The organism is Mesorhizobium sp. M1334 (genome assembly GCF_040317995.1).
Taxonomy (GTDB): Bacteria; Pseudomonadota; Alphaproteobacteria; order Rhizobiales; family Rhizobiaceae; genus Mesorhizobium.
In genome coordinates, this window is sequence record NZ_JAMYLM010000018.1 from 1 (window position 1) to 113,811 (window position 113,811).

Below are 113,811 nucleotides of genomic sequence, written 5' to 3' on the forward strand. Positions count from 1 at the left end.
TCGACTACACCTACAAATGGGGAACGCAGAACGGCGACACCGCGCTTGAAAGCTCCTCCGAATTGCAAGCCGTTTTCCGGGAGCACAACCTCGCTACCACCGGGGCCGAACCTTCCGACACCAGCGACGGCAGCGCTGCCGCGACACCCCCTTCCGATGCCGCCGCCAGCGATAGCAGTTCGACTGTGACTGCCCCATCCCATGACGCCACCGGCGACAACACTTCGACTGCGACTGCCCCTTCCCATGACGCCACCGGCGATATCAGTTCGACTGCTACGGCCCCTTCCGACGCCACCGCCAGCGATAGCAGTTCGACTGCGACTGCCCCTTCCCATGACGCCACCGGCGATATCAGTTCGACTGCCACGGCCCCTTCCCATGACGCCACCGGCGATAGCAGTTCGACTGCCGCGGCCTCTTCCGAAGCCGCGACGGGCGATAGCAGTTCCACTGCAACTGTGCCTTCCACTGCCACCGCTGCCGATAATAGCTCTACTGTGGCCGCCTCCGACTCCAAGACCAGCCATGGCACTTCTACTGCGACTGCTACCGCCATCGCCCCTTCCGACGCCAGCACTAGCGATAGTAATTCTGCTGGAGCTGCGACTTCCCACCGCACGGCCAGTCACGGAAAGGCCACCAGTGATGCCTCCCATGCAAGTGCAAGCACCGACGAAATGGCGGGCCATAGCGGCAACGACACCTCCCATGTCGACACTGGCGGCAACAAGATGGACGATTTGGGCAGCGGCGTTGACCGGGTGCTGGCTGTGTTGAGCCATGCTCTTTCTGCCGGCTCGGAGTTTCTCGCCACCAACAATCACTCCGACAGAACGGCAACCAACCTGACCGGCCATGGGTTCGCCCAGACCGTCCAGAGCGGTGAAAATGTCGGGGCCCAGGCAAAGAACGGCGCCGCCGCCGAGATCATGTCGGGTCACGGAGGCAACGATGCCTTCGACTTCAGCAAGCTTCAGGACAAGCTCCACCTCGATCAAGCCGCTCTTGCCGAGCTTAAGTCGGGCGGGCTTTCATTGCATGCGTCTCCTGCTGGTACGGCCACGGATGATGGTTCCCACCACATCATCGTTGACAGCTCAACCGGGTCGCTCTCTCTCGACAGCGACGCGGTCGGCGGCGCAGCTCAAGCGCAGCTCGCCACCCATCTCCCGTGGCAGCATCACTCTTTGATCTGAAAACCGGAGCGGCGGACCTTCAACTCGAGCGTGTCCGCCGCTCCGTCTTTGTCTATTGCGCCACTGAAGGCCGCGTTATCGCCAATGCGAATTTCGGATTCGCCACACCCTAAGCAGTCTCGGCAATTTTCAGCACGGCGTCGATCTCGGCCATCACCGCTGCCGGCAGCGGCCCTTTTTCCAGCGCACCGAGATTGTCCTCGACCTGCTCGGGCCGCGTGAAGCCGGGAACCGGCAGGGCGATTGCCGACTTGGCGAGGATCCAGCCGAGCGCGCCCTGCGCAAGCGTGCGTCCGCCCGAGGTGAGCAGGTCGCGGATTGCCGAGAGCCTTGACAGATAATGCGGGTTGGCGGCGCCATCCCTGAAAAATACCATCCATTCGGCATTGCCGCCGCGCACATCGTTGGTGGGCAGCCGCATGGCCGGCGTGTATTTGCCGGTGAGCAACCCCATTGCCAGCGGCAGCCGGCTGAACGAGACGAGGTTCTCGCGCGCCGCAACGGCCATCAGCCCGTTCGCCGGGGTAAACACATTGAAGTCGTTCTCTACGGCGACGAAGCCCTCGCGCGGCGCGTAGGCGGCAAGCCGTTCGCGGTGATCGGTGCTCCAGCCGAAGCCGCCGATCTTGCCCTCCTGGCGCAACAGGCCGAGCGTATCGAACACCTCGCCGGCGCGCTCGATCGGATACTCGTTGATATGTAGCAGCACGACGTCGATACAATCGCGCTGCAGGCGCTGCCGCGAATTGTCGATCGATGCCCGGATCGCCGCGGCAGAGGCATCCTCGGGAGCAATCTTGCGCGTTTCGGGATCGCCGAAATAGCCGACCTTGGTGACGATGACGGCTTCGTCCTTACCCTTCAACGCTCGCCCGAGGATCAGTTCGGCATTGCCGGCGCCATAAGCGGCCGCCGTGTCGAACACCCGCGCGCCGATCTCATAGGCCATCGCCAGCGCGGCTTGCGACCTGATGTCGTCGACCTCGCCATAGGTTGTCGCCGTGTCACGCCAACGCGCGGGGCCACCCGCCGCCCAGGTGCCGATGCCAATGCGCGGTACCGAGCGGCCATCCCAAAGCTCAATCATCTGCATGCCCGGTTCCTCAACGACGCAGGCTGGCGTGGCGGGCACGTTCGCGTATCTCTTCGCGAGAAATGCCGGCATCCGCCAGTGTGCTGTCCCGGGCCTGCCTCAAGCTCGCAAGCGTCTGGCGATAGACAATCCAGCGGGCGAAACGGTGTCGAAGTTCATCCAACATGATCGTCTCCTTTGGCGTGGAGAATGCCCGCGCGCCTGGGTTTGTCGAAAGCGCAAAGCATCGGCGCGAAGCGCATGCGCGATCGAAAAGATTGCGGTGGCTTCTTAGCCAGCCGAGGCGCTTGTCACTTTCCCGCCAAGCAAGATTGTCCAACGCGTCCAACGCCTGCATACTTGCGCATGATGCCCGCTTCGCGCTACAGCCACGGTCGCAAGGAGTTTTTCATTTCTGCAAAATGGATATCGGCTGGGACGATCTAAGGTTGTTTCTCGACGTTGCGCGGCTGGGTGGCTTGAGCGCAGCGACGGGAACCACGCGCCTCAGCGCAGCCACCCTTGGACGACGCGTCACCGCGCTGGAAAAGCAGATCGGCGAACCTCTGTTCGTGCGCCAGCAGACCGGCTACCGGCTGACCCCGGTCGGCGAAGAACTGCTGCGGCGCGCCGAAGACGTCGAGGCAGCAATGCAGTCGCTGACCCGCTGGCGCGAGGGAAACCTGCCCGACCGCATTGTCCGCGTCTCGGCCGGGCCATGGACGTCGGCCTTCGTTTCCGCCCATATTGGCGAGATCTGGACGGTCGATGACGGCATAAGGGTGGAGCTTGTCACCACGACCGAGCGGGTCGACATCGGCCGCCGTGCCGCCGACATCGGCATCCGCAGCGAGCGTCCGACCGAGCAGTGGCTGGCCGGCCGTCAGAGCGGCAAAGTCGCTCACGCCATTTATTCCGGACGTCACCTGATCAACGGCATCGCCGCTGGATTGTTCGTCGGCGTCACCGGCGAAGGCGCAAACGTTGCATCGGCGCGCTGGCTGCAAGCCCATCACGGCGACCGCATCGCCGTACGCGGCAACAACACCCATGCGGTGCGTGAACTGGTGGCCGCCGGCGCCGGCCTTTCGGTCTTTCCGTGCTTCGTCGGTGACAGCGATCCGCGGCTGGTTCGCGTCGCTCAACCTATCCCCGAGCTCGAAACCGACCAATGGATCGTCACCCATCACGAGGAACGTCACTCCCCGCCGGTACGAAAGGTCGCCGACCGGATTGCCGCCTTGGTGCGGGCGCACCAGCCGCTGTTTCGCGGCGAGACGCCGATCCGGTAAACCTCAGGCGTCGATCGGCCGCCAGTGGATCAAGAATCAGATATTTTGTGGGCCGGACGATGTGCCCGCCGTTGAGGACGCCGGAGTGAGGCGCGCTGCTCGTCGAGATCCTTGCCTTGGGCGAAGAGAGCGGTATAAACCGATCAGCACCGGGCCGCCTATCCGGTCACTCGTCCTCCTGCCGGCTCATAGCCGTATGCTTCGCCCTTACGCACCACGCGACCGATGCCCGGCCAGCCAAGGTGCGCGCCGGCGATCCACGTCCCCCGCCTTGGCCGCGTCACTGAAAACCTTCAGGCGGGTTGCGCGCGCCGTCGGCTGATCGTCGTCATGGCCCCAACTGAACGCGGGATTGCCGAACTGCAAGGCCGGCACATGAACGACGTCCCCGAAGAATAGGAAACGGTCCTCGTCCGTGTCGAACGCGTAGCCGGTATGACCGGGAGCATGACCCGGCAGGGCGACCGCCCTCAATCGCTCACCCACCAGATCGCCATTCTCGACAGGCTTCAGCAGGGGCCGGAACTGCGCAAGGTGGGCGTAAGCGAAAAAGCTCCCAACAGCCGCCTCGGGAATTACGATCGCCGTCAAGTTTGGAAAGAGCACTCGGCTGTCGGGGTCAAAAGTCCGTGCACATGATCCTCAGCAGTTCGCCTTCACGTGTTCTTCCTGAAGTTTGAATCGATGCAGTATATGATTTCGGAAGCAGCTCTGCATTTCCACAAACGACCCAAACCCGAGACGCGATGCAAGTCGGGACACGGTCGCGGGTGATACATGGCATCGGCGCGCGATTGCGGCGGCATTTTCGAAAGCCACGTAATCCGGCTCCGCAAATATCACCCGGGCGACAGCCTCCGACTTCTCCGGAAGTGTCAGTTCCCTTTTGGCAATCAGCGCTTTGAGCTCGTCAAGCGATGGCGCTCGTCGGTTGTCAACTGATACGCGCTGTCGACCGCATGTCCGTGAGGGATAAGATGAGCCCACAGACATAGTTCTCAACCTTTAACTATCTTCATGAAGATATCGAACTCGGCATCCACAATCGGAACCGTGTGCTCGTAACCGGGATATCTGCCTGAATCGACGTCTGCCTTGTAGTCCTTAAAGGCAGCGACGCGCTCGTCCTGAATCTTCTCCAGCTCAGGGCCAAGGTTTCGATAAACTTTTCCGTGTCGCGGCTTATGGTTCTTGCCGTAACCGCAAACGTCTTCTGTGAAGAGGTACTGCGCATCGGCATATTTGCCAGCGCCCATGCCTAGCATGACAAGCGAGGAGTTTTCGGTGAGGAATTTCGCGACGCGATCTGGGACGACTTCCAGCTCCGCGCCGAAGACTCCTATTTGCTCCAGCTTTTGGGTGTGTCGCCAAATGCGCACTGCTTCGTCCGCGGTCTTGCCGACTGCGCGCCAACCCGTCCAGGTGATATAAGACGGCACTAGGCCGATATGGCCAACGATAGGAATGTAGTTGTCGCATAACGTCTTCTGGATGTCGTATGACGCCGCACAATAAAAGGCGTCGCCGCCTGTGCCGGCAAAGTGGAACGCTGCACGCAGATAGTCCTCCGCTGTTGCGAGCGGGCGGCCCGCGAAACTCCCATAGCTGCCATATGGCAAACCGACTTGTACGAAACAATCGCCGGCTGCTTGGCGCATTTCCGGATCGAAATATCGACCTTCGATGGAGAGCATATGGATGCCGGCGGCGGCTGCGGCAGCCGCCTCATCCGGGGTGCTGACGAAGAGCATGGAGATTTTCTGTCCGCTCTTCTTCATCTTGCGGATGTCCTCGACATGAGGACGGTTGTGATACATGCCCATAATCAGCCTCCGCAGGGGATCAGGCAGTCAAACAGCGCCTTGGCGATGAATGGCCAATTCATTTCGGCGCGCCAAGTAATCGGGCGGTCGCGCCAGAGCATCTCGGCGCAGGCTGCAAGCTGGAACGGCTGGTCCATATGGCTCAGATCTCGATCATGACGCGGCCATTTTCGACCTTCGTCTTGTACGTCTTGAGATTCTCGCAAGCGGGCGGGGTCTCTACGTCCCCAGTCGTGAAGTCGAAAACGGATGCGTGTTTAGGACACTCCACTGTATTCCCCATTACGAGACCGTCAGCGAGGTGAATACTCTCGTGCGTGCAAAGCCCGTCGGTGCAGAAAAATTCGTCCGCATCATTTCGAAAGATCGCAAAGGTGCGACCGCCATGATCGAAGCGCTTGGCTTCCTCGGCTTCGATGTCGGCGGCGGCACAGGCGTCGATCCAAGGCATGGAAACCTTCCTTCAGATGGCTTGCGGTTTGTAGTCGGCGGGGGCGGACGGCATGACCCCCTGCAGTAGCGCCACGGACTTTTCGAGTCCCTCCAGAGAGTTCAGGAGCACGTCCTCATGCTCGATGGAAAGCCAGCCGTCATAGCCGGCCATCTTGAGGCGATAGCAGAATTGCCGCCACCACTCCTCGCCATGGCCGAAGCCAAGCGTGATGTAGCTCCATGACCGGGCTGGAAGATCCATCAGGCTGCCATTCTCGAGCAGAGATGTCGTCGCCTGCACTGGTGCGTTGAGCATCGTGTCCTTGGCATGAACGTGATATACCGCCTCGCCCAAAGATTGAGCCGCCGCCAGCGGGTCGGCACCCATCCAGAACAGATGCGAAGGGTCCAGATTCGCCCCCACGACGGGTCCGACCGCCTGTCGCAACTTCAGAAGCGAGGGCACGTTGAAGACACACTGGTTGCCGTGGAGTTCAAGCGCGATGCGCTCCACGCCGTTCTCTTCAGCCAACGCCACGATCTCGGTCCAGAAGGGAATCAGCTTCTCTTCCCACTGGTATTTCAAAATGGCCTGTGTTTCCGGCGGCCACGACGAGACGACCCAGTTGGGCATTGTATCTGCAGCGTTGCCGGCCGGGAGGCCGCTCATGGTGCAGACCGTCCGGATGCCCATTTCGCCCGCGACGCGAATAGTGGTTTTCAGCCCTTCGCCCTGGGCCGGGTCGGTCGGGTGCAGCGGATTGCCGTTTGCGTTGAGGCTGATGATTTCTAGCCCGCGCGCCTCGAACGCGCCAACGAAGCGCTTCTGGCCTTCCCTGTTGCCCAGCATGGACGAAAGCCGAAAATGCGGCGCGGTGGACCAGCCACAGGTGTTCACCTCGACGCCGGAGACACCCATGCGCTTCGCATGATCCAGCATCGTTTCGAAGGGCAGGTTGCCGAGGCTGTCTGAAACGAAACCCAGCTTCACGCGTAAAACTCCGGCTTTGCGATCATTTGGACGGGTACGCGGCGGCCCTCGTGCAACGCCTTCACGCCCGCCTCGGCAACGACGGCGGCGCAATAACCGTCCCAGCAATTCGCAGCGGTTGCCGGGAACTCACCAGTCATGGCGAAGCGTAGGAAGTCGCGGTTCTGCCGACGGTAGGCATCGGCATAGCGGGTCCGCCAGTCGGAGTCGTAGCTCGTGCTCTGTGTAAGCGCAGAATCGATGCGAGTGTAGGCGACGTTGTTCATCGCAACGGTGCCCCGCTCGCCGATCAGCTCGGCACGGACATCGTAACCATAGGCGGCATTGTTGTTGATCTCGATGTTGACGAGTTGGCCATCGACCGTCTCCAGCACCATGAAGACAGGCGCGACCCGGGCATCTGAGCGCTTCGGCTGGAAGGCCGAAATCGACGCATATTCCGTCGAGAGCACATAGCGCACGACATCGAACTCGTGTGGAGCCGAATTGGTGATAGCCATTGCGCCGGTGAAATCTGCAGCCGGCGTTTCGACATTCCGGTGAAAATTGTGCATCATCAGGGGCCGGCCAAGGCGGCCGTCTGCGAGCGCCCGCTTAATCTCTTCGTAGGAGCGATCGTAGCGCCGCATGAAACCAAGCTGGACGAATTTCGCGCCCGACTTCTGTTCGGCCTCCATCACCGCGATACAGTCAGCGGACGCTTGTGAGAGGGGCTTTTCGCACAACACACGCTTGCCGGCGGCAATACAGGCCTTCGACAGCGGCGCATGCGTGGTATCGGGACTCGCCACGATGATTGCGTCCACGTCCTTCCGCGCGGCAACATCTTCTGGATCGGTGGAGATGTCGGGCGCACCAAAGGTGTCGGCAACAGTGCGGGCACGCGCCTCATCCATGTCGCACACCAGCTGAAGGCTTGCTCCGGGAAGGTCTTCCGCCACTATCCTGGCGTGGTCGGCGCCCATCACACCGGCACCGATCACTGCGATCCGTATTGTCATATTTCTTCTGCTTTGTTCGACGTGAAGAGGCTGGTGGCGCCAAGGGTCATCAGGGCCGGTCGAAGGCAGAGGTTTCCCGAGGAAAACGATCGGGCCGCCCGCCCATCCAGCTCGAGAGGCGGCGCATTTTCATTGTGATCATGCATGCAATTCATGCTCGATTTCCGCCTCGAGGTCAGCCATGGTTTCACCGCCGGCCATCAGGTCGGTGATCTCCTCGCGGGTTTTCTCGCGCTTCCGGAAATCGGCGGCGATCGCACCGCGAATGAGGACGGCGAAATGGTCTCCCACCGCCATCGCGTGCATCACCTGGTGGGTGATGAAGATGACCGCGAGACCGCGCCGCTTGGCTTCATTGACGATGCGCAGCACGTGAGCTGCCTGCTTGACGCCGAGCGCTGCCGTCGGCTCATCGAGGATCAGAACGCGAGCGCCGAAATGCACGGCGCGGGCAATGGCCAAAGACTGGCGTTCCCCGCCTGACAGGCCACCAACAAGCCGGTCACCGTCGTCGATACGCGTGATGCCGAAATCCCGCACCGCTTTCACCGCGATCTCGTTGGCGCGCTTGCGGTCGTAGATCTTGAACGGACCCCAACCCTTTGTCGGCTCCAATCCAACGAAGAAGGAGCGGCCGATGCTCATTAAGGGGAACGTTCCGCCGAACTGGTGCACGGTGGCAATGCCCCGCTCCTGCGCAGCGCTCGGACGGTCGAAGCTGACCGCCTTTCCGTCCATCAGGATCTCGCCGCTGGTCGGCTTGTGGACGCCTGCCAACACCTTGATGAGAGTGGACTTTCCGGCGCCGTTGTCGCCGAGGAGACACAAGACCTCACCCCGGCGAATTTGCAGCGAGATGTTATGCAACACGTCGATCGGGCCGAAAGACTTGTTGACATTTTTCAGTTCGAGAATGGCAGGTTTTTCGCTCATAATTGTCGCATCTTTCGTCCTTCCAAGCAGTCGCTGATCGCAACTGCAGCCGCATCGCTCAGTGCTGTATGGGTGCCCTCGGCACGCTTTGTTTCGAACCTCGCCGGTAAGACAGAGCCAGTTCCCGGAATGCCTGATTCATCAGCACCGCCGTCAAAAGCATCACGCCGATGATCAGGTTCGACCAGTTCCGGTCGATCTGGGTGAAGTAGATGCCTTGGCTGACAATGGCGAACGTGATGGTGCCGACGAAGATGCCGATGACCGAGCCGAACCCTCCCGTGAGCAGCACGCCGCCGACCACCACGGACACGATTGCGTTGAAGATGAAGTTCATTCCGCCGGAAACCTGGGCCGAGTTGAACAGGATCGCCTGGCACATGCCAACGAATGTGGCGCTGACGGCGGACAGCACGAACAGTGCGATGGTCATGCGGTTTGTCGGAATGCCTGCATTGCGGGCGCTGACGCGATCGCCGCCCATTGCAAACAGCCAGTTGCCAAAGCGGGTCTTGTGCAGCACGAAGCCAATAATGACAGCGAACACTACCCACCAGACGATGATGACCTGGTGGCTTCCACCGATAAGCTGTCCGAACAGGAATTTGGCCCATTCGGGCGCGGTGACGGCAACGCTAGCGTTGCCAGTTAGCAACACGGACCCACTGAGCACCAAGCCCTGCATCGCAACCAGGGTGGCGAGCGTAATGATCAACGAAGGCACCGAGGTGCGGATCGTCAGCAAACCATTGACAAGGCCGACCGCCACACCGACCGCCAGGGCGCCGGCCATGCCCACCGCGATGGGCAGGTCATAGTAGCCGCTAAGGATGGCGGTGGTCATAGAGCCCGCGGGAATCAATGCGCCGATGGAGATGTCGAGTTCACCCGAGATCATCAGCAGACCGACCGGAATGGCGACAATGCCGAGATTGGCGGCGAAATTCACCCAGCTCGCCGCCCCAAGGAGTGTACCCAGGTCCACGCCACCGAAAAATACGAAGAACAGCACCACCCCGATCAGGCTGAGGATCGAGCCTGCTTCCGGGCGGCGCAACAAGGATTTGATTGCCTCAGTCATGGCGGTCCCTCAAACCTTCTTCGATGAGTAGCTGAGCGCCAGCTGCCGAAAGGTGTCGTTGGTGAGTACGGCGATCAGGAGAAGCGCGCCGATGATGACGCTTCCCATGTTGGGATCGATACTCGTGAAGTAGATGCCCTGGTTTACGATAGAGAAGGTGATCGTGCCGAACACGATACCTACGACCGAGCCAAATCCGCCGGTAAGCAGAACGCCCCCGATGACCACGCACATGATCGAATTGAAGATGAAGGACTGCCCAGCCAGAACCTGAGCGCTCTGGTAGACCATCACCTGGCTGACTCCGACGAACGCGGCGGAAAACCCCGAAAGCATGAATAGACCGATGGTAAGCCGCTTGGTGGGGATGCCCGCGTTGCGCGCGCTCTCCTTGTCGCCCCCGAGTGCATAGATCCAGTTGCCCACGGGCGAGATGTGGAGGAGCCACAGAAGGGCGGCGATGTAGACGAGCCACCAGAGAATCGTCACTTGGAACATGCCCCCGAGATATTGGCCGAGAAGCGTCTTCGTGAGTTCGTCGGGCACCAGCGAGACACCGGTGCTGCCGGCGATCATCACCGTAAGGCCCAGCGTCAGGCCCATTGTGCCGAACATCGTTCCTATTGTAATTATCAGGGACGGGATCGTGGTTCGTGTGACGAACACGCCGTTGATCAAGCCGATGGCAAGACCGAGCCCAAGGGCGGCCGTGATGCCGAGCCAATCAGGCAGGCCATAGTAGCCGGATATGATCGCGGCCGTTAGAGAGGCCGCGGGAATCACGGCGCCGACCGAGATGTCCAGCTCACCAGCGATCATCAGCAGCCCTATCGGCAGAGCGATGATGCCGATCTCGGAGGCGATGCTCAGCCAACTGGCCGTACCGGCTGCTGACAAAAAGCTACTGCCTCCGAATATGGCGAAGAACAGAAAGACTGCGACCATGCCCAGGAACGAGCCCGTCTCGGGCCGCCGCGCCAGACGACCCAGGGCCAGTCCAGAACGGCCGCGATTTGCCATCGGCGTTCGGGTGGATGTCACGGGATGTGCCGTCATGGGTAATCCGCGAGTTATCGAGCGCCAAAAATTGCGGTCGCTATGGAAGTAGAATGCACTGGCCGCCCGCCTCACAAGGCGGGCGGCCGTAAGGACACCTATCGCGCGCCGGCCTTCACGCCGGCAATGGTCAGCTCGACAGTGTTCTTGTCGATGATCCCAGGACCGGTGAGGATCTCGCGCGTCGGCACAGTCAGCCCGTAGTTTACCTTGCCATTCAAGATTGAGACGGCGAGGTAGCCTTGCCAGTAGCCCTGCTGGTCGATCGCGCAGGCCTGTTTTCCATCCTTGATGTTGTTCAGGATGGTCTCGTCAAAGTTGATGCCGCAGAGTTGAACCTGCCCGGCCTTGCCGGCCTGGGTAATACCGTTCATGGCCGAATTGGCGTCGACATTGCCGATGGTGAACACCGCGGTCACGGCTTGATGCTGCAGCAGATAGGCCTTCACCGCCTGCGCCACTGCTGTTGCCGAGCCGAAGGAGGTAGCTGGCAACGGCAACACATCGGCCTCGCCGCCGCCGTTCTTCATCCCTTCCCTAAAGCCACCACAGTAGGCCTCGATATTGGCCGCACCCGGCAGTGTGTTGATGCAGACGCCTTTCTTGTTGCCGGCCTTAGCGAGATACTCGCCGCCGGCGACGCCACCTTTGTAATCGTCCGAGCCGACATAGTTCATAGCGCCGAGGCGATCAGCCGCCTGCAAACCGCCGGCATTGTAGATAACAAGCGGAATGCCAGCGTCCACAACCGCCTTGAACGCCGGATCCATGGCTTCCGGCACCCAGTCCGGACCGACAATGGCGTCGGCCTTCTGGTCGATGGCTTGGCGGATCAGTTCGGCCGCGTCCACACCCAGATTGTCGTAGTTCTGCGGCCCGAGCCAGGTGACTTTACCACCTTGAGCTTCGACCACCTTACCGGCGTCTTCGGCACCACGCTTGACGATTGACCAGAATGGATCGTCCGGCTTGCCGCCGATAACGAAGATGTCGGCGGCGAGCGTGCTGCTGGTGCTGTACGCAGCCAGCACTGCTGTGGACACAAGTATCTTGAAAAGCTTCATAGTCTTCCTCCCGGTTTACCCGCCCCGCGGGGTTTCAACAAAAGCCTGGCTGCCCCGCACCCGCTCCTCTCGGGCTTAGTCGAGACAGCGTCTGATCGTCATTCCGCCGGCATTCCAGTGGCCGGGCCGCCGCGGGCTTCCTGCTGCGCGCGCAGCTTTTCTTTCTTTTTGCGGAAGCGCGCCTTCATAGCCTCGTCAGCTTCTTTGCTACCGTCGTGCCAAGTGCCAAAAAGCTTATCGAGAGGAACCAGACCGTCACCGCCGTAGTTCACCTCGAAATACTTGTGGTGCAGGTAGTGGACATAGGAATGGCTATCGAGCTTGATCTTGTCCGTGAGTTCGAAGGTCTCAAACCCAAGATGGCCATTCACCGCTCCGAAGCCGGCCCCATGCAGTGTGAAGTACGCGCAGACAGGGTTGGATGGGATCAGCAGGTGCAGCCAGGCTTCGGCATGGTAGAGGAACCCTTCCACCGGATGCATGGACAGCGACGACCACGGACTGGGGTTGATCGAGTTGTGGTGAACCGAGTGCACCCATTTGTAGAGCGGCGGCCAATGGATGGCGCGGTGCAGGAAGAAGAAATAGATCTCATGCACGGCCGGCGCGATGATGACGAGGAACGATAGGTAAAGCCAATTCGTCGTCCAGGGCAGCCAGACCGCCCAGCTATTAGCGTAGGCCCACAGCATCACGATTTCGACCACGGTCCACAGCGGTATAGTGATGAAAAACGACCGGCTGAAATTGTCGATATTCTGGCTCTGAAACCAGAAGACGTCGGACGGCGCGTCGGAGGGGAATTTTGGATTATACTTGAAGCGCGTCTCTTGCTTGCGCTGGATGTAATAGCGCAGCTCAAAGAACCCGTAGAAGAGAAAAATGCCCGCTGCGTTCAGGCCGTACAGCCAAAGGTAGTTGAGCAGCGAAAATGTTGCCAGGCTGTCCCAGCTCGGAATGAGCAAGTTGACCCAGATGATTGCCGTGGCCATGTGGAAGGTGTTCCAAGGCCACAGAAACTCGGGAAACCAAGCCAGTACCTTCTTGGCGTTGAACGGGCGATGCCAGATCGGCACCGGCTCGGCGCGGCGGTGCGGGACCCAGTTTCCGCGTTTGTCGCGCGTTCCATACTGAAGGTCATCCATCTTAATAGCCTCCTGACCGACCATCCAACCGGCCTTGGACCAGTTCGGGCTTCAATGCAGAGGCGATTCATATCGGAGGCTTGATATCGTCGGAACACAAAAATAGTATTTAGGTCGCATTCGTATCATTTAGTGTCAATCATGATGATACAGCAGCGGAGGATCAATGAGGCGGCCTACCATTCGCGACCTCGCTCAAGCCGCTGGCGTATCAGTGGCGACTGTGAACAGAATCCTCAGCGGGACGGTTTCCGTTCGCCCAAAGACCGTGCAACGAGTACAAAGCGCAGCCGAAGAAATCGGGTTCTATGGGATCGGGGCGATCGACGACCGGGCCAAGAAACTGTCGCCGCATCACCGATTTGGTTTCCTGCTGCAGCAATCGACCCGTGAACTCTACAAACTGTTCGGGAAGAAAATCATCGCAGCTTGTCGCGATCGTCGCGACGAAATTGTTGAGGCCGTCGTTGAGTTTGTGGATCTCCTGACACCGGAGACTATCTCTAGCCGACTCGTGGCGCTCGGCGACACCTGCGACGTAGTCGCGGTGATCGCACCAGATCACCCTATAATAGGACAGGCAATCCGTTCACTGAAGGAAATGGGGAAGCCCGTTGTTGCTTACATTACGGACCAATCCGCGCCGGAACGAGCGGCCTATGTGGGAACGGACAACTGGAAGCTGGGGCGTACGGCGGCATTCTTGATTGCGCAAACCACCCAAGGTCCGGGTCGCATTGCGGTTTTCATAGGAAATCACCGATATCAATGCCAAGACGTTTCAGATGCCAGCTTCCGTTCGTATTTGCGCGAACACGCTCCGCGGCTCACAGTGGAAGAAAGTCGCCCTACTCATGAGGAATCGAGCGAGGCTTACCGTATGGTGGCCGAACTCCTGAAGACGACTGAGGATCTCGTAGGAATTCTGATCGTGGGCGGCGGAATAACTGGAGTGCTCCGTGCGCTGCGAGAGATCCCTGCCGAAAGGCGGGCGGGCATCAAGCTGGTTTGCCGTGACATTGGCCCCGATACGCGAAAAGGCTTGTCCGAGGGAATGATCACTGCAGCTCTTTGTCATCCACTCGAGGCGACCTCGGCCCTCCTTGTGCAGACGATGATTGACGTGATTGGACCGCAAGCACCGGTCGCGACCCTTCAGCGGTCTATACCTTTTGAAATAGTCACGCCGGAAAACATCTGACGCATTTATCTCGGCGATGATTCAAGCGGTGCTTTGCGGATCGGGCTGGTCCGGCCAAGGCTGCCGATCGCTGGTTCCGAACCTCATCGAGACTGGATGAACAATTTAAAGGCACCATTCATCATTGGTAGGACGGTCACCGTCGCGCACTGTTTGAGGACGTCCTCGAACTATTGATTTTATTGGCTTTTTCGTGGGGCCTAAATCAGAGAGTTTCCCGTATTGTCTCGCATCGTTCCGCCCCCACCGGACGCTTTGAAATTGGCCACACCAAATGCCTGCTTCGCATCATCCACGAAGAGCTGCGCGCCATCTCCGGCGCCGAGCAATCCCGGCTGCAGCGCTTTGAACAACCAACGCTGTGGCCATCGATACAGCCCTTTGCGTGAGCCCTTCAGGAGTTGGCCAACCGCCAGCCGTCGGTGGTTCCTGGCCAACCTCAATGAATTGTACTCCTTTCGTATAAATCAGAAATCTTCCCGCATCGTTCCGTATGGTTCCGCGACCCCGGCGCCACTATTCCGCAGGTGCCGTCTGGCTTGGTTTCCCGAAAATACGCTTTTAGGAAAGTCCTGGAGCCGGATGACCGATCTTGCGACGCAGTTCCGAACCGATCCCTCGATGACGGGCTACCGGACATGGCCCGTCAAAGGTCTGTCGCTTACCAAGGAGCATCGGGACGGCAGCGACCGGTCTTGACCGGTCGGCGAGGATGACGAGCGTTCTTGTCGGCGAAAGATCCGCCCGCCTTTTCACGCCCTTAGCCACGTGATTGGATACGACGTATCTGTATATCAATTTCGTTGCTAAGGTCCTTCATGAACGAGCAAGATCGACGTTTTACGCGCGAGCGCATGACAATCCTCGGCGATGTCAAAGCGGCATCCTTTCTTCCATGGATCGAGCGTCATGCCGCCAAGCTCGGCCTCGCGCCGGCAATATTCGTTGCCGGTGCCGACCGGATCGAACTCGACGTTGTCGGTCCTGCGGAACTGGTCGATATGATGGAGATGGGGTGCTCTCTTGGACCAATCGATGTCTGGGTCGAGGCCATTCGTCGGACGCCGATAGAAAACGAAACAGGCTAGGTTGGGACAGGGTCTCTGCCTCTTTTTTGGGCATTGTTGCCAGTGCGAAAATATTGTGCAAACGTGATCGGACTGATCGTCATGTCTTGACCGCGAATCTGCATTTGGGAAGATGGGTCGATGTCGTTCGAAGGTTGATGCATGCTGCCCTATCCCTCCGGCTCATGGATGCCAGTTGCCCTCTCCGCGGACTTGCCAGCGGGAACCGTAATGCCGGCGCAAACCCCGGTCGGACCGATTGCCCTTTGGCGAAGCCGGTCCGGCCGCGCGGCGGCCTTCGCGGACAGATGCCCTCATCGCGGCATGCGCCTTTCCCGTGGTTTCGTGCGCGGTGAGGCCCTGTCCTGCATTTATCACGGTTGGAGCTATGCCCAGGCCGGAGACTGCTTGCGCATTCCGGCCCATCCGGGCCTGACGCCGCCGGAAACGATTGGTGTCGCAACACAGCCCGTCGAGGACAGCGGCGGAATCATATGGATTTCCGTAGGCGAACCCACCGCTCGGCCGCCGCGGTTCGACGGCCTAGCCCCTCTTCGCTCCATGATAGTAGAGGCGGGCATTGCCGCGCTGGAGGCGGCCGCCGGTACGAAGGCCGACGGAGGCCTGCTCGACTACGCGCAAAATGCCCAGACCCTACGGCTGCTGCTCACCCCCCAGGGGAAAGCGCGGACGCTGATGCATGTTCTGGTCGACGAAGGCACTGGTCCGGCCAAGCGTATCGCTGCGTCGAGGGCAGCCGAGACGCTACGGCGGACCGCCGAGGATATTCTGCGCAGTGGCGTCGCCCAATGACCCGCAACGCGATGATCGACGAATGGTATCCGGTCGGCCTTGCCGGCCGGCTTGACACGCATGAGCGCCAGACGGCGCTCATGGGCGAGCCGATCGGGGTGAGGCTCGGCGCAGACGGAAACGCGAAGGTCACGGGCAGCAACGGACGTGCCCTGCCGGTCTGCATCCGCTACGGCCATGTCTGGTCGTCGCTCGGCGACCCGCAAAAGGCGCTCTTTGCCATCCCCGAGGCTGATCAGCCCGGCCGCCGGCTCGTCGATGTCGGGGTTGTGCGCGTGCGCTGCTCGCCGCTGCGCGCGGTGGAGAACTTCCTGGACATTGCGCATTTCCCCTTCGTGCATACGGACATATTAGGGGCCGAGCCGCACACGGAAGTCCCAAACTACAAGGTCGAGATACGGGAGGACGAAGACGAGGTTTGGGCGACCCAGGTGAAGTTCTACCAGCCGCAGGCCGCCAAGTCGGCGGAAGGCGGCATAACCACCGAATACATGTATCGCGTGCCTGCGCCGACCTGCTCGATCCTCTACAAGACCTGCCCGCCGCGCCCGGATGAATGGGACGTCATCACGCTTTTCGTGCAGCCGCTTGCCGAAGACCTGTGCGACGTCTGGCCGTGGATGGCGTTGTTCGACGACGAAACATCGATGGCAGACCTGATCCATTTCCAGCAGACGATCTTCCTTCAGGACCGGTCGATTCTCGAAAACCAGATCCCGAGGCTGCTGCCGCTCGATCCGGGCATGGAGATCCCCACAAGGGCGGACCTGACATCGGTTGCCTACCGGCGCTGGCTGAAACGCCACGGCTACACCTACGGCGCGCAACTGGTGGCGCAATGAAGCTCTACGACTACGTGCTGTCCCCGAGTTGCTACAAGGCGCGCCTGATGGCGGCGCTGACCGGGGTGAAGCTTGACATCCGCCCCGTCGATTTCCATCCCGGCGCCGAGCATCGCGGTCCCGAACTCATGGCGCTCAATCCGGCGGGTTCGATCCCGATCCTGGAGGATGGCGACCTCGTCCTGACCGAATCCTCGGCCATGCTGGTCTATCTTGCCGCGAAGGCCGCACCGCAATGGCTGGGCAACGATACTGCTCTGCAGGCGGCACGCGTCCAGCAATGGCTTTCCTTCTCGCATCGGCTGACCGGCAGCCTGGGGGCGGCGCGCTTGCACGAGATGCTGCTGCGTCCGGGCGATATCGCCACCCTTCATGGGCAGGGGATAGCGGCCCTGCGGGAGCTGGAAGCCGGCCTCGTCGAACAGCATATCCGCGGCCAGCGCTTCCTCGCGTCGGACAGGCCGACGATCGCGGACGTCGCCTGCTTTCCTTATGTGGCGCTGGCGCCGGACGGCGGCGTTTCGCTCGACCCCTATCCCGCGATCCGGCTCTGGTCGCGGGCGATCCGCAGTCTCGAGGGCTTCATCGAGATGCCCGGTATCCACCGGCTGCACGAACTGAAGCCCGAGCCCGTCCTCGAAGCCGGCGAGGCGTGACTTGGCGGGCCACTTGCTGAAGAACTGCGCAGCGGTCATCGTGGACGAGGGCAACGGTCCGGACATCCGGCGCAATGTCGATCTCTTGACCGACGGCCCGGCGATACGGGCCATCGGCGAAGGCCTCGACAAGGGAGAGTTGCCCGTCGGGACCGTCACGCAGGACGCCGCCGGCTGGTTCGTCTATCCCGGCCTCGTCAACACCCATCATCACTTCTTTCAATGCTTCGTGCGCAACCGCGCCGATCTGGACTGGACGAAGTTGTCGGTCATCGAATGGCTCGACCGCATCTATCCCATTTTCTCGCGGCTGACCGAGGAATGCTTCTACCACGCTTCGGTCACGGCGATGGCCGAGCTGATAAAGCACGGTTGCACGACCGCATTCGACCATCAGTATTGCTTTCCGTGGAAGGCCGGCAAGCGGCTGGTCGACCGGCAGTTCGAAGCAGCCGAACTCCTCGGTATGCGCTTCCATGCCGGACGCGGCGGCAACACGCTACCGAAATCGAAAGGCTCGACCATCCCCGATGCCATGCTGGAGACGACGGACGAGTTCATCGCCGATTGCGCCCGGCTGATCGACGCCTATCATGATGCCGGTCCTTTCAGCATGCGCCAGGTGGCCGTCGCGCCCTGCCAGCCAGTCAACTGCTATCGCGAGACCTTCGTGGAATCGGTGGCGCTAGCGCGTGATCGCGGGGTGCGTATGCATACCCATGTCGGCGAGGGCGAAAGCCCGGTCATCGAGGACCGTCACGCCATGCGGACGGTGGATTACTGCGCGGAGATCGGCTTCTGCGGGCCGGATGCCTTCTATGCCCATTGCTGGGAGCTAACCCACGACGAGCTGCGCAAGATGGCCGCAAGCGGTACCGGCGTCTCGCATTGCCCTGAGCCGGTCTATCTCGTCGGCGCTGAAATCACCGATATCCCGGCGATGTCGGCCTTCGGCCTCAGCATAGGACTAGGTTGCGACGGTGCCGCCTCGAACGACAATTCCAACCTGATGCACTGCATCCATTCCGCCTACATGCTGCAATGTCTGTCGGCATCGACACGCGACCATCCCGTTCCGCCGCCGGCCGATTTTCTCGGTTATGCGACGACCGGGGGCGCGGCGCTGCTCGGGCGCGGCGACATCGGCAGGCTGACGCCTGGCATGGCTGCCGACCTTTTCGCCATCGACACGCGGCGCATGGACTATGTTGGCACGCGGCACGATCCGCTGAGCCTGCTAGCCAAGGTGGGCATCGGCATGCCGACCGACATGACCATGATCAACGGCCGCATCGTCTGGGCCAAGGGCGAGTTCCCGGGGCTCGACGAGGCACGGCTGTTCGCGGAAGCCGAGGCGGCGCTCGCGACCGTGGAATTCTAGAAACCGAAAACAAGGGGAACCGACATGCTGACAAATCTTACCCGCAGAACATTGATGAAGGGCGCGGCCGCCTCCGGCCTCGTCGCAGCGGTGGGTGGCCGCGCGCTTGCTGCCGACGAACCTCTGGGCATCGTGCTCGTGGTCCCGTCGCCGGTCGGCGATGTCGGCTGGGGCCGTGCGCTCGCCGACGGGCTCGAGCCGGTGAAGGCAGCCTACGGCGACAAGGTGAAGGTCACCATCATCGAGAATATACAGGAAGGACCCGATGCCGACCGCATCATGAACAAGGTGGTCGCCGACGGGAACAAGTTCCTGATCGCCGGCTCCTTCGGCTACCAGAACGGTGCCCTGCAGATCGCGCGCCGGAACCCCGACGTCACCGTGCTGCATGCTTCCGGTTTCCAGGTAGCGCCGAACTTCTCGCCCTTCGCGGCCCAATATTTCCAGGGTACCTCCCTGATGGGCATGGCGGCCGCCGCGCTGTCAAAGACCGGCAAACTCGGCTCGGTCTCCGCCTTCGCCATTCCCGAACTGATCACCTCCATCAACGCCTTCACGCTGGGCGCGCAAGCGGTGAAACCCGATGTCGAGGTTTCGGTCGTATGGGTGAACTCCTGGTTCGATCCGGCCAAGGAGCAGGAAGCCGCCAAGGCGCTGTTGGCGCAGAAATGCGACGTGATCTTCTCCAACGCGCAGGACACGCCCTCCGTCGTGTCGGCCTGCGAGGAGGCCGGCGTCCCTGCCTTCAACCTCAATTCGTCGATGAAGAAATACGCGCCTGAAACCTATCTCGGCTGCGTGGCGACCGATTGGTCACCCTTCTTCAAAACCTCGGTCGACGCCCACCTCGCCGGCAAGTTCAAGGGCGCCAACGCTTTCCTGGGTGTCGGCGACAAGGTTGTAGAGGTCGTCGACTGGAACCCGGGTATCCCGGCCGAGATGATGAACAGGATCAAAGAGGTTGGAGCCAAGATCGCCGGCGGCAGCTTCTCGCCCTTTGCCGGTCCGGTCGCCAAGGCCGACGGCAGCGAGGGAGTCCCCGCGGGAAAAACGATGACCGATGCCGAGATCGTCGCAATGGACTGGCACGTCAAGGGTGTCACCACGCCGCTGCCCAAGTGACCGTGACCACCCCGCTCCTGTCGCTGCGCGGCATCTCCAAGAGCTACGGCCAAATCCATGCCAATAGAGACATCGATCTGGATGTGGCTCCGTGCTCGATCCATGCGATCCTCGGGGAAAACGGAGCGGGCAAGTCGACGCTGATGAAGCTGATCTATGGCGTCGAGCAGCCGGACGCCGGAATGGCGACCTGGAAAGGGGAACCCCTGGCCCTTGCTTCCCCGGCGGATGCGAGGCGCAAGGGGATCGGCATGGTCTTCCAGCATTTCTCCTTGTTCGAGACGCTGACGGTGGTGGAGAACATCCGGCTGGTCGTGCCCAGGGGCAAATCGGATCTTGCGGATCGCATCCGCATGCTCGGCCGCGAGTTCGGACTCGAAGTCGATCCGCTCGCCCATGTGCACGCGCTCTCTGTCGGAGAGCGGCAGCGGGTGGAAATCATCCGCTGCCTGATGACCGAACCCCAACTCCTGATCCTCGATGAACCGACCTCCGTCCTGCCCCCGCAATCGGTGGACAAGCTATTCGAGACATTACGGCGGCTGCGCGACCGCGGCGTCTCCATCCTGTTCATCTCGCACAAGCTGGAGGAGATCCGCGCGGTCTGCGACCGCGCGACCATCCTGCGCGGCGGGCGCATCACCGGCCGCGTGGACCCGCGCGACCACGACGCGCACGACCTTGCCCGGATGATGATCGGCCGCGACATGCCGCAGCCCATGCCGGCGCTCGCGCATTCCGGCGGCGAAAAGCGCCTCGAAATCGTCGGCCTCGACCATCGGCCGGACGATCCCTTCGCGGTGGCGCTTTCCGACGTCAGCCTGACGGTCCGGGCCGGCGAGATCCTCGGGATCGCGGGCATATCGGGCAACGGGCAGAGTGAACTCGCAGCGTTGATTTCAGGCGAAACGGTGCTGCCGCGCGAACAGTCCGACCGTATCTATATGATGGGAAAGGATGTCGGCGCGCTCGACGCGGCCGCCCGCCGCCGACTGGGCTTCGCCTTCGTTCCCGAGGAACGGCTTGGCCGCGGCGCCGTGCCGGAAATGTCGCTTGTCCTCAACAGCCTTCTGACCGCCCATCCGTTCGGCCTGTTGAAACGCGGCCTCGTCGACACGAACCAGGTGAAGGCTTTCACCGAGGACTGCATCCGGCAATACGACGTGCGCACGCCCGGTTCGGAAGCGGAGGCCGGCTCGCTTTCGGGCGGCAATCTGCAAAAGTTCATCGTCGGCCGAGAGATCATGCTGTCCCCGCAATTGCTGTTCGTGGCGCAACCCACCTGGGGCGTCGACATCGGCGCCGCGTCCGCCATCCGCCGGCGCCTCGTTGCCCTGCGCAACGAAGGCATGGGTATCCTCGTCATCTCGGAGGAACTGGAGGAACTGTTCGAACTCTGCGATTCGATCCAGGTGCTCCATCAAGGCCGGCTGAGCCCGCCGCTGGTGACGCGCGACACGAGACCCGAGGAGATCGGCCGCTACATGATCGGCGCGCATTCGACGGCCAAAAAGGTCCCTGCATGAGCGCTCTGTCCGCGCCGCTCCTTCCTGTTCTCGTTCGCCGGGAGCATGCCTCGCTTCCCGTCAAACTGATCGCTCCGCCCGTCGCGCTCGCCTTGGCGACGCTTCTCAATCTCGGGCTCTACCTCCTTATGGGCCGCGATCCGGTAGCCGTTTTCCACGCGATGCTTCTGGAGCCCTTCCTGTCCTGGGCCTCTTTCTCGGAAGTCCTGCTTAAGACCGCGCCGCTACTGCTGATCGCGCAGGGGCTTGCGATCGGCTTTCGCGCAAAGGTCTTCAACATCGGCGCCGAGGGCCAGTTCATCCTCGGCGCGATCTTCGCATCGGCCATTCCCATCTGGTTCCCAGAGGCAACGGGCCAATGGATCTGGCCCTCCATGCTTGTCATCGGTGCGCTGGGCGGCGCTCTGTGGGCGTCCCTCACCGCCTTCTGGCGCGTGAAGCTCAATGCCAACGAGATTCTCGTATCGCTCATGCTGGCGCTCGTTGCCGCGCAACTGCTCAACTACCTGCTTCTCGGCCCCTGGAAGGACCCAAACGGCTTCAACTTCCCGCAATCGGTGATGTTCCAGTCCGACGCGATGGTGCCGATCCTGATCCCCGGCACCCGCGTCAACGTCTCGCTGCTTATCGCCTGCGCGCTCTCCCTTGCGGCCTGGATCTTCATGCAGAGGAGTTTCGCCGGCTTCAAGCTGCAGGTCGGCGGCCTCGCGCCGCGCGCGGCCGGATACGCCGGCTTCAACGAAGGACGGGCGATCTGGCTTTCCCTGCTCATCGGCGGTTTCGCGGCAGGCCTCGCCGGAGCGGCCGAGGTGGCCGGGCCGCTCGGCCAGCTGCAGCGCTCCATCTCGACCGGCTACGGCTATGCCGCCATCATCGTGGCCTATCTCGGTGGCCTTCACCCGGTCGGCATCACCTTTTCCGCGTTGCTCATGGCGGCCCTCTATATCGGCGGCGATAACGCCATGGTCTCGGCAAATCTGCCGGTCGCTGCGGTCAGGGTTTTCCAGGGCAGCCTGCTGCTCGCCTATCTCGTCGCCATCGCCTTCGTCCGCTACCGGCTCGAATGGCGCCATGCCGCCCACGGAAGCACGTCATGAACGCCGTCGAGTTCATCATCGCCGGGATGTTGGCGGCGGCTACGCCGTTTCTCCTTGCGGCGCTCGGCGAACTGGTGGCCGAGCGGGCTGGCGTCCTCAATCTCGGGGTGGAGGGACTGATGGCCCTCGGCGCCGTCATCGCCTTCATTATCGTCTATCAAGGCGGCGGGCATCTCCTCGGTTTCCTCGCCGCGGGCCTCGCCAGCGCGGCTCTTTCCCTGGTCTTTGCCGTCATCGCGCTGGGATTTCGCGCAAACCAGGTTGCGGTAGGCCTTGCCATAGGCATCCTCGGCCAAGGCCTCTCGGCGCTGTTCGGCAAGAGCTATGAGAGCCTCACGGTTAAGGGGCTTCCGAAGCTTTCATTGCCCGGGCTTTCGGATATCCCGGTGATCGGCGGCTTGTTCGCCCAAGACGTTGTCGTGTGGCTTTCGCTTGCCGCGACCGTCGCCATCTGGGCGATATTCGCCTACACCAAGACCGGCCTCGTCGTCCGCGCCATCGGCGAGAACCCCAAGGCGGCCCGTGCGCTCGGCTATCCGGTGATCGCCGTGCGCTTCGCCGCGGTCGCCTTCGGCGGCGCGTTGGCAGGTTTCGCCGGTGCCTACGCATCCGTGGTCTACACTCCGCTCTGGGCCGATGGCATGATCGCAGGGCGCGGCTGGATTGCGATTGCGCTCGTCGTCTTCGGCACTTGGCTTGCCAGCCGTATCTTCCTCGGTGCGTGCCTCTTCGGCGCCGTGTCCCTCGCAAGCCTCGCGGCCCAGGCGACAGGGCTGGACGTTTCCTCGCAACTTCTATCGAGCTTGCCTTATCTCGTGACCGTGATCGTGCTCGGCATCATCTCTTCGAACCGCCGTCTGCTCAAGCTCAACGGCGTGGCTTCGCTGGGAGAACCTTTCGAACGATAGTGTCGCTTGGTACGGCCCATCAAGGATCCCGTGAAGAATGGTGGATTGCGCCCCGCGCTCTGACGCCATCCAGCGCGCCGACTCGGCCCCGCTCGTCGCCTACGGGCGGCGGCAACCGGCGCACCTTCATAGAATGTCAGCCCCGACCCGAAGCATTCAGGCGTCAGCTAGAAGCGATAACGCACTCCAACAGCATTCGCGTTGGAACCCTCTCCCATGTTTCCAAACGTGCCACCGGCGCCGGATCTGTGATGGAGTTGATAGACAAGCTCGACGTTGGGAGCTTGCCTTAGTCTGAAAGAAAGCTCCGCGCCGATAAAACCCAGGAAGGATGCATCGCCATCGTAATGGATTTCGCGGGCGTGCTCGATCTCGGTGACGCCTGTAACGGCACTGACACCGGCCGTCAGCGCTGGCGCAATCGCCAGATCGCCGATGACAAGGCCCTGGTGGCGAAGCCGCATCCCGGCCCAAAGCTCTCCGGATGTATCGTCGTCCTCGCCAAACCTTATGGCAGCCCCAGTCACACCGCCAAGGACAAAACCCGCGCCAACATCGGCGAAATCACGGCCGTAAGCAGCTCCGATCATGTAATTGTTCGTACAGTCGGCCCCGAAGACGTTGATAGTATCCCCGAAGGACCCGGTCACAAAGACGCCCCCAAAAACATAGACGTCGTTCTTCGTCGGTTGACCGGCAGCAAAAGGATCTTCGGTTGCAAAATAGATGAAGGGAGAACTGTTGTCGGCGAGGGCGGAAGTGAAGGAACCGGTCAGAATCAGTGCAGCCAAAGCCGCTTGCACCCCGCGCATGCACAAGCTCCGAATCAATTCTCAGTTGATCATCATTCCTCCGGTGTTTCCCGTGAAGAAGCAAGTTCCCTGCTCCAGAAATTGGAGGGCTCTACCCCGTTGCTTGACCAAGGTTTTTCGGGACGCTGACCTTCGGCTATATGGAGCAGCCCAACATCCCCCGCGCGCTGGCGATCTGCCGCAAGAAGGCTGGAAGTTCGACATCACGAGATCCTTCTTCCTGTCGCGGCGCTCGCTCAAGACATCGCCCAATTCCGGCATGCCGGTCTGGCAGGACAAGCTGTTCACCGGGCTGGCGCGCACGGCGGCTGATGCGACTGAATATTGCAAGATTCCGACCGGACGTGTGGTCGAGATCGGAACCCAGGTGGCTGTCTAAGCTTCTGCATATACAGTAGGCGCTGGTCCGACTTGGCACCTGCCCATCCGTCAACCCACGTGAGCCCACAGGCGCATTGGCTCGCGTCGGCATCATATGGATTTATCCAACCCATGCGAGCATACTGCCTGAACGCGTTCCTTTAGCGAGGAACAAGCTGATGCGCGTCGGTACGAGGGGCGTTCCGATCGAATACTACACGCTAAGGATTGCCGAGCCGGCAGGCTCGCAATCTGGTGCTGGAGGCGCAATCAAAGCAGAACACCGCAACGAGGTACCCGACGAGACTGAAGCGCAGATCACGAACGGCCAGGGCCGGCAATGATGGCCAGTTGCGCAACACCAATGTACCGTAGGATGAGCGTGAGCGAGTCCGTGAGTGCCATCGGATATCAGGCCGACCCCCCGGATCGACTATCTGCGGGAAGGTTGGCGCGAACCTTTGGCGGCCTCCTGCATCGCGATGGCAACAATTGCGCCAGAGACAAACGTCAATGCGGCGATCGATGTTATCGCCCACGAGAGCCCGAAGCGATCGGCGATGAGACCTGCTGAGAGCGCGCCGATCGCGTAGCCGAGATCGCGCCAGAACCGATAGACGCTGAGCGAGCGGGCGCGCCAGCTGGGATGCGAGGCGTCGGAAACGGCAGCGATCAGACTTGGATAGACCATTGCCGTTCCAAGGCCGAGCAGAAGACTGCCGATGAGCCACCATTCGAACCGGCCCGTGGCGGCGGTAAGAAACAGACCGCCGGCCTGGGTCCACATCCCGGCGACGATCAGGCCCTTGCGGCCCCAGCGATCGCTCAAGGGGCCGGTGACGACCTGCAGGATTCCCCATGTTGCGGGATAGACCGCCTTCAGGATGCCGATGCGCTCGATGCCAAGTCCGAAGGACACGAAGAACAATGGGAAAATACCCCAGCTCATGCCGTCGTTGAGGTTGTTGACGAGGCCGGCTTGCGAAGCCGCGAACAGATTGCGATTCCGGAACGAGGTCAGCGCAAACACCTCCCGGAAACTGATCGGCACGGATTGCATTGCGTGAGCGGATGTTTCCAACCGGAGGTGGTCGCGCGTGTCACGGATTAGCAGCACCGACAATACGGTGCCGACGATGGCGTAGCCGATCCCGAGATAGATGGGCACCGGGCGCAGGCCGTATCGCGAAGCGAGATAGCCCGTGAGGAATGCCGTTACGCCGACGGCGAGATAGCCGGCAAACTCATTGAGGCCGACTGCAAGGCCGCGTGATTTCGGACCCACGAGATCGACCTTCATGACCACAGTCATCGACCAGGCCAGTCCTTGATTGATGCCGAGCAGTGCATTGGCCGCAATCACCCATCCCCAGCTCGGAGCCCAGATGATCATGAACGGAACCGGCAAGCCGACAAGCCAGCCGAGGACGAGAACGCGCTTGCGCCCCCAGCTATCGGCGAGTTGGCCGGAGACGAGATTGGCAAGCGCCTTGACCACGCCGAAGCTCACGATGAAGGAGACGACAAGTGTCGTTGACGTGATGCCGAACTCTTCCGATCCGATGAGCGGCACGACCGTTCGCTCGATCCCGACCATGCCGCCGACAAAAGCATTCACCAGCATCAGGAGAGCAAACTGCCGCCAGTTTTCCCTAAGCCCAAGTCTGACAGTCGAGCCTGCTGACCGCGAAACGCCCATCGGTCAGGCCGCGGCGACCAACCCGGCATTGGTGGCTCGGTTGCGCGCCGCATCCGGCGGCGGGGGTGGTATGTCGGCGACCATCGTGGCGACGAAGGTGCCCTCGTCCTCAATGCGGAATGCTTTGTTGAAGCGCTTCTCGAAGCCAATCGTCGATGTCGGCTTGCCGCTGAGCGAGCGCCCGCAGACCGAGCCGGAATATGCGCCGGGCAGCACCTCGACGTGATCCGGCAGTTGCTTGAGACGGCGCACGCTGGAAAACAGCGTCCGCGCGCCGGCCTCGGCGTCGGTTGCCAGTTCGGTTCGCCCGAGATCGCCAACCATCAGCGTGTGGCCTGTCAGCACGAACCACGGCTCGCTCGCGCGTGTCCGATCGGTGACCAAGAGCGAAATGTGCTCCGGCGTATGCCCGGGCGTGTGCATGACGGCCATCATCACATTGCCGAGTTCGAGCACGTCACCGTCCTTGGCGCGCAGAAACGGGAACCCGGCCTCCGCGCCTTCGAAGAGCAGGTATTCCGCGCCGGACGCTGCAGCGAGCGCCCGCCCGACGGAAATGTGGTCGGCATGGATGTGCGTGTCGACCACATAGAGGATGCGCATGCCCGTCGCCTCGGCGACCCTAAGGTAAGGCGCAATGTCACCGACCGGATCGACCACCGCAGCGGCCGATTTTCCACCACATCCGAACAGGTAGGATGCGGCGACGGGATCGGAATGGAGGAATTGACGGAGGATCATGGCTTGCGCTCCCTACCTCGCCTGCGGTAATATTCAATTATTCTGCTGAATGTTTCACCGAGGGACAGTCGTGTCAAGCGTTGGACCAAAACAGGCGATTTTCGCCAGCCTTGCCGAGGTGGCTCAGGCGCTCGGGCATGCGCACCGGCTGGAATTGCTGGAGCACCTCGCACAGGGTGAACGCAGCGTCGAAGGACTTGCGGCCCGGGCCGGCCTCAACTTTGCGAACGCCTCGCGCCACCTTCAAATCCTTCGACGCGCGCGACTTGTCGAGGCCGAGCGGCAGGGCAAGCATATGCTCTATCGCCTTGCAGGAGATGTTCTGGTGGTTGAATTAATGAAGGCTCTGGGGCGCGTGGGTGAGCGGAACGTCGCCGAGGTCAACCGCGTCATGACCGACTATTTCCAGGCTCGCGATGCCTTGGAGGCTGTGTCGCGTGAAGAGCTTGTCTCAAGGTTGCGTGATGGCCTTGTCACGGTTCTCGATGTCCGGTCGGAGGACGAGTTCGCGCTCGGACATCTACCGGGAGCGCTCAACATCCCGTTCGCTGAACTTGAAAACCGGCTGGCGGAACTTCCCGCGAACCGGGAGGTCATTGCCTATTGCCGCGGCCCTTATTGCGTTCTCTCGTTCGAGGCTGTCGCGGCATTGCGGGCGCGAGGGTATGTCGCTCACCGGCTCGAGGACGGGTATCCCGATTGGAAGGCCGCAGGCCTACCAATTGAGGCAGCGGCCTGAGTGGTCCCGCAGCCAAAAGTCTTCGGTCGAACAACATGACGCCACCAGTTCCGCGATCACCGCTGCTCGAGCTGAAGGACTATTCGGCCGAGTCCGTGTTTCAGGTTGAAAGCATGCTTCGCGAGGCGCGGCGGCAAAAAGACCTGTCGCCGGAACGCATGCCTTCTGTGTGTGTCCTTGATCCGGACGGCGACATAGTGCGCCGGTTGCGCAAAGAAGGCCGCGCCCGCCCATCGTCGGGCTGGGCCTGCTATCATACCGTCCTTCACGAGTTCGAACTGGATGGCCAGACGCTTGGCATCATTTGGCTGTGCGGTCGGCTCCTCCTTCGCCGTGCCGGTCGCCGAGCAGCTTTTCGCGTCGGGGTGCCGCCTGCTGATCAGCATCACCTCGGCCGGCCAGATCACGGTGCTTGGACCACCGCCCTATTTCGTGCTGATCGACCGGGCCCTTCGCGATGAAGGAACTAGCCATCATTCGTTCCGCACGCTGAATTCACCGAAGCCAATCCGGAGCTTATCGCGTAAGTCTTGATGTCGCAGCATCGGGGACTTGCAAAAGCTGCATTTTGCGGCCAGCCTAGGCGGATGATGGCCCGGCTGTCGCCAAAGCATCTCCTCGTCATGCTAATAGCGGTCTTCCTGACCGCCGGGTTCAGCCTGTCTGCCGCTCAGGCCAGCGTCATGTCGGCCAAGATGGCGGACGCTATGGCGATGTCCACCGGTGCCAGCACAGGCACTTTGGCCGGTGCTTCCATGAACGGCGACTGCAGGGCGTGCCTCAAAGACATCGGCGACAGTGGCAACCCGATGCATTGTCCGCCGACCTGCATCGCACCGGTGCTGACGGTGCTGCCGCAAGACCTCGCGGTGACGGCAGTTCTCCACGTGCAGCAGCCATCGACGCAAGCTGCCCCGTTCCTGCAGGGACGAAGTTCCCTACCCGACCCATACCCTCCCCGACTCAGCGCTTGACGCCGTTTCAGCCGTGACGCGGCTGATTCCCGGCGCCTGATCGCCTGTGTTGCGCATCGTTGCGCGCGCGGGCGCATACAGCATTCCAGTTCGATGCCGAGTGGCTCGCCATCGATCGAGATCGCAAAGGGCAAGCAGGGTGAAATACGATTTCAGTCATTCGATATCGCGCCGCGGGTTTTTTGCGGCCGCGGCGGGCGCTGCCGTGTCCTGCTCGCTGCGTCCTGCACGCGCCTCGACCGAGGACGAGCGCAGGATCAAGGCCGGCCCGGGCCAGGCGCTGCTCAATGGCGCCGACGGTCCGTCTACCGCAGTCTGGACCTATAGCGGCACCACCCCCGGCCCAACATTGCGCCTGCGGCAGGGCCAGCCGGTCCGCATCACTGTCGAGAACGGACTAGACGAAGACACGACCGTCCATTGGCATGGCATCCGTTTGCCGAACGCCATGGACGGCGTGCCGGGCCTGACCCAGAGGCCGATCGGACCGGGCGAGAACTTCGTCTATGAGTTCACGCCGCCAGATGCCGGCACCTTCTGGTACCATTCGCATGCCGACAGCCTGGTGCAGATCGGCCGTGGACTCGCCGGCCCGCTGATCGTTGAGGAACGTGAACCCGTCGCCGCCGACCGCGATCTCCTCTGGCTGCTGCAGGACTGGCGGCTCACCAGCGACGGCCAGATCGCCGGCGGCTTCGGCAGCATGATGGATGCGTCGATGTCGGGCCGCGTCGGCAATGCCGTCACCATCAATGGCGCGGCGCCGGCCGACCTGAGCGTGACGGCAGGTGAGCGCGTCAGACTGCGGCTCACCAATGCCTGCCTTGCCCGCATGGTGGCGCTGCGCTTCGAGGGTCACCGTCCGGTGATCGTCGCGGTCGACGGCCAGCCCTGCGACCCGCATGAACCGGAAGACGGCCGCCTGGTGCTGGCACCGGCCATGCGCATCGACATTATGCTCGACATGCAGGGTGGTCCCGGCAGCAGGCACGCGGTGGTCGACGACTTCTATGACGGCCTCGTCTACACGCTGACAACGCTTGCCTATGACAAGGCGCCGCCGCTGCGCCACCATCTTCTCGATGCTCCGCGTCGCCTGCCCGCCAATCCGCTGCCGGCCCCCCACCTGGCCAAGGCTGAACAGCATGAGATCGTCCTGCAAGGCGGCATGATGGGCGGCGGCAAGCTGGCCGGCGTCGGCGGCATGATGGGCATGGCGATGCCCGGCATGAACGGCGCCGCCGCCTGGGCAATCAACGGCATGTCGATGACTGGCGATGGCCATGCCGGCATGGCGCCGCAGTTTACGCTCAAACGCGGCGTGACTTGCCACCTCACTGTGCGCAACGAAACCGCCTGGTGGCACCCCATGCACGTTCACGGCTTCAGCCTGTCGGTGCTTTCGCGCAACGGCTTGCCGGTACCGCACCGGCAATGGCAGGACACGGTGCTGCTCGCCCCCAAGGACACAATCGAATGCGCCTTCGTTGCCGACAATCCCGGTGACTGGATGCTGCACTGCCATGTCGCCGATCACCAGATGGCCGGCCTGATGACAGTGTTCCGCGTGACCTGAAAGTTTTATCCAACCAAGGAGAACTGCAATGAAACTGACCTACCGCCTTGCCGCACTGTCCCTGCTGATCGCAACGCCGCTGCCCGCCTTCGCCGCAACGATCAACGCCGTCATGTACAAGAACCCGCAATGCAGCTGCTGTGAATCCTACGCCAACTATCTTGAGCACAATGGCTTCAAGGTCGATATCAAGCCGGTCAACAATCTCTCTCAAATCAGCAGCGATGCCGGCGTGCCGGCGGACCTTGAGGGCTGCCATACACTGATTGTCGACGGCTATGTCGTCGACGGCCTTGTGCCAGTCGAAATCGTCAAGAAGCTGTTGACCGAGCGGCCAGCCATTAGCGGCATCACGCTGGCCGGCATGCCGGCAGGCGCGCCCGGCATGGGCGGCGAGAAGTCCGAGACCTGGACGATCTACGCCTTCACCAAGGACGGCAAGGCGCCGACCGTCTATGCGACCGAGTGAGCGCACCGTGATCAAGTGCAAATGGGCTATCTTTCTTGTCTGCTCGCTGCTGGCGTTTCCGCCGCCCTCCGTGGCAGCGGGGGCATCTGAGAACTTCACACTGCTCGATACGCCCGCCGCCGTGCCGGAAATCAGCTTCGAGGACGGCACCGGCAAGCCGAAAACGCTCGCCGATTTCTCCGGTAAGGTGGTTCTGCTCAACATCTGGGCGACATGGTGCGCGCCCTGCCGCAAGGAAATGCCGACGCTTGATCGGCTGCAGGCCAAGCTCGGCGGACCGGATTTCGAGGTCGTCGCGCTGTCGATGGACCGGAAGGGTCCCGACGCCGTGAAGAAATTCTTCGCCGAGACCGGCGTTACACACCTTGCGCTGAACATCGATACCTCGGCCAAAGTCATGTTCACGCTCGGCGCGGTGGGCCTGCCGATGACCGTGCTTATCAACCGCGACGGCAAGGAGATCGGCCGGCTGATCGGGCCGGCTGAATGGGATTCTCCCGACATGGTCGATTTCATCCGCAGCCGTATTGCCGCTAGCCCGAAAGGAAAAGGCTGATGCTTGCCAGAAACCGGGACGAGCCGGCGGTTCGGGACGTTTCATCCGCCTGGAACGAATGGAGGCGTCTGTTGTGCGGCCTGATCGTCTTCACCGCGCTGATCGCCGGCTTCACGCATGGAGCGCCGGCGCATTCAATGGACGAAGTCGACGCCATGCTGCAGAACGACGAGAAATATTTCCAGCAGATCGACAGCCCAACGCCCGATTTCACGCTGCGCACCGCCGACGGTCGCATCGTGCGGCCGGCCGACCTCATCGGCAAGGTCGTCGTCCTCCATTTCATCTACACATCGTGCCCGGACGTCTGCCCGCTGCATGCCGAGAAGATCGCCGAGATCCAGAAGATGGTGAATAGCACGCCGATGAAGGATCAGGTCACCTTCGTGACGATCACCACCGATCCCACAAAGGACAAGCCCGATGTGCTCAATGCCTATGGACCGGCGCATGGGCTCGACCCTGTCAACTGGCTGTTCCTGACCACTGCCCCGGGCCAGCCGGAGGATATGACCCGCAATCTGGCGGAAGCCTTCGGTCACAAATTCAGCCTGGCCAATGATGGCTACCAGATGCACGGGATCGTCACGCATGTGATCGACAAGGAGGGCCGCTGGCGGGCGAATTTCCACGGCCTGAACTTCGCGCCCGTCAATCTCGTCACCTTCGTCAACGCGCTCACCAACAATGTCGAGCGCACGCACCACGAACGGGACGAAGGCTGGCTGGCAAAATTGAAGAGCCTCTTTTGACGGAGAGGCACCGACATTCTCGACGACAAGAAAGGGAGACGCGCATGTTCACCAAGCCAAGAGATGCAGCCAGGTATTGCAGCGGCATCGCCCGCGCCCTGCTCTTTGCCGGCCTGACAGGATGGTTCCTGCTCAATCCTGGCTTTCAAGCCATACAGGCGAATGCTGCAGGCGAAATGTCCCAGGATCAGTTCGACCAGCGGATACACGACTATATCCTGGCGCATCCGGAGGTTCTCGTGCAGGCGCTGAAAAGCCTGGACCAGCGCCAGCGTGAAGCAGATGCAGCCCAGGCCAGGCAGGTGCTCAAGGCGCGCGCGGACGACATCTTCCGTGACAAGCAAAGTCCAGTCGGCGGCAACGCCGAGGGCAACGTTACCCTGGTCGAGTTCTTCGACTATAATTGCCCCTATTGCAGGCAGATGGCGCCGGTCATGGAACAGGCTGCGGCCGACGATCCGCAACTCAGGATCGTCTACAAGGAATTCCCCATCCTCGGCCCAGATTCGGTGTTCGCGGCCAAGGCGGCGCTCGCCGCCGACAAGCAGGGCAAATACACAGCGTTTCACAAGGCGCTCTATGGGTCCAAGACAAGGGTGACCGAGGCGGCCGTCCTCAAGATCGCCGCCGAGGCCGGGCTGGACGTCGAGCGCATGAAGGGCGATATGCGGCAGCCGGACATCCAGGCGCTGATCGACCGCAACATGGAACTGGCCCAGGCGCTGAGAATAACGGGAACGCCGGGATTTATCGCCGGCGACCAGATTTTTCCCGGCGCCACCGATCTTGCGACGCTGAAGAAGCTCATCGAGCAGGCGAGGAGCGGCAAATGACAAGGACCCCAAACCGACGCACCGTCATTCTCGGCGTCTTCGGCGCCGCCGCGGCTGCAGGCTTTCTCGCACCGGATTTGGCAATCGCTGCCGACGATCCCGAATTGACCAAACGGTTCAAAGATCTTAGCGAGAGCGGCAACAGCACCTGCTCGGCCAAGTTTACCGAGTCGATCGCGACCATGCCCGCGATGGCGCGCATCAAGGGCTCGTGCTGCAGCCCGATGGAATTGAAACGCTATCGCGAGCAGGTAAATGGGCTTACCCAATATCGCGCCATCCCGATGATCCCCAGCGACCCGTACGACATACCGGCGGCGACCGCGCAGCAGATGCTGCCTTACTACGATCTGAAGCTCACCGGGGACGAGCAGAAGGCCTACGATTACGCGATGGCCAATTCCGAGGAGAAGGGCCCCTGCTGCTGCCCGTGCTGGCGCTGGAGAGTGTATGGCGGACTGGCGAAATACCTGATCCACGAACACGGCTTTGACGGCAGGCAAATTGTGAATGTATGGGACCTGTCCGACGGCTGCGGCGGGGGAATGTAGAATTGCCGGAGTATGCATCTTTCCCCGTTCTGTAACCGGAATCACCGTTGTCTTGGCGGAGGTTGCCGGCGACTTAACTTAGCTTGCACTCGCCAATCGTGGGCGGCGAACTCAGCCTTCGCGCTAGAGGATCATTTCCATGATGGATGGGTCAGAGGGCATGTGGTTGATGGGTGGGATTGGCCTCATCTGGATCCTGGTGTTGGTCGCCCTCGTGCTCGCGATCGCGGCGCTCGTCAAATATCTACAACGCTGACCGATTGAAGCGCCGAGACGTTGGCCGCCGCGGCGGGCTTCGGCCGAGATCAGCATCGACATGCGGATCAGGGGCTTGCCGTCACGACCCACGTCGACGACCCTGCCACGAGTCGGCAAGGCCGGCGCTCAGTTCGCACGACCCGCCAGACTGCTACGCCTTCGAGGCCCGGGCTCCATGTCGCGTGACTTTTCGGGGCGACGCTTAAGTCTGGCGGCTGTTGCATGCCTCGGTCACGCTGATCGGACCTTGTCCGTCGTCGCGCGAACATAGTTCAGGTTCTTGGTTCCGACGGCGCCGATGTCGCCGACCTTGAATCCGCTCTCGGTCAACAACGAGGCGATCCCATTCATGTCCACGTGACCATGTCGATGAAGTCTCGGCAATCTGGACTTGCGTACCGGCCTGCCGAAATCGATAAGCAACAGCCGGCCAGTGGGCTTCAAGACGCGTGCTGCCTCGCGGACGAAGGCCGATCGAACGGGCTTCGACAGATGATGCAGCATCAGTGTGCCGATCACAATGTCGAACCGTGCGTCCTTGAAGGGAAGCTTCTGCGCCGTCCCGTTGACGAAAGTCAGATCGAGGCCAGACCTTTTGGCCTTGGCGCGCGCCCTCTCGATCATTTCAGCCGATGCATCGACGCCTGTGACGCTTCCATCAGAACCCACTAGCCGCTTCGCGGCAATCGCAAGGGTTCCCGTTCCGCAGGCGACATCAAGCACCGCTTCGCCGGGCCGGAGCTTCGCCAAGCGAAGCATGTGCTCGCGAAACCGCCCCTCGCAGCCGAAGGTCAGAACGCGCGCAAGCCAGTCATAGCCCGCCGCCCGGTGCAGGACGATGCCGATCCCCCTGTCGCTCGTGCTGTGCGTGCCTTTTCCGCCGAGGCCTATGCGAGAAAGGAAGCCCCACAGCAATACGATCGCGATTGCTGCTAGGATAAGGCCGTGGAATGCCGCCACCCAGGCGCCGGCGCCGATGTAGCCCATGCCAAAATTGGCCACAAAGAGGAAGCCGGCGACGAGCGACAGTTTGGCAAGCAGGGCCATCGCGATCACGCCCTTGCGCGAATGCCGTCCGTTGCCGGCGCGGTGACCAGATAAGTGCATGTCGGCGACCTTCCGTTGCGGCCTGTCCAATATACGATTTGAGCTTCTGGACTTGGCGTATCATACTGGACACAATGTCCAGCATGAGATTCCGGACACCAGACCTTTGAATGTCCAGAAGCAGGCGCCGAACGTGGCGATGACCATAAAAATCGACCGGACGAGCGACTCAAATACCATCGATCGCCGCGTCGCGCGGACGCGCGCGCTGCTGCAGGATGCGCTTATTGCCCTGATCCCGGAGCACGCATATGCGGCCATCACGGTCGACGACATTTGCCAGAGAGCAAATGTCGGCAGGTCGACCTTCTATACCCACTACGCAGACAAGGATGCTCTACGCAGCGCGACCATCGAGGCGCATCTGGGGTCGCTAAGCCGTGGGCGCATGTCGGCAAGTCAGGAGATTGGTACTCGCCTGTTTGCATTTAGCCTTCCCATGTTCGAACACGCACTTGCGTTCCGGTCGCTTCACCACGCGCTGCTTGCGAGCAGCGGCGACACGATCCATGACGAATTGCGCGAGCGTATCCGCCGCGCTGTCCGAGCAGAACTTGTCGAAAAGCGGGTCGGTGGAGGTGGAGTGCCCGTCGAATTCGCCGTCCAGTTCATCGCCGGCGCATTTCTTGCGGTCCTCACCTGGTGGGTCGCCACCGACACGAGCCTTTCACCGGCGCAAGCGGATGATCTGTTCCAGGGAATGGCGGGAAACGGTGTCGGCGCCTGGGATATATCAGGCTCCGATTCGTAAAACGGGATTGGCCTTGGCGGCGGCAGACGTGGCGCCTGATAGCGGCCGCGAGGAGTACTTACTTATCGGGCTGGACTTGCCGAAGTGCCGATGGCGAGAAGCTCCACTCCAGCGGCTCGCGCCAGAGACGATCCGCGTGAAGGTCGGCGAGACCCTGAAAGTGCGTTTCATCGGCACCGACAACGGCTTCATCCACCCATGCACATCCATGGCGGACCCTTCGAGGTGGTCGCCCGCGACGGAGAGACGATTTCCCTTCGGCCCGCTTCCTTGCCGACGCCGTTAACGTCGGGCCGAGCCGTCGTCGGCGCTACCCTGCCATCCATGGCATCGCCACCGCGCCGCTCGCCACCGCGATACCGAGCACGAGCAACGCGATCCCCACCGTCGCCTCGAAGCGGTGGCCGCGCGGCAACAGCTTCTCGACGAAGACGACCAGCGTCAAAAGCAGCATCCAGGCGAGGCTCATGACACCGGCCGCGACCAGAACGGCACACAGCGCCCAGCAGCAGCCGAGGCAGTACAGGCCGTGCCGCAGCCCCATGCGAAGGGCGCCGATCCGCCCGTCGCGCCAGTGCTCGGCAATGAAGGCCAGTGGCGAGCGGCAGTGCCCGAGGCAGATGTGCTTGGCCGCCGTGAACTGGTAGAGCCCAGCCGCTGCGAGCGTCGCGCCGAGCGCGAGCGGCGCCCAACGCGAACGCTGAGGCGGATCGAAGCTCATCGCGATATCGCTGCCGAGCTGGACCAGCGCATACACTAGAAAGCCGGCTCCAGCCCAGACGAGGATATAGCCGGCGACGAAGATCCAGGTCGGAACTGCAAGGCGGCGTTCGCGCCTTGACTGTGCCGACGCGAACATGAAGATCATCGGCATAGCAGCAGGCAGCATCATCGCCGCCATCATCACGGTCCATACCGCGAGAAACACGGCGGCGTTGCCGATCGACCAAGGCTCGGCGGCGATGCCGCCCATCGCCATGCCGGCCATACCCTCCACGCCTCCAATCCGTCCGCGCACGGCAATGCCCATCGGCATGTTCATGCTGAGGGTTTGGTAGAGCGTCACCGCCCAGGCTGCCGCCGTCAGGAGGGCGAGGGAAGCAAGCAGGCCGAGTGGCACGCCGCCCTGCCTTCTGACAAGCGGCGGCAAGGAGAACCGGCCGATGGCGCGTGGGTCTGCCACCGCCTTAGCTCGGGCCGGTCCACTCGAACGGTATGTGCTTGCTCGAGCGGGCAGTGCCCGTCCAGTCGAGGCCGAAGCCCTTGGTGCTGACCTCGACGGAACGGCCCCAGGTGGCAACCTGGCCGGGACCGACCTCGGAGCCCGGTGGGTTGATCGTCTGCACGCGTTTGCCGGGTGGGGTAGTCGGCCCCGAAAGCGCTTCCGCACGCCCGACGACGCGGCCAGGGATCTCGACCCGCCAGGTGGCGAGGTCGCCCGCCACCTCGAAGGCGATCGGCACAAACTCCATGCCGCGCATTTCGCCAATGTTGGCGGCAAAGCCCGCCGGCCAGCCGCCGGCCTGCCCGCCGAAGATGGTCTGCAGCGCCTCGCGCTGCTTCTCGTTGGCCTTCTCATCAAGGTACATGCCCATGACGGCCTTTGCCTCGCCGGCCCAGAGATTGCCTTCGAACTCTCCGAGCGCCACCAGCGTCAGGCCGTCGAGCTTCACGTCGCCGTATTGGCCCTCACGCACGTGCCAGGCGAGCACGCCCTGGCAGTGATTGCCGGTCGGCCGCTGTGCAAATTCGCAAGGACAAGGGATGTCGCAGCTGCAGATGTCGAACCAGTCGCCTGCGAGCCGCCATCGAGGAACTGCGTTCATGGCTCTTACTCCCGAGAACTGATGGGGCAAGATTACTCCATCGGCGCTCGCGGCGCCACGTCTTACCTAGGCGGGGTAATGGGCCGCTAAGCGGGCGGCTCACTTTGCTACGGCGCTTGGGTGGCGCGCTCCGCTCGCGGGTTGCTTGGCGGTCCGTTACCCCATCTAGTCAGCGAAACAGGCGCAACGTCTGACAGCTTGTGACCTTAACCTTGCTCACCGCCCAACCCAGTGGAGTGCGGTGCACATAGAAACCGCCAGCAAACTCTGCCGGCGCATCGACGCGCGCGTTTTCGCACGGCGCACCTTTTGGGCGGCGGCCCGATGGCCACCGCCTCTGAAACCGCCCGCGGATCAAGCTTGCAGAACCTGCCCGGTAGTGGTGACCGGCGGCATCATTCCGTCTTCGACCAGGATGTCTTTCTTCCTGGCGAACTGCACGAGAACGCCGCGCGCCGTCTCCGCGTCGATCTCGCCGGCCAATGCGGCTTTACAGGCGCGGATCGCAGCCCTTTGTTCAGGGCTGTTCCCGCACCAGTCGGTGACGAACTGGTAGGCATCCACGACCGAATTCAGCTGCCTCGGGAATCCGAGTCCGACCCAGACGCGAACGGGCTTTTCGAAGGGCTGAGAAAGCATGATTTCCTCCCTCCGAAACGGTCAGGCGGCAACGCCGCCCGTCTCGCCCGACTTTGCGGCTGCCACCCAAGGCATCGCCGTTGCGACGTCCTCGAGGATCTTCACGGAGCGGGCAAAGCCGGCGAACGCATCCCGCGCGACTTTTAACGGTATGAGACCGTCGTAGGCGCGGTGACACGCGCGCTTTGCCGTTTCGTAGATCACGCCTCGCCGATGCTTCGGCCATTCGTCGAGAAAATCGAAAGCATCCTCAAGACAGGCGATCTCTTGAATGAGACCTTCCGCGGCTCTCACGAACACGGGACTCTCAAATGTTCTCTCGCTCATCGAAACCTCCAATCTTTGAACGATTTCAGGTGGTTGAGGATGGTCGCCCCAGCAATCGGCAGCAACCTGCGGAAAATATGTGAAGGCCGATTTTCGACGTCAAGACCGCATGAAGCCGGTGCACTATCAGACAAAAGTCGTCCGTTACGACGGACACGGTGAGTGCTACTCAGGCGACGGCCCGCTCGGTCCAGCCGGTGGGTTGAACGAACGTCACTCGCTTGGTCTATGGCACACGCTCACCCTCTGCGCAGAACGCGGACGAGATCGGCCTCTTCTCCTGTCCTATTTTCACGCCGCAGCCGCCCTTTTGCCGCACTGGGCAGTCCGACCCGTGGAGAAGTGGATCCGGATCAAGCCGTGCAAGACAGACAAAAGCAAGGTGTCCAGCCAGCCGGTTGTGGTCGAATTGCCGCCGCTGCCGGAGCTCGAGGCCGAGCTTTCCTGCGCACCGGCGGGCAATGGCAGCAGGAGCCAATGGTGGGCCCGGAGGATGTGCGAGAAATATTGATTTCATTGGCTTTTTCGTGGGCCAAAATAAAAAGTCTTCCCGTATTGTACCGTATCGTCCCGCGACCGCTTTAAGGTAGAAGGTTACCCTTACCTCCTTCACAGCCTGGTACAGGTCCATCTTCGCGGCAGGTAAAAAACCGTCATTTCCACTAGAGATCGCGCTTCCCAACACGATCTCCCAAAAGCCTGGATTAAGGATCCCGTCCTCTATTCCGCGGCCAGTGCCGTCACTTCTCGCCTGAACGGCAGCGCGTCGCCGATATCGAGTTCGTCCAGCTCACGAGCGAAACGATGGCCGGCGTAGGTCGCCCAGGCAATCGGGCCTGGCGCCCCGGCATCGCCTATGACCTTGATCGAGCGAATGCCGTCATCGGCCCACTCGTCCCGCCGCCCACCAGGATGCTGGGAAAAGTGGATTGAGCTTGAGGGGGCCGTGAGGGATCGGAGAATCGCGCAGCTCCATCCGGTTACGAACCCACGTCACGCATTAGTTCACGCATTGGTAGAGCCGCTTGCGCATCGGTTCGGATGCCTTACATGGGTCGGGGTGATGCCGGTGTGCTGGCTGAAATACCCGGCTGAAATGCCCGGCATTGCCGAAGCCGTAGCGATAGGCGATCTATTACATGTGGCCACGCGGGATGCGGGAATTGCGCTCGCGCTCAAACACCTTGCGGCCGTCATCCAGTGCTTCGATCCGTTGCGACACCACCCATTCGGTCGCCGTGCAGGAGAGATGCGTGGTGCAATGGCTCTGCGTTCGCCAGCCTTCCCGCTCGGCACGGCACGTCCAGCGGATCTCTGCGGTCAGCGATAGCGGGTTATCGGGCGCTATCGACCATACCTCCTGCCGGATGTCGCGCGTGCACAAGCCGTTGCCCGGATGGCGGCTAAGACCTGTATCCTCGTGCACCCGGTAGCGCGTCACGCCATTTTGCAGATCGCGTTCAACAGAGCGGCCCGACGATCCGTCCGTCAGGACCTCGTAACGGGGCAGAGGATCGGGATTGGATGGCTGCGGGATTTCGACCCTGCGATGCTCGCCAAGCAGCGGCAGTTCCAATCGCAGCGTGGCAAGATCGATCGTCAGCGTTGCGTCGCAGGGCGGCGGCAGGATCGTCGGCCAATAGGCGCTCGACAAGGACAGACGCAGACGGTGGCCGGGCGCAAAACGGTAGCCGCACGCATCGAGCACCAACTCGATTTCGACCGTCTCGCCCGGCTTCAGAGGCTGTGGTTCGGCATTGCCGTTGCGATGCAAGAGGTTGAGCACACCGTAGCTGACGCGCGTCGCCGCACCGTCGGGATGGACGTCGACGAGCCTGACGGCAAGGTTGGCGAAGTTGGCATCACTGGAAAGCGACAGTTTTGCGAGCGGCTGGCCAAACACGACGTATTCTTCGGCAAGGACGACGCTGTCGAAAATGAGTGATCCAGCATCGTCGATACGCTGGTCGCCGGCCATTTCCGAATCCGGCTTCAGCGTGAAGAACTCTCCCGCCGCGGTGCCTGTATCTTGAGGAGAGTGCAGGAGGGTATTTCCTTCAGCATGCGATGAATTGCACCGAGCGAGCCTGCCCGACGCGTCCAGGCTAAGGACGAGTGTGTCGGGAACGTCCCATCTGTCCATGGCAACCCAATAGCCCGGGTCGGTCTCGCGCCGGCGGCCGGGTCGCGGCCCGTCCAGGATATAAGCACGCAGCCTCGGCGTATGCTCCACCTTGTTGTCTTCTGCGGATAGCCAATGCCGCCACCATGAAATTGCCTCGGCATGAAAATCGACGCGGGGCTTCGGATAGGCGAAATGCGGATACTTGTGAACCCATGGACCGATCAGGCCCCAGGCCATTTGCGGCATCCCGGCGACCGCCTTCAAGGGCGTGTTGCGGTAGCCGTCGGCCCATCCGGCAATCACCAGTGCGGGAACGGAAAAACCGTCAAAGTCCTCGCAGATCGAACCGTGACGCCAGAAGTCGTCGCGGCGTTGGTGGGTCAGCCACTCCTCCATGAAGAACGGCTCGCCTTCCAGGCGCTCAAGCCACATGTCGCGCCAGCGTTCTCCGACAAGATCGGGATCGGGGGACCGCGACTGGAAGGCCGACATTGCCGTTCGACCAGTCCTGCGCTGCGATCCATTCGATAACCTCGACGGCGTCGGCACGCTCGCGCGCGGTATATTCGCCCTCGATCACGCCGCCGGATTCTCCGCAACCGCGAATGTCGACACGCCCGCCCGCGATGCCGGCCGCCGCGAAGACCGGATAGGTGGACTCGTCACGCGCGGCGGTGCCGTTGCGTTTGCGGTAAGGCAGGAATTCGAGCACCGCCGGCACCCGCCAGGAACCGTTTCGGGCATCCACATGCGCGCGGCGAGCCGGGTGTCGTCTTTCAGGACGATCCACTCATTTTCAATGACACGGAAATTCCTGTTCGTCATGCGATCAACCACCAAAGCTCCACGCGGTGGCAAGCACACTATCCCGCCGCCGGAAAGGTACGATTATTTCCCGGTTCAAGCCTCCAGCCAGACCCGGCTGGCGATGCGGCCATTGGAAAAGTCATTGCCAATATCGGGAACAAAACCCTTGAGATGGCTCGTACAGGCGTTGATGAAGTCGTTGAATACCGGCAGTATCAAGCCGCCCTCATCTCGCACCATGAGCGCCATGTCACGGTAGAGTACGCGCCGCTTGGTCTCATCCAGTTCACCGCGCGCCTGCACCACCATCTTGTCGAAGTCGGCCGCTTGAAGCGGGTGTCGTTCCACTCCGCGTTGGAAACGTAGGAAGTGGAATAGCGCGAATCCTGCGTCGGACGACCACCCCAAAAGGAGGTGCAGAACGGCTTGACGTTCCAGACTTCCGACCAGTAGCCGTCACTCGGCTCGCGCTGCACATTGATCTTGATACCGGCCTTTTCCGCGCTCAATTGGAAAAGCTGGGCCGCATCGACTGCGCCGGGGAACGCCGCTTCCGAGGTGCGCAGCAGGATTGGATCCTGAAGGCCAGACTTCTTGAAGTGGAATGCAGCCTTGTCGGGATCGTAATTGCGCTGCTCTATATCGGTAGGCGCTAGCGCATAGTTGGCGTTAATCGGGTAATCATTGCCAATGGTGCCGAACCCGCCCAGAACCCGCTTGAGTATAGCCTCGCGGTCTATCGCATATTTGAGCGCCAGACGCAGATCATTGTTGTCGAAGGGCGCGGTGTCGCAATGCATCAGGAAGGAATAGAACCCCTTGCCGGAGGTGCGCAGGATCTCGACGCCCGGAACCCGCTTCAGCAACGGAACGATCTTGGGTTCGACGGTGCTGATAAAATCGACCTGACCGGACCGCAAGGCGCTGGTCCGGGCAGTCAGGTCGTTCATCACGGTAATAAGGACGCTGTCGACGTAGCCCCGGTTTTGGCGCCAATCGTCGGTGTTTTTTTCGAAAGCGGCGCGAATGCCCGGCTCGAACGCAACCAGCTTGTAGGGGCCAGTGCCGATGGCAGCTGTCGGCTTTTCCACGCCGCCGCCCGGCTGGATCTGAAGATGATAATCGGTGAATATCGGCGGCAAGTCAGCATTGGCCTCCTTCAGCGTCACCACCATGTCGCCCGACCGTTCCTCGATGCGGTCTATCCCGGACAGCAGGCCGAGTGCGCCCGATTGCGATTTCTTTCCGGCGTGGCGGCGCAAGGTCTCGACTGCATCGCTAACAGTAAATGCCTTGCCATCGTGGAAACGAACGTCTTTGCGTATCTTGAAGGTCCACTCCTTGGCGTCGGCCGACGGGGACCAGGATTCGGCCAGCGAGGGAACCGCCGCGCCCGTGTTGGGATCGGATTCGACCAGCGTATCGCCCCAGCAATGCGCGATCACAAAATTGACGCTGGCGGACGCTAAGGCCGGGTCAAGCGTATCGGCGGAGGCGCCGCCATCGAGCCCCAGCCGCAACTGTCCACCGCGCACTGGCGTTTGTGCCGCGGCCGGTGACGCCAGCGAGCCTGCGGCTGCGACAAGGCCTAGAGCCACCCCCGCTTGAAGAAGATCACGGCGTGAGAGACTCGATAACCTGCTGGAAGCGCTCATTGGGTTCCCCTTTGGACTGAAGCCTTGTGGCCGATACTAGGCCGAGGTCTTGGCAACGCAATTTCGTCGCTTGAAGCGTTTTTAAGCGAGTTTATACTGCCTCCATGAGCAAGCCATGGGCCAATTTCAGCAGCAACCTGAAACTTGCCTGCAGCACCCACAGATCGGTATCCGATTTGTGCCGCACCATCGGTATCAACCGGCAGCAGTTCAACCGCTACCTCAATGCAGGAACCCTTCCTTCCGCCCATAATCTCCTGACGATCGCGGCAGCCTTTGGCCTCGAACCAGCCGATTTCGACCTTCCTCCGGGCGTGTTCCGCAGCAAATTGGGCGAGCGGCGCCGACACGCCGACCTTACAGGCCCGCTAGCGGATGCCTTTCCGGGCGACCTGCATGCACTCGAACCCTATCTCGGATTCTACCAGGCGTGGCACACGTCGCTGTCCTGGCCTGACCGGATCGTCTGCACCTGCGCTCACTTGCGCGAGAATGGCGGACAAGTTCTGGTTTCCTCGCTTGAGCGCATCGAAGATGCCGAAAACGGCATCGTACAGCGTTCACGCTATACTGGGCTCGCGGCGTATCGGCACCAGCGCATATTTTTGACGGAACTGACGCGCGGCGAGACCCCTACGTTTGGACAGACGATCCTCATGCCGTTCGAAACGTACCAGCGGCGGTACCTGCGGGGCATTACTATGGGCATATCGTGGCGAGCCAACAATCTCCCCTACGCCACCCGCACCGTCTGGCACTATCTGGGGAAGCACGTCAACAAGAGGAGTCTTATATCGCGTTGCGGCATCTATGCGCCCAATTCCGCAGCGCTACCCCCGGTCGTGCTGTCTTTCCTGACCGAGGCCCAGCCGGTTGCCGCCGCGCCTGTGCAGGCACCAAGACCGGATCGCCGAGCGCCTCCCTGAGCCGCGACAGGGTGCGGCTCATCGCCGAGGTGCTTCGCCGGAGCCTGGGCGCAACCCTTGTCGCGCTGCGTTCCTGGAGCAGGATGTCGAGGGTGGTGAACAGGTTCAGGGCGATGTCACGCAGGGCGCTTCGCGCAAAGATCAATGGAGTTCGTGGCGTCTGGCGCGATTTCAGGCTGCGCCACATCAGGACGGAGCAACAAACCGTATCTCGGACGATACCTGAATCCATGTCGACGGTCTGTCGGTGCCGCCCGCCATCTGTGGCGCGCGCGACTTCGACGTTGTCGAAATACCAGACCAGTTCGTCTTCCGTCCCCAGCACCCCGCATGTGTGGAACCCCGCGGTATCCGCGACATAGGGCGTCGCGCCCCACTGTCGTGTGCGTTCCCGTCTCGTTGACGTGGCCGGTCAGCAGGAGCTTGTTCGGATCCTGGCAGGCTATCTCGATGACGTTGAGTTCCGGTGGCAGCAGCCGTTGTCGGCAGCCCACCATAAGTCAATAATATCAAAGTGATGCAATGAGGTTCGCCAGATATAATTGGCTAACCGAAGGCCAAAAATCCGCTAAGCCATTGATAAATAACGATAATGGTGGGCCCGGAGGGTGTTCAGAAAGCCACAAAAATCAATTGCTTAGAGATCAGTGGGACTTCAGAGTATTCCAATCTTTTCCAATGTTTGTCGATGTTGTTGTCCCACTCAGAAGTGCCTCAGTCCACCAAGCCGACGCACTCAACGCCTCACTCGGAAGGGAGGTTTGCGCAAGGCGAAAGGACGATCGCGTCGGTGTGCAGCCTTCCTGAGAAAGGTCGGTAGCGCCATTTCGCGACGTTCATGGCCCTTCTCAAACGCTGCCGTTCGCGCTGCGGCTTGAGTCGACCTGACCCTACGCGAACGTTAAGTCCCATTCACCACGTCACTTTCTCCAGCCGCTGTGCCTTACCTCGTAGGAGGGCAGTGTCTTTCAAGTCAGGATTGAACTTCGCGGCTTTGTCATAATCAGCAATCGCAAGATCGAAGCTGCCGTTTAGGTGATACAGCATCCCGCGTTTGGATAGGCTGAAGCGAGCGCCGCCTCGCTGGCCTGGACGCCATTCTGCGACGAGAAATCAGACAGGTCGTAATTAATCGCCCGTTGGTGAGCCGTTCAATGGCGAAGCGTTGGCTTCGGACATCCGGATCACTGCGTCCAAGTCGGCCAGCGCCTGCTCACCCTTCTTTTGCTCGAAGTAGGCTATGCCTCGATTGTACAGGGCCAACCTATGTGCCGGCTCTATCTCTATAAGGAGAGTTTGGCTGAATTGCTCAATGGCGTCATCGAGCCGGCCAAGGTCCACGTACACACGTCCCAAATTGTAGGAAGCGAGCAAATTCTTCGGATTGAGTGAGAGCGCCTCCTTGAAATCTTGTTCGGCCTTCACTGCCCTTCCCAACTTGAGCCCGGCCGCACCCCTGTTGACGAGAGCGTCCACAAAATCCGGTCGAATGGAAAGTGCCAAGTCGTAGCTCGCCATTGCTGTTCGAGTTGTGACAATGCATGCTCGCAGACGCCTTCTGCCCATGCGGCACGCCGGCCCGGCAGTGCTCGCCGCGCGGCGCTCTTCCACGCAGGCGGGCCATCTTTGTGGAGAGGCCGGTCTCATCGATGAACACGAGCTTCGCCGGATCAAGATCGAGCTGGCCGTCGAACCAGTCCCGGCGCCGCTTCAGGATGTCGAGGCGACCCTGCTCCAGTGCGTGCGCGGCCTTTTTTTGTATGTCCAGCCGTGACCGCGAAGCCAGGCGCTCAAGGCGCTGCGGCTGATCCGCACTGACTGCTCGGCGACGAGCCGCTCCACCATCTCGTTCAGCGTGATGTCCTTGCGCTCCTCGATCAGCCCGACGATGAAGGCTTTATGCGCATCGAGGCTGGAGGCGCGGCGGCGGCCCTGCGGGCGTGGCGCCAGTTCGCCGATCTTCGCCCGCGCAATCCAGCGGATCGCGCTGGACACTCCCACGCCGAACCGCGCCGCCGCTTGCCGCGCCGACATGCCCTCGTCCCGAAGCCTTCAAGACCCGCGACCGAAGATCCACGCTCAATGCTCTTCCCATCATCAACCTCCATCGAGATGGATGTTGAATCAGCACAAAACGCAGCCGTCACATCACAATCGATTCATCGATCACAGGACGTGCTCTAGCTCGCCGCCTATGTCGAAAGCGGACTGGCTTGCGAGGTCGATACATCATCAGAGCAACATAAAACCATCCACTCATGGCAAAAGCGTGAGAAGTGAACTGCTTATAAACTTGCAGCGGAGGCGGAGGAAATTGCGTGGCAAGGAAAACGAGATAATTCTGGACCAAGGGAGCCTCGCCGAACAGGCGATTCATCACCCAAGGAACTACGACCACGAAGATCAGTGCAGCAACCTTTGAAAAGACCTTGTCAAAAACGAAGTCGCGGGCCGTCTGGCTTATGCGTTGCAGCAGCGATCCGTCCACGTCATAGCCCGGTGGCACCAGCGCCGGTATCACTAATCGCCCGATAATGTAGGAGGTGGGGAACGTCCCGCAGCCATTCGCGGCCAGAAATGGAGGGATCATGAACAGAATGAAGGCATCAAACACCCCGACAAGAACCCTCAGCCAATGGCCGAGAGGCCGGAGAGGTTCACCTGGAAATGAACCAACCGCGCGGTAATAGAGCCAGAATCCATACACCGACAGCAATACAATCAGTGCAATGGCAGCGATTTCGAAAATTTCCAATCGAGCCACTCCAGATTAACAGCTAGAAGGGCGGGGCATGTGGGCTTCAAAATTGGTGTCTTCGCCGCCAACGCTTAATCTTGCTCCAGTAGATGTCGAGCCATGGAAACAGCGTAGACTTAGAGGGAACAAGGGAGAGATGAAGAAGACGTATCGACGCCGCTCAAGCCGAACCACGAGCTTCATAAGGTAGGCCGCAAGCTCTCGTTCTTACGCGGGCTCACAGCAGCACACCGAGTTGTCGGTCGGGACCCTTGCAGGAGCATGCCCGACCTCGTGGTCGACTAAGTCCATTTCGACGGGCGCGCTGATAAGCGTTTCCCAGCCAGAGCCCTCAATTCAGCAGTTCTTCTCTAACTGCCTCTGCTATCTTGTCGCTAGGAGACCCTTGCTTGGCAGTGACGCTCCTAAATGCATCCTTCCAAATATCAGTGACCTCAATGACGCTGATCCCTCCGCCTCTCGCCTTGCCAGCCAATGCACGGGCTCTTTCAAAGGTAGACATGTTGAACCGCCTCGTCTCATCCAGGCAACTGTAGGCCGAGTGTTCCGAAAAGGTTTGAAAGATCTCCTGATACACGTACGAGGTCGTGTTCACTATGACAACAATAGGTGTAGGAAAGAGAACGTAGTCGTCCGACCATTGCAACTGACCATAATCATCTAACCACTTACTCTCCAGAGTTTCCCCAAGCAGGGCATCGACCCTTACCAGAGCGCCGTTCACCATCACTGAGCCCAATGCATTGGGAATGTCACGAAGCTCCACAGCGATCGAACTGGCGCCAGTCCTTCGAATTAACTTGGTTGGAAGATCGACTTCATCGATAGGCTTGGCGAACTCCTTTGCCGCACGCGGAATCAAGAATGTTCCACCATGCAACGCATCGTCGCTTAGCCCTCCCTTTCGTCCCACCAGAACGGAAAATTCCCATCCTATAGAGAGCACCCCTAACCCATACGACCGCTCGCCGATCTCGTTGACCCGGGACAGGAATCGAGTGCTCTGTGACAAACCCATCATCTGTTCCGGGTCAGAAATTGGGGCTGACTGGCCCAATTCCGAAAGCTCAGGCCATTGCCGCCATAACGATGTCGCAGGGAGGATGGCTATATCAACTGAGCCACGCTTAACAGCCTCAGCGAGATCACCGGATCGGCCCAGAGTGCCCTCACCTATAACGTCAATGTACACTCCGGTCCGGGACTCTAAGCAATCCTTTAAATGGTTGGCCCAACGATCCACTGGGCTACCCTCGCGATAGGAATGGGCCAACGTGATACCGCCTGCATTCACGAGAGCAGATAGGGATAGTAGAAAAACGATTAAAAGCAACGCGACCCTAATATGTTTCATGGTTCGTACTCGTCGCCTCCCTCGCAGGTCTCTATGCTCGCCGTCTCGTTAGGTACCGACAAGGCGGCCAAGTAAAGAGCTTCTCCTTTTGCCCCGTATTGTAGTAAGCGTGCGAAGTCGCTGGTATTCCGAATAAAGGCACCCGCCCAAGGTAGCTCGAGTGCTTCAACTGCCGTCTCGTAAGCGTCGTCTAAATCTCCGCTGCGCAGCCGGTACTCAGAAATTAGGAGCATAAACCGCGGCCGATCACCCCCCGCGCGCATTCCTTTGACTTGTTTTATAATTTCGGCGACTGCTAAGGTGGAAGGGTAGGTCTGAGCAGTCCGGCAGGACGCGCTCTGCAGCAAAACCCCTCTCCTTGCATCAACACTCGGCGCGTCATTCACCGTCGCCCGAATCATTTCTTCAAATGAGGCCAAGTCAGCGGTATCTGGGCGACTGCATACATGTTTCAGCATGATTCGTCGAAGCGCAAAACGCAGCTTTGAACTAGCATCGGAATTGCCGCCAAGCGAGCCAATACGCTCGTTCAGAGCCTTTAACTCGTTCTGTAGATCTTCAGCCGTCGCAGTTCCTAAAGTCGCGTCGGTTTGAGCCGCCTCTAAATAGGGCTGCAAAGATGACGGAACGTCCTTTATCTCGCGAACCTTTTTTATGCATCCTTGCCAGTCAGCTCGACGGTAATCAGCCAGAGCGCACGCGAACCGACGTGACAAATCTATAAGGTGACGATTCGGCCGAAGTCCGCCAAGCTGTAGGAGATCTAGGTGGAAATCATCCCACCGCGTAGACTCGCTAATAGCCCGAAGGGACTCGCTGGTTAGCGCTCGAGTAGCCGACAGTTCGGCCATGTGCAGATGCCCCTCCACAGTTAGCTCGGAGGCAAGCTTTCGGGATGCCCGAAGAGCGGAATCGATTTCAATGAGCGACTGACCAAATGCAGCGATGGGGCTAAGCGTTTGTTCTGCTGCCTTGGCTTCCTCGACGATGCTAAGTTCAAAGAAGGATTGTGCGACCTTTATGCATTCAAGGTCTGTCTTGTCCCGGCAGGCCTCATGAGCTGGGCCGAGTTGTAGTAGTTGCACACCTTTCGCCACGGCGTCCAAACCGACCATGGTCGAGGGGATATCTGGGGCCATTATGAAAGGAGGAGTGTCGCCAGGCGATGCCTGACTTCGCCATTCATCGCCAGCATTTCGTAGCGCTCCGCGCAGAACCAGGACGGACAGATTCTGTGCCAACTCCGCTTTCGTGCCGACTAGCCGTTGGGGCCGCAGGGCCGATGGCCAATACTGAGCCACCACCGCTAAGCATTTCGCAGAGCTTTCGTCGGCGCACGGTGCGGCATCGATGCTGTGAATTACAATATAGTAATCAGTCAGACCAAATAAATCATATGTTCGCTTTATAATTGCTAACGCGTTAAGACGAAGGGAAAACGTTATAGACTCACTCTTGGCCGAAGTGTCGATGAAGAAAGACTCAATAAATTCATCCAGATTTGATGGCACTGGAGCCGAGGATTTCGGAGTCGGCACTTCGTAAGCAGGGAAGTCCATCGCGAGAGAGAGTTGAGAATGCAGGGTAACTGCGTGCTCGATGTAAGTATCTGATAAAAGAAATAAATCAGGTCGCTAACTGCTTTTTCTCGGCTACTTTTGTAACAGCAGGCAGAGAGACCAGATGAAGTTCTCCTTTTGGGCGAGCCAAATACCAAGAAAGTAGTATGCTCATAACCAGCACACTTACTATCCATCTTCGTACAACTAAGAGATAAACTGCAGTAACGATATCCCGAGCTAGCGGCCCTGCAAGGCGCACACCGGCAAGTAGCGTCCGAGTCAATTTCTGAAGCGTGGGAACGGTGGCGCCGATACTCATAGTCCCACCTTTAAAAAGGTAAAAGTACTCCCGTTTACGATAGTTGGCAACGACCTGCGTCCGACGAAAAAGTCAACCGGATACTTGTTAGCATGAGGCCTGTCTTTTTCTCAGACCGCATTGCCCGATGACAGCGACCTCGGTTTCACGACTCCTTCTGAGATGGATGCTACCAGCCCCCCGGTCGAGGCTTGTTTGTCAGTGACCTTGCCCCTCTGATCTAATCCGGTTTGAAGTTCGTTCTGGCCCATCGAGAGGACCAGGACATGAAACGTAGCCGCTTCTCTGAAGAGCAGATCATCGGAATTTTGAAGGAACATGAGGCCGGGGTATCGGTTGCCGATCTGTGCCGCAAGCACGGGGTCAGCGACGCCTCGATTTACAACTGGAAGGCCCGCTTCGGCGGGATGGATGTCTCCGAGGCTCGGCGACTGAAGGCTCTGGAGGACGAGAACACGCGGCTGAAGCGGCTTCTGGCCGACGCCATGCTCGACAATGCCGCGTTGAAGGATGTTGTGGGAAAGGAATGGTGACGCCCGCGGCCAAGCGGAAAGCTGAAGGAAGGCTTCGGGATGAGCGAACGGCGGGCGTGTAAAGCCATCGGCTGTTGCCGCATGACGGTTCGCTACGAGACCAGCAGGCCGGACGACGGCGAGCTTCGCGAGCGGATGAAGGCGATCGCGCAGGAGCGTCGCCGGTTCGGCTACCGGCGTCTTCTCGTGATGCTGAGGCGAGAGGGCCTGGTCGTGAACCACAAGAAGCTGTTCCGGCTCTATCGGGAGGAGAAGCTCGCCGTTCGCCGCCGTGGCGGCCGCAAGCGGGCGATCGGGACCAGGGCGCCGATGGTGGTGCCGCTGAGGCCCAACGAGCGCTGGTCGCTCGACTTCGTATCGGACCAGCTCACAGACCGGCGCCGCTTCCGCATCCTGGCCGTCGTCGACGACTGCACGAGAGAGTGCCTGGCACTCATCGTTGATACGTCTCTCTCGGGCATGCGGGTTGCCCGAGAATTGGACCGGCTCATCACCGAGCGCGGCCGGCCGAGAATGATCGTCAGCGACAATGGCAGCGAGTTCACCTCGAACGCCATCCTCTCCTGGGCGGATCAGAACCGCGTCAAATGGCATTACATTGCGCCCGGCAGATGCAGAATGGCTTCATCGAGAGCTTCAACGGCCGACTGCGCGATGAACTGCTCAACGAGACGCTGTTTACTTCGGCGGCTCAGGCGCGCGTCGCCATCGCCTGTGGCGCGCCGACTACAACCCCGCGCGGCCGCATTCCCAAATCGCCTGAAAGCGTAGCTTGCTACTTGCTGGACCACCTGCAGCAGATTGTACTGGCCGTCCGCGCCTATCTCGGGCGTATTGGCAAAATAGGCGATTACATAACACACGTTAGTATTGTCGACCACGTTGCCAAGGACCAATGTCGCCGGGCTCCGGTTCTCCGACCGCAACCCGGCGGCGAGCGGAATCAGTCCGCTGACGATCTCGTCGTCACGCTTCCACTCCCGGAACCGGCGGATGTCTTCCGGTGTGGATCCAGTCATTGAGTGCATTGAGGTGCGTCACAAGCACCAGGTTAAGTCCACCAGTTGGGCTCTCGATGTTAATTTCGTTGAAGGTGGTCAACCAGCCTGCGAGCGCCTCGTCCGAGAGCAGCGGCTGGCCAGGTGTCTGCGCGCGCCGGGGCTGCGCACAGCGTCAGCGCCAGCGACAGGCAGATCGCTGTCTCACCAATTTTCATCGTGGTACCACCGGGTCCTCGCTTTCGACCACTAACGATCGAGCGCTAAGCACGAATGACGACGCGGGGCACTCAATTGACGTCTGCAGCATCCCTTACCGTGATGATGAACAGACACGAATCCTGCGACACACGCACCAGGCATTGGTCATTTTGCTCGCCGTTGCCGACAACGCCGCGGAAACTGAAGTAGCTGAGGTCGGCGGCGTACTTTGTGGTACCTGGCAGCGGCACCGTGGAGCTTGATCCTTCCGCTCTCTCCCAGATCGCGCTCGAACACAATGAACTCCAACCCGTTGTCCTCCGCTTTACCGTAAGCGCGCCAAGCCCGGTCTCAAGTAGGCGCTCTGGAGAATTTTTCGCAGCGTATCATCCATCAACTCCGATCGGCCCGCTTCCGGCGCCTTGAGAGCGACTTATCGAGCACGTTGGGATCGGTGCACTCGTTCACCGCAGCGTCGTAGAACTCAAGCCTCACCTTGGTGTATTGATCGTAGTCACGGAACACCTGCCGGATCTGATTCTGGTAGGTGATCACCCCCCGGCCGAAGAATGCCGTGAGCACAGCCGCGCCGCCCGCGACCACTAGGTTCGCTGCGCCGGGGGAAATCGCCTTCGGCAGTGCAATTGCCGGTCCGTCGGGCGCTTTGGGCTGAGGAGCTTCGCCCCCCTCCACGGGCTCCACCAGCCTTGTCACAGTAGCCTTTGCCTCCTCGCGCACTTGAAGCAACTGGGCCGCCAGTTCCGGATTCGAGCCGAAGGTTCCGACCTCCTGCGCCCCTGTGCCGTACAACAGATTGCCACGCCCAGCATTGCCACAATGAACGTCAGCGAGGTGTTCAGCCCTTCTTGCGACGTCCAAAAGGCCAGAGCGAGAAGAAGACATCCACGGCGGAGACTGCAATATATCGCACGCCACATTCCACCATCCCGGCCCCCGCGCCACTGGGAGCAGAGTCTGCGACTCCGACATGATAGCTTTCAGGACTTTCTGCGCCTCGACTGCACTGAGCGCTTTCTCATCGAGCTTGCGCACGAACTGCTGAATGTCGGCGCGCTCGTCGTCAGAAACACCAGCGAGCAGTACCGCAACGGCACGTTCTCTTAAACGGTCTCAAGTCGCATCTTCGGCACTGTCGCCGTTGACCGCGTTGAGCCCCTCCCCAGCGGCTATTGTCGCAAGTCCCCTTCAATGAATCATGCCCATAAGCATATTCCATTGTTACTACCCCCATTTCCTGAGCAATCACAGGAGTTTTTGACTTAGTCTAGGTTTTCCGACCCGTTAGAGACCGAAGCGCACTCAATACGCTTCAGATCGCGCGTTTCCCTGACGGTAAGTATCTGACTACTGCCCGACCTGTGGGTTTGACAAGCCGGCGACGCGCGCACTGACTGAGCGTTTCATCCGGACCGCGCTGCGTGAGTCGAGCCTACGCCCAAGCTTACCTCAACTCCAACCCCAGGGCGGTCGAACTGCCGATCCGGATTAACCGCTGCAATTGGGATCGAGTTCACGCCAGCTAATGTCTAAAACCCCTCATCAGCCGCCTTGACCTTGTCAGAGGGAGAACCTGTTGAGGCTCCACGATTAGAGGTGGAGAAGCCGTCGCCCGGAGGAGCTGGAGCGCAATCGCGCCGATCATTGAGCACATTTGAATCGGGGTGCTTCACCGCCGGGACGCCAGCAGGTCGAAACAGCTTGCAAGCTTCATTTCCAATCAGCCCGCAAGACTTTGATCCGAACTTTGTCATACTTTGGACTATTAAATTGAACCGTGTTTTGCTTTCTTGAAATCATGCTGCGTCTATTCATGCATCTCACCGGTGCCCTGCTGGGCGGGTGGAGCGACGGGCGCTGGCGCGGAGCCTTTGGCACAGCGCAGCGCGAGCGACCGTCGCAGATTGAAGGTGGTGGCGAACTCGGCCGGTGTCCGCCAGGCGATTTGGGAATGCGGCCGCGCGGTGTTGTAGTCGGCGCGCCACAGGCGATGGCGACGCGTGCCTGAGCGAGCGAAGTAAACAGCGTCTCGTTGAGCAGTTCATCGCGCAGTCGGCCGTTGAAGCTCTCGATGAAGCCATTCTGCATCTGCCGGGCGCAATGTAATGCCATTTGACGCGGTTCTGATCCGCCCAGGAGAGGATGGCGTTCGAGGTGAACTCGCTGCCATTGTCGCTGACGATCATTCTCGGCCGGCCGCGCTCGGTGATGAGCCGGTCCAATTCTCGGGCAACCCGCATGCCCGAGAGAGACGTATCAACGATGAGTGCCAGGCACTCTCTCGTGCAGTCGTCGACGACGGCCAGGATGCGGAAGCGGCGCCCGTCTGTGAGCTGGTCCGATACGAAGTCGAGCGACCAGCGCTCGTTGGGCCTCAGCGGCACCACCATCGGCGCCCTGGTCCCGATCGCCCGCTTGCGGCCGCCACGGCGGCGAACGGCGAGCTTCTCCTCCCGATAGAGCCGGAACAGCTTCTTGTGGTTCACGACCAGGCCCTCCCGCCTCAGCATCACGAGAAGACGCCGGTAGCCGAACCGGCGACGCTCCTGCGCGATCGCCTTCATCCGCTCGCGAAGCTCGCCGTCGTCATAATGGGCGTTGAACAGGCGCAATTGCTGGCCGCCATGCACGGCATTAAAGGTGTCGTCAATGTCGAGCACGATCCGCTTCGGCACCTGCCGGAAAGAGGCGCAATAGAGGTCGACCATCGCCCGCCCCATGGCGACCAGCTCCCGCACGCCGGGCAGGTTCTCCAGCCTGCACAGCGTCGATTGGGAGGCCAGATCCCGGCCCGACGGCAGCGCATGCTTGGCCATCTTGAAGACCGGATCGGAGCGCAGCCGGTTGGCGTCGTTGCCGTCCTCGTAGCCGGCGGCGATCATCTTCATGCGAAAGCCGATCATGTCCGCCAGGCTGTGGACGACCTGGTCCGCGCCCGTCACGTGCCATCAGACCATCTGCTTCCGTTCGATGCTGAACTCGTAGAACAGCGCTTCCTGCATCACAGTCCGCTCGCCCATCATCGACTCAATCTCCTTTTCCCAAGGAGACTGAATCAGATGGGATATTCGGCTTGAGCCCCATCTTCGACGGTGATGGACGGAGGTGCTGCGCTCCGAGCTGATGATAGAACGTGGTCTGCAGCTACGGCCACAAGCATCAGGAAAGGAAACGCAGCATGAAGCATTATGCCGGATTGGATATCTCGGTAAAAGAGACCGCCGTTTGCATTGTCGATGAAACTGGCAAGATCTGCCGCGAGGTCAAGGTGGTCAGCCACCCCGACGACCTCACCGCGGTTCTGAAAGATCCCGCCTTGCGCATCGAGCGGATCGGGCTCGAGGCCGGACCGTTGTCGCAATGGCTGTTCGAAGGCCTGGCCAGGGCCGGTTTGCCGGCAATCTGCATCGAGACCCGACACACCAAGGCATTCCTCAAGGCGCGGCCGAACAAGACGGATCGCAATGATGCGCGCGGCATCGCACAGATGAAGCGCGTCAACCTGTTCCGCCCGGTGCATGTCAAGACGCTGACGAGCCAGAAGCGCCGCGCGCTGCTGACGGCGCGCAAGCTGCTGCAGGAAAAGGCCTTCGCCATCGAGAACGACCTGCGCGGCCTGTTGCGCAATTTTGGGCTCAAGGTTGGCTTCGTCGGGACCGTCAAGTTTGAGGATCGGATTCGCGAGCTCGTCGAAGGACGCTGTGAACTGGCCGAAATTGTCACGCCGCTGCTGGAGGCGCGCTGCAAGCTGCGAGAACAGTTTACATTTCTACATCGCAGACTTCTGAGAATCGTGTGGGACGATGAGGTCTGTCGGCGCTTGATGACGATGCGTCGGTCCTGTGGTGGCGCTGGCTTATACCGCGACGATCGACATTCCACAGCGATTCAGAAACTCCAAAACGGTGGGGTTCATCCTGGGACGGACGTCGGTGCTCAACCAATCAGGTGAAAGTCACCGCGTCGGTCGCGTCTCGCTGTGCGGCGACGGAATGATGCGCACCTTGCTCTACGAAGCCGCCCAAGTGATGCTAACGCGCGTCAAGAAGTGGTCATGGCTGAAGGCGTGGGCGATGAATGTCGCCAAGCGGTGCGGTCTGCGAAAAGCGATCGTCGCACTCGCCCGCCGGCTGGCGGTCATCACGCACCGCATGTGGGTGGACGGCACCGAATTCCGCTGGACGCGGGAGGCCTCGCCAGCCGCTATCTGACCGGGAAGGCAGTAAAGGAGAGAGACAAGTTCCGCCACCGGCGGAAGCACGTCCTTCGCGGGACGATGGATGAGGCGAGTTCGTTGAAGCACTCGGACCGGTCGCTCACTGCAGCCGATCAGGCCGCGAATCAGATTGTGCCGCTTCATTCTCCTGATCCCATGCTGGGAGGGCTAAAGCCGATCCCGTAGAGAAGCGAGGCCCGGCGAAAGACGTCAAACGCCGGAGAAGCCGCAAGCTCGAAAGCGCTTGACCTCGACATGCCGAATAAAGAAGTGCTTCAGAACGACTTCAAGCCGGACTTTTTCAACACTATCCGCCGATGTCGGCCGTTCGTGACGTCCTTAGCGCTACCTGAATGCAGACCTCTTCGATGACGAAGCCAGGGGTTGCGCCACAAGCCGACGTTGGCTATAGCGCGGCGATCTGGGAGAGACCTGCGCGACAATCAGAAATCGACGAAAGCCTTGCCACGACAATCAGCACGATAATTTGCCCGTGACCGCGCTCTGAGAGTCTAATCCAGATTGTCGCGCAGGTCTCTCCAGATCGCCGCGCCGTACGTTGGCCAAAACTAAAGTAGTTCGAGCGCTATACCTCACGCATACCGGTAAAGCCGCGACCGTCAGGGCGTTCCCCCGCTCTTGCCCACGTTCTTGGCCGCGTCTCCCTTGGGCGCCTCACCCTTCGCCTCCTCCTGGGCTTTGAAGCCGAGGTAAAGCCCGCTCACCAGCCCCATCAACAGGAGCAGCGTGGGGTCGAACTTAGGCAGGCGAAAGTCGCGCGCGGCGGTCCAGACAAACAGCGCCCCCAGGATCAGCGTCCAGGCGACCGCCTGGATGCGCTGTAGTTGCGGCGCGCCATCGACGCTCAGGACGTCGTTAACGAAGCCGCGAGACGTGCGGCCTTCGGCGGTGCCCGCATTGATCAGGACCGACCCGAGCCCTGTCGCGCCGCTGATGCCGAGGAGCCACAGGATCTCGTTGGTGAGGAGGCCGTAGTACAGGTCGAAGCTCATAGCGATAAAGACATAGCCGGCGACCACCAGGAAGAGCCAGAAGGCCATCTGGGTGCGGCCGAGGCTGTAGGGGCCGACGGCCCGGTCGGCAAATTGCGATGTGGGGTAATTCCGCTGGATATCGGTCACCTTACTTGCCGCTGTGCCTGCTGCAAGTTGCGCGTCATCTCGAGCTTTTTCGGCGTCCTCCAATTGCCGCGCGACCTGGTCGATTTTGGCCTGCTCTCGCCTAATACCCGACACAGCTGCCTTGATGTCCGCGCCGGCGGTCTCGAGCTCGGCTTCGGTTGCCTTCATCAGCGTTTCATTGGTCGAGACGATCCGATCCCTTGCGGCTTTGGCGTCGTCGCGTGCCTGCGTCGAGGCACCGGGCGGCGAGGCAGTGAGGGCAGCCTCTGCTTGGTCGAGCGCAGCCTGCGCAGCGGTCAGGCCGCTTACCTCGTTGAAGGTCTTCCCAGCCGCATCGCGGGCTGCCTGCGCCGCGTCCCGCCGGGCCCGCAGCCTCTCGACCTCCTCCTGTGGCTTGATCAGCAGGTCTTCCAGCCTCATTCGCTGTACCCTTGCGTTTCTGTGCGCAGGGTCAACGTCCAGAACCGTCTCCAGCCTGCCAATCTCCGCTCTGGCGGCACCGAAGGCACTCCGCGCGGCATTGTAGGCGGCAGCCTTGTCCTGGTCACCGGGGGCTGTGGCGAGGTCGAGCTCGGCGAGGTCGAGCTCGCGCTGCCGTCGCTTCTCTTCGAGCCTCGCGGCGTCGAGCCGACCCAGAATATCCCGGCAGGTAAGGCTGTTGTCGCGGAGGAGCGGCGTCCGCGCGGCATAGGCGCTGAAGGCGGCGGTAAGCAGGGCCAACGAGAGCAACCCGACGAGCACCGGACATGGCGAGAAAACGTACATCGTGAACCGGTCAACTGTGCCGTTCCGGGCGGTCTCCGGGACGGAGCCTGTCGATGCGGCGTGCGACAGGCCGATGTCGATCTGGCGCTTGCCCACGGGCTTGCCAAATGCCACCCCGCTTAACAGTTCCTGCCAAAACTTCGCCGCAGGGTCGGTCGCGTCCTCGGGCGTCCACAGCGGGAAGTAGAGCCGCTGCACCGCGTCAGTCGCGTGCGCCTGCACCGTGAGAAACGGGGCGAGATTGTCGTTGAGATAGACGGAGAGCGGCACCGGCTCGAGCGGCTTCGCGTATACGGCCTTCGCCGTGCCAAGATCGGTCTTTGCCTTGTCGACGGCGTTTTGGAGCGTGGTAATCTCGCCGGCCGGTTTGCCGTCGGTCATTGCCTTTGCAAGCCCCGCCTCGTTCGCGTTCAGCGCTTGTTGCCTTGTAGTGACGTCGTTTCCCCGCTCCTCCACCGTTTCCCTGGAGATGACGCCGGCCACCAGGATGCAGATATTCCGGCCAGGCTCCGTCTCTCCCGGTATCCCGGGCTCCGTCTCCCCCGGCCTCACGCCCACGATGCGTAGGATGCCCGCCCGGTCGTTGGCGGCGTCGGCTTCGGTCAGGTTCTCGATGGCGGTTGTCTGGGCTTGCTCGCATTCTTTGCTGGTGACCTCCCCATCCTTCGGCCCAGAGGTGATCGCGAGGTAAATGCAGAGAGCCAGCGTAGCGAGCCCCAGGAGGACAAGCCATCCCGCGGGCCAGTTGGCAGGATCCCACTGCCGGCGGGCTGAGTCATTCACGGCGTTTGCCATGATCTCCTCCTCCGTCAATCCGCCGATGAGCGTGCATCTGCCGCTCTGCCAGCAGCGGAAATCGAGCTTCCAACCCCGCGAAGCATAGCAGATGAGCGGGCGGTTCGCTACGACGCGCGACAAGCCGTGGCTCTGTGAAATGCATCGCTCACACGGCATCCACTTCAGCGATCCAAATTCGGAGGGTGCAGTGCCTACTCGTCTTGCAGCGCGGGCAAGGTCCGAAACGGCATACCAAGTATTCTACGGGACAGCTGGGCTGCAATGGTCTTCATCGCCCTTCATGTCGACCCAACAGATAATGTCGCAGGCAAGCTGCTTCATGCTGTGTTGGCTAAATGGACCCGAACCGGGAGCACCCAATCGGAACGTAGAGCGAAAATTAAACCGCAGTTCCGTCTCCTTAGGATTGGCTTTTCCGAGTGGTTTTAGTTGCCGCTGTATTGACCGGAGAGGCGCAAGAATCTCGCCCCGCTCATAGATTCTGAAGATTTGGTCGCCTTTTCTGTTGGCGTCACTTACTCGTCGGTCCGCGCTCGTTGAACCTGTTACAGGTGACGAATCAAATGCATAAACGGTGTGTATGCGCGCGGAGGCGTACGCCGCCTGCTGAGCGAGCCCTCCACCCAGCGAGTGTCCAACTGCTATTATCTCAGCATTCGGGCCAAAGTCCTTATCTATACGGCTTGTCAGTGCTTCAACGAGATCGCGGGTCTGGGCATACTCGTCTCGCGTGAAGGGGTTTAGCCGCGTCAGCCACCTCAAGTTCGAAATCCAGTCTCCGGGTTCACCGATGTCGGTCCCTCGGAAAACAAGCGCTAGCCGTTTGCGGTCAGTTGCCTCCGTGTCGCGCCAAAGCTGATAACCAAGTCCTCGGATCTTAATACGGCCGCCGGAAGTTTCGACTAGCGGGTCGCTCTCCAAATAATAGGGAAGTTGTTTCCACCGGTGTCGAGGCACCACAACTGCTGGGCAATAGGCACCTCCCGCCAGTCCCTCATCGTAGGCCGCCGCCGCAAGAAGAGCGTAGTCAGACAGGTGGGCAAGAGTTGGGCTGCGAGGTTCATGCACCCATCGGTCAAGAGTTTGGGCAGACTGCTTAGGATCGCGTACAATGATCCTCGTATCCCGCGGCACCTGACATGCTTGGCCGGCAAGAAGCGCCATTACAAGCGATATGCTTTTGCTAAAACCGTTCGCCACGGATCTGATCTCCGCAAACTGGACCAGTCTTGTCTGAGGTTGCCGTGCTAGCTTCGTTTCATCGAGATAAGCGGAGAAACTATGCGAATACGCAAGGCGACCTCGTACCGAATTAGGATAGCCAGGATTCTGGTGCCCGCCATCCCGCGATCAGATGACTAAGGGAAAAACCCAGCTTCGCCACCCACCTGCTTGAGCAGGATGTCGACATCCGCGTCATCCAGGTGCTGCTCGGGGCGCGCCAAGCCGTCCGGCGAAGGGTGGCTTGGCGTAGACGAACCAGTTCTTCTTTCTGAGCGGCGCCAGGAAGGCAGCAAAAGCGCGGTGGTCGCAAAGGCCAGCATTGTCGCCGAAGAACCTCAGCCGGCCGGCGGCATGGGCAGCAGTAAGCTTCGCCAGCAAGAGCCGCCGGAACAGTTTTGAGAGCACGCGCACGGGCAGGAGGAAGCCGGGCCGGCAGGACACCCAACACTCACCATCGAGCGAGATGCCGCCGCCGGGCACGATCATATTATAGCGCGACAATCTGGGATACGAATCTCATCCTGATCGCCGCGCCGCAACTCCGGCTCGAATGGCGGCGTCGTCCAGGCGTCGAACGGCTCCGCCGGCTGGACGTCGTAGTGACCGTAGAGCAGGACTCTCAGGCCCCCGCTTCCTGGCCGTGACTTACCCATGACCAATGGATGACCGCCGGTGCTGACAACCCGTGTCTCAAGACCCAGGCTGTCCAACTCGGACCTAAGCCAATCTGCGCATGCAGCGATTCCCTCCTTTCCGTCCGGCTGGCTGGAGACGGACGGAAACGCCAGAAATTGCACGAACTTGTCGACCGAGGCCGCAAATTGGCGTCCACCCGGTCAAGGATCGCGTCGATGATGCTCATTGCGGCTCCGAAGGATTGGGTACGGCTGACGGATCTGGGCGGCGTCGATCCCGCTAGAGGACCTTGGACAGGAAGTGCGTGCCTCCGTTGCATTGACGAGGACGTCCTGCGGCTTGCCGCTCTCGACCACAACGCCGTTGTCCATGAAAATGAGATGGTCAGCGACCTCCCTGGCGAAGCCGATTTCATGCGTCACCAGCATCATCGTCATACCCGCGCGGGCCAGGTCCTTGATGACGTCGAGCACCTCACCGACCAGTTCCGGATCGAGCGCGGAGGTGGGTTCGTCGAACAGCATAACCTCCGGGTCCATCGCCAGTGCGCGGGCGATGGCGACGCGCTGCTGCTGGCCGCCGGAAAGCTGGTTTGGATACCGGTCTTCAAGGCCACTGAGACCCACGCGCTCCAGCAAGGCCAAGCCTCGCCCTCTTGCCCGAGTTTTGGGCGTTGCACATGCACCGGCCCCTCGATCACATTCTGAAGCGCCGTCATATTCGGAAACAAATTGAAGGCTGGAACACCATGCCGGTGCGCCGACGCTGTTCCGAAATCCGGCGCTGCGAGAGTTCGTGCAGCTTTCCGTCAATTTCCCGGTATCCTTGAAGGACGCCGCTCAATCGAACCTGACCCGCCGAGATCATCTCAAGCTGGTTTATGCAACGCAGCAATGTGGATTTTCCCGATCCGGACGGACCGATTGCGACACAGACCTCACCCTTGGCGATGCTGAGGTCCACGCCACGCCATGATTAGTCGCGAACATCAGGTCAAGGGCGAAGGGCATAGCCAGCACCAGCGACGTCATCTTCAGCATACCGATGGTCTCGTTGCCAGTCGGCGGAATGATCGTCCGCATGGCCTGAGGGATCAGGATCCGGGTCCAGATCTTAGCCTGCGACATGTCTATTGCCTGGGCTGCCTCCGTCTGCCCGCGGTCTATGGCGCGAAAGCCAGCCCTGAATATCTCGGCGAGATATGCACTCTCGTTGAAGCCGAGTCCGATGAACAATCAAGCTTGGAGGCAATGCGGAATTGTGGTATTACTTTGGCAGCCTCTACCACTGAGTGAGTGCGTACATGATGAAGCTGTTGTTGATTCTGACTGTATTGTTTTTTTCCACTATCAGTAACGCCGTCCTAGGCGAGAACAAAGCAGTGGCTGCTGGCCCCTGCAATTCGTCGGCGCAAAACTGCTCCTGACAGATAGGCCTCGGCCACCTGGCGATGAAGGATCTGATCTACGCCGGGGCCGTGGTAGTAGGGGCAGGGACACTGCTTATCGAGGCGTTCCGGAACTTCAATTCGCGAACCGGGCAACATCCTTTTGAATTGCACCCAATTCTCAAGGAAGTTGAGGTAAGAAATCTTTGTACAACCGGCGAGGTTATCGCCGGTTTTGTATGCGACATTCTATCTAGTCGCCTACGCCATCGTTCTGGGTTCGGCAGAGGTTTACGAGCTTCTGATGAGCGCAAGCAATGCCCGAAGCGAGATCGGCGCCACAGGCAACGACTTTTTGCAGGGGAACGACCCTCTGTCACTGTTTTCCACGGACTACGGCAAGCCCATCCTGGTTTCGGCCCTGCTCATTTCCTGCCTGTCGATTGGAGCAGTCAAGCCAATTGAGGCGACCATGCGGGGCCTCGCTCATAGGTTGGCAGGCATTCCGCGCGGCGTCTATCGAGTCATAGAGAGTTTGAGGGGTGCCGATTACAAGGAATATACAAAAGGCTATCCGACAGAGCTGACGACAAAATTCAGTACGAAGGCGAAATTGCTCGATTCTAATAATGAGTTCAAGACACAGCGGGAGGATATCGAGGACTCGCTAATTGTTATCGATTGCCTCTTCGTCGCCACAAGCGCCAACAATCGCACGCCCTATTTCCCGCTCTATCGCATGGCCGAGCTAACAGAACTATCGAGCAAACTGGAGAAAGAAATCGAGAATCTGAACAAGGCCATCGAGGAACTCGGAAGCCCGATCCAGCAAGGTCCTAGCGAAGCGCCAAAGGACCGTGAGATGTCGGTTGCGTTTTCGGAAATCGAGCACCAGGCAGCGCTCACCCGGTCGAACACAATGGCGATATTCGCTGTACTGTTTGTGCGCAACAATCGATCGGTCTTTAGCCAGAAACGGGTCTCGGACCGACGGGGCAGCGATGATCCCGGGGGGACTCGCGGAGGGCATGATACACCAGAGAACCCGATCGAGAAAATAAAGAAATATATTCAAGAAGCCTATAATGCAGAGCAGAACTCTTTCGCGATGAGCTTCTTCCTAGCTAGCGCTGATTCTAGGCGCGTGCATGATATTTGGATTCTGCCAGTTTTTGCACGGCTGGGCAGCACAGAGCGAACCCCTGCTCTCGCAGCTACTAGGCGAAATCAGAGAAAGCTCAGCTGCTTCCAAATGCCTTCAAAACGAAGGTTGCCTTGAGACTGCAGCCATCCAGCAATACATGATTGGCCAGACACCCATCAACATCGCTGGAACAGTCTGGGACGTTATCCACTCGGGGGCCGTGGTCCTTGTGAGCGTGTTCTTTGCACTGGTCGGTCGGGAAGTGCGGATCGAGCAGCAATCGTGGCAGACGGATTGGAACTTCCATCAGTTTCCATTTCTTAGATTACTTGGCTTGTCGATTATTTCCGCTGTTCTTGCAATTGCCGCTTCAGCGCTGGTTAATATGGCAAAATTAGCTTTTGAAGTCAATTTCCAGCTAACGCAAACGCAGGCCGTCTTTTGGATCCAGCAATCAGCGACATTCTTGTGTCTGCACTTTGGGGCTGGGCTTATCCTGTCCTTTGCCTCGCTTGTCATCATGGACAAGCACAATCACCTCAGCCTTGCTTGGACGATGGGAATAAGTATCGTGTCCTCGACGCTTTCTGAGCTATGAGATAACGCTTTCACCTGATCCCAGTGCTGCGTGGTTTTCTCGTTCGTGGCGGGATGCGTTCATCTTCGCTTCAGTTCCCGTTTCTTTCTGATTTTGTTCGCCGCCATGCTCGAACACTCGGAAGGCGACCGCAAACGTAGAAATAAGACCAATATGGTAGGGAGCTGACGAAATGCGATCAAGACAGCTTGTTGCAGCCTTGGTTGTCGCCCACGGCGTCTTGGTTGCAACGCAGGTCGGTGCGCAAAATTCTATCAAAAGCTGCAACGACAAGACGAAGCTCTGCATTGGAGTTCGAAGCGACGCGCGGCCTTTCTCTTATCAGCCGGTCCTGCCAAGGGAGATGGCATCCGATGCGGCACGTGGTCCTCTTCGGGTGGCCGGTTATACCAGGTTACATGATCCGGATTTGTGATGCGGTCCTTGCAGAGATGATATTGGAGGCCGGACCTTCGACGAAACTCGCATTCGATGAAATCGGCTACTACGATATCGATAAAGCCAGGGCCAATAGAAAACAAGCTGCAGATATTGAATTAGATGGAAGAGAAGATAGAGAAACGGGTGAGATGACCAGCAAATCTCGCTTCAATGACCTTGGAAAGCAGTTCGACATAATTTCGATCCTGCAACAATTACCAATGAGCGGCGTGATGATTTCATGATTTCTCCTCCGCTTTTTCTAACTGGCATCAGTTATATTACCCTCAGAGGCAGTCGAATACCTGAGAAATCATGCTCCGACGCCAAGAAACCGCTAATCGGCCTCGTGGGGGGAACCACAGCCTCCGGGGAGGGAATTAAGGCGCTGCTGGAAGCGCATGAATTGCCCAAATATGAAAATGTGCTGGTCAATGCCAAAGAGCAATGGTGCCGACGATCCCGACCGCAAGTTGTTGGTTGCCCGTTTTTTCGAGATCCTTTCACAAAAGACCGTGTTCAATCCCTCCATCCTGGACAAGGCTTTCAGCGACACTTTTCAGGGCGTCTCTCCCAGCCGGAAACTTGAGATATTTTACTGGAGTGTCCGGGGGGAGCGTGAATAACTCCGAGCCGAGCCGCTCACCCCCTCACGGCCTAGTGGATTGCACGCAGAAAGCCAGACGGAGAGCAGACCGGTGAGCGAGCCGATGATCCCGACGATCACGCCCGACCAAGTAATGGCTGATTCACGCCGGTCTCTGCGCTCTGGCCTGATCGCTTTTCGAACTTCGGAATAGCCGATCGTTGTGAGGTGCCAGGTATGTAGCTGGTGCGATCGTTCCCACATCGGTCAGCCTCGCTTGGTATTCATAAGGAACGTCAAGGCTATTCGCATAGCTCAAGCTCTACTGACGGTCGCTACTGGGCCGGCGCAACCGGCAAAGCCCGGCAAATCGCGCGGAGTCCCGTAAGGCACCCAACGCAATATCTCTCAGTGTTTTGCTCTACTTCCACGCCCACAGCGTAGTATCCTTCTTGGCAAATCGATGGTTTAGGATTGACAGCTCCACCACTAGCGCCCGTGCCGCGGGCTTCAGTTTGTGTTCCCGACCACTTAGAAAGTGAGCTTCCCCAGACCAAAAGAGGCGCGACCTTTCCTTGCAATTCTGAGATTTTGGTCTCGTGTTCATCTATCTTTTTTAGACGTTGTTGAACTTCGGTGCTGAGCTTTTCCACAGCAATGCCAGCACTGAAAATAGTCGCTACGACCGCGATTATGGCGATAACGATTACCTTGACGTTCGAAACGTTTTGTGCAGATTTCTGGAGACCATCATCGATTGGCATCTTCGCTATCCCTCTCATACTGCCAGAACTCCCCCAGCCCCAACCAACTGATCTTGGCGCTTTGCCACGATACTGCGCACACGTATTTCAAGCTCCCTGAATGTCTCCTCCAGCGCGTCGGCGGCTTTTTCCCATATCAGGTCGGCCTCGGAGTCGATCGGCCTTTCGAGATTCTGCAGAGTTGCAAAGAACGATTGTCGGGTCGTAGAGAGCGTGACAAGGGGTTCTGATTGCTGGGTAATATGGGCGGCGAGCAACCCTCGCATAAGCAGCTCAATCGCTATGATCCGCCCTTGGATGCTCGCGTGGTACTCTTCGTCCATCTTTGCCTCTCCCTAAGCCGGCCACCAGATCACCGCGGGCGGTCCCGTACAAGCATGCTGGTCTTGCCCCGGCTTTTTAGCGATCCTGGCTACCCGCAATTAAGGGCAGGAAGCGACAAACTGTGAAATCTTGTCGGACAGCTTGTTCCCATCAACCAACTCTGGATTGGGTAGCGTGCCCTTCGTCAGGTCATCGTAACCGATGTACACCGACTTCAACAGGTCTTCACGATTGAGCGTGACGTTGATATCAGACATGGTTTTCAATTGTAGAAACAGACGGTAGTTTCGTATCGAGTATTCCCGCGCGTTCTTGAACACCTGCTGATTGTTGGCGTTGATCCTGTCGGAGTATAGGAACAGCTTGTTGCTTTGGTCATGGAGCAATGTTGCCAGTTCGAGGACATCTTTTTCATAGACCCTGCAGCGATCATCCCTCCCTGGCGAAAGCTTGCCAATCAAGGCTGTTCCCAAGCCGCCGACAGCTGCAATTATTGCTACAATAATAGCGGGGTTTACCCACCAACTGTTCTTGTGGACCGCATCATCCGTCAAGTTGGCCTCGCTCCCCGCCTGCAAGTCAAACCATTAGCTTAGCGACATCTTGCACCAATGCATTGCCGCCGCAACCGCATGCCCGGATTCGCGCAGGCCGCAGAGAGCGGGCGGCGATCGATCACCAGAGGACCGCGTTCATCAACCGCCCGGATGGTCAGATATCCTGTTCATAGGTGCGATCTCCCAGCCAGTATTGATAAAATCTTCGATATCATGAAATTCAACGAATCCGGCACGATCCACAAAGACTTGGATCATATCGTATTTGCCGCTCTCCCTGCTATGATAGCGGCCTCGAAAGCTTCAAAATCGGTCTCGAAGACAACATCGCTTGCATAAACCATACCTGGCCCGGGGTGCCTATGAAAAGCCTTGCAAGGGCATCACGCCACACGTCGGCATAGGTGTCGCCCCCTGTTGCGAGTTGGCCAGGACCACGAACAAACTGCCAATTGCGCTCCCAAATCGGCCCATAGGCGTTCCACTCATCCTCGTTGAGCGGGCGACGTTGGACATATTCTGCGGCCTGTCTCGGAGTCTTCGCGCCCGCATATCGCAATCCCTTCTGAACAACCTCGTCGTCCTTATTCATTGTCATCCTTCTCCTTCCAGAGTGGCCAGACAGACTACCCCGGCACGGGCTCAGACCGCAAAGGGAAGATGATGCCCGAACTCACGCCCAAGCAGGCCCGTCGTTCAACGCACTCGAGCAGCGCGCGATCGGCGCCCCACTATCAGCTATCCGGAAGCGGGGCTGCGCACGTTGTTCGAAAGTGGTCGGACGCTCGAGGATCCCCGAGGCGCGCGCTGATGCTGGGCGTTTCGCTTTTCGATGCGCTTCAGACGTCGACGGCTCCGAATGTCTTCCCCTATGTCTCCAAAAATGGAGAAGACGACATTCGCCAGGCCTACGCAGATAAGAATGCCGGCAACGGTCAGAATGATTTCCATATTTCTTTCTCCCTATGTCGCGATAATTGGAAGCCTTTACTAGAACCTATTGCGGCCCTTCCATGCGATAACCCACTGCCCCAACATCATCACGGCGAAATTGAACTGCCACGACAGAGTTCGTCGAAATATCTATGATCGGGGCTCCTGAGGCTCCATTACCGGTGTCACACTGATGGTGAACCAGGTTTGGTTCCAACTTGATCACTCGACAGTCTGCTACCCCCCAAACGGTTCGAGGCAAACCGTCACCTCTAAAGTAAATCACTCCCAAGGGGGTGTTCTCCGACAGTGTGCTTTGGCTGATCACGAATGGCGGGAAACTGTCATCGGCGGCTCGATCCAGATTGAGATAAGCATAACCACCCATTTTGTCGTCGGGACCGACGATCTCGTTCCGAGTCAAATCGACATTGAATATAATAGATCCGTCGATTGTTCCCTCGGGTAAAAGTAAAAATCGGATAGACACTGCGTCTCCGATGCAATGGCTTGCCGTCACTATCTGAGAGGGACCAACGAGGAACGCCGTGCAGGTAAATATCTGATCTTTTCGCTGAATTGCGAGGCGACCTACTGAACGCGCTAGCCGGCGAGCAGGGTGTTGTTCAGGCAAAGACGAAACGAGCTGAGAATCGTCAAAACCAATAATTCCCGGCGAGGCAGAATTGGGTGTCAGCCGCGGAATAATTTCTTTGTCGGGATTCTGAATCTGCTCTTCGGCCATCGCCTGGAGCTCATCTCGGTTTAAAGAACTTAGTACCCCCGCTCGCGCAAGAAAAAGGAGAACTGCCGCTCGCTCGGCGTTGGTCTTCGAAAGATTGCTCAACTCCGACTTGACAATTTCATACTGGAATTCACGCTCTTTCGCCAGCGCCTGTATCTCAGCCACCGTCTTAGTGGTTTCAGTATCCAATTTCTGCTTTGTTCTAGCTTCGCTGTCCTTTAGTTCTTGCCGTACCTGTTCTAGGGTTACCGTGTTCCTTGTGGTGTCTTCTCGTGAAACCCGATCAAAAATGAACGTGGCTGACAACGTAAGTAAACCCGCGAGAGCGGCAACTAAGGGAGTATTCCAAATAAATTTGCGTCTCTCTAAATCTAATTGCTTTACCTTGAGATCGTACTCAGACTTTGTCGATCCAGAGGTAATAAGAGACTGAGCAATAGCTACTCGTATTGCTTCCGGTATTTCTAAATTGGCCAGAGTCTCGATATCTTTCGCATCCATCCGGGCACCAAAAAAGCTGTCGTTGCGTGAGGCTACGATCTTCATCGCGGTCAGCATTTGCATGGCGACACAAATAAACACGACGGTCAAGATGGCGCGCATGTTGTCGAGAGACATACGGTAGCCTGCGAATTTTCCGGTGTTGAAAATGCTCGTCGCTCAGTGATCGGCGGCTACGGCTAGAATTACCATTGTTGTGCACTTCGTGGTATTGTTGGGCTAGCCGGAACACTCGCGAATCTCGGGCTGTCGCATCACCGCCTTGGTCAACCAGGGCTGACATCAACCAGCTTCCTTTCGATCTCATCGTCAGTTGAGAAGGTGCCGCCCTTAAGCGGGTGCATTTCGATCGGGGAGCCGCGTTGCGAGTGATGCAAAATGCCTTCCCCCACAAAGCCACTTGTCGGCTACAGCTATCTTGGGTTCCAGCAGAAAGCACAAGATTTTCCGTTCCTGGCAGCCAATTGGATGCCGATCTGGCCGAGTTGAAGCGCGCTGCGGACGACACCATCGACCCCCTGGCCGCCGTGTGCCGATCTGACGGCAAACTGAACGATCAGATTGTCACACCCGACGCACTTTCGCCGGCCACGCTGGCGCTGATCACCGGCGAAGGCGCAACTGGGCCCACGGGGCCGAAGCGGACCGGCTGGCGCCGATGCGACAGGTCCGTCCGGCGCGGTTGGCGCCACAGGGCCCAGCGGGATCGCCGGTGCGAACGGAGCAACTGGCCCCGCCGGCGTGGATGGGAACGATATCGGCCCCCATGTGTTAGAAATCCATGGACACTATGGAACCTCAGGGCCACGGGATGGAGGCCGATATTTTGACATCGGAAGCTGCCAATGCCAGGCAGCGCATCCACCGGACGGAGCTCGCGCTTCGACGCACTGAAGAAATGCTGGCCGAGAATCTCGCGCTGTGCAGCAGGATACGAACTGCGGTCGAGGCCGCAGACCGCTTGGTGAAGATCGAGCCCCCCAGCGTTGAAGGACGTCGCGTGGGTTGAACTGGGCCGGCGTTTCATTCGTCGCGACCTTCAGGCCTCCGGCGCCACCACTCTCGCTCAAGAACTGTGCCAGCCACATCGACCGTCTGGGCCCACGCTTGCCAACAGCCGGAACCAACGGCGACCACGAGCGGTTTACCAATCGAAGGGACCGCAAATGGATTCGAAATAATGGAACTTTTTGATATGGAACTGGCGAGGGCCCGACAGCGGCTTAACCGGGCCGAGCGCTCCCTCGAACGTGCAAATGAAATGCTGGATGAAGGCTGCGGTGTGGGCATCAATATCGCGCTGTGCAGCAGGATTCGGGCTGCGCAACGACGCGTGGCCGAGGCGAGATTGCGGTTGACGAAGATCGAGCCTGGCCAGCCTGGCCGCACGGACCAGCTCACAAGGTTTGAGCCTATTGGCCGATAGCCGCACAGCGATCAAGCGGCAGGGCGATAGGTCTGGCTCATGCGAAGCGGAGGCGGTCAACTTGCTCTATGGACGTTGCCGGTGAACGAGGGCGAGGCGCTTGCAAAGGCGATCATTGAGACTGTCGAGAAATTAACCCGCGGCACGAATTGAGGGGCGCCTTGATCAAGAAGGGATTACCGCTCCCGTGCCGTACAGTTGCACACCAAGCCGATCGTTCTTCCGCCACCGGACCACCGCCTGATAGGCGGCTCCGTCCTCAGGGATGAACAGCACGAAACGATCCGGGACCGAGGCATCAGCAGGGACCCGCAGTTCGGCGCCTCGCTCATGCTGGTTGCGGATCGAGCAGCTTATGTCCATGTCGCGACGCCCGGTGATTATGGTCGCGTCCTTAAGCACAGGCGTTCTCTGGTGAAGGCGGCGGTCAGGTTTAGGGTCGGTAGGGTCCATAGGATGCAGTCCTTTGTCGTGGCGGATTAGCCGTGTGGTTCATCGCCGAAACCTTGCAGCGAAGCGCTGCGTATGTATTTGTGCTCGCCGCGAAGGTGCTTGACGCGCAGCTTGACCTCTCCAGGCTTGACCCAGTGTGTGGCCGGTCGCTTCTTCACGCCCTCCGGAGGCGGGCCGGCGTGTTCCTGGACCCGCTTCCACAGCCGTTCCTTCATGTCGCTCCCCAAGCTGATGAAGGCCGAACCGACATATTTTCCGGTGCCGGGCTGCGCCAGCAAGGCGAATGCCGCCTTGCTTGGCTCGCGCTCAACGCCCATCAATTCGTATTCCTAGACCGTGAAGCTCTTCGTCTTCAGCCAATTCGATGTCGGGCCGCTGCGATACGGGCTGTCGGCGCGCTTTGAGACGATTCCCTCGAGGCCCGCCTGGTCGGCGAGATAGAAGATCGCCTTGGGGTCGCCAGGGATGGCCTCGCTGAACTGGATCCTGCTGTTTGGCTTGATGATGCCGTACAGGATCTCGCGGCGTGCCTTGCAGCCGATGTCGCGCAGATCGTGGCCATCGAGATGCATGATGTCGAAGGCGCCGAGGATCATGCCGTAGGGATCGCTGTGCACGGCCTTCTGCAGCGCGTCGAAGTCGGGCAGCCCGGCGGTGTTGGTGACCACCGCCTCACCCTCGAAGATCGCGTTCTCGACATCGAGCTCACGCGCCGCTTCGACGAGGCCGGTGAACTTGCTGGTCCAATCGGCCCCGGACTTGGTGAAGACCCGGATGTCGTCGGCGCTGTGAATGACGATTTGAGCGTGGTAGCCGTCGAGCTTGATCTCGTGAATCCAGTGCTCACCCTCGGGCGGCTTGGCGACCAGCTTTGGCTCCATAGGCGGAATGAACTCGAGCCGGCCGGAGCCGGTACTTACAATTTTACTCACCCACTGAATTGTAGGTACAAAGCTTATATTAGCCAGAGTGAACGGAACGTGATTCCGCACGGAAACCAATACCCGACGGTTGCGTTGCGGATGTATGACGAGGATCAGAACCGACAACATCGCCACCGGCTACGGTGGCAAGCCGCATGACGGGCCGGTGGATGACGAATCGAAGCACTTTGTCTACTGCCCAGTCTGCGGGCAAACGTTCGACGAGCGCGATCTTGGACAGGTGTTTCATCACGCCGAGCCGCAGCACGCCCCGCTGCCGGTCGAGCAATAGTCCAGGTAGCAGGGACTTCGCGGGGTGCGCTTTGCCAGGTATGCGCTGACCGAAAGCGAACCTTAGGCAACAGCGGCAAAGCGTCTACCGACCGCCGGTTGGCGCGGCAAACGACGGAATTTAGGCTGAAGACCGATCAGGTCATTCAGGGTCGCTATCGCTCGCAACCAGACGGTAGCGGAAGTAATTGCGGATGCCCCGCCATCGAAGTCGCGGATCCGGGTCTTGTCGGCAACCTGCACAAGCACGGCATCGCCCCGCTCACCCCTCGCGATCACTTCGAGTGCGACCGCTACAGCGCGCTCAAGTTCCTTAACCCCTGATCGAAAACCGAGCACCTCGCTGTTGAAGCGTTGGGCCAGCTTAACTATCGTCTGCCGTTCTAAACCTTGCTGTTCGGCTGGGCGCAAGATCCCCTTTGCTTCCAAAACTGCGACCAGTTCCTGGGCGGAAAGCCCATGGTAGATTGCCGCCGACAATGTTGCCTTCGACCTTACCGACAATGCCGCTGATGCTAATGCCGACGCTCTGGCGCATCTGTTAGCCCGCCCCCGACATCTTGCTGCGGCGGCATTGCAATTCTGTCGAGGCTATGGCGAGACCCTCTTTAGCAAGCTCGTGCTGATACGGTGCCGTCTCTTGAGTGAGTTCCTCCAACGCTACATTGTAGGCGGCCACTGCCTCTTCGAGGCGCGCTGTACCGCCCACCCGCTCGCCGAGCAATCTGAACGCATCGCCCAGATTGTTCTGCGTCATCGCCCACTTGAGCGGCACGCGCTCGCGGGTTCTCTCCTCCAATGCCGCGCTATAGGCGGCGACCGCCTCCTCCAGTCGCGCCGTCCCACTTTCGCGTTCCCCAAGGGCCTTCAGCACATTGCCCAGATTGTTCAGCGTCATCGCCCAGTCGAGTGGCGCGCGCTCGCGTGTCCCTTCCTCTAGCGCCGCGCGGTAGACGGCGATCGCCTGCTCCAGTCGCGCCGTCCCGCTCTCACGTTCGCCAAGGGTCTGAAGCGCGACGCCCAGATTATTCAACGTCGTCGCCCGTTGGAGCGGCATGCGCTCGCGGGTCCGCTCCTCCAGCGCGGCGCGGTATGCGACGACCGCCTCCTCCAGTCGCAAAGTCCCGCTCTCCCGCGATCCAAGTGTTGAGAGCGCGGCGCCCAGATTGGTCAGCGTCGTCGCCCACTTGAGTGGCACACGCTTGCGGGTCCATTCCTCCAGCGCCGCACGGTAGGCCGCGACTGCCTCCTCCAGTCTTGCCGTCCCGCTCTCCCGTTTCCCGAGGGTCCTGAACAAGTTGCCTAGATTATACTGCGTCGCCGCCCAGTCGAGCGGCACACGTTCGCGGGTCCATTCCTCCAGTGCCGCACGGTAGGCGGCGATCGCCTCCTCCAGTCGTGCCGTCCCGTTCTCACGCGACCCAAGTGTCGAGAGCGCGGCCCCCAGATTGTTCTGCGTCATCGCCCAGTCGAGCGGCACACGCTCGCGGGTCCGCTCCTCCAGTGCCGCACGGTAGGCGGCGACCGCCTCCTTCAGTCGCGCCGTCGAGCTCTCCCGTTCGCCAAGGGCCTGAAGCGCGGTACCCAGATTGTTCTGGGTCGCCGCCCAGTCGAGCGGCACGCGCTCGCGGGTCCTCTCTTCCAGCGCAGCGCGGTAGGCGGCGACCGCCTGCTCCAGTCGGAACGTCCCGCTCTGCCGTCCCCCGAGGGTCTGAAGCGCGGCGCCCAGATTATTCTGCGTCGTCGCCCAGTCGAGCGGCACGCGCTCGCGGGTCCTTTCCTCCAATGCCGCACGGTAGGAGGCGACTGCCTCCTCCAGCCGCGCCGTCTCGCTCTCCCGTTCCCCAACTGCCTGAAGCGCGTTGCCCAGATTGTTCTGCGTCGTCGCCCATAGGAGTGGCGCGCGCTCGCGGGTAAATTCTTCCAACGCCGCGCCGTAGGCAGCGACCGCCTCCTCCAGTCGCGCCGTCCCGCTCTCACGCGACCCAAGGGTCTGAAGCGCGTTGCCCAGATTATTCTGCGTCGTCGCCCATTCGAGCGGCACGCACTCACGGCTCCGCTCCTCCAAGGCCGCGCGATAGGCGGCGACCGCCTCCTCCAGTCGTGCCGTCGAGTTCTCCCGTTCCCCAAGGGTATGAAGCGCGGTGCCCAGATTGTTCTGCGTCATGGCCCAGTCGAGCGGCACACGCTCGCGGGTCCTCTCCTCCAGCGCCGCACGGTAGGCGGCGACCGCCTCCTCCAGACGCGCCGTCCCGCTCTCACGCTGCCCAACGGCCTGAAACGCTATGCCTAGATTGTTCTGTATCGCTGCCCATTGGAGTGGCACACGTTCGCGGGGCCTCTCTTCCAATGCCGCGCCGTAGGCGGCGACCGCCTCCTCCAGTCGTGCCGTCCCGCTCTCCCGTTGCCCAAGGGTGCTAAGGGCGGCGCCGAGGAGAGCCGCTGCGGTGCCGCGCTCGGTGCCATCACGCGCAATGGCTCGCATCCGCCGCGCCATTTCGATGGCGACGGACAGCGAAAAGTTGATCCCCTTGGCCTCGCCGTCTTCCAGGAATGCGTCGTATCGTTGTCGGAATGCCGGCAGCCATGTGGGCGGTTCGATCGGATCGTCCATGCCAACAAGCATTTCGATCCGTCGCACGACGGCAACTGTGTCGCGGCGAAGACTGTCTACCTTCACGCCTTCTTCAAGCAAGGCCACTCGCGATCTTCGATGCGCCGCATCGAGTTCAGCAAGTCCGTCATCGATGGTGCTTGCCCCACCATCGAAGTCGCCGATCCGGGCCTTGTCGGCAACCTGCACAAGCACGGCATCGACGAAGTCGTCGTGGTTCGTGCCCCGCTCACCCCTCGCGATCACTTCGACTGCGACGGCTACAGCGCGCTCCAGTTCCCTGACCCCCTGATCAAAGTCGAGCACATCCGTCTTCAAGCGCTGCGCCAGCTTGATAATTGTCAGCCGTTCGAGGCCGCCTTCTTTCTCGGCAGTCTGAACAAAGCCTCTCGCTTCCAGAACAGCGACCAGTTCTTCCGCGGTCGTGCCGTACACGGTCTTGTTGCCGCCGACGATATCACCTTGGACGATGCCGATCGTGCCGGAATTGCTGACGCCGGTTGCTTCTGGAACCGGGCGCATGCCGCGCCCTCGGGACCGACGCAGCAACTATTTGCCCTGAAGTCTGTCCAGTACCATCTTCGTGGCCGGGCCAGCGATCCCCCCGAGGATCGGTGTAGCAAAGGCGCTAACTACGGCGCTTGTCGCAGCCGGCACCAATCCTACGAGCCCGTTCACAATTCTTGCCATCACGCCGTCGTTGGCGTCCTTGCCCTTGGCGGCCTCCTGCTTCAGCGCAGTCAGCTTGGCTTCTGCCTCACTTCGTACTTCAGGTGACACGGCCGCGATCACCTCGCTCAGTGGGCGGAGCGCGCCATCAAGTGCCACGATCTTGTTGCCGCCAACGATGTCGCCGCCCACGACGCCGATCGTGCCAGAGATGTTGACACCGCCGCTCTGACCTTCACCCATGCCTGCCTCCCATTTCGCGTATTTGCATTCCGCCGCGTTGAATTCGGCGCTAACGACCGAATACCCGGCGGCTAGCCTCGGTCCGGAATGAGCAACAATCCGACCACCTTACTCCGTTGCTGTCTCCCCCGCTACTGGCTGGCTTCGCCAGCCGAGCCGAGTAAAACGTTGGCGCGCGTGGATGTCGACAAACATCAGTCGCCGCTGAGGACGCACACGTTACGATCGTCTATCTCGCGCTTGAGGCGATCCCAATCCGCAGCGTTCAGGCGGCTCAACCGGTCGACTTGCTCGATTAGAAGAATGTCGCCGGGCTGACAGTCGGACAGCAGCCGGAACAGCTCCGGCCGTTGGAGCGAGGCGCCGCTCTCGTTCTCGATATATGTCGCTGCAATGGCCAGACCGTTGTCCTTAGCAAATGTCTGGAGGTCGACCTTCGCCCGTTCGGCGTTCTGATCCTTGGTCGACGCTCGGAGATATCCGCGATACTAACCGGACTCTGCTCTGCTTATGAGCATTGTCTAGAGCATTATCTGTTTTGAGATAAGGCTACCATTCGGTAGGAAATGGGGGACGGAATCGGTGGCAAGCCAACAACTCGTAGCTTTGTTTATTCTATTCGACGCCTGCGAGCGCGATCTGGTGGCCCAGTTGAGGACCATTAAACTCGATGCAGGTGCTACACTCCTCAACGAGGAGGAGAGACAACGCGCTCGCGGACGTCGCCAACGGCGTGAGAGTGCATCCTCCGAAGGCCTTGACGACCACGACTTACTCTACGACCTAGACATAGGGGATAAATTCAGCGTCTTGATGCGGCATAAAGCTGCGTTGGATGAAGTCACCCGCACATATTATACTACTCAAACTGTTACAATTGAGAAGGCTATCCCCGTTCGTAATACGGTGATGCATGGTCGCCCACTTACGACAACCGAATATGTCACGGGTTTTTCTGTTGCGAATGAACTGCGTAAGACGCCAGCATATTGGCCAGTACTTGAGAGTGCGTTTCAAAAGTTTGAAGAAGACCCTCAAGCATTCTTAACGTCGGCGATAGGATTCCTGGATGCTGAACGGCCGCCCGAGACTCTGCACAATTTACCCGAGCCCGATTACGACGACACGGGATTTCTTCCGAGACCTGAGCTTGAACGGACCTTCGAAAGAAGCTGGCCAGTCGAAACCCGATAGTGACAGTTCTGGGCGACGGGGGAAATGGAAAGACTGCCCTCGCCCTTCAAGTTCTCTATGGAATGATAGCATCTAACGACCACCCGTTCGACGCAGTCGTTTGGGTATCCGCTAAATCGTCGCGGCTAGGAGCAAAGGAGATCGAGCGTATCGAGGGCGCGATCACTGGATCTCTAGGCGTGTTCGAGAAGATAGCGGAGTTCGAACCAGGCGAAGATGAGCCTATCGGGCGTGTCAGGCGGCTGCTCGAAGAGAATGCGATCCTTTTGGTGATCGACAATCTGAAACGGTTTTGGATGAGACAATCAAAGAGTTTGCAGCCGAGATTCCTGGCCAGAGCAAGATACTTTTCACCTCGAGGGTCCCACTTGGCTCCGATCTGACTGTCGGAGTCGATGAATTTAATCAGAAGGAAGCGAAGGCATACCTTTATCGCCTGATCGATGCCTTGGGAGCGGATCGCCTACGGAACTGAAAGCGGATCAACTTGAGCGACACATTTCGCGGCTTGGCCGAAAGCCTTTGTTGCTAAAGTGGTTTGTCCTCGGCGTGATTTCCAGGCTGGAACCAGATCGCATCACGAGCAACCCCCAGATTGCCCTCCAGTTTTGCATGGAGAACGTTGTTGATCAGTTGCAGCCTGCTGCCCGTGAGATCGCTGCCGTCATGGCCGCGCTGCCCTCGGGAGTCTCCCCCGTAGTTCTTCACCACGTAACCGACATGTCTGCCACCGTTGTCGAAGCCGGGGTGGCAGAGTTGCTTAGATTTGCACTGGTTGAGCGCGATCAACGACAGGGTGATGAGCGGGTTTACATCCTCAAGCCGTTCGTACGGAGCTACATCGCGCGAGTTTTGAAGCGAGCACCGGCGCAGGTGAATGCGATCTTAAGCGCGCTACCGGGGGGTCGAAACAGCATTCCAGATGGAGCGCGGGACGTTTAGACGTTATGAGACGAATTCATTTGTTGTCCGTTCGAAGTCTGAAGCAGTCGCTTCCCGACGGCTTCGCCACGCTGTCGCGCTGTTACAGAAATATCGTTTTGAGGAAGCAGAGGTAATTATCAAGGAACTTAAGATAACCAGCCCAGAGTATTTCGAAGTTTTTCGGGTCGAAGCTTTTCTTGCTGAACGGCAAGGTGACATTTCCAGGTCGCAAGCCTGTTATGAGGCGGGCATAGAATTAGATTCTGACCAAGCACAGATGCATTTTCGCTATGCACTGTTCCTGGGTCGAGTTTACAGAAATTACAATCTTGCGTTTGCACATCTAAAAATAGCTGTGGAGTTAGACCAGAAATCATTCGTTGTGCTAAGGGAGATGGTGAGGAATTCGCTTCTATGATTATGATTTCAATGCCGCGCAAGCGTATCTAGACCAAGCAAAGACGCTAGACATTTCTACTCTAAAAGAGAAGATCGTAATAAACGACCTTCAAGCGCAAAGATACTGTCGAGAAGATGATATACTATTGAAACGAAATGAATACACAGCAGCCTGCAATGCGTTTGCGGATCTTTTTGGCTTCTTAGGCGGCATGGAAGAGGAATTAATTGATTCCGCTCTTGTTTAGCGCATTAGAAAGAGTATTTTAGTTATTAATCAGTTGTGCCGCATTCATGAGGTGGCAGATAGACATAGCGAACTAACTAAATTTAGAGAATTTATGAAAACTATACGCCGAGCGAAGAGGTTAGCAAGGAGATTAAAACATCTATAACTGATCTATGCACTGGGCAGCTAGAGAAGAGTGGTCTAAAGCAAGACTTCGCATTTCTTAGGGATGTTCATGGGCGCGAGATTTACGTGCGTCGAGAAAGCGTTCCTTGCGATATTTGGACGGATATGTGCGACGGTCGATTTGTGCAGTTTCAGATTGCCACAAATAAGTCAGGGAACACCTATGCAACGAACATTTCTCTATTGTAGGCAGGCGGCCGGTCGCGTCACTCTCCAAGAGCCGCAGCGGAGAAGGCGAGGTGCATTCTGTCGTAATAATGGGGACAGCTAGTCTGCATGTTCGCACTCCAGGATCGCTGCTGCAAGTCTTTCAGCCGTGTTGCTGCCGAGCAAGGACGCCCCATTGCAATCGGCTTCTGGAGGAGCTGAGGATGCCAGGCAGCGTACGATCTACGACACCGGCGATCACGTTATTTCGGGGATCGCCCAGGCGCAAAGTACGGATGCTACGTTGACATTCCGCAGCCAGAACGGCCTTGTGCGGCTCTCGGAGCTGAAGAAGGTCGATGCTTAAGGTTTGGCCCTATTAATGCGTCGCGGTGATGCTCGCGCCCCGCGCCATTCACCGCAGCGCGAGGCGCCTGAAGACGTCCTTCTTCGCCGCTTTGCGTGCGCTTCTATGAACTGGCGGCAGCCGGTCCCGCGCCGATTGCCAGCGAGATGCTCAGACGGATCGCTGAACTTTACAAGTTGGAGGACAGCATCCGTGGCCGATCGGCCGACGAGCGCCGCGCTGCGCGTCAGGAAAAGAGTACTCCAATCATCGCGGCACTCGACCCATGGCTGCGTGAGAAGCTCGGCCTGATCAGCCAGAAGACCAAGCTCGCAGAGGCGATCCGCTCTACGCTCTCACGCTGACAAGGCCTCTCGCGCTTCCTCGAAGACGGCCGCATCGAGATCGACAGACACCGTCGAGCGCTCCATCCGTCCGATCGCGCCAAACCGCAAGAATGCGCTCTTCCCAGGCTCTGACGGCGGCGCCGAACACTGGGCCGTCATCGCCTCGCTGATCGAAACCTGCAAGCTCAACAGCGTTGAGCCGCTCGGCTATGTCGCCGATGTCCTCACCAGGATCGTCAACGGCCATCCTAACAGCCAGATCGACGATCTCCTGCCCTGGGCCTACATCGACAAGCTCGAGCTCAAGGCCGTGGCCTGAGAACAGCGCTCTGATGTCCGCTGTCAAGGTTTGGAACGCAGGAGGTCGCCCGATCCGAAGAACGGCTGCTCATTCTGATGATCGCGCATGGGTGGAGGCGGAACTGAAGGACGTCGGTGATCAAGCTCTGATGCGCCGGTACCCGCTCTTTCGAGACGCGCACCGCCTCGACCATCTCCTGGAGTGCGATCGGATGCGCGGGATGATCGAACCGCTGTTCCTGAAGCCAGCGTAGATAGCGCATCGTCCAGCTCTTCTTTCGCGGATAGCTACGGCCGTGCTTGAGCATGAATGCGCTCACCTGCTGGCGGTGGACGCAAAGCGTCTCAACTGCCGCAGCTCGGGCTCGGACGAGATCCCGTATGGATTCGTGCCCTTCATCGGGAACCCACACCGCGGTTAGCTCGCCGGCGCGCAATAGCCGGGCAAGGGAAATGGCGTCTCGGCGGTTCGTCTTTACCCGATCGCCAGGCCTGATGGGGCAACCACGGTGCACTCGTGCCCGAGCGACCGGATCAGGCGATAAAGGCCGTACCCGGTCGGCCCAGCCTCCATAGCAGAAATGCACGTAACCTCTCCTTCCCGGCCTGCCTCCGCAATCGCAATAGTGTTCTTCAGCTTCGCAACATCGATTCCGACAAATGCTTCTCTATAATCCGCCACGGCTCGTCCTCCTGTGGTGAGGATCGGCTCGGCCCGCCCGAGCAAAACCCTCGGACGCGCAGTGTAGGCGAGCCACCTCATCGGCAGAGGCGGACATACGGTCTCACGGTTTTCCCCTATAGTCGCGCGGGGAATCTGCTCCGCAAAATCCCACTTACAAACCCGCTGCAGGTCGCGCACTGCGCGTCTTAGCTTGCTCGAGGTAGAGACCTCGCGCGAAATCCGGGCGTGCACAGCGCCCACGGGATTCGAGAAGACCAAGCCGCTTCGTCTAAGACTTTGACGGCATCTCGCCAGGGGTCTTCACATCGCTCGTCGATGCCGCCGCTCGTGCCAGAATGGAGATAGGCTCTTCCAGCATTTGTGGGGACAACTGGGGGTCGGACGCGAACACAGACACGGAAGGGTCAGTTTTTCGCTCTGGGTTCGCGCGCCATTGTTCCCTCGCCGGCACCTTCTCTAGTTTGACTGGGAAGACCGTCGCCGCGTCACCCTTCAGTCGAATCCGAAGAAAGTGACGATGACTGTCCAGCTTCATCGCGCTAAACGCATCGTTATGGCTGATGTCGAAATAGCGGCAACCCAGCATCAAGCTGATGCCATAGATTTTGCCGGCAAGCCACGGACCTAACAGAAATATAGGCACCGCGAGCACGAGAAGCCAGGCTATCCAGTGCCACTCGAAATCTCCCATCACGGCGTGATTTGCCCATAGCGCGGACCAGGAGAACGCCGCGACGACGATCCAATGCGCAGATGCGTGAGCTATCGAGGGGATTGCGGTCTTCTTCCAACTGCCCTCTTGATAAAGTGAGTATCCCCAAAAGCCCGCGAGAAGGACAAGGAAAATGCCCACTGCCACGTCCGCCCGCCAAGTGTACGTAAGAAGAAATGAGAACACGAGATAAAGCGCGCTCAATGCCCACGTTAGCCCGCCATTCAGGCGTCCAAAGTCCATATCGCCCTTCAGGAGTTTGTCGCTCATTTGCTTGGACGGATAGCAGGCCCTGAGCGTTAAGGCCTCTTTCGCCGACTGCAACCACTCCGCCTTGATTTCGGGCTGAAGTTCGAGCGTTCCATGGAGAAAAGCTCCGCCTCCGCCCGACGTGATATAATGGGTCCCGTCACCCTCATAGCGAGCATAGTGGTGCGAATCGCCAGAAAGCACGAGCGGAATCCGTAGATGCTTTCTTGCGTTCCTTGCGATTTGCGCCGCGTAGCTCAGCGTCCGGTATGAATCTCCCTTCGCTTCAGCTTTGTACCACCCAGGCTCAGCGCTACAGAGGATAATGTTAGCATTCTCTGGCATCGCTTTCGCGATCGCGACAAAGTAGTCCGCCTGTGGCTGATCCATGTCACGAACAAGCGCGATGTCGATCCCCCAGATCCACCAATTCTCGGTAACCTGCACGGCAAAATAGCTGCGCCGTTGTCTGGTGCTCCAACCCCCAATCTTTGTGGGCTTCTCGCGACAAAAAATCGAAAGGAAGGTCACTAGCCCGTCGTACCAATCATGGTTGCCAGGAAGGAGAAAAAGAGGCGTTTTCTCCGCCCCTCGCGGGACAGGCCATGCAAGGTCGTAAGGTAAGCGCATCTTGATCTTGTAGTCGTCACGCAGCGCGGTCGGGTAAACTTGGTCGCCTCCCATGACCAGCAGTCCAGCTCTCGGCAGCTGATGCCCGTCAACAGACAGCATGGGCTGCGCTAACAAGAAGGCAATCGCGTAGGTGGCGTCAAAGCCGTCCCCGAGGTCGGAGACGTAATCTATCCACACCGCGCCGTCTTCGTCCTGCACGATGGGCTCTATCTGGGCACGGGTGACATGATCTTCTTTACTCGCCGGATCGAGGGCTGCCTCCATCAGACGCCTATCGGCGTACTGACCAAAAATATCGGATACAATAACGCGCAACAAAAGTTTCAGGAGGAGCACCGGCTCGAACCAACTGGTCATGTGTGGTAGGCGATGGAGGTCGCCTTCTTTGATGGTATCTTCGTTGAGATTCTTAAGATCTCGAAGAGGCGACCCAGATGTCAATTCAGGCAAAGGCATAGCCTCCGAACGACGTCTCAAACATTTGATTCGGCAGTATCGGACATAGCTCTTAGAAGAGCAATCAACCTCTTGCGTTGGCAGTCGCCAGTTTGAAATCTAACCCTGCTTTTTGTGCGTTCCGCTAACCATCGGCTTTTTTTCGGCTTCCTTCGCTTCGATAGGCGCAACGATATCGCCGGTTCCCAAAGCCTGTCAGTCACGCCAGCGGCCGTCGCCGGAGTAACCTGAATGACTACTTGATCGGGTATCGCGGAACGACACGTTCCCGGAAATGGCGGCAACGATATGCTGATCGGCGACATCGCAACGTCACACTGATCGGCGCTGAAGGCCGACCGTCTAAGCGCAGAGCCGGAATCGACAGCGTCTACGGCAAGTGCTAGCAACAGCGTAATAACCGGAGGTACTGGCAACGACCGTTTCTACTTTACCACCGCGCCGAACATCTCGACCAAACGGGATCTGGTGACCCACTTCGTCACGGCGGCAACAAGGTTCTGGATGGAGGATGCAATTACCAGTGTGCATGCGCTCAGTCCGGCATTTCTTCCGGGTGGGTGCTGCCGCGCTCAATGGAAACGACTACATCCCCTACAAACGCCTACAAACGGGCAAATGGCGCTCTCTCGTGCCACGCCGACGGCAATGGAGCGCATGCTGCGATCCAGTTCGCCACAGTCACCAACAAGCCTATGCTCCCCAGCGGCGATTTCCTGGTGTTCTAGACCTAACTGCGCTGATACCCGTCTGCCGCCTTGTGCGGACCCTTCCATCGATACCTATCCTGGTCGGAAATTCACCCGCACTATCGGGTGACCATCGATTGAGAGAAACAGCGCAACGACGCCGGCCTACAACGTCGCGCTCCGCGAGGGCTGATGGGGGTTGGTACTATGGAGGGCTAGGCAATGCTAAAGGTGGGGATGTTCAATGCCCGCATCGCGAACCGTCGATACGTCGGGCGCTTTCAGGGATGCGTTCGCCTCGGCGCGCTGCTTGATCCCGCCGGATGGCATCTACGAATGGACGACCCGGCCGATTGCGGCAAGCACCCGCGGCACCCATTCTCTAAGGCAGCAGGCGTTCTTGTTCTTCGGGCCAATGGCGCACAGGAGGGCAAAGAACTTCTTACAGCTGCGCTAAGAGTTTTGCTTCGGGCTCTTTTCGTGTCCTCATCAAGAGGGGAGCACGAGCGGGGAAGGAATCGTAGATCGAAGCTGTTTACGGCTCTCAAACCATCTGCTCAGCTATTCGCTTTGCTTAATGATGAGACCGTGCAATAGTGATGGATTGGGGCGCCTATTACACGCGCGCAATGGACATTGACGATGAGATACGGCCAACGGCTATTTCTCTCTGTTTTGCTTGTACTTTTGACTGTCCGAGTAGGTTTGGCGCAAGTGCCTGCTCATTATCTTGGGCAGATTTGCTTCACACCTTATTTCTGGTGTTGGGCGCAACCGCCCGGCCCGCCCGGCTCGCCATGTGTATGCTACACATACAACGAACCAGTTTGGGGGACGCTTGGCTAGGCAACCGGCCAGAAGGCTTCGGAGTGGCTTACATGTCTGAAGGTTCTCACCAAAACCGGGACACCCAGAAGGATCTCGAAGAGTTGCTGGTGGATGCCAAGTTGACGGCAGCCTACGGCCAGCGAGCCGGTAGGCTACGAAGCGGCGATATTTTTGAAGCCATAAGGGCTTTTGAGTCCCTATCAACGAAGAGTTGGAGCAGTTCAGAAGCCGTCGCCCTGCAAAAGGCGTTCAATCAGGCGGTTGCGGAGATCGTTCCTACGACACTTCTAGATATTAGGGATAATGATCCATTTAACCCCAATAACAAACAGAGCCTTGGCAGAAGGTACGGCCTGATTTGCGCGTCCATTCTTCTCATGGGGATCACGGCATACTTTACAGTGCTCTATAATCAGGGCACAGAACTAATCGCTCGTCTTGAGAGTGTCGACAAGAATAAACCCTCGGAGAAGATGGCGGCCGTTGCGCGAGAATGGCGGTTGGCCAAATTCGAAGGTCAGGAGAGCGATGCGGGCGAAACCTACTACAAGATGCTCGACGAACTGCGCGAGTTGGATAGTCAGGTGAAAACTGACGTCAGGGAGTATTCGAACCTGGCAGAACTTATGCCGCTGCTGGACGACAGCTTACTGAAGGCAATGTCACATGCAGCGTCAGTGCCCGCTGGCGCTGGCACGCCGAGCGGTACGGGGTTGCCTGGTGCCACTAATCCCGCCGCGAAAAATTCGACTGCAAACAATCCTCCCACAAAGCCTCCGGCGGCGAATACCTCTCCATCCACCGCTCCCACTGCGGATGGAACTGCTGCGAAAGCTTTCGCGACGAACGCCTCCTCATCAGGCGCGGCCGCTCCTCCGGGTATGGTTCCGGCAGATCCGAACGATATGCGGAAGAACGAGCCATGTGGTGGAGGCGAACCCCCGCAAGCTGCAGACACTCCCTTTGCTGTTTTCATGAAGGAACCGCCCGGCAAAATTTTAAGCGAAAACAAAAGGTTGATTACGAATTTCGCTTGTGCAGAGTCGCTTATGATCTCGCCTTACACCATGCCATACTTCGCGGCACTGGGCAGCGAAATAAAGAAGACGCTGAATGTTTATGGCCTATGGATCCTACCAGCTTTATACGGCGCCCTGGGGGCAATGATCTTCTATATGCGCGCCGTGCTGAATCCCGTACTCACGGATCCTCCAATAGACAAGATCGTACACAGGGTCGCATTGGGAGGATTTGTTGGCATCATCTTTGCGTGGTTCTGGGCACCGACGCCCGATACCATGGAGAAGTTTGTCGGCCTAACTGTGAATTCGTTCGCCATCGCGTTTTTGATAGGATTCAGCATCGACGTGTTCTTCGCGCTGCTGGACAAGCTTGTCACATTCCTCCAGGGCCTTATTAACGAACCAAGGCCTTCGACCCCACCTCCGAAACAGGGTTGAACCTCGAAAGAGCGCATCCAGCCGTCGTGCATCAGGTCGCGGAGGGTATGTTTTCAGGGAAGGCCTCGCCGCGCGACCCCGCTTGCGCAGCTTTGTGTCCACGGGCATGGCTTGGATAGCACTAAAATGTTCTCGGCTGCCGGCGCTCACCAACTCGCATTGGTTCCGCGCCGGGCCACTATGCATGTCGATCTCGCTCGCGACTTCCATTTTCCATTTCGAGCCGAGTTTCAATTTAGCCCGAGGCCGCTCTGTCACGCCGCGTGGTCGCTCATTGACGGTCAGTTGGACGGTTAGCCAGTGCGAGGATTACCACCTCTATCGTTTCGCCAAACGAGGCGATGCGCAAGCCTTCATCGATCATTTCGGCGGGGCATTTCGTTCCCCAAAGGATCGCGGGAAGTCGGGCGCGCGCGGAACTCGCAGCAGGAGGAGTCCGTCCGACCTAATGACGGATTGCCAAAGGCAAGCCGTCACTGGACCAGCCGAAGGAAGTCCTTACCCGCGTAGCTCCTGTTGCCTTGGCGAGCGTTGGTTCCGTCAGTTCCCCCGTCGCCGCCGGTATTCCCTTCGAGGGTATCGAAGGTTGTGGATCTTAGTGCCAGTACAATGCCCACGTGGGTCCAGTCGGTTGACTTACGACGCACCACAAAAAAGCTGCCAGGCAGTACTTTTGACTTACGCGCGATCGGGTCTGCGACATCCTTCTCCTTGATGAGACGGCCTGAGGCTTTGGCATCGGCTACCAGTGCATCAACTCCGACCTGGCGCGTGAAGGGCGTCGTCACGCCGAGGTCGCGCGCGGCTTGGGCGACTATTAGGCATATGAAGCCGGCGCACCACTTCTGTGCTTTGCCCTGCTGCCCGCGCATAAAAAGCCTGACCCACGGACCCATGTTGTTTCCCCCGATCTCGACGGGTCGCTCCCTGATGTGCTGTTGGGCGACTTCGATCACGGCGCTCTCCAGCGTCGGTGCCGGTCCATGATCAGCCGGCGCCAGCGCACGACGCATCGGAGCGGTCAGCAGCGCCCAGGTTTCCGCGTCGAGCTCGCCGGTAGGCTGGCGCCCGCTTCTCATTTGGAAAGCCCTGAGCTGCGTCTCGGTCGAATCGCCGTAGTCCTCATCAATCGAGGTAACGCAGTCGTGGATGTTGAGCCACTCTTGGATGCGGCGCACTGCCGCCTTCTCCGCCTTGGTTTTGCCCCCACCCTTCTTGAACCGACCCGGATAGGTGAGTTCGGCGACGGCGGAGTCGAAGTCTGGCCCGCTGATATCGATCTTGATTGTGGCGGCGTCGCCGGTGGCGACCGCCGGGTTGTCCTCCACTTGTTGCTTGTCACCGATGATGACCGCCCCAAGATCGACGAGTGCATTGAGCACCACCGCTGCGCCGACCTGCTGGGACACCGCCTCGGGATCGAAGACGTGATCAGCGACGTATTTGCCCTTGCGATAGTGCTGGCTGCCGCTCCACAGGTATGGTGTCGGGATGCCGCGTCGCTTGTACTCGTTGTTGATGCCATTGTAGCGGTGCCAGTGGTACAGGGCGCTCGCTATTGACCAGTCGTCGATCTTGTCGAGCTTCTCGTAGGCAATCGCATCGCGCGCGCTCTCCTCCCAAGTAAATGGTGGAGAGCCGGCCGGCGGCCTGCCCTTCGGCACGCGCACGGTGCGCGCCTCTAGCGGATCGCCATTGTGCAGATGCTGGTCGAATCTTAGGCTGCACTCCATCGCGTGGACAATCGCGATGAACCACCACGGCACCTGTGTCCCGGCGACGGCCGCTGCGTAGCGCGACTGATTGGCGACTATCTTCTTCGCGATCGCATCGGCTTTCCTCACCCAATCCGGCGACACAGTGATCGCCTTCCACAGCTCGGAATAGACTTCGGACCAACCCTCACTGACGACCGGCACCGTATCGGGCTTAATAGCCTCGGGCGACGCGGATGGCGGCGGCTGGTCGGGGCCTTCATCCTCAAAGTCATTCTCCGGCAGCGCGTCGACAAACGGCCGCTCGTGATCCTCCGGCGCCTCGGCGGTTCCAAACGGCCAACCGCGCGCCCTTCTGGTCAGCGCGTCGACCTTGGCGCGCAAGCCATTGAGGCGCACAGCTACCGCGGTCAGCGCCTCGATAGCAAGGTCGTCGAGGGCATCGTCTATCTGGCCTGCGAGCGTGGTCAGTTGCGCCATCTCGGCGGTGTCGCCCCGCGCCTTGGCTTCTTGGAACGGCTGAAAAAGGCTAGCCCGCATGCTCTCGAGCTCAGCCTTGATCTGCGGAAGTGACGACATCGCCCAATCCCTCCTTAAGGCCTCTTGCGGATATCCTGCACCTGCACCGCCAGCACCTGCAGCTCGACGGAGGCCGCTGTCAGCGCCGCGAGATCGCCCGGCGACGCGCCGGACATGGCAGTGGCGACCGCGGTTTCCATTGCCGCGAGGCTCCTGTCGATAAGTACCACCCAGCCAGCGAGGAGCTCGCGGTCTTTCTCGAGCTCGGCCACGTTCGACGAGGGGATTCCGGTCGGCGTCTCGAGTGAGCCACGCTGCACATATGACCGCTTCATGATTTCGTACATTGCAGGCGTGCCCTCGCGCATCGCGAGCATCAATTCGCGCATAGCGGGATATGCCTCGATAAGCTGCCTGCGGAACGACTCGCGGCTTGCATGGGCCCCAATCCGCTGGAAAATCGGCACCGCCTGGTTGGCGGCGCCGGCTGCCTGGCTCACTAGTTGACTCGCCCCTGGCACTAGGGCGGCTGCTCCGGTCGCCGCGCCAAGCGCTGTAACCGTGCCGGCAAGCGCCACCGTTAGCGTCCCGGCCCTCGCGACAAGCGCCTCGGCTCTTTCGCCGCTCGCCAGCGCGCCCAGCGCGTCATTGTAGTCCTTGAGCGACTTCAGCGAGGCGCGTATAGAGGCAGTTATGGGCGGATCGCCGATGTCGATGTAGTACGCCGCTTGGTCCGGATTGAAGTCCGATGCCGAGGTCCCTGCCATCCGTCGCCGAACCACAATGCGCTCAGCTCGCGCCACTCGATCAAGAACAGTCTGTCCCTGCTCGTATTGCTTCCCGAAAGCCTGAACATAAAGCTGAAACTCAGCTACGCCTGAGACGCAGCTTGCGAGTGAAATACTGTAGAAAACAACGAGAACGGCAGAAAGTAGCTGCACATTCGGGCGCAAATGGCCCATTATTCCACCCCCGCGTCAATCCGAGGTATACCGTAGGGCCAAAATAGAGATCTAGCAAGCTAGTTCTGAGCAGTTTTGGAGAGCTAAGTATTCGGAACAATCCTGCTTCCTTGACAGGCTGCTAAGATGTGTCTCGCTCGTGAGCTTAAGGACGCCATGATCGCCGTCCGGGCAAGTTTTGCCAGCTATGTGGATGAATTGAGAAACACTTCGTAAGAATGTGCAAAGACCAAACGTTCAGGCCAGTGTACGCTCGTGCAAGAGACCTATTGGCTGAGCGAAGCGTGCCGGAGAAGTTTGGTTTCCAGCGCCGTTCCTCAAATTCGGACCAATTCTCTGGTGCTCATGCCCCCGGGAAGGCCTACGCCTGCGTGATGTGCGCCGAAGTTGGGGTGACCTTGCCCCTCTGATCTAATCCGGTTTGAAGTTCGTTCTGGCCCATCGAGAGGACCAGGACATGAAACGTAGCCGCTTCTCTGAAGAGCAGATCATCGGAATTTTGAAGGAACATGAGGCCGGGGCATCGGTTGCCGATCTGTGCCGCAAGCACGGGGTCAGCGACGCCTCGATCTACAATTGGAAGGCCCGCTTCGCCGAGCAGACCAACTACGCCAGCTATGGCGAACGCCTCAACACCGGCTTCCAGACGCAGAAGTCCTATATCGGCGAACGTTTCGATCCCGAGACAGGGCTCCTCTACCTCAATGCCAGGTACATGGATCCGGTGCTCGGCAGGTTCATCTCGCCCGATGATTGGGATCCGACCAAACCGGGTGTCGGCACCAACCGATATGCCTATGCCCAGAACGATCCGGTCAATAAGAGCGGTGCGAATGGTCCCTCTCGAGAATTTGTGATGACCGTTCGCGACGAGTCCAACGAGACGTTCTTAGAGGCTATGATCAAGTTTGAGATGCGGGCGCGCTAGCTCTGCAAAGATGGTTTCCGATTGGTATCACTTAACAGACAGCTCTCGCTTACAAATAGACAGTTCTCGGTTGAATGAGCGTCGCGCGCGCGCAGACATCGATGACCTTCGGCTCTCCCTTGACGAAACCCGCCGCGCAATTGCGGCATCCCGTAAGCTGCTGGACCGGATGGCGAACCGGTTCGATGAACACGAGTGGAAGGGGAACTTAGAGCGGAACGAGCCCGCCGACCAACCCAGGTCGTAGGGAACAACGCAGGCCCTCCCGGGTTTAGATCTCGCAGCGGCGTGTGTTCTCCGTGGATGTGCAGCCGCTGTAGGCGGTCCGTCGCCGTTCTCACGGGCGGCGGGCCACCTGTTTATGCCCTTGGGGAGTAACGTCCCCTCCTCTTTTGCAGCAGCCAGGAATGCTTTCCTCGGTTTGACGCTCAGCCAGCCGCTAGGCACCTTCTTCGGTCTTCCCCTGTTTGGCCAGATCAATGGCCGCAAGTAATGACGCTAAGGTCGGCGGCAGTTCTGGTTCGACTGCTAGCCTTAACAGCTTGTGCATGTCACGACGATTGTCTTCGGAATGGATCAGTTTCAGAAATGCTTTGGAGACAGACGGATGGCCTGCTTTGTTCTTCTTGGTCATGTGCAGGGCGTCCCTTCCCCGTCAGCCGCAACTCGCCCGAACGGAAATGGTTCCAACCACGAGGCCGGGAATGTTTGGTAGAAATTTCTGCGCTCCGTGCCCTCTCGGTCCTATAGGGGTAGAACCAATGGTTTCCATGAGGACTATTCGTGGAGGTCGAAAGCGACTGCCATTCCAAGGCCGGGGCCGCACTGACTATAAGATAGACCAGCTCATCGTCAGTAACCAGCAGATACGGAGAGTCTCGGCGTATCTCTGCGATGGTCTCCTTTACGGATAAGACTTCACCGCGAGAGGCTTGCAGGATCACTTTCTGAACAAGGTCCTTCGTGGCAGCTGCGGCGGGTGGAGAGTTCGATTGATCGCCCATCCTGGGAGCCCCCTCAAGCTAAACCCAAGCGATCATTGATGATCCACAGTGGTAAAAAATCAACATACGATTTCGTGTGAAGGGGGTCGGAATGTTTGGTAGAAATTTCTGAGCGGGGGATCGGATAATTGGCTCGCGCGAGGCTCCCCCATGCCCCCTCCGCTTTCCGCCAGCGAGGCCGTAACATGTTCTGTCGGAGAGTTGGACCCCAACTTGGTGAGTCTGAGCCAGAAGTTACGGAGCAAGCAGCCGTTCTGCATCTATTGTACCGGATCGGCCCGCGGCGTCGACATCGACCACGTACCGCCAAGGGGGCTGTTCGATGGAAAGTGGCGACCGAAGGGCGGGGAAGTTACGACCTGCAAGCAATGTCATGAAGGCACACGCGAGATGGACGATGTCGCGGCGTTCGCAAGCCGCTTCCTGCCCAACCCGACGACGGCTGAACAGCATGACGGCGTCAAGCGGTCAGAAGGCCACATTCATCAGCAGCGTGAGGTCGGCGGAGAGGGCGGCTTTCGGCCAAATAGCAAAATCGAACTCTTCGACCGAGATGCGCAGCGCAAAGTTGCGGTTCGCGTCGTGGAAAACGTAGTCGGTTTATGGTCAGACCTTCCCGTTCGCCACTGCTCTTTGCAGCAGCGAGACAATCATCATGTCCATGGAAAATATCGCAGGTATCCGCGAGTGTGGAGAAGCGGTAACGCTCTATCGATCGAACCCTCGCGCATTTTGCAGCACGACAGCGTCCGTGCCTCCTTCGTCAGCCCGCGACTCCTTGGCGCTCGAGCAGTTGTTCAAACTCGTGTGTTCGTCGTGGTTCGATCTTGTCCCAACAAGCGGTCGTCATTTCAGAAAGCCGGCCTGCGGCAGCCGAGTCACGATTGGGAGGACCGCGCGCAGCCGTTGCAAGATGCCGCACACGCTCCTCGAGCGCCTCGTCCACGAGGCGGCGGATGGCGCGCACGCAACGGCCGCACTTGGGACTGCCGAGACAGCCATAGACCTGACTAATCCAGCGCGTCCGCTCCGCCTCGACGGCGGAGCGGACATCCTGATCGCTCAACACATTGCATGAACAGATGATCATGGCGCGATGGCTCTCGACGGAGATGGGCTAGGTTGGGCGTCACCCAGCAAGCGGTCAGTAGTCCCAAACCGCCGGTACGCAACGAAAGGCGTCGCCGTCGACCGCCACATGGCAGACCGACGGGAACGGCAGGTGAGTGGCCACCAGCGGCTCGCGGTTCGCCGCGAGTTCCCGCATAAGACTGACGCGGACGCGAGCCGCCTCCTCGGGGTCGTGTTCGAAGCCGTTGTGCCAGTCGGGATGGTCGAATCCGACCTGGAACACGAGGTCCCCGGCGAACGTCAGCCGGTCGCCGCCTGACGCCAGACGGACCACGCTGTGCCCGGGGGTGTGGCCTCCTGTGCGACGGACGACCACCCCCGGCGCCACCTCGTGTTCGTCTTCGAACGGGCGCAGCTGGCTGCGGTACTCATTCACGAACCGCTTGGCTGCCCGCCGAAGCGCGTCTGGAAACCCCTGCGGCATGGACACGCGGGAGAAATCGGGCGATTCCCAGAACTTGATCTCAGCGGCTGCAACGTGAATCCGCAGGTGCGGATTCAGCCGCTCCTTCACGCCGTCGATGAGCAGCCCGCCAATGTGGTCCATGTGCATGTGGGTCAGCACCACGTCAGTCACTGATGCCAGATCGATGCCGGCGGCCTTCAGTCGATGGATCCACTGCCCAGCCCGCGGCAAGTGCAACTCCGGGTCCGCCCCCAGCCCAGCGTCAACGAGTATGGTTTGGTCGCCGCTGCGCACCACAGCCACGTTCAGCGGCCACTCGAGCGTCTCTGGCGAGAGGAACTCGTCCTCCAGCCAGGCTGTCCGGACGGCCGGGTCGACGTTGTATGCGATAGTCGGGGCTGGAATTGGTAGGATTCCATCGCTGACCACGAGCACGTCAATCTCGCCGATCTTAAGTGCGTAGCGCGACGGAACCAGCTCGTCGGTCCCCGGTCGAGTGGAAATGTCGTCCACGTTCATGTTTGTGCTCATGGTTGTCTCCTGTTGATCGCCTTTGCCACGGCCATATCGGCCGCCTCCGCCGCTGGCCCCCGTGGATTGGCATGTGCCTCCATGGACGGCCACACGGCGTCTGCACACGAGATTGCGCCGCCGCGGCCTGCGCGACCATCAAACGGAAGTATCGGTCAGGCAATGCGAGGGTCCATGACCGACCGTTGCAAGGGCGGATGATCTCCCGCAAACGTCGAAAGAGACCGCTTCGAGCAGGGAATAGCCGCTGTGAGCAACTTGTAGCAATTGCCGGACGGCTCGTAATCGTAAAGCGTGATCATCGGCGGCTCCTAGATATCCTGCTGCCGGTCTCGCAGCCGCATAAGCGCTCTCGCGGCGGCCGTCCGGCCGCAGGCGGGCTGACTGCTTTGGTGACTGCTTAACGAGAAATCAGACTGGCCGCCGGCAAAGGTTGGATCGCGCTGGCGCTGGCAGTGTTCGCGACATGGCACCCGCTGCGCGTCCTGCTCGGCGGCTGGCGGTTCGGCGGCATGACGATCCTGCAGGGACAGGCGCGGGCTCGGGCCCCCTCGGAGCAGCTATTGGCCCTGCCCTACCTGGCGGCCATCGCGGTGTTGGTGCTGATCTCGCACAACCGCCAAGTGCTTGCCCCGCGCTTTCCGGCTTCGCTGGCAAGGCCTAGCTGGGTGCAAGTTACACTTGGCTGTTTCGCCACCATTCGATCTAAGGCGACCACGCGCGATAGCGGTTGTCCAAATGGACGCATGGAAGAGTCGACTATGTCCCCAGTCGATCGAATGTCTGCTTACAGGCAAAGAAGAAGGTGACTCTAGCGTCTGACATGAGGCGCGAACATGACCTCCAGCATTGTCACCCGCGATCCCCGCTTCCGGGCGGAGGCACCGAAGGCGACGCGTTGAGGCGGTCATTTACTGCATCATCAGCGTCGGTCGAGACCGTTGCGTTGCGCTCGTCGTGGCGGGATCAGCGGGCAGAAAGGTCCGCATGCAGTTTTGGTTCGGAATGGAATATCGCCGGCAGGTCCGGGGTGGTCTTATTTGACGGTCGAAAACTCAAAACGATCGAAACGGAAGACTGCCGTATACTCGTTGCGTCGCTCCGGCGTCCCGGCAGGATTCCGGAAGATCGCGCCGCAGGTTGTCTGAACTTTCGGAATGGCGTCGCACAGGAAGTTCTGCTGCACCCAGCTGGTTCCTTTGTCTATCCATGCGCCTCCCCCGCGGAGGTCACGACCGAGGATGAGCGACCTGATCTCCGAACCGGTAAGCCGGTCCTTCGCATCCAGATCGACCTCTTCCGGCAACTCCGGCAAACCGGCCTTGTCCAGGCCGTCCAGCAGACGCCCGATGTCAGTCGGGTTCTTGAACACAAAATACCTCTGCGTGACCAGCTGATTTGCCCCTCCATCCTTTCGTTCCAACATGACGTTCCTTAGCCTGTCACTATAGGCCGCGACCTGGTCGCTGCGCCCGAGATGTGCGTAGGCCGAAACCAACACCTGCAGGCCATAGAATTTCGGCCATGGATCGGGCGATTGGAGATCGATCCTTTCAAGGTAGTCGACAGCTTCCTCGAAACGACCCTGGCCAAATTCAGCCAGCCCAGCCAGGTAGTGCCGATGGTCGTTGCCGCCTGGGTCGACACGGTTGGCCGCGACGAGGTAGTCGCGCGCCTCGTTCGGCCTGCCATTGAAATTCAGGGCTTCTGCCAGCCCGACATAGTTCAGGGGATCGCTCGGATCGAGCGCCACTGCCTTGAACATAACCGCGACTGCCTCGTCGGACCGGTGTTCGCGAACTAGCAAACTGGCGACGAGCTGATAGTAGGAGGGCGAAGGATGCTTGGCCGCTTGGTCCAGGTACTTGTAGACGTTGTAAAGCGCGCCAATATCCGAAACGGCCAAAGCCTTGCCCCGCGGCCCGTCCATCTCCCAATAGGCCCATGCGAGCGAGGCTGCCGCCGCGCCGAAATTCGGATCGAGTTCCAGCGCCTGCTGGAGAAACCTCACCGCCTGCGCAAACTCGTCTGGAGTATTGCGACGATTGTAGATTTCCAGGCCCTGGAGGTAAGCTTCGTAGGCTGCAGGATTGCGCGTGCCGCCCGCGACATCTGCCTTGCCTTGGGCGCTGACGAGACGGAGCTTGAGCGCGCCTGCGATGCTGACGACGACCTTGTCCTGCAGCGCAAACACATCCGTCCACTGGCCGTCGAAACGTTCTGCCCAGAGATGACCGGTGGTCGAGCCGTCGATCAATTGCGCGTTGATACGCATGTCGTCGCCGACCCGACGTATCGAACCCTCCAGTATGTACCGGACACCAAGCGCTGCGGCGACCTCAGCGGGTTTAGTCTCCTTGTCCTTGTAAGTGGAAGCCGCGTTTCGCGATATGACGAACAGGCCGGGCACGCGTGCAAGTTCTGTGGTCAGGTCCTCGGTGAAACCGTCTGCCAGATAGCCTTGCGCCTTGTCGTCGCTGAGATTGTCAAATGGAAGCACGACGAGGGATGGCCGGGGGTCGGCTTTCGCATTGGCCGTCAGAGCGGTGGGCCGAGGCGGTGACTCCCACGGTCGCCACCACGCTGCTGCAAGGCCTACTGCGATAACAAGGACCCCAATAGCGACGGCCAGATTGCGCCTGAAGCGTGGGTGTCGATTGACAGCCATGGGCTTTCCCGCCACCGCGGGATCGACCAGCACCCGGTACGCCTGCACCCGTTCTGCGATGTTCTTCAGCTTCTGTTGGCCCATCGGCTCAAAGCCGAAAGCCAACTTCTTCTCAACCTCTTTTGCGACCTTTGCCGAGACACAGATGCCGCCAGGTTCCGCCAGTTGTTGGAGCCTGGCAGCGACATTGACGCCCTCGCCATAGCGGTCCTCGCCCTCGACAATCACCTCGCCGAGATTGATCCCGATCCTGACGCGAATCCGATGATCCTCGGAAACGGCGGCGTTGCGTTCCGCCAGGGCGTGCTGCAACGTCACGGCACATTCGACCGCGTCCACGACGCTGGAGAACTCTGCCAGCAGGCCGTCGCCCATCAGCTTGAAGGTATGGCCATGGTGGCGGGCAATTTCGGGTTCGAATAGTTCCTTGCGGCCTGCCTTGAGACGCTCGAACGTGCCCTGTTCGTCCGGCTCCATCAGTGCGGAGTAGCCGACCACGTCCGCGGCAAGAATGGCAGCGAGCTTTCGCTCCATGACTGCCCCCCATTGGATAGCATCACACTGCGCGACTGATAGTACCACAAGCTAGGGAAAAGCGCATTGGAGACGCCGGCTTCACGTGCCTATCAGCCGGTGGCACGCGAGATCGAACCACGTTGTCGGAACCGACGCAGATGGTGCGACCTCAACGGTTCAGGGCGTCCAGCGCCCTTTGTGCCGCGATGAGGTCGACGATTGGATACTTAGTGTCAAATGTGTGGACCACCGCTTGCAGACGCGTCGCGGCTTCATGGACACGACCTTGCCGTGCCAGAACTGGTGCCAGTTGCCTTGTGGCGCGAAGCTCGAAAAGCCTCGCTTGCTGACGACGGGCAGTGGCACTTGCTGTTTCGAATAGGTGCGCGGCACCCGTGAGGTCACCCCTATCCGCGGCAATCTGGCCCCGAAGGCGGATACATTCTGCCAGATAGCTCGCCTCGTCCGTGTCGAAAATGAGGGTATCGACATCATCAAGCATTTGCGATGCGTGTTCGATGCGACCGGCCCGCAGGAGAAGATCACAAAGTTCGCATGCTTTCTCAGGGGTATGAAATACGACGCCCTGCCCACGCCAAAGAACCATACTCTCCCGGACGTCATCGATGCCGGCATCCAGTTCACCTAAATGCGAGCGGGCATGGCCACGCCACCTAATGCCGCTGCTTCGACGCGCCGCGTAGCCATGCCGATCGCAAATCTCGACGATCTTCGTAGCGTTATCGAGTAATTCCTTGTATTGGCCGAGTAGCGCGCACAATTGGCACTGCACGAGAAGATGCCACGCGAGGTCGAAGGGCTTATCGAGCTGGTCAAAATCTCGCATCAGGCGCTCTTTCTCTTCGACTGCAGCATCAAAGAAACCCAATATGATCAGCGATTCGCTAAAATATGCCTGGGCAGACACACGTTGATCCGCACCGGCGAACGAAATGCGACGACTTGGCTCAACACGATCAATCAGATCTAAGGCATTCCGCAAAGCCTCCGCTGCCAGTGGTTGTTCTCCTCGGTTGGAATGAGCAATTCCCTTCGTTGCCCAAAGACCACTCAGATAGGCCGTCGGAAGGAGATCGGCACCGTTTGCGAGCTGCTCTTCGGCCAGGGTCAGGTAATCGTGATTGCGCCCAGTGGCATAAAAAAATGGAGCGAGTGAAAGCGCAACGTCACATTGCAATTCGACCGATGCCGCGTTCGCGGCGGCAAGACGTGCATCCTCAAGGGTCTTCCCAAGGCGCTCAGAACGATACCCTTCAGCCTGCATCAAGGCATTGGCCATCGCAAGGTGGAGACGTGTCATCCGTTCGGTGCCGCCGGAGACATCGCCAATTCTCCTGCTGCAGTCGATAGCACTGGCAAAGTGCGACACGGCTTCCCGAGTGGCAGCTCTGGCCACGGCGGCCTTTCCCGCCTTTTGCCAGTGATCGAGCGCGCCTGCCCAATCCCCAGCTTCCTGAAGGTGGTGGGCGAGGAGCTCGGGTTGCGCTTCAGTTATTTCGGTCCACTTTTCCTCCAACACATCTGCGGCACGCTTATGTAGCTCCTGGCGCTTAGTGCGCAGCAGCGTGCCATACGCTGCGTCCTGAACGAGCGCATGCTTGAAGAGGTAGGTGGCCGGTGGCCGCGTCCCGCGGCAGAACACCGCGGCCACCTGCCCACCATGCAAGCCTAGTGCACGCGCGCTGGAAGCGGCCGGCGCCTTCGACCTTAGGTTCATCGCCCGCCCTATGCCTTGCCGTATGCGCTCTGGCTGGTGTCGGGCGTATACATCAGTCCAACACGCTTGCCGCCGAATTTGGCGCATTTCAGCTTCGGAATGAGATCGTCCGCCATCGCTGGCGCGTCCGGACCGGACCGATCCCGCGGGCTTCACGATGTCGAGCACTTGGCGATGGTGGCATGGCGCCGTCTGGCAGTGCGCCGTCACGGCCATTTTCGGGTCCAGAGATTGAACGTCCGGCCCCTTTGGCATTCGCCGGATAAAACCGGCGTTCTTCGCGCCGCCTCCAGCCCGTCATCCATTGGGTCAGATCAGACCGTATTGGCGAGCCTTGTTGCGCAGGAATGGCAAGCCATTGCCCATCACTTCGGCCTCGTCCTTCGCGACTGGCCGCCAGACGGAGAGGCCGTAGGAGACTTCCGGCGGCATGTTGATGAAGCTTTCCATGGCAAGTCCGCCCTTGAAGCCGATCGCCGCGAGCGTTGCGTAGATCTCGTCCCAGGGGCAGTTGCCGGTGCCTGGGGTGCCGCGATCGCTCTCTGACAAGTGAATATACTTCAGGTGATCGCGAGCGGCCAGAATACCATTGGCGGCCCCTTTCTCCTCGATGTTCATGTGGTAGGTGTCGAGATGAACAAAGATGTTGTCGGCGCCGATTTTCTCGAGCATCCAGACGGCCTGCGCGCCAGTATTTATAAGGTGGTTCTCGTAGCGATTCACCGCCTCGATTCCGAGCTCTATGCCCCGGATCTTGGCGTGCTTGGCGGCGACGGTCAGCACATGCGCGATGTTGTCGTATTCCTTTTCGGTGGGGGGCAGGCCGGTGCGTTCGCCAATACCGCCGAAAATCACGCCGGAAAGCGCCAGCGCGCCCATCTCTGCAGTCTTGTCGATCGCCACTTCGAGATGCTCGATGGCGGCATCCGGCCGCACCGAGGCCCAGGCCCGCTCGGGAAGGCCAAGCGAGCAAACAGCCGGAAGATTGTGCTTTTCGAGCAAGGCGCGTGTGTGCACGGCATCGACCGCCGGCGCGTTCAGAAGCGCGATCTCGATAAAATCCATGCCGTACTTGACAGAAGCGGCGATCGCCTTCTCTGCGCCGGCCCGATCCCAATTCATCGTCCACATCGAGGTGTGGACCCCAAATCCATGCATCTAACTCACCCTTTGTTTGTGTTTAGTAACTTGAGGCGCCCGGCAAGCCAGCGCAGGATCATCACGGTGATCATCAAAATGCCCCAGACCGCCGTCGCTAGATGCTGGTTGGCGCCCATCAGATTGAGTCCCGAGGACAAAAGCTGGAGCACCACCAGCGCGACGAAGACAGGGATCACCCGACCGAAGCCGCCGAACGGATTGACCCCGCCAAGAAAGCAGGCAAGCACAGTGATCAGAAGGTAGGACTCGCCGTGTCCGATACGGACCGAATTGAAGCGCGCCAGCATGATAATGCCGGCGACCGCACACATCGCGCCGGATAATGTGTAAACCAGAACCTGCACCTTGCGCGTATTGATGCCGGAGTAGCGCGTGGCCTCGATGTTGGAGCCGATCATATAGGTGTTGAAGCCCAGCTTCATGCGCGTTAGCAGGAGGTGCCAGATCAGCACACACGCGATGAATATGAGCAACGGAACCGGGATCCCAAGAATCGAACCGTAGCCGATCGGCGCCAGGAAGCTGGGAAAGCCGGACACGTCGCCGCCGTGGGTCAGGAACTCACCAAGACCGCGCAGGAAAATCATCATCGAGAGCGAGACCAGGATCGGGTGAGCCTTGGTGTAGGCGATGACCAGCCCCATGATCAGCCCACTTAGTGCTCCGACCGCAATGGCAAGGATCGCGCCAAGGACAAAGGCACCGATGCCCGCACCGACGCCGCCCTGGCTTTGAAGGATCCAGGCGAGCGTCAGCCCGGCGATGTTGGCCGTAAAGGTGATGGCCAGGTTCAGGCCGCCGGTCAGGATCGGCAGCAGCATGGCCAGTGTGAGAAGTCCGAGCTCCGGCAGCTGGAAGGCGACGGATCCAAAGGTAGCCCGGGAAAGGAAGTTGGGTGCGGCAATGCCGAACACGATCATGACTGCCACGAACGCGGCAAGCGGACCTGCCAGTTCGGGGCCGAGCAAGTTGCGGACGCGTTCAATCACAACCGTCATGAAGGCATCCGCCGGCTTTTCAGGAACGGCAGCAGCCCTTCAATGCTGGTGTTCGAAAGGGTAATGGCGGCCAGGATGATGGTGCCGACGATCATCTTGAACGCGAAAGGCGACACGCCCATCAAATTAAGTCCGTTTTGGGTGATCGAGACCAACAGAACGCCAAGGATGCAGCCGAGCACGCTGCCTTTGCCGCCGCCAAGCCGCGCACCGCCAAGGACCACGGCTGCCAGGACGTCGAGTTCGCGCCCATATAGGGCGTTGGGCACCACTTCCTGCGCGTAATGCGCTTGGACGAGACCGGCGATGCCCGCCATCAGGCCAAGCCAGCCGAACGCGATAAATTGCATGGACCCAACATTGATGCCGAAGCGGCGCGCGCCTTCCGGATTGTCGCCGAAAGCGTAGAGCTGGCGACCAGTGGTCGTGCGCGTGATCAACGCCCAGGTAGCGAATACGCAGATCGCCATAATGAGCACGGGTAGGGTGATCTCCGCCCACGTGCCATCAGCCATCTCGCGCTCGAACAGGACCACGCGGGCGGTGAGCCAGTCCGGCAGATTGTAGATTGAAACGCCGCCTGTGAAGAACATCAGCAAGCCGAAGAAAATGTTGAAGGTAGAAATCGTAGCGACGATCGAGATGATCCTGAACCTGTGGATCAGGAAAGCATTGATGCAGCCCAAGGTGACGCCCAATGCACCAGCGATGGTGAGGCCGACAATCCAATTCCCGCCGCCGATCCAGCCAAGGACGATTGCCGTCAGATATTGCGCGACGGAGGCAGCAACCGCGAAGGAAATATCAATGCCGCCGGCAATTAGCACGACGAGCAGACCGACGGCGAAGATGATGTTGACCGAACTTGTGTTCAGGAGGTCAAACGCATTGCCGAGGGTGAAGAACCGGTCTGTCGCAAACGACAGGAAGGCGCAGATGACCGCGATCACGGCGAGCAAAGCCAGCTCCGTTGCGTGAGAGCGGACAAACCTACGCATAGACCGCCGCTTCGATCGCCTGGAGGGACGTGACGCCGGGAACATATTCGCCGACAATGCGCCCCTGAGCCATATGCAGCACACGGTCCGCGTTGAAATAGACTTCAGGTACCTCGTCCGAGATCAGGATAATCGACAGGCCGCTGTCGGCCAGCTTGGAAACGATATCGAATATGCCGGCACGCGCGCCAACATCAACACCGACCGTCGGTCCGTCGAGGATCAGCAGTTTCGGTTCAGTCGCCAGCCATTTTGCAATGGCGACACGTTGCTGATTTCCCCCCGACAGGGTCGAGACCGCGTCTTCCTGCTTTCCGATCCTAACGCCGAGATCCCTTATCCAACTACTGACTAGGGATCGTTTGCGATCGCTCGAAATGAGACCGCCAGAGAGAATCTTGTCCAGCGAGGCAATGACCATGTTGTCGGCAATTGCCTGGGGTTGAATGAGACCTAGCGACAGCCGGTCTTCCGAAAGATAGGCGACACCGGCGGCGATCGCGTCACGGTTGGAACCGAAGCGGACCGGTTTGCCATCCAGCACAACAGAGCCGGACCTCGGCTTGCGCATGCCGAACAAGGTCAACGCCAACTCGGTGCGCCCTGCCCCGAGTAACCCTGTGACGCCGAGCGTCTCGCCGCGGCGGACCGTCAATGACACATCCTCGAATTCGCCAGGCCGCGACAACCCCTTGACCTCGAGCGTAACCGGGCTCGTGCTCAAATCGCGATGCAGGACGGAATAGTCGAAGGTCTTGCCGGTCATCAGCTCTGTAATGCGCGACTGGGTCAGACCTTTGGTCGGAAAGACGCCAACCAAGGCGCCGTCGCGCAGCACCGTCACACGACTGGAGATTTCGAGAACCTCCGCCAGGCGATGACTGACGAACACAACGGCAACGCCCGACGCCGACAGGTTCCGCACAATGTCCAGCAGATAGTCGGTTTCAGATTGAGTGAGCGACGCCGTCGGCTCGTCCATGAAGACGAGCTTCGCCTGGCCGACGAGGGCGCGCGCGATTGCCACGATCTGCCGCTGTGCGATGGGAAAATGGTGTAGGGCGAGATCGACATCGAGGGTAATACCAAGACGTTGCAAGGCGTTGGTCGCGACACGGCGCATTTCGGCATAGTTCACCAGCCGCGGCCAGCGGCCGATGACAGTCTGGAACGCGATGTTCTCGGCGACAGTCATCTCGGGAAACAGGGCGAGGTCCTGCCAGATGACCTGAATCCCGCCGGCCTGCGCCGCTACCGGCGACATGTGGGAGTAGCTCTGGCCGTCATAGTCGATCACGACGCCCGCCTCGGGCTTGTAAACGCCGGTGATGACCTTGATCAGCGTGCTCTTGCCGGAGCCGTTCTCGCCGGCCAGGCAATGCACCTCGCCCGGCAGCACCTCAAAGCTGACATTCTTCAGCGCCTTCACGCCGCCGAACGTCATGTTGACGTTGCGGAGCGACAGCAACGGCCGTGATGCGACGCCATCGAGTGCCTGATCAGCCATGGAGTTGAACCCTGGATCCAATCGCGTTAACACATCCTCAGCCGGGCAGGCTCGAGGCCAGCCCGGCTGCCACAGCCTTGGGAGGCTTTACAGACCCATCGCCGCGAGGCCGTCGACAGTGTCCTTGTTGATCGGGACCAGTTGATCGACGATGATGTTATGGTTTTCGAAGTCGGGCTTGACTGTCCCTAGCCCTTCGATCGTATCGCCATCCTTGACTTCTTTGCCCTTCATGAGTTGGTCGGCCAGCGTGACGAAGACCTCACCCGCCTGCTTTGGATTCCACATGAAGCCGCCGGAGATCGCATCGCTCTTGATGAGCTTCTGGCCCTGCCCCGGCGAGAATGGGCCGAGCACGAATATCTGGCCCACCTTCCGGCGCTCTTCGATTGCACGGCCAGCGCCAATCGGGCCTTGGCTGCCGAAGGCAAGGAAGCCTTTCAAGCCGGGATTGGCGGAAATCAGGTCAAGTGCAGTGCTGCGGCTCTTGTCCACATCCTCGGCGACGCCATAACGATCGCCGACCAGCTTCATGTCCGGATGGTTCTTCTTCAGATACGCGATTGCCGCATCGGCCCAGGCATTGTGCAGCGGCACTGTCAGGGAACCAACGAAGACTGCATATTCACCTTTGCCGCCCATCTTGTCCGCCAAGAGCTTCGCATGAGCCTCACCGAAGCCGGTCGCGGACGCGAGTTCGAAATCCCAGTCGGCGCCCTTCTGGCCGGGCGATTCATGCGTGATGACGATGATGCCGGCGTCCTTCGCCTTCTGCAGGACAGGTTCAAGCACCTTCGCGTCATTCGGCACGACACCTATGACCTTGACGCCCTGTGCGATCAGATCCTCGATGGCGCGAACTTGCAGTGCCGGATCCGCACTGGTCGGGCCAACCATGAATGCGTCGACGCCGAGCTTCTGGCCGCGCTCCTTGATGCCCGCCTCCATTGCGTTGAACCAGGGAATGCCGCCGATCTTGACGACGACGCCGACCTTGCCGGCCTGCTGAGCCATGGCAGCGATTGAGCCGCCAAGCACAAGGGTCGCGGCGAGCGCCGCGATCATCAATTTTTTCATCTGAACTCCTCCCATAACGTTCCCATTAGGAACATACCTCCGCCACCGATTTGCGCTTGCACAATCGATGGTGCAAAGACTATCTTGCATCAGGGTGCGCTCGTCAAGGGAGATATTGCTCCAACCGAATATTGCTCTAAAGAGACCCTCCGGAGGGCCAGATGGATCAGCAGGTCAAGAAGAAGGCGACGATCTATGATCTGTCCGTGCTATCGGGCAGTTCGCCGTCGACCGTGAGCGCAGTGCTGAATGGCACTTGGCGCAAGCGCCGCATTAAGGAAAGTACGGCGGAAACAATTCTCAGCCTCGCCGAACGCCACCAGTACACCACCAATCTGCAGGCGCGAGGCTTGCGACGGTCGCGATCTGGCCTCGTCGGCCTGATGCTGCCCATCCACGACAATCGCTACTTCTCCTCAATGGCGCAGACATTTGAGGGACATGTGCGCAGCCGCGGTCAATGCCCGGTCGTGGTCAGTGCCAGCCGCGACCCGGAAGAGGAACGCCGGACCGCGGAGACGCTGATTTCCTACTCAATCGACCAGCTCTTCATCGTCGGCGCCACCGATCCCGACGGCGTGCACGAGGTCTGCGAGGCGGCGGGACTGAGGCATGTCAACATCGACCTCCCGGGAGCAAAGGCGCATTCGGTGATCAGCGACAACTATGAGGGTGCGCGGATGCTGACGGAGGCAATCATCCGCCAGTTCGGCAATGATGACCCCCTGCGACCGGACGAGCTGTTTCTGTTTGGTGGCCGCAACGACCACGCAAGCCGCGAGCGCATCGCCGCCTTCCATGCGACCAAAAAGGCACTGTTGGGCGCCGACCCTGATGACGGAGTACAGTCCTCCGGCTATTCGCCCGACATAACATTGCGTGCCTTCGAGGCATTTTGCCAACGCCATGGCAAGTTGCCCCGCGCATTGTTCATCAATTCGTCGATCAATATGGAGGGTCTGCTGCGTTTCATGGCGGGCCGGCCGGCGGAGATGTTTAGCGAGCTTGTCGTCGGTTGCTACGACTATGACCCCTTCGCCTCTTTCCTGCCTTTCCCCGTAATCATGGTGCGGCAGAATTTTGAGGCGATGATTGCGAAGGCGTTCGAACTGATCAATGAACCTCCCACGGCCCCGCAGATTTTCCTGATTGCGCCGGAGTTGATCCAGCCCAGGTCTGCCCTGAAAGGGCCGCTGGACACGTTGAAGGATATGGCGTGAAGCGCCCCAAGAACCGGTCTTTGCACAGCTCTCTTCATCCAGGCATCAACGCCTGGCACATGTAGCGTCTTTATGGAAATCAGCGGCGGCAGCGGAACAGTGGCGCGCAGGGAAGTTCGGCGCTCGCAGCAAACCTTTCCTCACAGTATTGCTGCTGGATCAGTTGCTCCGATCGGCTCGCGTCCTTGCTCTGGATACGCAAGCTCGCTGGACTCGTTATCTGTTGAGTAGCCTCAGGAGAAAGTTGAGAATGAAACCTGGCGGGCGCCCTTCGGTTGCGCGCGGCCGGGCGGTGAAGGCCGGCGACGTGCTGCTGTCGAAGCGATGATGCCGAACGCGACGGCACCATAGCCGAGGTGCTGGCCGGCGACTGGCTCGATGCCACGGATCCGCTGATCGCATTCGGGTGAATGGCAACTCGACCAAAGGGCCCACGTCTTATTGCCGCGACTTGCGGACGTCGTGCGGTGTGCAATGGAGGCGGCAACGAAAACATGCGGGCTGAGATGCGCCCCATCGCAAGACTGAGTGCGGCCACGCCGTCGAAGCCCTTTTGGTGGAACCGGATGCGGATGTGGCAATGCCGGTGACTTTTTAGACAGCGACGGGATGTTTCCTGTTCAGTCGTTCCTGCTGCGGCGTCTGGGCGTAGAGTTCCCGGTAGCATTTGGAAAAATGCGACGCCGAAACGAAGCCGCACGCGATGGCCACTTCGACTATGGGCAAGGCTGACTGGATCAGCAAATGCCGCGCGCGCTCAAGGCGGATATCCAAATAATAGCGGGCCGGGGAGCGACGCATTTCGAGATGGAACAGACGCTCGATCTGCCGTCGCGAGAGCCCGACATGGTCGGCAATATCACCAATCGATATCGGTTCGGACGGATTGGCGTCCATGAGTTCTATGATCGTCAGCACCTTGGAGTTCTGAACGCCAAGCCGTGCTCGCAGAGGAAGTCGCTGGCGATCGCTCGGGCTGCGTACTCGATCGGTCAGCACCTGCTCACATACGTTCCTGACCAGAGTGTCGTCGAAATCATCGCCGATCAGCTTCAACATCATGTCGAGAGCAGCAGTCCCGCCGGCGCATGTATAGATGTTCTGGTCGACCTCAAAAAGGTCGGCAAAAACGTTGGCGTTCGGAAACGCCTCGGCGAAGCCAGGCAGGTTTTCCCAATGGATGGCGCAGCGTTTGCCAGAGAGCAACCCGGCAGCCGCGAGCACATGCGCACCAGTGCAGAGCCCGCCGATCGCAACACCGCGATTATGTTCCTCGCGCAACCAGGCAAAGGCCGACTTATTTGAATAGCGCTCGATGTTGATGCCGGTGCAGACGATGACCATCGATGCCCTATCTGGGCCAGCCATCTTACGCCGCTCGTCCTCCAACGACGTGTCCACCGAGCACAACACGTTGTTCGAAGCGGGTACAGGCTGCCCGTCGATACTGGCGAGCCGCCATTTATAGGCTTCGTAACCGAGCATCCGGTTGGCGATGCGGATAGGCTCCAGCGCCGTCACAAAGGCGACCATGGTGAAATCCGGCACAAGGAAGAAGACGAGGGAACGCTTGATGCGATGTTCGGCTATATTCATTGGGCTAACGTTGGTGTTGCGAACAGGATGTCGCGATTGCGTTGTCTACGCCAGACGCGGCAACAACGGTACTTCATTCCACATGGTGATGAGATTCCGTCGCAGCATGCAATTTATCATATTTTCCTTCCCAAGAGCATGAGAACGGTGGGGCGGCCAGGCAGGTTCCTGGGGCCAAAATGACGTTGCGGCTCATGCGCATGGGCTCGCCTGCGGCCCGCGAGCACCTGCCAGCCCGGCCACCCGAGTCCCCCTTGTGCAACAGCGCCTGACCGGCCCCCCCGCCAATTCGCGCGGCGGAGGCTGGGAAAGTTCGGCGCACGCTACAAACCCGTCCCCTCATAGTTTTGCTGCCAGATCGGATAGCTTCGATCGGCCTGCGTCGTTCTTTCCGCCGGCGACGCGGGCTCGGGTCCTGGCTATTGGTTAAGCAGCCACAGAACAAACGAGACACGACGCTAAGCAGAATCCGGTGCCGATCGGATCGTAGAACGTGAAGTTTTTACGTTCGATCACCATCACCAGGCAATCTGCCCAGACCGACTCTCGACAACCAGGGCGACAAAAGGCCTCGTGCAAGTATGATCAAATCAACGACAATCGGCGTTCGCGACATGGCGACCGAAACGGATCGGGGAATTCTCGATTGTTCTTTCAGCGCAGGAGCGATCCGCTACCTGAACGTTTGGACGGCCTGCTATGTTCATTTTCCCGGGCGATAGCGCTCCCATTTGGGACACGCGACGTTGTGGGAACTGAGATCAGCGAGCAAATCAAGCCTATCCAGAGGAGCGGAGCATCCCCTCCTCTCTGGCAGCGGCCTCGAAGGCCATGCGGACCTCCTGAGGCGACACCCTGCCCTCAAACCCAGCTATCCAGGACTGCAGCGCCAGCTTCCATTTAGGTCCCCTCTTAGGCCATTTCATGAGTTCCTCGGCAGCACCCTCGACGTGATTGACGCCGTAGGTGACCCCGGGTCGGTCTGTCTTCACAAATACTGGAGGGTTGAACCAATGAAGTGCCATAAGTCGGAATATAGCGCGGCTACCGCGTTGGCGGGAATTGACGGGACTTCTCGGAATGTCCATCGAGGGTGTCGGCAGTCTCAGCAGCAATCAATATGCAAGATCTGAAGGTAAGTGTCGCCCTGGCCGTCTGGCTGGTGGTCGGTTTCGTCGTGGTGGCGATAAGGTTGATTGCTCAGCCGGAAGGTCTGCGGCAGCGGATGCTCATTCACCCTGGGCGATATTGTTCATGTGGGGGCGCAGGCGCCATGAGGCGGAGGTTGAGGACGAACAAGCGGGTACGCTCTGAGCTTTAACAGGCGCGGCGTAGCATCCCTCCTTCCTAGGCAGCAGCCATTTAGAGGGCAAAAAGTCCGTTCGCGCCCACGCAAAGTAATGGGCACATATCAGCCACAAAAAAATTGGCCCGATCTCGCGTAGCAGTGCAACGCGGGCGAACTGCCCCTCCTGTATCAACAGGAGGATTTCGTATCGAGCGAAATGCTCGCTAGAATTTCCTGGAGATCGGCGGTCATGTTCAGGCTCATCTCGGCAGGGAGCGGGCAACAAGCCGAAGGCGTTCATAAAGAACGGCCTCGTCGAACTCGCCGTCCGAGAAGAGTGCCATTGCGCTCACGCTCAGGCGCTCCGCCTCCATGCTACCAACGGAGATACCTGCCTCGGCGCAGACACGATCAAAGACCTGCTTTAACAAAGCCAGATCACCAGGATACGCAGTGCCACTCATTGAGACAGGCCCATCGCAGCAGATACTTCGAAAATCGCCTCGGTTAGCTCTTCATCGGATGCGGCCAAATAAGGCGCAGCCCGCCTAATTTCCTTCACTGCCGCTTTGATCGAAACGGTGCCGTCATACTCGGCCCTGTTTAGAAGTGCAGCGATTGCTTGTTCCAGAACTGGACTTACCCTTTGGACACTGCTCATCCACCCCCCCAACGATACGCCCCAGCGGAATAATAATCTATTCTTGGTTGGCTTCAATTGGATGTAAGAAACGTACGGTTGGTCATCATTGCTTTGCCCGCAGTTCGGAATATTTCGCGCAAGAATATTGCGCATGCTCGTCTTAATGCGTCCCGCCGCGGTGTGGCTTAGAAGGGCTCTCGTGATCTGCCCAAGGATTTGCACGTCGACGCGCCGGCCGAAGTGCCGAAGTCAAGGTGGACGTCTCCTCCCTGACCATTCAGCATGCCGGTCGCGCTGATGATCCGTCGCTCGCGGGCCAGCGCCCCAGCCATGCTGGGCGTGCCAGCTTGTCAGCCGCTCGCTATCGAGATCGAGCGCGTCCCAGGCTGAGTCGATGAAAGCGAAGCTTGCTGGCTTGATATTTGTGGCGAATAAGGTTTGTTGGCGGGACAACGAACTGGCTGATTGTTAATCACCCGTCTGTTTCAACGCACGCCATTGGACAAGAGGAAAGCTCGATGACCGTTTCTCCAAATTTAAGCGACCAAGCTGATCTGGTATCGGTTACCGCCGAGATCGTTTCCGCCTACGTGTCGAACAATCCGCTGCCGGTCGGCGAGTTGTCGAAGCTGATTGGGGACACCTATGTTGCTTTGCAAGGGATCGGCACGCCTGTCCCCCCGGCTGCAATCAAACTGGAGCCGGCGGTGTCGATCAAGAAATCAGTGTCACCTGATTTCATCATCTGCCTGGAAGACGGGAAGAAATTCAAATCCCTGAAGCGTCATATTGGGACGCATTACAATTTGAGCCCGGACCAATACCGCCAGAAATGGAACCTGCCCGCAGATTATCCGATGGTGGCGCCGAACTACGCAGCCACCCGCTCGGCTCTTGCGAAATCAATCGGGCTCGGGCGCAAGGAAGCGCCCGCACCAGCCGCGGCAGAAAAACCAAAACGAGTTGCTCGCCCCGCGACGGCGACAACAACCGCAACGGCCGTTAAGTCGCCGGTAAAGAAGGCGCGCAAGGCACTCGTCAAAGCGTAGCGTGCTGCACGAAAAAAGGAGGTCCGTGCGGTGTCGTACCTGAAAATGGCGAAGCCTACTGTTCCAGCAACATCGTTGAGCTTGAGGGTCTGGACATCAATGTCCGCCGCCTGCTTCAGGGAGGCATCGACGGGGATCAGGAAGTTTTCGCGGTCGATCTGGACACCATGGCCGGAGTAGCAGACGACGGCCAGCTCTGCGCCGTTTGCGGGCAAGATAGCTGCGGAACTGCGGGTGGTCTCGCCGGAGTAGACCCACGTCACCGCGCCGCACATGCAATGTCCATAGAGTGCCATCGCTCCCTCCCCGGGCCATGCGTTCCAGCACAACAACACTGACACGTCACGTGCGGAAGGGTGGCGCGCCAGCGGCCTAAGCCCGCTTCGTTGCGATCGCGGCGGATTTGATCTTCGGCGGCAAAGTTTCGACGAATGCCAGCGCGAGGTCGAGCCAGCCACGGAGATCCGCCTCGGTGGCCGTGCCCTCCGGCGCAACATGGACATAACCTTCCATCGAACGTCCGCCCATTTCCATCGGCCGCGCGTGCGGGCGGGCGGCAGCCGCCGCGTGCCCTTCCTTGCCGACGCGCACCAGGAGCCCGCGCTTCGACGTGCCGATCAGCATGTTGCCGTTGAGCATAAAGCAGGTGCCGCCGAACATCTTTTGTTCGGTGACTTGGCGCGGGCCGAGGGCGGCGCGCAGACGCTCGACCATGGGTTCGGGTGCGATGCTGGTGACTGACTTTGCCATGCTCACCGTCCCTCTGCGATTTGCGGGAGACAGGCAAGCACGGAAGCGGGTGGAGATTCAAGTGGAGTGGCGCGGCGTCCCCTTCTCCCAGCGGGGCGACAGTTGTTTTGCCTGACGGAGAAAGGGGCGCTACCCCCTCTCGGAAACATCATCAAGGGCACAAGGGCCGAAGAAATATCTTTGCCAATGTGACCTCCGCCTAGAAGTTAGACTGCTTATTACAGAAGCCGATAAAACACTATTAGGGTACGCATACGCGGTTGAGGCGAAGCATTGCAGGGGCAGGATCAGGGATCAGGAGCCGCCCGAACCACCACATCGACAGCGTTCCCGCGGAGCCTCCCAACAGCGCGCACACGCAGCATGTGTCTGTTAAGAGTGGCCTGACAAAGCCTATTTCACTTCGGGGGGCGCCACCGCCAGTGCGGAGTCAACGGCTGCCTTTGTACTCGAGAGCACATTGGCCACCGAGCTGTTGATTGCTATGACTTCGGCGGCATGCAGTGGCTGTACGCCATGGGCGCCACCGGAGCAGCTATTATCGATGAGGCGAGACGCTCGCTGAAGTTGTGATACCAGTCCGTCCACTTGTGAGGCGATGCTGCTTAGTGCAGTGGCCTGTCTGGCATTCTGCGAGCGGAATTCCTGCGTGAAGCTCACTGCATCGCTCACGTCAACTATCACTGTCACCTCAGACTTTATGGAGAAGTCGAGCGGCTCCTCGAGACGCTTGCCATTAATGGTGATGATTGGCTCGGGAAGGGTCCGGGTCTTGCCCAAGGCTTGTGGCTCAACTCGCATATGAAGAACGTGAGAAACGGTTGGATTGGGCGTCGGAATAAAGGGCGCAGCGCTAGCAATTATGAAACAGGCTAAACCAACGTACAGGAGCTGTCTTAATAGGCTTTCTTGACGCTGATCGGGCGTCCTTATCGTCAATCCTATGACAACAAGCACCAACATCAGTGCCGCCAAACCAATTGGTCCGTATTTGATCAAAGTTGACGCGCCAGTAAAGAGATCAGCAGCACCAACAGAAGTATCTGCGTTCATCGCCAATTCCAAATTTCTATAAATGTAGAGTTTTCCTCAACTTAACTGGAATCTCACAATCAATATTTTGACTAATACTAGGTGAATTTAACTCATAAAATACAATCGAATTACACCTTCGTAAGTAATAGCCCGTAGTACAGTCCTGTACCAGTAACTGACGAGTCGGAGTTACTTTCAACAGATCCTCCGAAGTTAGCCTTCAGGGCCTGAATTGCTATGTTTTTTGCGTCTGCAGAGGCACCTCGTTTGAAGTTGGCGGTATACGTAACGTCGGCTCTGATCGCCTGCTTTGTCTGATAGGCAATACCATCATTCGAAAATTTCTGGACAATCTCGTGACATTTCGGACCGAGGCCTGATCTTATGGCCTCGAGATCATCGTACCCCAGCTGTTCAATCTTGACGTCGCTGAACTTGATTGTGACCGACTCGATGTCCGTTATTCCCGCGCTAATACCAAGGTCCGCCAATGCAGAAACGCCGAGCCTGAAACTACCACTGAAAATGCGCGAAGCCTGAGCCGAGGCGGCAGCGTCAATGATCGGAGGCGGTGTGTTTGTGAAATCCGGTCGGCATAAGTATGTCAACTTCAAGGGCGAGGTCATTCCGAAACCCTTAACGGACGTGACAAACGATCCGGGACCGTAAGCTGTAGACGGAAGTGAGACGGCATCATAACCAAGCTTTTCGATCGCAGACTTGGGCGATTCGAAGCCGAGTTCCGGAGGATCCGGGTTTGTGGTGCTGCAAGAAGCTAAGAGGACGGAGCTTAGCGCAATCACACACGATCTAGGCATCTGCTTACCTTTCACTCATTGCAAATAAAATACACCGGAATTACATGAAATACCGCTCAGCGGCGACGCTACTGTTCTGGTGACGGTATCCTCGCCACGAATTACCCCTAAGTCGCCAAACCAATATCCTTGACTGCTTGCTCAAGGGAAGGTTCGAGTTCTTTAACTTTGTCATTTGCGGAGCTCAGATCGGCATTCTTCTTATTGATCGTAGCGTCCAGCGCAGCGATGGCAGCTTCTTTGTCCGATGCCTGCTTTCGCAGCATACTCAGTCTCTCCGTCTGGTCATCGGTTCGATTGGCGGTTTCGCCGAGGGTTTGAATTTCTTGATCGAGTGCTTCCTTCTCTTTCTTGAATGTATCTCTGTCCTCTTCTAGTTGCCTGATCTCAGCGGCAAGCTTAGCTGCTGCTTGCGCGGCCAAATCCAGGTCAAGCTTGAGAGCTTGTGCACGCGCCAACGGTGTCGTGCCCCCGAGTTTGCCACCGATGTAGACCCCTTGGCTCACTCCCAGTAGGAGCAGCGTATTGGTGTCGAGCACGGGAAAGCTCGCAGACTCTGCGATCCGGCATATGACGTATACGCCTATCAGCAGAGTGAACAAAAGCAGCTGGAGTTTCAGAAGGTCGAATTGGCCGTTGGTGTTGAGTATCTGCCAGAAGTCCAGTGGCTCCGCTCGTTGAGCGTCGGCAGGTGCTTGAACTTCGGACCCTGTAGGTTGCGAGGTCGAGCCTCCCCTCGAAATTGCGATCCAACGCGCGAGTACCGAGCCGGTGCCGGCGATGCCCAGAAGCACCATCATTTCTGGCGTCATTTTGAGCAGGCTGCCGGTAACTGTGAAACTGTAGAAGAAGCCCCACACCGTTACCGCAGTCCAGAAGAACACCTGGAAAAGCGACAAGCTCGGATCGTTGTCACCTTCGCTAATAAAAAGTCCAGCAAAAAACCTGCCCCATTCGTTCTTTCTGGCTATTGAATTAGGGACCGTTTTCATGTGCCGGACGTGCAGGAGTCCCCAGAAGAGCAGCCCGGTGAATAGCGTCGCAATGATGCTGGCATATAGGCGGCTAAAGGCGACGAAACTTCCGTGAGCAGTGTACTGACCATCAGTGCTCGCTACCGCCAGATCAACTAACGTTAGGAGGGACGTATCTGGAAGAACATCACTCGGGACATTCAAGACGACATTCGTGATGCCATCTGCACCGGGAGCGACGTCGGTTACCGCTATAGGATAAGCCGTTCCTTGGGCGATGGCGCATGCGGTCAAAGTCTTGCCGGTTAAGGCTTGTTGTCGTGTCTCGATCGACAGCGCTGCAGGGCCTTTTTCACCGAATGCTCTCACCGGAAGAAGGCTGGGTGAGCTATGAAGCAGTAGCGGCGTCGCGGCGGTGGCATCGAGCGTAACTAGTGGAACCAATTTGTCCCTGTCCAATTTAAGAGTTCCGGTGGTTCCCTGCGGCAATAAGCGATGGGGCTGACCCTCAACTTGCGCCCCTATGGGGACTTCCTCGCTCAGTGAGATAATGTAATTGGAATTAGGGGCGGGGCCAAAGCGGAGCCGATCGGACGTTCGAAACAGAAGTGCCGCGTCACCGACTTGTGCTGCGGCTGATCCGCTAAGCCAGAACTCGCCCTTTTGAACACGAAGTTCGGTGTATTGCGGCAGTGTAAACGGCTCTGTGCGCGAGGTTCGAAGGCTCAGTTTAGGGTCGATTGGGTCAATTGGCACAGCTTCAGTTGAGACGTAGGAAAGATTCGTCGCCGCAGTGGCTGAGAGCAGGGTTTTGCTAGCCGGATCACTAGCTAAACTCGAGAGGGTGAGTGCCGTATTTTGAGCGACAGATACAGTTCCGAGGCAGCTGGCCCAAATCTCTGCACGTTCTGCCTCGACCGCGTTCCCACCGCGAGTTTCCGCAAACAAGCGCATAAGCCCAGTCCCCAGAATGACCAGCATCACCAGGACGACCGCACTGCGGAACCGCGGGCTTGTTGTCTGCGTTTGGACCACGGTCCTCTCCGGTATGTGCTGAGGCACGGCTGCACACGTTTGTTGCATCCAGTTTACTGGCTGCTTGTAGCAGAGTTGGCTATCGTATAGCCGAGTCAAAGAAGGGCCTGGGTCCCAGATTCCCTCCGAGCTCAGGCCTCATTCCATGACAGCTGATCCGCGCGGCCAACAGTAACTGGATTCGGCACTGGTGCCGGAACAGTTGCGGGCCAGCGCGCAGCCACGAGCCGATTCTTACTCACCCAAGCCAACGAAACGCTGTCGGATTGATTCCCGCCCAAAATTCGGTAGGCTCCTGCGTCCTCCCCGGCATAGAACCCGACGTGGCCTTTGCCGCTCTGCAACGAATTGCGCCAGAATACCATCACCGCTCCTGATGTCGGTTGTGTTTTTATGCCGAAAGTCGCCCATGCCCTGGCGCCCAGGACATTTGTGGGAAGGGGCTCACGATCCAGGGTCGAACCAATACAGTG

General features: G+C 59.5%; 103 protein-coding genes and 17 pseudogenes (1 of these 120 only partly in view). 44 read left to right on the plus strand and 76 right to left on the minus strand.

Annotated elements, in window-relative coordinates:
• Positions 1–1,199 (plus strand): annotated as a pseudogene (locus NKH17_RS24485) (hypothetical protein); the annotation flags it as partial.
• Positions 1,200–1,308: 109 nt separating this feature from the next.
• On the opposite strand, the gene NKH17_RS24490 reads toward NKH17_RS24485, so the two are convergent.
• Both NKH17_RS24490 and NKH17_RS24495 read right to left on the minus strand, forming a co-directional pair.
• Positions 1,309–2,292, minus strand: a complete 984-nt coding sequence (locus tag NKH17_RS24490) for an aldo/keto reductase (RefSeq protein ID WP_352479332.1) — start codon at positions 2,290–2,292, stop codon at positions 1,309–1,311.
• A gap of 10 nt (positions 2,293–2,302) precedes the next feature.
• Positions 2,303–2,458: a YjiS-like domain-containing protein gene (locus tag NKH17_RS24495; protein WP_352901841.1), complete on the minus strand. Its 156-nt coding sequence runs from the start codon at positions 2,456–2,458 to the stop codon at positions 2,303–2,305.
• A 235-nt stretch (positions 2,459–2,693) separates the two neighbouring features.
• On the opposite strand from NKH17_RS24495, the gene NKH17_RS24500 reads away from it, so the two are divergent.
• The gene (locus NKH17_RS24500) at positions 2,694–3,563 is read left to right on the plus strand and encodes a LysR family transcriptional regulator (RefSeq protein ID WP_352972527.1); all 870 of its coding nucleotides are present in this window, start codon (positions 2,694–2,696) and stop codon (positions 3,561–3,563) included.
• Positions 3,564–3,770: 207 nt separating this feature from the next.
• On the opposite strand, the gene NKH17_RS24505 is transcribed toward NKH17_RS24500, so the two are convergent.
• The 12 genes and pseudogenes from NKH17_RS24505 to NKH17_RS24555 form a co-directional block, all read right to left on the minus strand.
• Positions 3,771–4,169, minus strand: coding sequence for an MBL fold metallo-hydrolase (locus tag NKH17_RS24505; protein WP_352648295.1), 399 nt, complete (start codon positions 4,167–4,169; stop codon positions 3,771–3,773).
• A 36-nt stretch (positions 4,170–4,205) separates the two neighbouring features.
• Positions 4,206–4,556, minus strand: coding sequence for a MurR/RpiR family transcriptional regulator (locus tag NKH17_RS24510; protein ID WP_352479336.1), 351 nt, complete (start codon positions 4,554–4,556; stop codon positions 4,206–4,208).
• A gap of 5 nt (positions 4,557–4,561) precedes the next feature.
• A complete protein-coding gene (locus tag NKH17_RS24515; protein WP_352901835.1) occupies positions 4,562–5,386 on the minus strand; it encodes a 3-methyl-2-oxobutanoate hydroxymethyltransferase in 825 nt (274 codons plus the stop codon).
• Positions 5,387–5,436: 50 nt separating this feature from the next.
• Positions 5,437–5,523 (minus strand): annotated as a pseudogene (locus NKH17_RS33480) (hydroxypyruvate isomerase); the annotation flags it as partial.
• A 5-nt stretch (positions 5,524–5,528) separates the two neighbouring features.
• Entirely contained in the window at positions 5,529–5,837 is a 309-nt protein-coding gene (locus tag NKH17_RS24520) for a MocE family 2Fe-2S type ferredoxin (RefSeq protein ID WP_352479338.1), read from the minus strand.
• Between the two features lie 12 nt (positions 5,838–5,849).
• On the minus strand, positions 5,850–6,809 hold the full coding sequence (locus tag NKH17_RS24525; RefSeq protein ID WP_352479339.1) for a sugar phosphate isomerase/epimerase family protein: 960 nt from the start codon (positions 6,807–6,809) through the stop codon (positions 5,850–5,852).
• On the minus strand, positions 6,806–7,810 hold the full coding sequence (locus tag NKH17_RS24530; RefSeq protein ID WP_352479340.1) for a Gfo/Idh/MocA family oxidoreductase: 1,005 nt from the start codon (positions 7,808–7,810) through the stop codon (positions 6,806–6,808). Before NKH17_RS24530 ends, NKH17_RS24525 begins: the two co-directional genes overlap by 4 nt.
• A gap of 138 nt (positions 7,811–7,948) precedes the next feature.
• Entirely contained in the window at positions 7,949–8,743 is a 795-nt protein-coding gene (locus NKH17_RS24535) for an ATP-binding cassette domain-containing protein (RefSeq protein WP_352479341.1), read from the minus strand.
• A 58-nt stretch (positions 8,744–8,801) separates the two neighbouring features.
• Complete coding sequence (locus NKH17_RS24540; protein ID WP_352901830.1) at positions 8,802–9,824, minus strand: ABC transporter permease; 1,023 nt, start codon at positions 9,822–9,824, stop codon at positions 8,802–8,804.
• Between the two features lie 9 nt (positions 9,825–9,833).
• A complete protein-coding gene (locus tag NKH17_RS24545; RefSeq protein WP_352972588.1) occupies positions 9,834–10,844 on the minus strand; it encodes an ABC transporter permease in 1,011 nt (336 codons plus the stop codon).
• Positions 10,845–10,978: 134 nt separating this feature from the next.
• Positions 10,979–11,944: a sugar ABC transporter substrate-binding protein gene (locus NKH17_RS24550; RefSeq protein ID WP_352509023.1), complete on the minus strand. Its 966-nt coding sequence runs from the start codon at positions 11,942–11,944 to the stop codon at positions 10,979–10,981.
• A 98-nt stretch (positions 11,945–12,042) separates the two neighbouring features.
• Positions 12,043–13,089 carry a sterol desaturase family protein gene (locus NKH17_RS24555; protein WP_352901854.1) on the minus strand — a complete coding sequence of 349 codons (1,047 nt, stop codon included), beginning with the start codon at positions 13,087–13,089 and terminating at the stop codon, positions 12,043–12,045.
• A gap of 166 nt (positions 13,090–13,255) precedes the next feature.
• On the opposite strand from NKH17_RS24555, the gene NKH17_RS24560 reads away from it, so the two are divergent.
• The 10 genes from NKH17_RS24560 to NKH17_RS24605 all read left to right on the plus strand — a co-directional run bounded on the left by NKH17_RS24560 (position 13,256) and on the right by NKH17_RS24605 (position 23,702).
• Positions 13,256–14,290 carry a LacI family DNA-binding transcriptional regulator gene (locus NKH17_RS24560; protein WP_352479344.1) on the plus strand — a complete coding sequence of 345 codons (1,035 nt, stop codon included), beginning with the start codon at positions 13,256–13,258 and terminating at the stop codon, positions 14,288–14,290.
• An 818-nt stretch (positions 14,291–15,108) separates the two neighbouring features.
• Positions 15,109–15,378 carry an acylphosphatase gene (locus tag NKH17_RS24565; protein ID WP_352479345.1) on the plus strand — a complete coding sequence of 90 codons (270 nt, stop codon included), beginning with the start codon at positions 15,109–15,111 and terminating at the stop codon, positions 15,376–15,378.
• A 141-nt stretch (positions 15,379–15,519) separates the two neighbouring features.
• Positions 15,520–16,170, plus strand: coding sequence for an aromatic ring-hydroxylating oxygenase subunit alpha (locus NKH17_RS24570; protein ID WP_352901827.1), 651 nt, complete (start codon positions 15,520–15,522; stop codon positions 16,168–16,170).
• Positions 16,167–17,012, plus strand: a complete 846-nt coding sequence (locus tag NKH17_RS24575; protein WP_352479347.1) for an aromatic ring-hydroxylating dioxygenase subunit alpha — start codon at positions 16,167–16,169, stop codon at positions 17,010–17,012. The genes NKH17_RS24570 and NKH17_RS24575 overlap by 4 nt, the downstream gene beginning before the upstream one ends.
• A complete protein-coding gene (locus NKH17_RS24580) occupies positions 17,009–17,668 on the plus strand; it encodes a glutathione S-transferase family protein (RefSeq protein ID WP_254819361.1) in 660 nt (219 codons plus the stop codon). The genes NKH17_RS24575 and NKH17_RS24580 overlap by 4 nt, the downstream gene beginning before the upstream one ends.
• Position 17,669: 1 nt before the next feature.
• Complete coding sequence (locus NKH17_RS24585) at positions 17,670–19,049, plus strand: amidohydrolase (protein WP_352479348.1); 1,380 nt, start codon at positions 17,670–17,672, stop codon at positions 19,047–19,049.
• Between the two features lie 27 nt (positions 19,050–19,076).
• Entirely contained in the window at positions 19,077–20,171 is a 1,095-nt protein-coding gene (locus NKH17_RS24590; protein ID WP_352901851.1) for a BMP family ABC transporter substrate-binding protein, read from the plus strand.
• A 2-nt stretch (positions 20,172–20,173) separates the two neighbouring features.
• Positions 20,174–21,697, plus strand: a complete 1,524-nt coding sequence (locus NKH17_RS24595) for an ABC transporter ATP-binding protein (protein ID WP_352479349.1) — start codon at positions 20,174–20,176, stop codon at positions 21,695–21,697.
• Positions 21,694–22,794 (plus strand): ABC transporter permease, encoded by a 1,101-nt coding sequence (locus tag NKH17_RS24600; RefSeq protein ID WP_352479350.1) that lies wholly within the window; start codon positions 21,694–21,696, stop codon positions 22,792–22,794. The genes NKH17_RS24595 and NKH17_RS24600 overlap by 4 nt, the downstream gene beginning before the upstream one ends.
• Positions 22,791–23,702, plus strand: a complete 912-nt coding sequence (locus NKH17_RS24605) for an ABC transporter permease (protein ID WP_352479351.1) — start codon at positions 22,791–22,793, stop codon at positions 23,700–23,702. The genes NKH17_RS24600 and NKH17_RS24605 overlap by 4 nt, the downstream gene beginning before the upstream one ends.
• A gap of 167 nt (positions 23,703–23,869) precedes the next feature.
• Here the strand turns inward: NKH17_RS24605 and NKH17_RS24610 are convergent, their stop codons facing one another.
• Positions 23,870–24,514 carry a hypothetical protein gene (locus NKH17_RS24610; RefSeq protein WP_352479352.1) on the minus strand — a complete coding sequence of 215 codons (645 nt, stop codon included), beginning with the start codon at positions 24,512–24,514 and terminating at the stop codon, positions 23,870–23,872.
• 122 nt (positions 24,515–24,636) lie between these two features.
• Here NKH17_RS24610 and NKH17_RS24615 point away from each other — a divergent pair.
• Positions 24,637–24,893 (plus strand): annotated as a pseudogene (locus NKH17_RS24615) (KUP/HAK/KT family potassium transporter); the annotation flags it as partial.
• Positions 24,894–25,053: 160 nt separating this feature from the next.
• Entirely contained in the window at positions 25,054–25,218 is a 165-nt protein-coding gene (locus NKH17_RS24620; RefSeq protein ID WP_352901822.1) for a hypothetical protein, read from the plus strand.
• An 89-nt stretch (positions 25,219–25,307) separates the two neighbouring features.
• Here the strand turns inward: NKH17_RS24620 and NKH17_RS24625 are convergent, their stop codons facing one another.
• Both NKH17_RS24625 and NKH17_RS24630 read right to left on the minus strand, forming a co-directional pair.
• Positions 25,308–26,498 carry an MFS transporter gene (locus tag NKH17_RS24625; RefSeq protein WP_352901819.1) on the minus strand — a complete coding sequence of 397 codons (1,191 nt, stop codon included), beginning with the start codon at positions 26,496–26,498 and terminating at the stop codon, positions 25,308–25,310.
• Between the two features lie 78 nt (positions 26,499–26,576).
• A complete protein-coding gene (locus NKH17_RS24630) occupies positions 26,577–27,314 on the minus strand; it encodes an MBL fold metallo-hydrolase (RefSeq protein WP_352479355.1) in 738 nt (245 codons plus the stop codon).
• A gap of 70 nt (positions 27,315–27,384) precedes the next feature.
• Here NKH17_RS24630 and NKH17_RS24635 point away from each other — a divergent pair, with 70 nt between their 5' ends.
• The gene (locus NKH17_RS24635; protein WP_352479356.1) at positions 27,385–28,053 is read left to right on the plus strand and encodes an ArsR/SmtB family transcription factor; all 669 of its coding nucleotides are present in this window, start codon (positions 27,385–27,387) and stop codon (positions 28,051–28,053) included.
• 56 nt (positions 28,054–28,109) lie between these two features.
• Here NKH17_RS24635 and NKH17_RS24640 read toward each other — a convergent pair whose 3' ends face one another.
• Entirely contained in the window at positions 28,110–28,460 is a 351-nt protein-coding gene (locus tag NKH17_RS24640; RefSeq protein ID WP_352479357.1) for a hypothetical protein, read from the minus strand.
• 180 nt (positions 28,461–28,640) lie between these two features.
• Between NKH17_RS24640 and NKH17_RS24645 the strand changes: the two genes are divergently transcribed.
• The 7 genes from NKH17_RS24645 (at position 28,641) to NKH17_RS24675 (ending at position 33,764) form a co-directional block, all read left to right on the plus strand.
• The gene (locus NKH17_RS24645) at positions 28,641–29,027 is read left to right on the plus strand and encodes a hypothetical protein (protein ID WP_352479358.1); all 387 of its coding nucleotides are present in this window, start codon (positions 28,641–28,643) and stop codon (positions 29,025–29,027) included.
• 139 nt (positions 29,028–29,166) lie between these two features.
• Positions 29,167–30,603: a multicopper oxidase family protein gene (locus NKH17_RS24650; protein ID WP_352901815.1), complete on the plus strand. Its 1,437-nt coding sequence runs from the start codon at positions 29,167–29,169 to the stop codon at positions 30,601–30,603.
• 28 nt (positions 30,604–30,631) lie between these two features.
• On the plus strand, positions 30,632–31,072 hold the full coding sequence (locus NKH17_RS24655; protein ID WP_352691287.1) for a DUF411 domain-containing protein: 441 nt from the start codon (positions 30,632–30,634) through the stop codon (positions 31,070–31,072).
• A 7-nt stretch (positions 31,073–31,079) separates the two neighbouring features.
• Positions 31,080–31,628: a TlpA family protein disulfide reductase gene (locus tag NKH17_RS24660; RefSeq protein WP_254819350.1), complete on the plus strand. Its 549-nt coding sequence runs from the start codon at positions 31,080–31,082 to the stop codon at positions 31,626–31,628.
• Positions 31,628–32,380, plus strand: a complete 753-nt coding sequence (locus NKH17_RS24665; RefSeq protein ID WP_352479361.1) for an SCO family protein — start codon at positions 31,628–31,630, stop codon at positions 32,378–32,380. The genes NKH17_RS24660 and NKH17_RS24665 overlap by 1 nt, the downstream gene beginning before the upstream one ends.
• Positions 32,381–32,424: 44 nt before the next feature.
• Positions 32,425–33,213: a DsbA family protein gene (locus NKH17_RS24670; protein WP_352479362.1), complete on the plus strand. Its 789-nt coding sequence runs from the start codon at positions 32,425–32,427 to the stop codon at positions 33,211–33,213.
• Positions 33,210–33,764 carry a hypothetical protein gene (locus NKH17_RS24675; RefSeq protein WP_352479363.1) on the plus strand — a complete coding sequence of 185 codons (555 nt, stop codon included), beginning with the start codon at positions 33,210–33,212 and terminating at the stop codon, positions 33,762–33,764. The genes NKH17_RS24670 and NKH17_RS24675 overlap by 4 nt, the downstream gene beginning before the upstream one ends.
• Positions 33,765–34,253: 489 nt before the next feature.
• On the opposite strand, the gene NKH17_RS24680 is transcribed toward NKH17_RS24675, so the two are convergent.
• Complete coding sequence (locus NKH17_RS24680) at positions 34,254–35,129, minus strand: class I SAM-dependent methyltransferase (protein WP_352479364.1); 876 nt, start codon at positions 35,127–35,129, stop codon at positions 34,254–34,256.
• Between NKH17_RS24680 and NKH17_RS24685 the strand changes: the two genes are divergently transcribed.
• Both NKH17_RS24685 and NKH17_RS24690 read left to right on the plus strand, forming a co-directional pair.
• Positions 35,128–35,880 carry a TetR/AcrR family transcriptional regulator gene (locus NKH17_RS24685; protein WP_352479365.1) on the plus strand — a complete coding sequence of 251 codons (753 nt, stop codon included), beginning with the start codon at positions 35,128–35,130 and terminating at the stop codon, positions 35,878–35,880. The two genes, NKH17_RS24680 and NKH17_RS24685, sit on opposite strands and share 2 nt — an antisense overlap.
• 124 nt (positions 35,881–36,004) lie before the next feature.
• A pseudogene (locus NKH17_RS24690) lies at positions 36,005–36,185 on the plus strand (multicopper oxidase domain-containing protein); the annotation flags it as partial.
• Between the two features lie 5 nt (positions 36,186–36,190).
• On the opposite strand, the gene NKH17_RS24695 reads toward NKH17_RS24690, so the two are convergent.
• The 4 genes from NKH17_RS24695 to NKH17_RS24710 all read right to left on the minus strand — a co-directional run bounded on the left by NKH17_RS24695 (position 36,191) and on the right by NKH17_RS24710 (position 38,672).
• Entirely contained in the window at positions 36,191–37,063 is an 873-nt protein-coding gene (locus NKH17_RS24695) for a DUF2182 domain-containing protein (protein ID WP_352479366.1), read from the minus strand.
• A gap of 4 nt (positions 37,064–37,067) precedes the next feature.
• Entirely contained in the window at positions 37,068–37,706 is a 639-nt protein-coding gene (locus NKH17_RS24700) for a DUF1326 domain-containing protein (protein WP_352479367.1), read from the minus strand.
• A gap of 354 nt (positions 37,707–38,060) precedes the next feature.
• Positions 38,061–38,345: a DUF982 domain-containing protein gene (locus tag NKH17_RS24705; protein ID WP_352479368.1), complete on the minus strand. Its 285-nt coding sequence runs from the start codon at positions 38,343–38,345 to the stop codon at positions 38,061–38,063.
• 21 nt (positions 38,346–38,366) lie between these two features.
• On the minus strand, positions 38,367–38,672 hold the full coding sequence (locus NKH17_RS24710; protein WP_352479369.1) for a DUF982 domain-containing protein: 306 nt from the start codon (positions 38,670–38,672) through the stop codon (positions 38,367–38,369).
• A gap of 79 nt (positions 38,673–38,751) precedes the next feature.
• On the opposite strand from NKH17_RS24710, the gene NKH17_RS24715 reads away from it, so the two are divergent.
• A complete protein-coding gene (locus NKH17_RS24715) occupies positions 38,752–39,183 on the plus strand; it encodes a hypothetical protein (RefSeq protein WP_352901808.1) in 432 nt (143 codons plus the stop codon).
• A 624-nt stretch (positions 39,184–39,807) separates the two neighbouring features.
• Here NKH17_RS24715 and NKH17_RS24720 read toward each other — a convergent pair.
• Positions 39,808–41,622, minus strand: a pseudogene (locus NKH17_RS24720) (CocE/NonD family hydrolase).
• A 75-nt stretch (positions 41,623–41,697) separates the two neighbouring features.
• A pseudogene (locus NKH17_RS24725) lies at positions 41,698–43,259 on the minus strand (ABC transporter substrate-binding protein).
• Positions 43,260–43,363: 104 nt separating this feature from the next.
• Here NKH17_RS24725 and NKH17_RS24730 point away from each other — a divergent pair.
• Entirely contained in the window at positions 43,364–44,185 is an 822-nt protein-coding gene (locus tag NKH17_RS24730; protein ID WP_352901806.1) for a helix-turn-helix domain-containing protein, read from the plus strand.
• A gap of 28 nt (positions 44,186–44,213) precedes the next feature.
• On the opposite strand, the pseudogene NKH17_RS33485 reads toward NKH17_RS24730, so the two are convergent.
• From NKH17_RS33485 to NKH17_RS24765, 7 genes and pseudogenes are all read right to left on the minus strand, one after another.
• Positions 44,214–44,417, minus strand: a pseudogene (locus tag NKH17_RS33485) (hypothetical protein); the annotation flags it as partial.
• A gap of 680 nt (positions 44,418–45,097) precedes the next feature.
• A pseudogene (locus tag NKH17_RS24740) lies at positions 45,098–45,235 on the minus strand (tetratricopeptide repeat protein); the annotation flags it as partial.
• A gap of 78 nt (positions 45,236–45,313) precedes the next feature.
• Complete coding sequence (locus NKH17_RS24745; RefSeq protein WP_502910624.1) at positions 45,314–45,751, minus strand: tetratricopeptide repeat protein; 438 nt, start codon at positions 45,749–45,751, stop codon at positions 45,314–45,316.
• Positions 45,687–46,280: pseudogene (locus NKH17_RS24750) on the minus strand (helix-turn-helix domain-containing protein); the annotation flags it as partial. The pseudogene NKH17_RS24750 and the gene NKH17_RS24745, both read right to left, overlap by 65 nt.
• Positions 46,281–46,328: 48 nt before the next feature.
• Positions 46,329–46,940, minus strand: a complete 612-nt coding sequence (locus tag NKH17_RS24755) for a hypothetical protein (protein ID WP_352903163.1) — start codon at positions 46,938–46,940, stop codon at positions 46,329–46,331.
• 334 nt (positions 46,941–47,274) lie between these two features.
• The gene (locus tag NKH17_RS24760) at positions 47,275–48,135 is read right to left on the minus strand and encodes a hypothetical protein (protein WP_352972545.1); all 861 of its coding nucleotides are present in this window, start codon (positions 48,133–48,135) and stop codon (positions 47,275–47,277) included.
• A gap of 158 nt (positions 48,136–48,293) precedes the next feature.
• Entirely contained in the window at positions 48,294–49,808 is a 1,515-nt protein-coding gene (locus NKH17_RS24765) for a hypothetical protein (RefSeq protein WP_352972548.1), read from the minus strand.
• Positions 49,809–50,444: 636 nt separating this feature from the next.
• Here NKH17_RS24765 and NKH17_RS24770 point away from each other — a divergent pair.
• A pseudogene (locus NKH17_RS24770) lies at positions 50,445–51,468 on the plus strand (IS3 family transposase); the annotation flags it as partial.
• Positions 51,469–52,303: 835 nt separating this feature from the next.
• Here NKH17_RS24770 and NKH17_RS24775 read toward each other — a convergent pair.
• Together NKH17_RS24775 and NKH17_RS24785 are read right to left on the minus strand one after the other, a co-directional pair.
• Positions 52,304–52,720 carry a hypothetical protein gene (locus tag NKH17_RS24775; protein WP_352972551.1) on the minus strand — a complete coding sequence of 139 codons (417 nt, stop codon included), beginning with the start codon at positions 52,718–52,720 and terminating at the stop codon, positions 52,304–52,306.
• Positions 52,721–53,735: 1,015 nt separating this feature from the next.
• Positions 53,736–54,870, minus strand: a pseudogene (locus NKH17_RS24785) (IS3 family transposase).
• A gap of 236 nt (positions 54,871–55,106) precedes the next feature.
• On the opposite strand from NKH17_RS24785, the pseudogene NKH17_RS24790 reads away from it, so the two are divergent.
• A pseudogene (locus NKH17_RS24790) lies at positions 55,107–56,139 on the plus strand (IS110 family RNA-guided transposase).
• Between the two features lie 625 nt (positions 56,140–56,764).
• Here NKH17_RS24790 and NKH17_RS24795 read toward each other — a convergent pair.
• The 5 genes and pseudogenes from NKH17_RS24795 to NKH17_RS24810 form a co-directional block, all read right to left on the minus strand.
• A complete protein-coding gene (locus tag NKH17_RS24795; RefSeq protein ID WP_352900884.1) occupies positions 56,765–58,846 on the minus strand; it encodes an efflux RND transporter periplasmic adaptor subunit in 2,082 nt (693 codons plus the stop codon).
• Positions 58,847–59,089: 243 nt separating this feature from the next.
• A complete protein-coding gene (locus tag NKH17_RS33490; protein WP_502910627.1) occupies positions 59,090–60,013 on the minus strand; it encodes a Tle-like phospholipase domain-containing protein in 924 nt (307 codons plus the stop codon).
• A gap of 285 nt (positions 60,014–60,298) precedes the next feature.
• Positions 60,299–60,562 (minus strand): annotated as a pseudogene (locus NKH17_RS24800) (transposase); the annotation flags it as partial.
• 446 nt (positions 60,563–61,008) lie between these two features.
• A pseudogene (locus NKH17_RS24805) lies at positions 61,009–61,672 on the minus strand (amino acid ABC transporter ATP-binding protein); the annotation flags it as partial.
• A complete protein-coding gene (locus NKH17_RS24810) occupies positions 61,588–61,944 on the minus strand; it encodes an ABC transporter permease subunit (RefSeq protein ID WP_352900882.1) in 357 nt (118 codons plus the stop codon). The gene NKH17_RS24810 and the pseudogene NKH17_RS24805, both read right to left, overlap by 85 nt.
• 456 nt (positions 61,945–62,400) lie before the next feature.
• On the opposite strand from NKH17_RS24810, the gene NKH17_RS24815 reads away from it, so the two are divergent.
• Both NKH17_RS24815 and NKH17_RS24820 read left to right on the plus strand, forming a co-directional pair.
• The gene (locus tag NKH17_RS24815) at positions 62,401–63,375 is read left to right on the plus strand and encodes a hypothetical protein (RefSeq protein WP_352900880.1); all 975 of its coding nucleotides are present in this window, start codon (positions 62,401–62,403) and stop codon (positions 63,373–63,375) included.
• Positions 63,376–63,397: 22 nt separating this feature from the next.
• Complete coding sequence (locus tag NKH17_RS24820) at positions 63,398–63,838, plus strand: hypothetical protein (RefSeq protein WP_352900878.1); 441 nt, start codon at positions 63,398–63,400, stop codon at positions 63,836–63,838.
• Here NKH17_RS24820 and NKH17_RS24825 read toward each other — a convergent pair.
• Complete coding sequence (locus tag NKH17_RS24825; protein WP_352900875.1) at positions 63,833–64,126, minus strand: hypothetical protein; 294 nt, start codon at positions 64,124–64,126, stop codon at positions 63,833–63,835. The genes NKH17_RS24820 and NKH17_RS24825 overlap by 6 nt on opposite strands.
• Positions 64,127–64,191: 65 nt before the next feature.
• On the opposite strand from NKH17_RS24825, the gene NKH17_RS24830 reads away from it, so the two are divergent.
• Positions 64,192–64,503: a hypothetical protein gene (locus NKH17_RS24830; RefSeq protein WP_352972556.1), complete on the plus strand. Its 312-nt coding sequence runs from the start codon at positions 64,192–64,194 to the stop codon at positions 64,501–64,503.
• 189 nt (positions 64,504–64,692) lie between these two features.
• The gene (locus NKH17_RS24835) at positions 64,693–64,884 is read left to right on the plus strand and encodes a hypothetical protein (RefSeq protein WP_352900869.1); all 192 of its coding nucleotides are present in this window, start codon (positions 64,693–64,695) and stop codon (positions 64,882–64,884) included.
• Positions 64,885–65,179: 295 nt separating this feature from the next.
• On the opposite strand, the gene NKH17_RS24840 is transcribed toward NKH17_RS24835, so the two are convergent.
• The 5 genes from NKH17_RS24840 to NKH17_RS24860 form a co-directional block, all read right to left on the minus strand.
• Entirely contained in the window at positions 65,180–65,608 is a 429-nt protein-coding gene (locus NKH17_RS24840; protein ID WP_352900868.1) for a hypothetical protein, read from the minus strand.
• Between the two features lie 14 nt (positions 65,609–65,622).
• On the minus strand, positions 65,623–65,931 hold the full coding sequence (locus tag NKH17_RS24845; RefSeq protein WP_352900866.1) for a hypothetical protein: 309 nt from the start codon (positions 65,929–65,931) through the stop codon (positions 65,623–65,625).
• Positions 65,932–66,030: 99 nt separating this feature from the next.
• Entirely contained in the window at positions 66,031–66,486 is a 456-nt protein-coding gene (locus NKH17_RS24850) for a hypothetical protein (RefSeq protein ID WP_352900863.1), read from the minus strand.
• Between the two features lie 283 nt (positions 66,487–66,769).
• On the minus strand, positions 66,770–67,081 hold the full coding sequence (locus tag NKH17_RS24855) for a hypothetical protein (protein ID WP_352900860.1): 312 nt from the start codon (positions 67,079–67,081) through the stop codon (positions 66,770–66,772).
• A gap of 405 nt (positions 67,082–67,486) precedes the next feature.
• Positions 67,487–68,785 carry a trypsin-like serine peptidase gene (locus NKH17_RS24860; protein ID WP_352900858.1) on the minus strand — a complete coding sequence of 433 codons (1,299 nt, stop codon included), beginning with the start codon at positions 68,783–68,785 and terminating at the stop codon, positions 67,487–67,489.
• A 694-nt stretch (positions 68,786–69,479) separates the two neighbouring features.
• On the opposite strand from NKH17_RS24860, the gene NKH17_RS24865 reads away from it, so the two are divergent.
• Both NKH17_RS24865 and NKH17_RS24870 read left to right on the plus strand, forming a co-directional pair.
• Positions 69,480–69,677: a hypothetical protein gene (locus NKH17_RS24865; RefSeq protein ID WP_352900857.1), complete on the plus strand. Its 198-nt coding sequence runs from the start codon at positions 69,480–69,482 to the stop codon at positions 69,675–69,677.
• A 171-nt stretch (positions 69,678–69,848) separates the two neighbouring features.
• Positions 69,849–70,094 (plus strand): hypothetical protein, encoded by a 246-nt coding sequence (locus NKH17_RS24870; RefSeq protein WP_352900854.1) that lies wholly within the window; start codon positions 69,849–69,851, stop codon positions 70,092–70,094.
• A gap of 165 nt (positions 70,095–70,259) precedes the next feature.
• Here NKH17_RS24870 and NKH17_RS24875 read toward each other — a convergent pair whose 3' ends face one another.
• From NKH17_RS24875 to NKH17_RS24885, 3 genes are read right to left on the minus strand one after another with little or no spacing between them, the layout of a single operon-like run.
• Positions 70,260–70,547, minus strand: coding sequence for a PilZ domain-containing protein (locus NKH17_RS24875; RefSeq protein WP_352900852.1), 288 nt, complete (start codon positions 70,545–70,547; stop codon positions 70,260–70,262).
• A gap of 26 nt (positions 70,548–70,573) precedes the next feature.
• Positions 70,574–70,864 carry a hypothetical protein gene (locus NKH17_RS24880; protein ID WP_352900850.1) on the minus strand — a complete coding sequence of 97 codons (291 nt, stop codon included), beginning with the start codon at positions 70,862–70,864 and terminating at the stop codon, positions 70,574–70,576.
• Between the two features lie 12 nt (positions 70,865–70,876).
• A complete protein-coding gene (locus NKH17_RS24885) occupies positions 70,877–71,479 on the minus strand; it encodes an ATP-dependent DNA ligase (protein ID WP_352900848.1) in 603 nt (200 codons plus the stop codon).
• Positions 71,480–71,573: 94 nt separating this feature from the next.
• On the opposite strand from NKH17_RS24885, the gene NKH17_RS24890 reads away from it, so the two are divergent.
• Entirely contained in the window at positions 71,574–71,762 is a 189-nt protein-coding gene (locus tag NKH17_RS24890; RefSeq protein WP_352900845.1) for a hypothetical protein, read from the plus strand.
• Between the two features lie 62 nt (positions 71,763–71,824).
• Here the strand turns inward: NKH17_RS24890 and NKH17_RS24895 are convergent, their stop codons facing one another.
• The 4 genes and pseudogenes from NKH17_RS24895 to NKH17_RS24910 form a co-directional block, all read right to left on the minus strand.
• Positions 71,825–72,241 carry a hypothetical protein gene (locus NKH17_RS24895; protein WP_352900843.1) on the minus strand — a complete coding sequence of 139 codons (417 nt, stop codon included), beginning with the start codon at positions 72,239–72,241 and terminating at the stop codon, positions 71,825–71,827.
• Between the two features lie 61 nt (positions 72,242–72,302).
• Complete coding sequence (locus NKH17_RS24900) at positions 72,303–74,897, minus strand: tetratricopeptide repeat protein (protein ID WP_352900841.1); 2,595 nt, start codon at positions 74,895–74,897, stop codon at positions 72,303–72,305.
• Between the two features lie 27 nt (positions 74,898–74,924).
• Positions 74,925–75,287 (minus strand): hypothetical protein, encoded by a 363-nt coding sequence (locus NKH17_RS24905; protein ID WP_352900839.1) that lies wholly within the window; start codon positions 75,285–75,287, stop codon positions 74,925–74,927.
• Between the two features lie 197 nt (positions 75,288–75,484).
• Positions 75,485–75,772 (minus strand): annotated as a pseudogene (locus NKH17_RS24910) (recombinase family protein); the annotation flags it as partial.
• 97 nt (positions 75,773–75,869) lie between these two features.
• Here NKH17_RS24910 and NKH17_RS24915 point away from each other — a divergent pair.
• Positions 75,870–76,481, plus strand: a complete 612-nt coding sequence (locus tag NKH17_RS24915) for a hypothetical protein (protein WP_352900837.1) — start codon at positions 75,870–75,872, stop codon at positions 76,479–76,481.
• The gene (locus NKH17_RS24920) at positions 76,481–76,864 is read left to right on the plus strand and encodes an NB-ARC domain-containing protein (RefSeq protein ID WP_352900836.1); all 384 of its coding nucleotides are present in this window, start codon (positions 76,481–76,483) and stop codon (positions 76,862–76,864) included. The genes NKH17_RS24915 and NKH17_RS24920 overlap by 1 nt, the downstream gene beginning before the upstream one ends.
• A gap of 145 nt (positions 76,865–77,009) precedes the next feature.
• On the opposite strand, the gene NKH17_RS24925 is transcribed toward NKH17_RS24920, so the two are convergent.
• Complete coding sequence (locus NKH17_RS24925) at positions 77,010–77,270, minus strand: hypothetical protein (protein ID WP_352900834.1); 261 nt, start codon at positions 77,268–77,270, stop codon at positions 77,010–77,012.
• Positions 77,271–78,562: 1,292 nt separating this feature from the next.
• On the opposite strand from NKH17_RS24925, the gene NKH17_RS24930 reads away from it, so the two are divergent.
• Positions 78,563–78,733 (plus strand): hypothetical protein, encoded by a 171-nt coding sequence (locus NKH17_RS24930; RefSeq protein ID WP_352972566.1) that lies wholly within the window; start codon positions 78,563–78,565, stop codon positions 78,731–78,733.
• Between the two features lie 98 nt (positions 78,734–78,831).
• A pseudogene (locus NKH17_RS24935) lies at positions 78,832–79,378 on the plus strand (IS66 family transposase); the annotation flags it as partial.
• A gap of 112 nt (positions 79,379–79,490) precedes the next feature.
• Here NKH17_RS24935 and NKH17_RS24940 read toward each other — a convergent pair.
• Positions 79,491–80,041: pseudogene (locus NKH17_RS24940) on the minus strand (transposase); the annotation flags it as partial.
• Between the two features lie 271 nt (positions 80,042–80,312).
• Positions 80,313–82,088: a metallophosphoesterase gene (locus NKH17_RS24945; protein WP_352900832.1), complete on the minus strand. Its 1,776-nt coding sequence runs from the start codon at positions 82,086–82,088 to the stop codon at positions 80,313–80,315.
• Between the two features lie 939 nt (positions 82,089–83,027).
• On the opposite strand from NKH17_RS24945, the gene NKH17_RS24950 reads away from it, so the two are divergent.
• Entirely contained in the window at positions 83,028–83,240 is a 213-nt protein-coding gene (locus NKH17_RS24950) for an SOS response-associated peptidase family protein (protein ID WP_352900829.1), read from the plus strand.
• A gap of 421 nt (positions 83,241–83,661) precedes the next feature.
• Entirely contained in the window at positions 83,662–85,071 is a 1,410-nt protein-coding gene (locus NKH17_RS24955; protein ID WP_352900826.1) for a VanZ family protein, read from the plus strand.
• Positions 85,072–85,544: 473 nt separating this feature from the next.
• On the opposite strand, the gene NKH17_RS24960 is transcribed toward NKH17_RS24955, so the two are convergent.
• Together NKH17_RS24960 and NKH17_RS24965 are read right to left on the minus strand one after the other, a co-directional pair.
• Complete coding sequence (locus NKH17_RS24960; RefSeq protein ID WP_352900824.1) at positions 85,545–87,365, minus strand: peptidoglycan-binding protein; 1,821 nt, start codon at positions 87,363–87,365, stop codon at positions 85,545–85,547.
• A 14-nt stretch (positions 87,366–87,379) separates the two neighbouring features.
• Positions 87,380–88,267 carry a hypothetical protein gene (locus tag NKH17_RS24965; RefSeq protein ID WP_352900822.1) on the minus strand — a complete coding sequence of 296 codons (888 nt, stop codon included), beginning with the start codon at positions 88,265–88,267 and terminating at the stop codon, positions 87,380–87,382.
• A gap of 457 nt (positions 88,268–88,724) precedes the next feature.
• On the opposite strand from NKH17_RS24965, the gene NKH17_RS24975 reads away from it, so the two are divergent.
• The gene (locus tag NKH17_RS24975) at positions 88,725–89,195 is read left to right on the plus strand and encodes an RHS repeat-associated core domain-containing protein (protein WP_502910626.1); all 471 of its coding nucleotides are present in this window, start codon (positions 88,725–88,727) and stop codon (positions 89,193–89,195) included.
• A gap of 439 nt (positions 89,196–89,634) precedes the next feature.
• On the opposite strand, the gene NKH17_RS24980 is transcribed toward NKH17_RS24975, so the two are convergent.
• The 10 genes from NKH17_RS24980 to NKH17_RS25030 form a co-directional block, all read right to left on the minus strand.
• The gene (locus NKH17_RS24980; RefSeq protein ID WP_352900820.1) at positions 89,635–89,829 is read right to left on the minus strand and encodes a hypothetical protein; all 195 of its coding nucleotides are present in this window, start codon (positions 89,827–89,829) and stop codon (positions 89,635–89,637) included.
• A gap of 1,133 nt (positions 89,830–90,962) precedes the next feature.
• Positions 90,963–91,289, minus strand: a complete 327-nt coding sequence (locus tag NKH17_RS24985) for a (2Fe-2S)-binding protein (RefSeq protein WP_352900818.1) — start codon at positions 91,287–91,289, stop codon at positions 90,963–90,965.
• 54 nt (positions 91,290–91,343) lie between these two features.
• The gene (locus NKH17_RS24990; protein ID WP_352900817.1) at positions 91,344–92,267 is read right to left on the minus strand and encodes an MBL fold metallo-hydrolase; all 924 of its coding nucleotides are present in this window, start codon (positions 92,265–92,267) and stop codon (positions 91,344–91,346) included.
• Between the two features lie 1,036 nt (positions 92,268–93,303).
• A complete protein-coding gene (locus NKH17_RS25000; protein ID WP_352900815.1) occupies positions 93,304–95,469 on the minus strand; it encodes an adenylate/guanylate cyclase domain-containing protein in 2,166 nt (721 codons plus the stop codon).
• Between the two features lie 151 nt (positions 95,470–95,620).
• Entirely contained in the window at positions 95,621–97,123 is a 1,503-nt protein-coding gene (locus tag NKH17_RS25005) for an ATP-binding protein (protein WP_352900813.1), read from the minus strand.
• 375 nt (positions 97,124–97,498) lie between these two features.
• Complete coding sequence (locus NKH17_RS25010) at positions 97,499–98,347, minus strand: sugar phosphate isomerase/epimerase family protein (RefSeq protein WP_352900811.1); 849 nt, start codon at positions 98,345–98,347, stop codon at positions 97,499–97,501.
• Between the two features lie 5 nt (positions 98,348–98,352).
• Entirely contained in the window at positions 98,353–99,348 is a 996-nt protein-coding gene (locus NKH17_RS25015; protein WP_352900808.1) for an ABC transporter permease, read from the minus strand.
• The gene (locus NKH17_RS25020) at positions 99,345–100,346 is read right to left on the minus strand and encodes an ABC transporter permease (protein WP_352900806.1); all 1,002 of its coding nucleotides are present in this window, start codon (positions 100,344–100,346) and stop codon (positions 99,345–99,347) included. Before NKH17_RS25020 ends, NKH17_RS25015 begins: the two co-directional genes overlap by 4 nt.
• A complete protein-coding gene (locus tag NKH17_RS25025; protein WP_352972575.1) occupies positions 100,339–101,853 on the minus strand; it encodes a sugar ABC transporter ATP-binding protein in 1,515 nt (504 codons plus the stop codon). The genes NKH17_RS25020 and NKH17_RS25025 overlap by 8 nt, the downstream gene beginning before the upstream one ends.
• A gap of 87 nt (positions 101,854–101,940) precedes the next feature.
• A complete protein-coding gene (locus NKH17_RS25030) occupies positions 101,941–102,930 on the minus strand; it encodes an autoinducer 2 ABC transporter substrate-binding protein (protein WP_352479380.1) in 990 nt (329 codons plus the stop codon).
• A gap of 161 nt (positions 102,931–103,091) precedes the next feature.
• Here NKH17_RS25030 and NKH17_RS25035 point away from each other — a divergent pair, with 161 nt between their 5' ends.
• Complete coding sequence (locus NKH17_RS25035; RefSeq protein ID WP_352479381.1) at positions 103,092–104,150, plus strand: LacI family DNA-binding transcriptional regulator; 1,059 nt, start codon at positions 103,092–103,094, stop codon at positions 104,148–104,150.
• Positions 104,151–104,744: 594 nt separating this feature from the next.
• Here the strand turns inward: NKH17_RS25035 and NKH17_RS25040 are convergent.
• The 4 genes from NKH17_RS25040 to NKH17_RS25055 all read right to left on the minus strand — a co-directional run bounded on the left by NKH17_RS25040 (position 104,745) and on the right by NKH17_RS25055 (position 107,830).
• Complete coding sequence (locus NKH17_RS25040; protein ID WP_352900801.1) at positions 104,745–105,746, minus strand: GlxA family transcriptional regulator; 1,002 nt, start codon at positions 105,744–105,746, stop codon at positions 104,745–104,747.
• A 502-nt stretch (positions 105,747–106,248) separates the two neighbouring features.
• Entirely contained in the window at positions 106,249–106,362 is a 114-nt protein-coding gene (locus tag NKH17_RS25045; RefSeq protein WP_352648223.1) for a DUF2905 family protein, read from the minus strand.
• Positions 106,363–106,525: 163 nt separating this feature from the next.
• Entirely contained in the window at positions 106,526–106,834 is a 309-nt protein-coding gene (locus tag NKH17_RS25050) for a DUF982 domain-containing protein (protein WP_352972579.1), read from the minus strand.
• Positions 106,835–107,494: 660 nt separating this feature from the next.
• A complete protein-coding gene (locus tag NKH17_RS25055; RefSeq protein ID WP_352900797.1) occupies positions 107,495–107,830 on the minus strand; it encodes a hypothetical protein in 336 nt (111 codons plus the stop codon).
• Positions 107,831–108,195: 365 nt separating this feature from the next.
• Here NKH17_RS25055 and NKH17_RS25060 point away from each other — a divergent pair, with 365 nt between their 5' ends.
• Positions 108,196–108,726, plus strand: a complete 531-nt coding sequence (locus NKH17_RS25060) for a Ros/MucR family transcriptional regulator (RefSeq protein ID WP_352900795.1) — start codon at positions 108,196–108,198, stop codon at positions 108,724–108,726.
• Positions 108,727–109,098: 372 nt separating this feature from the next.
• Here the strand turns inward: NKH17_RS25060 and NKH17_RS25065 are convergent, their stop codons facing one another.
• From NKH17_RS25065 to NKH17_RS25085, 5 genes are all read right to left on the minus strand, one after another.
• The gene (locus tag NKH17_RS25065) at positions 109,099–109,440 is read right to left on the minus strand and encodes a TfoX/Sxy family protein (protein ID WP_352900793.1); all 342 of its coding nucleotides are present in this window, start codon (positions 109,438–109,440) and stop codon (positions 109,099–109,101) included.
• 429 nt (positions 109,441–109,869) lie between these two features.
• Positions 109,870–110,529 carry a hypothetical protein gene (locus NKH17_RS25070; protein ID WP_352900791.1) on the minus strand — a complete coding sequence of 220 codons (660 nt, stop codon included), beginning with the start codon at positions 110,527–110,529 and terminating at the stop codon, positions 109,870–109,872.
• Positions 110,530–110,639: 110 nt separating this feature from the next.
• Positions 110,640–111,137, minus strand: coding sequence for a hypothetical protein (locus NKH17_RS25075; RefSeq protein WP_352900790.1), 498 nt, complete (start codon positions 111,135–111,137; stop codon positions 110,640–110,642).
• 299 nt (positions 111,138–111,436) lie between these two features.
• The gene (locus NKH17_RS25080) at positions 111,437–113,338 is read right to left on the minus strand and encodes a hypothetical protein (RefSeq protein ID WP_352972584.1); all 1,902 of its coding nucleotides are present in this window, start codon (positions 113,336–113,338) and stop codon (positions 111,437–111,439) included.
• A 131-nt stretch (positions 113,339–113,469) separates the two neighbouring features.
• On the minus strand, positions 113,470–113,811 hold the 3' end of the coding sequence (locus NKH17_RS25085) for an NlpC/P60 family protein (RefSeq protein ID WP_352900786.1). 354 nt of this gene lie beyond the right edge of the window; 342 of the gene's 696 nt are visible here — the last part of the coding sequence; its start codon lies beyond the right edge, outside the window; the stop codon is at positions 113,470–113,472.

What these genes read in the sequence shown, in the direction of transcription:
- NKH17_RS24675 (WP_352479363.1), top strand. Translation starts at nt 33,210, where the DNA reads ATGACAAGGACCCCAAACCGACGCACCGTCATTCTCGGCGTCTTCGGC.
- NKH17_RS24950 (WP_352900829.1), top strand. Translation starts at nt 83,028, where the DNA reads ATGCCCGCATCGCGAACCGTCGATACGTCGGGCGCTTTCAGGGATGCG.
- NKH17_RS24815 (WP_352900880.1), top strand. Translation starts at nt 62,401, where the DNA reads ATGAGCGCAAGCAATGCCCGAAGCGAGATCGGCGCCACAGGCAACGAC.
- NKH17_RS24575 (WP_352479347.1), top strand. Translation starts at nt 16,167, where the DNA reads ATGACCCGCAACGCGATGATCGACGAATGGTATCCGGTCGGCCTTGCC.
- NKH17_RS25075 (WP_352900790.1), bottom strand. Translation starts at nt 111,137, where the DNA reads ATGACCTCGCCCTTGAAGTTGACATACTTATGCCGACCGGATTTCACA.
- NKH17_RS25015 (WP_352900808.1), bottom strand. Translation starts at nt 99,348, where the DNA reads ATGACGGTTGTGATTGAACGCGTCCGCAACTTGCTCGGCCCCGAACTG.
- NKH17_RS24705 (WP_352479368.1), bottom strand. Translation starts at nt 38,345, where the DNA reads ATGCTTTCTCAGCCCTTCGAAAAGCCCGTTCGCGTCTGGGTCGGACTC.
- NKH17_RS25040 (WP_352900801.1), bottom strand. Translation starts at nt 105,746, where the DNA reads ATGAATATAGCCGAACATCGCATCAAGCGTTCCCTCGTCTTCTTCCTT.
- NKH17_RS24670 (WP_352479362.1), top strand. Translation starts at nt 32,425, where the DNA reads ATGTTCACCAAGCCAAGAGATGCAGCCAGGTATTGCAGCGGCATCGCC.
- NKH17_RS24900 (WP_352900841.1), bottom strand. Translation starts at nt 74,897, where the DNA reads ATGCGCCCGGTTCCAGAAGCAACCGGCGTCAGCAATTCCGGCACGATC.
- NKH17_RS24515 (WP_352901835.1), bottom strand. Translation starts at nt 5,386, where the DNA reads ATGGGCATGTATCACAACCGTCCTCATGTCGAGGACATCCGCAAGATG.
- NKH17_RS33490 (WP_502910627.1), bottom strand. Translation starts at nt 60,013, where the DNA reads ATGGCGCTTCTTGCCGGCCAAGCATGTCAGGTGCCGCGGGATACGAGG.
- NKH17_RS24855 (WP_352900860.1), bottom strand. Translation starts at nt 67,081, where the DNA reads ATGAATAAGGACGACGAGGTTGTTCAGAAGGGATTGCGATATGCGGGC.
- NKH17_RS24655 (WP_352691287.1), top strand. Translation starts at nt 30,632, where the DNA reads ATGAAACTGACCTACCGCCTTGCCGCACTGTCCCTGCTGATCGCAACG.
- NKH17_RS24620 (WP_352901822.1), top strand. Translation starts at nt 25,054, where the DNA reads ATGCGCGTCGGTACGAGGGGCGTTCCGATCGAATACTACACGCTAAGG.
- NKH17_RS24825 (WP_352900875.1), bottom strand. Translation starts at nt 64,126, where the DNA reads ATGCAGAGCTTCGTCTTGTCGTTGCAGCTTTTGATAGAATTTTGCGCA.
- NKH17_RS24510 (WP_352479336.1), bottom strand. Translation starts at nt 4,556, where the DNA reads ATGTCTGTGGGCTCATCTTATCCCTCACGGACATGCGGTCGACAGCGC.
- NKH17_RS24840 (WP_352900868.1), bottom strand. Translation starts at nt 65,608, where the DNA reads ATGCCAATCGATGATGGTCTCCAGAAATCTGCACAAAACGTTTCGAAC.
- NKH17_RS24960 (WP_352900824.1), bottom strand. Translation starts at nt 87,365, where the DNA reads ATGTCGTCACTTCCGCAGATCAAGGCTGAGCTCGAGAGCATGCGGGCT.
- NKH17_RS24535 (WP_352479341.1), bottom strand. Translation starts at nt 8,743, where the DNA reads ATGAGCGAAAAACCTGCCATTCTCGAACTGAAAAATGTCAACAAGTCT.
- NKH17_RS24905 (WP_352900839.1), bottom strand. Translation starts at nt 75,287, where the DNA reads ATGGGTGAAGGTCAGAGCGGCGGTGTCAACATCTCTGGCACGATCGGC.
- NKH17_RS24745 (WP_502910624.1), bottom strand. Translation starts at nt 45,751, where the DNA reads ATGGGCAGAAGGCGTCTGCGAGCATGCATTGTCACAACTCGAACAGCA.
- NKH17_RS24830 (WP_352972556.1), top strand. Translation starts at nt 64,192, where the DNA reads ATGCGGCACGTGGTCCTCTTCGGGTGGCCGGTTATACCAGGTTACATG.
- NKH17_RS24965 (WP_352900822.1), bottom strand. Translation starts at nt 88,267, where the DNA reads ATGGGCCATTTGCGCCCGAATGTGCAGCTACTTTCTGCCGTTCTCGTT.
- NKH17_RS24495 (WP_352901841.1), bottom strand. Translation starts at nt 2,458, where the DNA reads ATGTTGGATGAACTTCGACACCGTTTCGCCCGCTGGATTGTCTATCGC.
- NKH17_RS24565 (WP_352479345.1), top strand. Translation starts at nt 15,109, where the DNA reads ATGAACGAGCAAGATCGACGTTTTACGCGCGAGCGCATGACAATCCTC.
- NKH17_RS24545 (WP_352972588.1), bottom strand. Translation starts at nt 10,844, where the DNA reads ATGGCAAATCGCGGCCGTTCTGGACTGGCCCTGGGTCGTCTGGCGCGG.
- NKH17_RS24625 (WP_352901819.1), bottom strand. Translation starts at nt 26,498, where the DNA reads ATGCTGGTGAATGCTTTTGTCGGCGGCATGGTCGGGATCGAGCGAACG.
- NKH17_RS25070 (WP_352900791.1), bottom strand. Translation starts at nt 110,529, where the DNA reads ATGAACGCAGATACTTCTGTTGGTGCTGCTGATCTCTTTACTGGCGCG.
- NKH17_RS24955 (WP_352900826.1), top strand. Translation starts at nt 83,662, where the DNA reads ATGTCTGAAGGTTCTCACCAAAACCGGGACACCCAGAAGGATCTCGAA.
- NKH17_RS25000 (WP_352900815.1), bottom strand. Translation starts at nt 95,469, where the DNA reads ATGGAGCGAAAGCTCGCTGCCATTCTTGCCGCGGACGTGGTCGGCTAC.
- NKH17_RS24710 (WP_352479369.1), bottom strand. Translation starts at nt 38,672, where the DNA reads ATGAGCGAGAGAACATTTGAGAGTCCCGTGTTCGTGAGAGCCGCGGAA.
- NKH17_RS24540 (WP_352901830.1), bottom strand. Translation starts at nt 9,824, where the DNA reads ATGACTGAGGCAATCAAATCCTTGTTGCGCCGCCCGGAAGCAGGCTCG.
- NKH17_RS24730 (WP_352901806.1), top strand. Translation starts at nt 43,364, where the DNA reads ATGAGCAAGCCATGGGCCAATTTCAGCAGCAACCTGAAACTTGCCTGC.
- NKH17_RS24980 (WP_352900820.1), bottom strand. Translation starts at nt 89,829, where the DNA reads ATGACCAAGAAGAACAAAGCAGGCCATCCGTCTGTCTCCAAAGCATTT.
- NKH17_RS24555 (WP_352901854.1), bottom strand. Translation starts at nt 13,089, where the DNA reads ATGGATGACCTTCAGTATGGAACGCGCGACAAACGCGGAAACTGGGTC.
- NKH17_RS25010 (WP_352900811.1), bottom strand. Translation starts at nt 98,347, where the DNA reads ATGCATGGATTTGGGGTCCACACCTCGATGTGGACGATGAATTGGGAT.
- NKH17_RS24520 (WP_352479338.1), bottom strand. Translation starts at nt 5,837, where the DNA reads ATGCCTTGGATCGACGCCTGTGCCGCCGCCGACATCGAAGCCGAGGAA.
- NKH17_RS24605 (WP_352479351.1), top strand. Translation starts at nt 22,791, where the DNA reads ATGAACGCCGTCGAGTTCATCATCGCCGGGATGTTGGCGGCGGCTACG.
- NKH17_RS25025 (WP_352972575.1), bottom strand. Translation starts at nt 101,853, where the DNA reads ATGGCTGATCAGGCACTCGATGGCGTCGCATCACGGCCGTTGCTGTCG.
- NKH17_RS24820 (WP_352900878.1), top strand. Translation starts at nt 63,398, where the DNA reads ATGATTGGCCAGACACCCATCAACATCGCTGGAACAGTCTGGGACGTT.
- NKH17_RS24875 (WP_352900852.1), bottom strand. Translation starts at nt 70,547, where the DNA reads ATGGACCCTACCGACCCTAAACCTGACCGCCGCCTTCACCAGAGAACG.
- NKH17_RS24700 (WP_352479367.1), bottom strand. Translation starts at nt 37,706, where the DNA reads ATGAACGCAGTTCCTCGATGGCGGCTCGCAGGCGACTGGTTCGACATC.
- NKH17_RS25065 (WP_352900793.1), bottom strand. Translation starts at nt 109,440, where the DNA reads ATGGTCGAGCGTCTGCGCGCCGCCCTCGGCCCGCGCCAAGTCACCGAA.
- NKH17_RS24580 (WP_254819361.1), top strand. Translation starts at nt 17,009, where the DNA reads ATGAAGCTCTACGACTACGTGCTGTCCCCGAGTTGCTACAAGGCGCGC.
- NKH17_RS24560 (WP_352479344.1), top strand. Translation starts at nt 13,256, where the DNA reads ATGAGGCGGCCTACCATTCGCGACCTCGCTCAAGCCGCTGGCGTATCA.
- NKH17_RS24500 (WP_352972527.1), top strand. Translation starts at nt 2,694, where the DNA reads ATGGATATCGGCTGGGACGATCTAAGGTTGTTTCTCGACGTTGCGCGG.
- NKH17_RS24985 (WP_352900818.1), bottom strand. Translation starts at nt 91,289, where the DNA reads ATGATCATCTGTTCATGCAATGTGTTGAGCGATCAGGATGTCCGCTCC.
- NKH17_RS24570 (WP_352901827.1), top strand. Translation starts at nt 15,520, where the DNA reads ATGCTGCCCTATCCCTCCGGCTCATGGATGCCAGTTGCCCTCTCCGCG.
- NKH17_RS24880 (WP_352900850.1), bottom strand. Translation starts at nt 70,864, where the DNA reads ATGGGCGTTGAGCGCGAGCCAAGCAAGGCGGCATTCGCCTTGCTGGCG.
- NKH17_RS25055 (WP_352900797.1), bottom strand. Translation starts at nt 107,830, where the DNA reads ATGCGCAATATTCTTGCGCGAAATATTCCGAACTGCGGGCAAAGCAAT.
- NKH17_RS25035 (WP_352479381.1), top strand. Translation starts at nt 103,092, where the DNA reads ATGGATCAGCAGGTCAAGAAGAAGGCGACGATCTATGATCTGTCCGTG.
- NKH17_RS24890 (WP_352900845.1), top strand. Translation starts at nt 71,574, where the DNA reads ATGACGAGGATCAGAACCGACAACATCGCCACCGGCTACGGTGGCAAG.
- NKH17_RS24630 (WP_352479355.1), bottom strand. Translation starts at nt 27,314, where the DNA reads ATGATCCTCCGTCAATTCCTCCATTCCGATCCCGTCGCCGCATCCTAC.
- NKH17_RS24860 (WP_352900858.1), bottom strand. Translation starts at nt 68,785, where the DNA reads ATGTCTCTCGACAACATGCGCGCCATCTTGACCGTCGTGTTTATTTGT.
- NKH17_RS25060 (WP_352900795.1), top strand. Translation starts at nt 108,196, where the DNA reads ATGACCGTTTCTCCAAATTTAAGCGACCAAGCTGATCTGGTATCGGTT.
- NKH17_RS24610 (WP_352479352.1), bottom strand. Translation starts at nt 24,514, where the DNA reads ATGCGCGGGGTGCAAGCGGCTTTGGCTGCACTGATTCTGACCGGTTCC.
- NKH17_RS24975 (WP_502910626.1), top strand. Translation starts at nt 88,725, where the DNA reads ATGAAACGTAGCCGCTTCTCTGAAGAGCAGATCATCGGAATTTTGAAG.
- NKH17_RS24600 (WP_352479350.1), top strand. Translation starts at nt 21,694, where the DNA reads ATGAGCGCTCTGTCCGCGCCGCTCCTTCCTGTTCTCGTTCGCCGGGAG.
- NKH17_RS24550 (WP_352509023.1), bottom strand. Translation starts at nt 11,944, where the DNA reads ATGAAGCTTTTCAAGATACTTGTGTCCACAGCAGTGCTGGCTGCGTAC.
- NKH17_RS24865 (WP_352900857.1), top strand. Translation starts at nt 69,480, where the DNA reads ATGGAGGCCGATATTTTGACATCGGAAGCTGCCAATGCCAGGCAGCGC.
- NKH17_RS24645 (WP_352479358.1), top strand. Translation starts at nt 28,641, where the DNA reads ATGATGGCCCGGCTGTCGCCAAAGCATCTCCTCGTCATGCTAATAGCG.
- NKH17_RS24685 (WP_352479365.1), top strand. Translation starts at nt 35,128, where the DNA reads ATGTCGGCGACCTTCCGTTGCGGCCTGTCCAATATACGATTTGAGCTT.
- NKH17_RS24530 (WP_352479340.1), bottom strand. Translation starts at nt 7,810, where the DNA reads ATGACAATACGGATCGCAGTGATCGGTGCCGGTGTGATGGGCGCCGAC.
- NKH17_RS24870 (WP_352900854.1), top strand. Translation starts at nt 69,849, where the DNA reads ATGGAACTTTTTGATATGGAACTGGCGAGGGCCCGACAGCGGCTTAAC.
- NKH17_RS24835 (WP_352900869.1), top strand. Translation starts at nt 64,693, where the DNA reads ATGCCAAAGAGCAATGGTGCCGACGATCCCGACCGCAAGTTGTTGGTT.
- NKH17_RS24490 (WP_352479332.1), bottom strand. Translation starts at nt 2,292, where the DNA reads ATGCAGATGATTGAGCTTTGGGATGGCCGCTCGGTACCGCGCATTGGC.
- NKH17_RS24990 (WP_352900817.1), bottom strand. Translation starts at nt 92,267, where the DNA reads ATGAGCACAAACATGAACGTGGACGACATTTCCACTCGACCGGGGACC.
- NKH17_RS24795 (WP_352900884.1), bottom strand. Translation starts at nt 58,846, where the DNA reads ATGGCAAACGCCGTGAATGACTCAGCCCGCCGGCAGTGGGATCCTGCC.
- NKH17_RS25020 (WP_352900806.1), bottom strand. Translation starts at nt 100,346, where the DNA reads ATGCGTAGGTTTGTCCGCTCTCACGCAACGGAGCTGGCTTTGCTCGCC.
- NKH17_RS24665 (WP_352479361.1), top strand. Translation starts at nt 31,628, where the DNA reads ATGCTTGCCAGAAACCGGGACGAGCCGGCGGTTCGGGACGTTTCATCC.
- NKH17_RS24845 (WP_352900866.1), bottom strand. Translation starts at nt 65,931, where the DNA reads ATGGACGAAGAGTACCACGCGAGCATCCAAGGGCGGATCATAGCGATT.
- NKH17_RS25030 (WP_352479380.1), bottom strand. Translation starts at nt 102,930, where the DNA reads ATGAAAAAATTGATGATCGCGGCGCTCGCCGCGACCCTTGTGCTTGGC.
- NKH17_RS25050 (WP_352972579.1), bottom strand. Translation starts at nt 106,834, where the DNA reads ATGGACATTCCGAGAAGTCCCGTCAATTCCCGCCAACGCGGTAGCCGC.
- NKH17_RS24680 (WP_352479364.1), bottom strand. Translation starts at nt 35,129, where the DNA reads ATGCACTTATCTGGTCACCGCGCCGGCAACGGACGGCATTCGCGCAAG.
- NKH17_RS25045 (WP_352648223.1), bottom strand. Translation starts at nt 106,362, where the DNA reads ATGTCGCGAACGCCGATTGTCGTTGATTTGATCATACTTGCACGAGGC.